Origin of the sequence: Polaromonas potterensis, from assembly GCF_033446725.1 — a bacterium.
Classification (GTDB): Bacteria; Pseudomonadota; Gammaproteobacteria; order Burkholderiales; family Burkholderiaceae_C; genus Polaromonas.
This window is the reverse complement of record NZ_JAWQLX010000010.1, coordinates 111,446-218,537: the sequence shown is the minus strand read 5'-3', so window position 1 is coordinate 218,537 and position 107,092 is coordinate 111,446. Positions and strand designations below refer to the sequence as shown.

Below are 107,092 nucleotides of genomic sequence, written 5' to 3'. Positions count from 1 at the left end.
CGCGGGCCAGTCGGGTATTGATGCTTATAGCCTGGGGGCTTACTGGAACCATGTAGGCGCCAACGGCGCCTACAGCGATGTGGTGCTCATGGCGACACGGCTGAATGTTGATACCCGTTCCGTGCAAGGTCTCACCGGTAGCACCCGTGGAAACGCGCTGACAGCGGCGCAAATCAACACCAAACTGACCATGTAGGGAGGTTTGTCCCGCCTGGCGAATCTAGGCGGTGCCAAGCGGCGGGCAGGCCAGGCCCAGGTCGGCTTGCAATACCTGTGGTGAGAAGGGTATTCAGGGCATTTTTCTCTCATTAAATGCCCTGACACCCCGTTAACACGTCCGTCGCTTAAAACGCGGGCACCCTAGTGCAGGCCTCGCCCCGTCTGGCTTGGCAGACTTTTCCCGTGCTTCATCAACAAAGTTATGCACATGAAGCGGGGACAACTCTGGCTGGTTCCAGCGTCCGCATGCATCCCTGAGTCTCGGGATATCCGCTCTCGCTCACTTGGCGCTCAGGGGGCGCACCAGTTCCGTATGACGAACCAGAACCATCAAAACAACCGCGCTGAACCATGTCGTGACCGTGAATGGGCGCCCATGAAGACCTGGCAGATACATTTTGAAACGGCCTTAAGGATCACTTAATAGTAGTTCGCCACACTCAAGCCAGCCAAGCAACCTGCGGACACCCCTCATGCGCCAACAAACCGTTTTAAAGTCCTTTGATGAAAGAGCGCCTGCGCGAGACCGCGTCAGGCCGTTTGCGCGCGCGCGGCTGGCCACGCACAAGCTGGATCAGGCCGGTCCGGCGAGACGCGCTTCGCTGCCAAGCCTCTCCTGCGTCATCCCCTGCCACAACGAGGCACAAAATCTGGCGCTGCTGCTGCCCCTGTTGAGTGAGGTTCTGGATACCTGCACACGCGCATGGGAAATCATTCTGGTGGACGACGGGAGCACGGACGACACCATCAAGGTGTTCAGGGAATGGACCAAACGCCCGGGCTTTCGCGGCATACAACTGTCACGCAACTTCGGCAAGGAAGCCGCCCTGACAGCGGGCCTGGAAGCGGCCGCGGGCGAAGCGGTTGTCATGATGGATGCGGACCTGCAGCATCCGCCGGCGCTGATCCAGGAATTTGTGGCCCATTGGCAGGACGGCGCAGATGTTGCCTACGCCTTGCGGGAAAACCGGGACGATGAGAGCCTTTTCAAGCGCCTGGGCGCGCGCGGATTCTTCGCACTGGTAAACGCCGGTGGCCGGTTCGAAGTGCCGGCCGGTGCCGGGGACTTTCGGCTCATGGACAGACAGGTGGTCGATGCGATCCTGGCCTTGCCGGAGCGCAACCGCTTTATGAAAGGCCTGTACGCCTGGGTAGGTTTTCAGGCCATCGCCGTGCCCTATGTCCCGGCTGCCCGGGTCAACGGCAGCAGCACCTTCAGTGCCGCGCACCTGCTTCGCCTGTCCATCAGTGGCTTGACCGCCTTCACAGACTGGCCTTTGCGCGTGGTCAGTGCCATGGGTGTCGTCATGGCCATGGCGGCTTTCCTGTACGGCGGCTACCTGACGGCCAGTTATCTGCTTTACGGGCATGACGTCAGCGGATGGACCACGATTGTGGTCAGCCTGATGTTGTTTGTCGGGATTCAGCTGGTCTCGCTGGGAATTGTGGGTGAATACGTGGGCCGCATTTTCGAAGAGGTCAAGGCCAGGCCTTTGTTTGTCATCCGGAGTCAAGCCGGTCGCGGGCTGAAAGTCCCCCACGGGTGATACATCCCGCACAGCCATCCCGGCGCGAACTGTTTTTAACCGCTGCCGCCATCCTCATCTGGCTTGCGGCAAGTGCTTGGGCGCGGCCGTTGATGCTGCCGGATGAGGGGCGCTACGTCGGTGTTGCCTGGGAAATGCTTCGTTCCGGCGATTGGCTCACACCCACCTTGAATGGTTTGCCTTTTTTCCACAAACCACCGCTGTTTTACTGGGTCACAGCCAGTTCGCTTTCTTTGTTTGGAGCCAACGAAGTCGCGGCCCGCGCAGCACCCATTTTGGGTGCTTGGCTGGGGGCGATGTCCTTGTATGCGTTCGTCTGCCGCTGGCGCAGCGTGCGTACGGCGCGGATGGCGGCGCTGGTCCTGCTGGTGCAACCGCTGTTCCTCATCGGTGGCCAGTTCGCCAATCTGGATATGCTGGTCGCAGGCTGCATCACGGCGACTATTCTCCTGGCCGCTCACGCCATCCTGCTGAAAGAAAATAATTTGCCTTACCGCTGGGCACTGGCCTGTGCCTATGCCATGGCAGGGATGGGTATTCTGGCCAAAGGCCTGATTGGCGGCGCGCTCCCGGCGATGACCATTCTGGTCTGGCTGCTGGCGACAAAGCGCTGGCGCATGCTCCGGCCTTTGATCTGGTTCCCGGGTTTGCTTCTTTTCATGATGGTGACGGCGCCCTGGTTCGCCGCCATGCAATGGAAGTTCGCCGATTTTTTGAGCTATTTTTTTGTTGTCCAGCACTTCCAGCGTTTCGCCGGGAGTGGGTTCAACAATGTGCAAGCCTGGTGGTTTTACCCCGCAGTCCTGCTGTTCTTCCATCTGCTCTGGCTCCCGTGGATTTACCGGATGTTCACGCCGAAATATCTGGCCGCATCCAGGCCGGATCCGGTTCGCGTACTCATGTGGATCTGGCTTCTGGTGATCGTGGTTTTTTTCTCTATTCCAAAGTCCAAGTTACTGGGCTACATCCTGCCGGCTGTCCCGCCTCTGGCTTTTCTTCTGGGCGACAGCTTCACGCTTGCACTCACTGCATCGCCACGGTTGCGGCCGTGGTGGTTCTTGAGTGCGGGTCTCGCCGCTGTTTTAAGCCTCGGAGCCGTTACCTGGCTCTCAACCCACCCGACCAAGAGCACACGGGAACTGGCCACCGTCCTCAGAAGTCAGCACACCCCGAGCGAACCGGTATTCATGCTGAACCACTATGACTACGACTTGCCGTTTTATGCCAGGCTGCGCGAACCAGTGGTGGTGGTGGATAACTGGCAGAGTGCGGCAACTTCTATCGATGACAACTGGCGTAAGGAGTTTTCCGATGCAGGGCGCTTCGCACCGTCCAAAGCGCACGCCAGCTTGATGGAGTCAACGCAGTTGCCGGTGGCCCTTTGTCAATCGTCCGTCAGTTGGGTGATCGGCTCCCCCGCCCAAAGCGCCCAATATCCGTTTATTGGCGTGGCTCAGGAAATATTCAGCGACAAGGACGCAACCTTGTGGAAAGTCGACAGGACCGACCCAAAAATATTCAACGCGCTTCACTGCGAAGGAAAGCCCAATGCCGGCTCAGCAGATAAGTAGCAATCGCCACGCCCACCAGAACAACCGCGAGCGCCAGGTCATAACGTTGGACACCCCATTGCAACAACAAGGCGTAGCTCGCTTCATTGATGCTGAAGCCCAAGGCCGAGACCAGGATAAAACGACCCGCCGCGGGCAGGAAGGCGGCGTTCAAGTCCCCGAAGGTCAGGCGGTGGTGCCCGGTGAACGAGACCCCAAGAGCCACCAGCCACCCCAGCACATTCGCCCTGAGAGGTTGCCATTGCCACTGGCTCACCAGAAACACCACGATGCACCAGTGCACGGCAGCCGCGCTGCAACCAACGGCAATGAACCACAGGATCCGCTTCGACCGTCCGATGGCGGGGCGCAGCGTACGCGCGAAATGGATGAGTTTTTTTGTCACGATGGCTCAGAGCATAGCCGCCCGCAATCCCTTTGCTCCCTTTGCTCCCTTTGTTTATGTGTCGATGACTTCGGCTTGCATGAAGGTATCAATACGGCGGCGTTGCAGCTCGCGGAGAGGGAGCGGGTGCACGCCATTGCTTGCATGGTCGGCGCGCCGGCATGGAAAGCCGGACACTCGGCGGCCCAGCGCATGGATGCCGGTGCGGTGGACCTGGGGCTGCATCTGGACCTGACGGAATATCCCTTGCAGCGCCAAACGCGACGGACCGTAGCGCACTGGATTTGGGAGAGCTATCTGGGGCGATTGGACCGCGACATGGTTCGCGCGGAAATACGGGCCCAACTGGAGGCCTTCGAAAGCGCCATGGGACGACCGCCGGCTTTTGTGGATGGACACCAGCATGTGCACCAATTTCCGGGCGTGCGGGACGAGTTGCTTGAGGAGTTGGCTTGTCGGTATGGCTCTTTCAAGCCCTGGATCCGGTCGACCCAAGCGTCAAGCCATCTGAGGCCAGGCCTGCATGGCGGCTGGCGCGGACTCGCCAAGTCCAGAGTCATTGCGCTTTTGGGCGCTTCGGGCATGGCCTTGGCGGCAACCCGCGGCCACTACCTGCAAAATCGGCATCTTCTGGGCGTCTACGATTTTCAAGCCACTCCGGACCGCTACCGGGCGATGTTGCGGGCCTGCCTGGCTCTTGGTGAAGAGGGCGATTTGTTGATGTGCCACCCCAGCACACAGCTTCAACGCACCGATCCCATTCATGCCGCCCGAAAAATGGAGTTTGAGGTTCTTGGCAGTTCAACGTTTGGTCAATGGCTCGTCGAAGCCGGGGTTGAGTTGCGTGCCATGAGCCGCATCCTCGAACGTTGATGGCGCGCTCATCAGGAAGCCAGCTTGGGGATAGCCCCCAGGCCTAAAGGCTGCAGGGTGAGTTAGCATGCCACCTGCAACTAACTTGCAGACGGGTGGTCACGGATGAAGCGACATTTGCTGAATTTGCTTTTGGGTCTGGGTGGCGCACTGGTGTGCGGCTGGGCCGGGGCGCAGACTTACCCGGCCAAGCCCGTGCGTTTGGTCGTGCCCTTTCCGGCCGGCGGCGCCACCGACATTTTGGCGCGCACCATCAGCCAGAAAGCTGCCGAAAAACTGGGCCAGCAAATTGTCATCGACAACCGTCCCGGCGCTGGCGGCACCATAGGTTCCGACCAAGTCGCCAAGTCCGCGCCCGATGGCTACACCTTGCTGATTGCCACCGGCAGCACCCACTCGATCGGCCCGCTCATCAGTTCGAAAATTCCCTACAACGTTGAGCGTGACTTTGCGCCCGTGGTGTATGTGGCCAAGACCAGCAGCGTGCTGGTGGTGCCCGCCAGTTTGCCCGTGAAAAACCTGGCTCAGTTTATTGCCCTGGCCAAGGCCAAACCCGGCCAGCTCAACTACGGCTCCAGCGGCAACGGCACAAACAGCCACCTCAGCGGCGAACTGTTCAAGGTCCAGGCTGGGGTCTTTATCACCCACATTCCCTACCGGGGCACGGGCCTGGTGTTCACCGACATGATGTCGGGCCAGGTGCACATGCTGATGGACAATTACGTCACCGCGCAGGCCAACATCAAGGATGGCAAGCTGCGCGTGTTGGGCGTGACCAGTTCGCAGCGCCTGCCTTTCCTGCCCGACGTCCCGACACTCGATGAACAGGGCCTGAAAGGTTTTGATGTCAGCAACTGGTTTGGTGTTTATGCGCCCAGGGCCACACCGTCCGACCTGATCGCCAAGGTCAACACCGCCTTCAACCAGGCGTTGCAAGACCCCGAGATGCAAAAACGTTTGGCCACCCTGGGTGCCACACCCACGGGCAGCACGCCGGAGCAGATGGGACTGATGGTGGCGGCCGACACGGTCAAGTGGAGCCAGCTGATTCGCGAGCGCAAAATTGCCATCGACTAGGGCCTTGCTCCCGGCCAGCGCTTCAGGGCTGACTCAGGGCTGCAGAGGCGCAACCATGGCGCCTTCGATCTTGTGGCGCGCCAGGGCAGCAGCCACAAAACCCGAGGCTTTCATTTCCTCGACGAAGGCCGTCAGGTAACGGGCTCCGGCGTCGCGTCCCTTGGGCAGGCCCATGGCCTGCTGGATCACCATGAAACGCCCGTCGAGCAAACGCAGGCCAGGCAGGCGCTGGGCGTCCGCCTGCAACTGCTGCTTGACGCCGGCCGCCACTTCCAGCTTCTGGGTCAAAAACAGGTCGGTCACGGCGGGCGAGGTCGGGGCTTTCGCCAGGCTTGCATGCTTGATTTCGCGCGTGAGGTAGAGATCGTAGGCGCTGCCATTGCCCACCACGATGCGGTTACCGGCGCGATCCACTTCGGCATTGCTTTTGATCGGCGACTCGTTGCGCACCAGGTAAGCGCCTTCGATAACGAGATAAGGCGGTGTCTGCAACATGCCGGCGCCGCGCACGGGGTCGATGGCCACAAAGCCGATGTCCACCTGGGCCGCGGTCACCGCTTCCACGACCTTGCCAGCGGCGGGGAAGGTGACCAGTTCGACCGGCACGCCCAGGCGTTTGCCCAGTTCACGCGCCAGATCGACCGACACGCCGCGCGGCTCGCCAGTCACCGGGTCTTTGACCGCCAGGATGGGGTTGCCGAAGTTGATGGCGGCGCGCAGCTTGCCCGAAGGTGCCAGTTCAGCGACAGGGGCCGGTGGCGCGGACGCACAGGCGGCCATTAACCCTGACAGCACCACCGTCCCGGTCAAGCGCGTGAGCGTGGGCATCCATGATCCCGTGTTTGTCCGGCTTTGAGCAGCAGCGCGCATGGTGTTGTCCTGATTTTTGGTTGGCATGCCAGCATTGGAGCGAGCCTCGCCGTGCGCGTCAATCGGGAACTGTCATGGTTGACGGCATAAAAAAAACGCGGCCAGGGCCGCGTTTTTTAAAGGCTAAGCGGAGAAGACTCCGCCAGGCGTGTTACTCCACCTTGGCTTTGTCGCGCAGGCCTTGCTGGTAAGCGCCCAGCTTTTGTTGCTGCATCTGTTGTGCGATCTGCGGCTTGAGTTCTTCAAACGGTGGCAATTGCGCAGTGCGGATGTCGTCGACACGGATGATGTGGTAACCGAACTGGGTTTTCACCGGCACGTCCGTCAACTGGCCCTTGCTCATCTTGCTCATGGCTTCAGCAAACTCGGGCACGTAGCTGCTCGGGTTGGCCCAGTCCAGGTCGCCGCCTTTGGCGCCAGAGCCAGGGTCTTTGGAGGATTTTTTGGCGATTTCTTCAAACTTGCCGCCCTTTTTCAGGCTGGCAATGATGGCTTTGGCTTCGGCTTCTTTTTCCACCAGGATATGGCGTGCCTTGAATTCCTTGCCGCCGTTGGCTGCAACAAACTTGTCGTATTCGGCTTTCAGATCCGCATCAGTCACCGGATTTTTCTTCTGGTAGTCGGCGAACAACTCGCGAATCAGAATCGCCTGGCGTGCCAGTTCCATCTGGGTTTTGAAGTCGTCGGTGGCCGACAGGCCCAGTTTTTCGGCTTCCTGCATGAACACTTCGCGGGCAATCACTTCTTCCTTGATTTGCCCTTCCATCTCTGGCGTGACCGGACGGCCGGAACGCGACAGCTGCAGCGCCAGCGCATCAATACGGGCCTTGGGCACGGCTTTGCCATTGACGATGGCCACGTTCTGGGCGAAGGCACCCGCGGTGCCCAGAGCCATCAGGCCGGTGAGGGCGCTAACCAGTAACAAGTTTTTCTTCATGAGTTTCCTTGGGTAAGTCGAAGGGTGGTTGATCAACAGCCCAGGAGCCAGGCCGTGAAAAATCAGGGGATTTCGATGATTTCAATGGCCAGCGCGTGCAGGCCCTCATCAATGAAATTTTGCAGTGCATCATACACAAGCCGGTGGCGTGCCACGCGACTCTTGCCGGCAAAGGCCGGGCTGGCAATTCGCACACGGAAGTGGCTGCCAAAACCTTGCGCATTGGCGCCAGCATGGCCGGCATGGGCCGCGCTTTCGTCAATCACCTCTAGGTGCGTGGGGCTCAGCCGGGCGCGCAATTGTTCCTCGATCCGGGCGGTGTGGACAGGCAGGGGAGCGGTAGCAGAGGGCATGAAAGCTCAGGTCTTGATATGTTTGTTCAGGAAAACCGCCTGCGCCAGCACAAACACCAGCATCAGGCCCAAACCGCCGAAGAGCTTGAAGTTCACCCAGTCGGAGGTCGAGAAGTTATACGCCACCCAGATGTTCACAAAACCCATGACCGCGAAAAAGCCCATCCAGCTGTAGTTGACTTTGCGCCAGATCGTATCGGGCAAGTTCATTTGCGCGCCCATCAGGGACTGGATGCCGTTTTTCTTGAACACCAGCTGCCCAATCGCCAAGGCGCCGCCCATGACCCAGTAAAGCACCGTGGGTTTCCACTTGATGAAGCTTTCGCTGTGGAAATAAATCGTCGCGCCGCCCAGTGCCGTGACCAGGGCCAGACTGACCCACAACATGGTGTCGACCTTTTTACCCCTGGCCTTGAGCCACAGGATTTGTGCAAACGTGGCGACGATGACCACCACGGTGGCGAGCAGCACCGGTGCTTCCGCCGGTCCGACGATGCCACCGGAGACCATGAAGCCCAGCCAGTCGGTGGCCGTGCCGGCCGCCCAGTCCTTGTGGCCTTCGGCGTACTTGAACATGCCGAAGAAAAGTGCGATGGGTAAAAAGTCAAAGAGAATTTTCATGCGGTGATTATCAGGTGCAAAAAAGAATAAAAGAACAGGCTTGACCTTGTGGCCCCGAACTGCCAGCAGGGGCCGCGGGACTGGCTTCGCCAGACCGCAGGCGCAGCGGCCCCCTAGTGGGGCAGGGAGCTACGCACAGCGAGCGACCGTGGGGGCTATTTATTCTTGAAATCCAGCGAAGCCGAATTCATGCAATAACGCAGTCCGGTCGGCGTCGGGCCGTCGGGGAAGACATGGCCCAGGTGCGCGCCGCAATTGCCACAAACGGTTTCGGTGCGTGTCATGCCATAAGCACGATCGACGTGTTCTTCAATCGCGCCTTCACGGATTTCCTGCGAAAAGCTGGGCCAGCCGCAGCCTGCATCAAACTTGCTGCTGGCGTCAAAAAGCTCGGCATCGCAACAGATGCAGCGGTAGGTGCCATCGGCAAAATTTTTGTCGTATTTGCCGGTGAAAGCGCGTTCAGTCGCTGCCTGGCGGGTCACCTGGAAAGCGCCGGGCTCCGCACCTTTTTCGGCCAGCAGGGCCTTCCATTCGGCGTCGGTCTTCTGGATTTTGGCGGTCATCGTTCTACCTTTTGAGATTTTGTTTAACCTTGCTTACGAACTGCAGCTGATTTCAATGGAGGCAGCCCAGTCGGGCGGAAAGCCTGCTAGGTTGTCTTGGTCCGGATGTTCATCAAATGGGGCCTGCAACACCGCCAGCAAGGTGTCGACCTCTGAAAAGTCGTTTAGTTTCGCGGCGCGTATGGCTTGTTCGCCCAAATGGTTGCGCAACACGTATTTGGGATTGTTTTTGAGCATCAAATCGGCCTTTAGCCCAATATCCACGGGCGCAATACGCTCCGAATATTGTAGCGACCAGGCGTCAAAAGCCGGTCTATCCAGGAACAAGTCGCGCACAGCCTCCTGTCCCTGCGGGCTGTTGAAGTGATTCAAACGGCGCCAGAAAATCGAGTAATCCACTTTGTCAGCCGCCAACAGCTTGAAGGTGTTTTCAATCAGCGTTTTGTCCTCGGGCCTGGCATCCGGCAGGCCCAGCTTGGCGCGCATGCGGCCTTCCAGGGCTTGGGGAAACACGGTTTTGTAGGACTCCAGCGCGGCCAGCGCCTGGTCTTGTGTATCCATCAAAGGCAGCAGTGCCTGACCCAGGCAGAATAAATTCCAGTACGCGATGTTGGGCTGCTTGTTGTAGGCATAACGGCCCTGGGTGTCCGAGTGATTGCAGATATGCCCAGGGTCAAAAGCATCGAGAAACTGGAAAGGGCCGTAGTCCACGGTCAGGCCCAGGATGCTCATGTTGTCGGTGTTCATCACACCATGGCAAAACCCGACCGCCTGCCAGGCGGCCATCAGGTGGGCCGTGCGCTCGCTCACGGCTTGCAACAAGCTGGCATAAGGCTGGGTGGTGTCGCGGCAGGCCGGGTAAAAGCGATCGATCACGTAGTCGGCCAGTACCTTGAGTTGCTTGTGCTGGTCGCTGTAGCTGAAATGTTCGAAGTGACCAAAACGGATAAAACTCGGTGAGGTCCGGGTGACCACGGCGGCGGTTTCAATCTCTTCGCGCCGCACCTTGGCGTCGGAACCCGTCACACACAGCGCACGCGTCGTTGGTATGCCCAGGCCGTGCATGGCCTCTGAACACAGGTACTCGCGAATCGAGCTGCGTAACACCGCTCGGCCGTCGCCCATGCGTGAGTAAGGCGTGGCACCCGCGCCCTTGAGCTGGATTTCCAGCGGCCCGTTCGCAGTTTCAATCTCGCCGAGCAGGATGGCGCGGCCGTCGCCCAATTGTCCGGCCCATTGGCCAAATTGGTGACCGCTGTAGACGCTGGCCAGCGGCTGCGAGCCGGTGGCCACACGGTTGCCGGTGAACAACTCCAGCGCTGCCTGCGATTCGAACCAGGCGGGGTCCATGCCCAGTTCACGCGCCAGCGCGCCGTTGCGGCTGACCCAATACGGCGAGGGCAGGGGACTGGGCTGGAGTTCGGTGTAAAAGTCCGGGCCCAGCCGGGCAAAACTGTTGGCCCACGTAAGGTTGGATGGCGTGGCCAGCGGTTCAGCGATGACAGAGTTCATGCCGCCATTGTCCTATGGCGACTGTAGGCTCGTGCCGGTGGGGTTAAGCCGCCGAGGGTCGCCCCATCCCCAGCCGCTGGCGGTACTGCCCCGGCGGCAGACCGAACCAGCGTTTGCAGGCGCGAAAGAAGTTGCTCTGGTCGACAAAACCCAGCTTGTCGGCCACCTGGCCCAGCGAATGGCGGTCCTCCGTCAGGTATTTGCGAGCCAACTCGCGCCTAGCCTCGTCCAGCAATTGCTGGAAGGAGGTGTTTTCGGCCTGCAGCCGCCGCTGCAAGGTGCGGTCCGTCAGGGCCAGGTCACTGGCGATGTCCTCACGGCGTGGCTCACCCTGGTGCAGCTTGCGCATGATTTCCTCGCTGACCCGGTAGCTGGTGCGGGTGTTGCCCAGGCTGCTCAGCCTTTCCTCGATCACACGTTCATGCAACTCGAACATCAAACGATTGCGCGAGGGGATGGGCGCATCCAGGTCTTCGGCCGCCAACAGGAAACGGGAGGCCGCCTGGTCGAATTTCAAGGGGCAGTCAAACGCCTGGCGATAAGACTCAAGGTTGATGGGCTCGGGGAAGATGAACTCCGCGCCCAGCACCCGTATGTCGCGACGCGTCACCCAACTGCACAAACTCAGCAAGGTCAGCAGGCTGTACTCCTGCCGCTGCCGGGGCAGGCGCCGTGTGTTGCCAATGTGGCCTAGGACCAGCCAGCTGTTTTGGCCCTCGGACTGCAACTCGAAGGTCGTGCAGTCTGAAATCAGCGCCATATAACGCGAAAGGTTGTCCAGGCCGCAACGCAGATCGGGACTGGACAACATCGCGTGGCCCACGATATCAAAGTTCACGTACCGGGACGTCAGCTCGGGGTTCATGCCCAGAGCCGGATTGCCCGACCAGGCCACAGCCAGCTCCCACAGTTCGGAAATTTTTTCAACGTCAAAACGCGCCTCGGGTTTATCCAGCAGTTGAATGTCCAGCTTGGCGGTTCTGAACAACTTCGGCACATCTATGCCTTGCGAGGCAAACATGTCGGCCACACCTTTGACCCAGGTGGAGGAGCTCGTACGGTTCATATCAAAAATGGCAAGCCAAAGTCATTACTTCGGTCGTGTTCGGATAGCGATCAAACACCGCACGTTCCTTAGAATTTTCACATCACGGACAGGCGGCACCTGCGGGCGATTGGACGTGATTTGACAGAGGTGTGCAAGTTGATACTTACCCTCAACACGAGACAAGATGAATTCAAAAGCTAGGTCATTTCTGATGGGTTTGCTCGGCATCATGGCCGCACTGGCCTGAAGCGGGCGTCACGCGGAAATGGCGTCAACAACAAAGCTTCGTCGAGATCACCACCAGCGACCCCGGCGAGAAATTAAGCACATGAGTCGAGACCTTCGGGCTTTCCCTTAGACGCCGGCAAAGCACTACGATCACGGATTTGAAACCAATGCCTCAAGGAGTTCCCATGCTGGGTTTAATGCAAAACCAACCGCTGCTGATCTCATCCCTGATCGAGTTCGCGGATCGTCACCACGGCGACGCGGAAATCGTGTCACGACGGGTTGAGGGTGATATCCACCGCTACACCTACAAAGACGTGGCACGCCGTGCGCGCCAGGTGGCCGGCGCTCTGGATGCGCTGAAGCTCCAGTTTGGCGACCGTGTCGCCACGCTGGCCTGGAACGGCTACCGCCATCTGGAGTTGTATTTCGGCGTCAGCGGCTCGGGCCGCGTGTTGCATACGCTGAATCCGCGCTTGCACCCCGACCTGATCGCCTGGATTGCCAATCACGCTGAAGACCAGGTGCTCTGCTTCGACATGTCCTTTTTGCCGCTGATCCAGGCTGTGCATGCCAAGTGCACCACCATCAAACATTACGTCGCGCTATGTGATGCCGACAAGCTGCCCGCCGACACCGGCATCCCGGGGCTGACCAGCTACGAAGCCTGGATTGCACCGCAGTCGACGGAGTACCAGTGGCCCAGTTTCGACGAAAACTCGGCCTCCAGCATGTGTTACACCAGCGGCACCACCGGCAATCCCAAGGCCGCGCTGTACAGCCACCGCTCGACCATCCTGCACGCGTATGCCGCTGCGCTGCCCGATGTGATGTGCCTGAGCGCACGCGACTCCATCCTGCCCGTGGTGCCCATGTTCCACGTCAATGCCTGGGGCATTCCGTACTCGGCCGCACTGACCGGAGCCAAGCTGGTGTTTCCGGGCCCGGGACTGGATGGCAAATCGGTGTATGAATTGATCGAGGCCGAAAAAGTGACTTATGCCGCGGGCGTGCCCACCGTCTGGCAAATGATGCTGGGCCACATGAAGCCGGCTGGCCTGAAATTCTCCACGCTCAAACGCACCGTCATTGGCGGCTCGGCCTGTCCGCCGGCCATGATTCATGCCTTCCAGGAAGACTACGGCGTCGAGGTCTTGCACGCCTGGGGCATGACGGAGATGTCGCCCCTGGGAACCTTGTGCACGCTGAAAAACAAACATCTGTCCATGTCCAAGGACGAGCAGATGAAGATTCGGCTGAAGCAGGGACGCGCCATCTTCGGCGTGGACATGAAGATCGTCGACGAAGACGGCAAGGAGATGGTCTGGGACGGCAAGGCCTATGGTGACCTGCACGTCAAGGGCCCATGGATTGCTGGCGCGTATTTCAAAGGGGAGGGCGGCAACCCGCTGATCGACGGCTGGTTCCCGACCGGCGACGTGGCCACGATTGATGCCGACGGCTACATGCAGATCACTGACCGCAGCAAGGACGTGATCAAGTCCGGAGGCGAATGGATCAGCTCCATCGACATCGAAAACATCGCGGTGGCACATCCGGCTGTGGCCATGGCGGCCTGTATTGGCGTGAAACATCCGAAGTGGGACGAGCGCCCCATCATTGCCGTGGTGAAAAAGCCGGGAGCCGAGGTCACGCGTGAGGAACTGCTCAAGTTCTATGAAGGCAAGACCGCAAAATGGCAGATCCCCGATGACGTGGTTTTTGTGGACGCCATCCCGTTGGGCGCCACCGGCAAGATGCTCAAAACAAAGCTGCGCGAAATGCTAAAGGACTACACCCTGCCTTCGACCTGATTTTGCTGGACTTCCGCCTGTGTGATCCACGTGTCACATGGGCGATAGAAAGGGCATTGTTTACGGGCAATCCCTTACGCTGCAGTGCACAAAAACTTGTACTCTGCCCCTTGTCAGTTAACTAGGAGACATAGATGAAATTGCGCTTGAGGATGATTGCCGCGTCAGCCATGATGATGGCCGCCAGTGTGTCGTTTGCCCAGAAGGGCGAAACCGTGAAAATGATCCGCATTGATCCCTTGACCGGACTCCTGGGGCCTGTGGGCGTCAGTCAGATCAAGGGTTACCAGTTTTTTGCCGAAAAATTCAGCGGTGCAGGCAACCCGGCCGGCGTGAAATTTGAAATCACACCCATCGACAACAAGCTCAGCCCGGCAGAAAGCCTGAACGCGCTGAAGGCGGCCATCGATCAGGGCGCCCGCTACATCGTCCAGGGCAACGGCTCGTCGGTCGCGCTGGCCCTGGCTGATGCGATCGAGAAGCACAACGCACGCAATCCCGGCAAGGAAGTGCTGTACCTCAATGACTCGGCCGTGGACCCGGACCTGACCAACAGCAAGTGCAGCTACTGGCACTTCCGCTTTGATGCCGATACTTCCATGAAGATGGAAGCCATGGCCAGCTTCATCGCCACGCAGCCGGACATCAAGAAGGTCTACTTCCTGAACCAGAACTACTCGCACGGCCACCAGGTCGTGAAGTACGGCAAGGAGTCGCTGTCCCGCAAGCGTCCGGATATCCAGTTCGTCGGTGAAGACCTGCACCCGCTGGCCCAGACGCGTGACTTTGCCCCCTACATTGCCAAGATCAAGGCTTCCGGCGCGGACACCGTCATCACCGGCAACTGGGGTTCGGACCTCTCGCTGCTGATCAAGGCCGCCAACGAAAACGGCTACAACGGCAAGTTCTTCACTTATTACGCTGGCGTCACCGGCACGCCAACGGCCCTTGGCCAAAATGGCGCAGGCCGCGTCTACCAGATTGCCTACAACCACTACAACATGGGTGGGCAGATGGACAAATGGATGAAGGAGTTCAAGGCCAAGTACAACGACGACTTCTACACCGGCTCCACCATCCGCATTTATGAAATGCTGGGCGCGGCGATGGCCAAGGCCAAATCCACGGACCCGGTGAAGGTAGCCGCGGCCCTGGAAGGCCTGAAGGTCCAGAGCTTCAACGGTGAAGTGGAAATGCGCAAGGCCGACCACCAGCTGCAGCAGCCGCTGTACATGTCGGTCTGGCAGAAGGCCGATGCCAAGAGCCCCTACAGCCCTGAAAACACCGGCATGACGCTGGCGTCGCTCAAGGAATATCCCAACTACGTCTCGAGCACGCCCACCAGCTGCCAGATGAAACGTCCATAAGTCAGGACGCCTGAAACAGAGCCCGAGCGGGTCGCACCGTATCGGGCTCTTTTATTTCATCGAGAAGGAAGGTCAAGCGGAATGGAGTTTTTTATCATCTCGATGCTGAACGGGCTGAGCTACGGGCTCCTGCTGTTCATGCTGAGTTCGGGGCTCACGCTGATTTTCAGCATGATGGGCGTACTCAATTTTGCGCACGCCAGCTTTTACATGCTGGGTGCTTACGTGGGTTACACCGTGGCCCAGTTTGTGGGTTTCTGGCCGGCGCTGCTGATTGCGCCGCTGGTGGTTGGCACACTGGGTGCCTTGTTCGAGCGCCAGTGCTTGCGCAAGGTGCACAAATTTGGCCATGTGCCTGAATTGCTGATCACCTTCGGGCTGTCCTATGTGATCGTCGAGCTGGTGCAACTGGTATGGGGCCGGATCGCGGTGGAATTTCGTCCCCCCGAGCTGCTCCAGGGGCCGGCTTTCACCTTGATCAATGATTCGATCAAGGGCTTGCGTGTGGTCTGGGGCGCCGCGCCTGCAGAACTGTGCAGCACGGCCGATGCCGCAGTACGGATTGTCTGCTCTCCATTCCCGGCTACCCGCGGCTTCATGATGTTGGTGGCCTTGATCATGCTGGCTTCCGTCTGGCTGCTCCTGACCCGCACACGCATCGGCCTGGTGATCCAGGCCGCGCTGACCCATCCGGATGCCGTTGAGTCCCTGGGACACAACGTGCCGCGCGTCTTCATGCTGGTGTTTGGTGCCGGCTCGGCGCTGGCGGGACTGGCCGGCGTGATAGGCGGCAGCACCTTCCTGACCGAGCCAGCCATGGCCGCGACCGTAGGCTCCGTCATCTTCGTGGTGGTGGTGGTGGGCGGCATGGGTTCGCTCTCGGGCGCGTTTGTGGCCTCCATACTCATAGGCGTCATTCAGACCTTTGCCGTGGCTTTTGACTATTCGCTGGCCACGCTGGCGCAACAAATCGGGCTGCCGCTCAGCAGCGCCGTCATGAACAACTCTTATATCAAGCTCACGCTGTCCCAGGTGGCGCCTATCCTTCCCTATTTGTTCCTGGTGCTCATCCTGATCTTCAGGCCGCGCGGCCTGCTCGGAAAGCGGGAGGGCTGAGGCATGAAAACCCACTACCAATTCGCGCCGCTCAATATCGGGCGCTGGCTGACCTGGGGCCTGTTCGCTCTGCTTCTGATCGTCGCGCCAAAGATGTTTGGCAGCGGCCTGGCCCTGACGGTGCTGTCACAGATGGGCATTGCCATCATTGCCTGCCTGTCTTACAACATGTTGCTGGGGCAGGGCGGCATGCTGAGCTTTGGGCACGCGGTCTATACCGGCCTCGGCTCCTTTCTCGCCATCCACGCACTCAACAGCGTAGGCAACGGGTCCTTGCCCTTGCCGGTGTCGTTGGTCCCCTTGGCAGGCGGGCTGGCCGGCGTCGGTTTTGCCGTGCTGTTTGGTTATGTCACCACACGCAAATCGGGCACCACCTTTGCCATGATCACGCTGGGACTGGGCGAACTGGTCTTTGCGCTGTCGCTGATGATCCCGGAATTTTTTGGCGGCGAGGGTGGCGTGTCGGGCAACCGGGTCAACGGCAAGGCCGTGATGGGCATCACCTTTGGTCCGCAAATCCAGGTTTATTACCTGATTGCGCTGTATACCTTTGTGGCCGTTGCCGCCATGTTTGCCTTCACGCGCACACCGCTGGGGCGCATGCTCAACGCGGTGCGGGATAACCCCGAGCGTGTCGAGTTCGTAGGCTATGACACCCAGAAAGTCCGCTACTACGCTTTCATCATTGCCGGTTTTTTTGCCGGTATTTCGGGCGGATTGGCGGCGCTGAACTTCGAGATCGTCACGGCCGAGGTGGTCGGTGCCGCGCGTTCGGGCGCCTACCTGCTGTTCACCTTCCTGGGTGGCGCCACCTTCTTCTTCGGTCCCATCATTGGCGGCATCCTGATGGTGCTGGCCTTTGTGCTGCTGTCGGAGTTCACCAAGGCCTGGCTGCTCTATCTGGGCCTGGTGTTCCTGTTCATGGTGATGTATGCGCCCGGCGGCATCGCCAGCCTGATCATGATGAACCTGCGCGTGGCGGCTTTCGGCAAGCTCCGGCAACTGTGGGTCAGTTATCTGGCGATGACGGTGACCGTGCTGGTGCTGCTGCTGGGCGCCGGCGCGATGATCGAGATGGTCTACCACCTGCAGCTCAGTACCTCGCTCGGGTCGCAACTCCAGTTCCTGGGTGTGACACTGGACGCCAAGGGGCTGAACAGCTGGGTGGGGGCCGCCTTTGTCATGCTCACGGGTCTGGGCCTGTTTGAGGTCACGCGCCGCCAGTTCCTGGTCGAATGGGGTGAGATCCAGGAATACATTGAAAAAGAAATCAAGCGCAGGGAGGCCTTGTAATGGCGGGTAGCACAACACACGAACGCAGCGAAGGGCCGCCCCGAGCAAGTTCAGCCCCCTCGGGGGGCAGCGTGGTACGCGAAGCGACAAGCGTGGGGGCCACATACGCACTTGAACTGAAAGACCTGCGCAAGAGCTTCGGCAAGACCGAAATCATCCGCGGCATCAACCTGGCGGTGAAGGCCGGTGAGCGGGTCGGCATCATCGGCCCCAACGGCGCCGGCAAGTCCACCTTGTTCAACCTGATCAGCGGGCGCTTTGAACCCAGCAGCGGCGACGTGTTGCTGGGCGGCCAGCGCATCAACGGCAAAAAACCGTTCGAGATCAACCGGCTCGGCCTGTCGCGCAGCTTCCAGATCACCAACATCTTCCCCAAGCTCAGCGTCTTCGAGAACCTGCGTTGTGGCGTGCTCTGGAGCCTGGGTTACAAATACACCTTCCTGAAATTTCTGGCCGACCTGACCGACGCCAACGACCGTGCCGATGAGCTCATGAAAATGATCAAGCTCGACAAAAAGCGCGACGTGCTGGCCATCAACCTGACCTATGCCGAGCAGCGTGCGCTGGAGATCGGCATCACCATCGCGGGCGGTGCTGGCGTCATCCTGCTTGACGAACCCACCGCCGGCATGAGCCGCAGCGAAACCAGTCGTTTCATCAGCCTGATCAAGGAGGTGACCGTGGGCAAGACCCTGCTGACCGTCGAGCATGACATGGGCGTGGTGTTCGGCCTGGCCGATCGAATTGCCGTCGTGGTGTACGGCGAGGTTCTGGCTTTCGATACACCGGATGCCGTGCGTGCCAACCCGCGTGTGCAGGAGGCCTACTTGGGGTCCCACGTCGCCGACGCGCAGGCAGGAGGCCACTAAGATGGCCCCCACGCTTGTCACTTCGTGTACATCGCTGCTCCTCAAGGGGGCGCACGGCTGCCTAGGGGCGGCCCGTCGGAGCCTTTCATGCTGAAAATCGAGAACCTTCACGCCTATTACGGCAAGAGCCATGTGTTGCATGGCGTGCATTTTGATGTGCAACCCGGTGAAATCGTGGCGCTGCTGGGACGCAACGGTTCCGGCCGATCCACGACCGCCAAGGCCATCATGGGCTTGGTCGATTGCCAGGGCGACATCCAGTGGAAGGGCCGGTCGATCACCGGCCGCAAGGCCTACGAAGTTGCCCACCTCGGCATTGGTTATGTGCCGGAAAACCGCGACATTTTCCCGACACTGACCGTGCACCAGAACCTGATGCTGGGGCAAAAAAACCGGGGCAAAGGCAGCCGCTGGTCGTTTGAGGACATGTACCAGATGTTCCCACGGCTGCGGGAGCGCCAGCATACCGAGGCCGGCGTCTTGTCGGGCGGCGAGCAGCAAATGTTGACCTTGTGCCGCGCCCTGATGGGTGACCCGGATCTGATCATCATCGACGAGCCGACCGAAGGTCTGGCGCCCAAGATTGTCGAGCTGGTGGGGCAATACCTGCAGACCTTGAAAGCCAAGGGCATCTCGGTGCTGCTGATCGAACAAAAACTGACCATAGCCATGGCGATTTCCGACCGGGCGCTGGTCATGGGGCATGGCAGCATCGTGTTCCAGGGCACGCCCGACAGTCTGCGGGCTGATGCCTACATCCGCAAGGAATGGCTGGAAGTCTGAGTGCCGGGCTTTGTCACGGCTGGGACAAGTTGAAACGCCCACGGGCTTGTGATGCCACACAAGCCCTCTACAATGAAGAATAGAACGGTCGTACTATTTTTTCAGTCACCTGGCCCGTTTGGTTTATCCTGTTTAGTTCAGGCAAACGGCCAGGCAACGCAACCAAGGAAAAGCAAATGACAGCGAAATACGAAGTCCACGGCAACGTCGCGGTGATCTCCCTGGACAACCCACCGGTCAATGGCCTGGGCCATGCGACACGCCTGGGCATCACGGACAGCCTGCAAAAAGCCAATGCCGATGCGGCCGTTAAATCCATTGTGCTGACCGGGGCCGGCAAGGCTTTTTCCGGTGGCGCTGACATCAAGGAATTTGGCACGCCCAAAGCACTGGCCGAGCCCAATCTGCTGAGTGTCATTCTGGCGATTGAAAACTCGTCCAAACCCGTGGTGGCTGCGGTGCACTCGGTGTGTATGGGCGGTGGCCTGGAACTGGCCCTCGGCTGCCATTACCGCATTGCGACACCCGGTTGCAGCGTCGCGCTGCCCGAAGTCAAGCTTGGCCTGATCCCCGGCGCCGGCGGTACGCAGCGTTTGCCGCGTGCCCTTGGTGTGGAGCCTGCGCTGAACATGATTGTCAGCGGTGAGCCGGTCAAGAGCGAGTTGCTGGCGCAAATTCCCGGCCAGAAACTGTTCGACAAAATGGCTGCCTCGGCCGAAACCCTGGCCCAGGAAGCGCTGGCCTATGCACAAGCTGTCGCCGATACGCGGCCTTTGCCGCTGGTTCGCAACCTGCCATGCAAACACCCGAACGGCGACGCCTATTTCCAGTTCGCACGCAACATGGTCAAAGGCATGGCGAAAAACTTCCCAGCCCCGCTCAAATGCGTGGATGCCGTGGAAGCCGCCACCAAGAAGAAATTCGACGACGGCATGGCGTTTGAGCGCGAGATCTTCATCAACCTGATGTGGACCCCGGAAAGCCGCGCCTTGCGTCACATTTTTACAGCCGAACGTGCCGCATCCAAGATTCCGGATGTGCCGGAAGACACCCCCAAACGCGAGATCAAGTCGATTGCCGTGATTGGGGCCGGCACCATGGGCGGCGGCATTGCCATGAACTTCCTGAACGCCGGCATTCCGGTCAAGATGCTGGAGATGAAGCAGGAGGCGCTGGACAAAGGCATGGCCACCATCCGCAAGAACTACGAATCCCAGGTCAAACGCGGCAAGCTCAAGCAGGAAAAATACGAACAACGTATGAGCCTGCTCAGCACGACGCTGAGCTACGACGACCTGAAAGACGCCGACATGGTGATTGAGGCCGTGTTCGAAGAAATGGGCGTCAAGGAAAAAGTCTTCAAAGAACTCGACCGCGTCATGAAGCCGGGCGCCATTCTGGCCTCCAACACTTCGACGCTGGACGTCAACAAGATCGCGTCCTTCACCAAACGCCCCCAGGATGTGGTGGGTATGCATTTCTTCAGCCCGGCCAACGTGATGAAGTTGCTGGAAGTCATTCGCGGCGAAAAAACCGCCAAAGACGTGCTGGCCACGGTGATGGTGGTGAGCAAGAAGATCAAGAAAACCGCCGTGGTATCCGGCGTGTGCGACGGTTTCATCGGCAACCGCATGATCGAACAATACGGCCGCCAGGGAGGTTTCCTGCTGGATGAAGGTTGCACCCCAGCCCAGGTGGACAAAGCCATCGAGAAGTTCGGTTTTGCCATGGGCCCCTTCCGCATGGGCGATCTGGCCGGCAACGACATTGGCTGGGCCATCCGCAAGCGCCGCTACACCGAAAAGCCGGACATGAAATACAGCAAGACCGCCGACCTGCTGTGCGAGAAGGGCCGTTTTGGCCAGAAGACGGGGGCCGGCTGGTACGACTATGTGCCCGGCAAGCGCGACGCTATTCCCAATGCCGAAGTGGTGAAGATGATTGAAGATCACCGTGCCGCGCTAGGCATCACGCCACGCAAGATTTCTGATGAAGAAATTATTCAGCGCCTGGTGTATTCACTGGTCAACGAGGCCGCGCACATCCTGGAAGAAGGCATCGCCTCCAAGGCCAGCGACATCGACATGGTGTATCTGATGGGTTACGGCTTCCCGATCTACCGCGGCGGCCCCATGTTGTACGCCGACCAGGTGGGTCTGTTCAACGTGGTGCAAAGCATGCAGCGTTTTGCCAAAAATCCGCTGGACGACGCGAAATTCTGGCAGCCCGCACCGCTGCTGGCCAAACTCGCCGCCGAAGGCAAGACGTTCAACTAATTCCTGGAGATTTTCATGACCTCAGCTGTAATCGTTTCCACTGCCCGCACCCCCCTGGCCAAAAGCTGGAAGGGTTCTTTCAACATGACCCACGGCGCGACCCTGGGCGGCCACGCTGTCGAACACGCGATCAAACGCGCCGGCATCGAGGCTGCTGAAGTCGACGACGTGATCATGGGCTGCGCCAACCCCGAAGGCGCGACGGGCGCCAACATCGCGCGGCAAATCGCCTTGCGCGCCGGTTGCCCCATCACCGTCTCCGGTGTCACCGTCAACCGTTTCTGCTCGTCCGGCCTGCAAACCATTGCGCTGGCAGCCCAGCGCATCATTGCCGGCGAAGCCGACATTTATGTGGCCGGTGGCGTCGAAAGCATTTCCTGCGTGCAGCAGGAAATGAACACCCACATGCTGGCCGATTCCTGGCTGGTCAAGAACAAGCCAGAGATTTACTGGAACATGTTGCAGACCGCCGAGCAGGTCGCCAAACGTTACGGCATCACACGCGAGCAAATGGATGAATACGGCGCGGCCAGTCAGCAAAAAGCCACGGCCGCTTTGGCCGCCGGTCTCTTCGAGGCTGAAATTGCACCGATTACCGTCACCGCGGGTGTGGCCGACCCCGTGATGGGCCTGACCACCAAACAGGTCACCGTCAGCAAGGACGAAGGTATTCGCGACGGCACGACCAAGGAAGGCATCAGCGGCATCAAGCCCGCCATTCCCGGCGGCGTGATCTCGGCTGGCAATGCCAGCCAGTTCTCCGACGGCGGCGGTGCGGTCGTGGTGATGAATGAAACCCTGGCCGAGAAAAAAGGTTTGAAACCGCTCGGCCGTTTCCTCGGTTTTGCGGTGGCCGGCTGCGAGCCCGATGAAATGGGCATTGGCCCGGTTTACGCCATCCCCAAGGTGCTGGCGCGTTTGGGTCTGAAGGTCAGCGACATCGATCTGTGGGAACTGAACGAAGCGTTTGCCGTGCAGGTGATTTATTGCCGCGACAAGCTGGGCATTCCCATGGACAGCCTCAACGTTAACGGCGGCGCCATCGCCGTCGGCCACCCCTACGGTGTCAGCGGCCAGCGCCTGACCGGCCATGCCCTGATCGAAGGCAAGCGTCGCGGCGCCAAACGGGTATGCGTGACCATGTGTATTGGCGGCGGCATGGGTGCAGCCGGTATTTTCGAAGTCCTCTAAAAGCGGCTTGTCAGCATGAATGAAACCCTGCACCTTCAACAAGGGCAGGCGTTTCTGGCCCCGCAGCGGTTCATCGCACGCATGGGCGCCGAGTTGCACATTTTGGCAACACCGTATAGGTATCGGCCATCACTACGTCTACAGTCAAAGTCAAGCCTCACCGGCAGGTGAGCGCTTGATTGCGCGTGCGCGAGCAACAAGCGCACCAACATCAGCTTACGCATGGAGATAACACATGAGTCTCAGGCCCACCCTTGATTTCCTGCTCTACGACTGGCTGAACGCCGAATCGCTGAGTCAGCGTGAACGCTTTGCCGACCATTCGCGCGAGACCTTTGACGCGGTGTTCGACACCTGCGAACGTATCGCACGCGAAAAATACGCACCCTTCAACCGCACGGTAGACACACAAGAGCCGCATTTCGACGGCGAAAAAGTCATACTGCCGCAGGCCACGCACGATGCCCACAAGGCCTACGCGGCCTCGGGCATGCTCAGCGCCGCGCAGGACTACGAGGAGGGCGGCATGCAGCTGCCTTACACCATCGAGGCGGCGGCCAATGCCTTCTTCGCCATGGCCTCCGTCAGCATAGGTTCCAGTCTGCTGACCAAAGGCAATGCCAACCTGTTGCTGGTCCATGGCACCGAAGCGCAGAAACAGGTCTTTGCACGCAATGAGTTCAGCGGGCGGTTTTCCGGCACCATGTGCCTTTCGGAGCCACAGGCCGGCTCCTCGCTGAGCGACATCACGACGCGGGCTGTGCCCGATGGCGACGATTTTGAGAGCGAAGCCTTGGGGCCGCGTTACCGCCTCAAGGGCAACAAGATGTGGATTTCGGCCGGCGAACACGAGCTGACCGAGAACATCATTCACCTGGTGCTGGCCAAAATCCCGGGGCCGGACGGCAAGCTGATTCCGGGCACACGCGGCATTTCGCTGTTTATCGTGCCGAAAAAAATGGTGGCTGCCGATGGCCAGCTCACCGGCGAGCGCAACGACGTGGCGCTCGCCGGTCTGAACCACAAGCTGGGCTGGCGCGGCACGACCAACACCTTGCTTAATTTCGGCGAAGGCAAATACCCGGTGGGCGACCGAGCCGGCGCTATCGGTTACCTGGTTGGCAAGCCGCACGAAGGCCTGCGCTGCATGTTCCACATGATGAACGAAGCGCGGATTGGTGTGGGCACGGCCGCCGTCATGCTGGGCATGGCAGGTTATTACGCCTCGCTGGACTACGCGAAAAACAGGCCGCAAGGCAGACCGATCGGACCCGGCGGCAAGGATGCGGCGCAGCCGCAAATCCGCATCATCGAACATGCCGACGTCAAACGCATGTTGCTGGCGCAAAAAGCCTATTGCGAAGGCGCATTGGCGCTGGAGTTGTATTGCGCGCGCCTGGTTGATGAACAACACACGGCCGACGCACAAGCCGCCGACGAGGCTAGGCTGCTGCTGGAAGTCTTGACGCCGATTGCCAAAAGTTGGCCCAGCGAATGGTGCCTGGAAGCCAACTCGCTGGCCATCCAGATTCATGGCGGCTACGGCTACACGCGCGATTTCCCGGTCGAGCAGTATTGGCGCGACAACCGCCTGAACATGATTCACGAAGGCACACACGGCATCCAGGCCCTGGACTTGCTGGGCCGCAAGGTGCTGATGGAAGACGGCAAGGGCCTGGCCCTGCTGGCCGCCCGCATCAACAACACCATGGAACGCGCCCGGCAGGTGACTGAACTGGCGGCATATGCCGCCGCATTGGGCCAGGCGCTGCAACAGGTCGGCGCCACCACCCAGGCGGCCTGGGCCACCGGCAATCCCACCGATGCACTGGCCAATGCCGTGCCTTATATGCAGGGTTTCGGCCACACCGTGCTGGCCTGGATCTGGCTGGACGTTGCGCTGGCTGCGCTGCAGTCCGACGCCACAAAATCAAAGGCCGTGACCACTGGTAAACTGGCCGCAGTCCGGTACTTTTTCCACTATGAGCTGCCCAAAATCAGCGCCTGGCTGGACGTCGTCGCATCCCGCGATCTGACCTGTGCCGAACTGCCGGAGGATGCTTTCTGATGGGATTTTTCAAGGAATCAGGCAGCCCCACGTCGAACAAGGCCATTGCCCGGCTGCAACAGCTGATCTGGGTCCTGATTTATGGTGGACTGCTGACGCTGGTGCTGGGTCTGTCGGTGCAACGCATCGACGACCCCATGGGCTGGTCCATGGTCGTGGTCGGCGGTGTTGCGGCCGCGCTGGGCTTTGTCCTGATCTACGTCCGCTCGCGCCTTTCCGTCAAAGACTGACTCGTCCGCCGTCAAACGTGCGACAGCGCAGCGCCGCATTCCGCGCGACACTCCAAACACACCCAGATTTATCCAACAAGGAACCCCAGCGATGACCCGTACCATCCAGCAATTGTTCGATCTCACCGGCAAAACCGCGCTGGTCACAGGCGGCTCCCGCGGCCTGGGCCTGCAACTGGCGCAAGCGCTCGGCGAAGCCGGCGCAAAAATCATGCTGAGCTCGCGCAAGGCCTCGGACCTGGAAGAAGCCGCGGCCGAGCTGAAAGCAGCAGGCATTGACGTCGACTGGATTGCCGCTGACTGCGCAAAGGAAGAAGATATTCGCCGCCTGGCCGATGAAACCATCAAACGCCTGGGCCACGTCGACATTCTGGTCAACAACGCCGGCGCGGCCTGGGGCGCGCCCGCCGAAGACCACCCGGTGGAAGCCTGGGACAAGGTCATGAACCTGAACATCCGCGGCTACTTCATCCTGAGCCAGCACATCGCCAAACACAGCATGATCGCGCGCCGTTCCGGCCGCATCATCAACGTCGCGTCCATCGCCGGCCTGGGCGGCAATCCGCCCGAGATGACCACGGTGGCCTACAACACCTCCAAAGGTGCGGTCATCAACTTCACGCGTGCACTCGGCTGCGAATGGGGCAAGTACAACATCACCGTCAACGCCATCTGCCCGGGCTTTTTTCCCAGCAAGATGACGGTAGGCACGCTCAAGGCCATCGGCGAAGAAAAACTCGCCGCCCATGCGCCGCTGCTGCGCCTGGGTGACGACGAAGACCTCAAGGGCCTGTGTGTGCTCTACGCCTCGGATGCCGGCAAGCACATCACCGCGCAATGGCTGGCGGTAGACGGCGGTGTCTCGGCCGTGACCGGTGGTTGATCTGGAGTCCGTCATGAAATTCGGCGTCGAGATTCCCTTCGTCCAGCACCTGGGCTTTGAACTCAAGCTCTTCGAAGGCGGGCAATCGCAGATCGACTACTTGCCTAAACCCGAGCATTTGAACTCGTTTTTTGTCACGCACGGCGGCGCGCTGATGACTTTGCTGGACGTGATCATGGCGACGGCGGCACGCAGTGTGCAGCAGGACATGGGGGTGGTCACCATCGAGATGAAAACCAGCTTCATGCAGCCGGCGCGCGGCCAGCTTTCGGCCAAGGGCCGGCTGATGCACCGCACCGCCACCATGGCGTTCACCGAAGGAACGATCTACGATGCAGACGGGCGGGCTTGTGCCCATGCCACCGGCACCTTCAAATTCGTCAAGCGGCTGGCCGTGGGGCCGAAAGACGTGAACCCGCTGAATACCGTCATTTCGACGGATTAGTGCTTTTTTATAAGCAAAACCGTGCTCCAGCCCAGACTCCACGGGCGCAAGCAGCTCTGTAATTGATAGCGTTTTCAGGAGATCACCATGCCCGTCAACCAGCAAATCCTGTTGGACAACCGTCCCACCGGCGAAGCCGTCGCCAGCAACTTCAAACTCGTCAGCAGCAACACCCCGGCGCTGCAGGACGGTCAGGTGCTGGTGCGCCACCACTACCTGAGCCTGGACCCCTACATGCGCGGACGCATGAACGATAAAAAAAGTTATACCGCACCGCAGCCGCTGGCCCAGGTGATGGGCGGCGGCACGGTGGGGGAAGTGGTCGAGTCCAAAAACCCCAAGTTCACGGCCGGCGACAAGGTGGTTGGCATGGGCGGCTGGCAAGAGTACAGCGTCGTGGATGCGAACCAGCCGGGCGCCTTGCGCAAGGTGGACACCACCCATGTGCCGCTGTCGCACTACCTGGGCGCGGTGGGCATGCCGGGCGTGACCGCCTGGTACGGTCTGGTGAAAATCATTGAACCCAAAGCCGGCCAGACCATGGTGGTCAGCGCCGCCACCGGTGCCGTGGGTAGCGCTTTTGGTGCGCTGGCCAAGGCACGTGGCTGCCGCGCGGTGGGTATTGCCGGCGGTCCTGAAAAATGCAAATACGCGGTTGAAGAGCTCGGCTTCGACGCCTGCATCGATTACCGCCTGCACAAGGATGCCGACTCGCTGTCCAAGGCGCTCAAAGACGCATGCCCCGATGGCATCGACGGCTATTTTGAAAACGTGGGCGGCATGGTGCTGGACGCCGTCCTGACCCGCATGAATGCCTTCGGCCGCATCGCCTTGTGCGGCATGATTGCCGGTTATAACGGCGAGCCCTTGCCCATGGCTTACCCACAACTGATCCTGACCAACCGCCTGAAGCTCCAGGGTTTCATCGTCAGCGAACACATGGAAGTGTGGCCTGAGGCACTGACCGAACTCGGCACGCTGGTGGGCACCGGCAAGCTGCGGCCGCGCGAGTCTGTTGCGCAAGGTATAGCCGCCGCGCCCGAAGCGTTTCTGGGCCTGCTCAAGGGCAAAAACTTCGGCAAGCAGCTGGTCAAGCTGATCTGAACATGTTGCCCTCACGGTCGTCCACCGAGGGGGCAACAGCCCCCTGGGGTCGGCTGGGTGGCGACTGATTCCTTCCTACAAGCGAGGCCATCCATGGAAGCGACGCACGAGGTCTTCAACCAGCCACAGCCGCTGGTCGACTACAACCTGTTCGAGACGAATCGGCCCCTGCGGGATGCCTTGCGCTTCAACGCGCCGGCGCTGGACACGACGACGCTGGTGACCTTGGGGGCGACGCTAGGCAGCGACGACATGCAAACCCATGCGCGGCTGGCCAACATCCACACGCCCGAGTTGCACAGCCATGATCGTTTTGGCCGGCGTGTGGACCGGGTCGAGTTTCATCCGAGTTATCACGCGCTGATGACGCTGTCCGTTGGCGCCGGGCTGCACGGCACGCCTTGGGCGCAGGAAAGTCCGTCTCCCCACGTTCTCCGCGCCGCGGGTTTCATGCTTTTCACCGAGCTTGAGCCGTCGACCTTGTGCCCGATTTCAATGACTTACGCCGTCACCCCGGCCTTGCGCAGCAATGCGGCCCTGTATGCCGACTGGGCACCCAAGCTCACCAGCCGCGCCTACGATCCGGCCCTCAAGCTGTTTTCCGGAAAAGCCGGCGTGACCATGGGCATGGGCATGACCGAAAAGCAGGGCGGCTCGGACGTGCGCGCCAACACCACCCAAGCCGTTCTGGATGGCAGCGACAACTGGGGCCAGCGTTACCGGCTGACCGGCCACAAATGGTTTTTCTCGGCACCCATGTGTGATGCCTTCCTGGTGCTCGCGCAGGCGTCGGCCGGGCTGAGTTGTTTTTTCCTGCCGCGCATGCTGCCTGACGGCAGCCTGAATGCCATCCACATCCAGCGCCTCAAGGACAAGCTGGGCAACAAGGCCAATGCCAGCTCCGAAGTCGAGTTTGAAAGCGCCACCGCCTGGCTGGTCGGCGAAGAAGGCCGCGGCATCCCGCAAATTCTTGAAATGGGCACCATGACGCGGCTGGACTGCGCGCTGGGCACCAGCGGCCTGATGCGCCAAGCCTTGAGTATTGCACTCAACCATTGCGAGCAGCGCCAGGCCTTCGGCAAACCACTGATCACCCAACCCCTGATGCGCAACGTGCTGGCCGATCTGGCACTTGAATCGGAAGCCGCCACCGTGCTGGCCATGCGTCTGGCCCGCGCGTTTGACCACAGCGGCGATGCCCATGAGCAAGCCATGGCGCGGCTGTTGACGCCGGTCGCCAAGTTCTGGATCTGCAAACGCGGCAGCCATTTTGCGCAGGAAACCATGGAATGCCTGGGCGGCAACGGTTATGTGGAAGAGGGCGGCGAAGGGGTGATGGCCCGTATCTACCGCGAGATGCCGCTCAACTCCATCTGGGAAGGCGCCGGCAACATCATGGCGCTGGACCTGCTGCGGGCCTTGCGCAGGGCGGACGCCGCTGCCGCGCTGGCACAGGAGCTGGCACCGGCACGTGGCGCCCACCCCGCGCTGGACCGCCTGGCCGCGGCCTTGCCCACACAGGTGGAAGACATGGCCACCGAAATGGAAGCGCGCCGGCTGGCACAAGACGTGGCGCTGGCCGTGCAGGCCGCGCTGCTTTATCAAAGTGCCCCTGCCGGCGTGTTTGGCGCTTTCTGCGATTCCCGCCTGGCCGGCAACTGGGGCCAGGCCTTCGGCACGCTGGGCGCCGGCCTGGACCTGGACGCCTTGATCACGCGGGCCATGCCGCGATGAAGACAGATCACATCACAGCACACCTCCTGGAGCCGACATGAACGAGCTGATTCTTCACCACTACCCGACCTCGCCGTTTTCGGAAAAAATCCGCCTCATCCTTGGCTACAAACAACTGGCCTGGAAGTCGGTGATCATCCCCAGCATCATGCCCAAGCCCGATGTACTGGCGCTCACCGGTGGTTACCGCAAGACACCGGTCCTGCAAATCGGCGCCGACATTTATTGCGACAGCGCCTTGATCTGCGATGTGCTGGAGCACCTTCAACCCGCCCCCGCGCTTTACCCGGAACCTGGCAAAGGCCTGGCCCGTATCCTGGCCCAGTGGGCTGACAGCACGCTGTTCTGGGCGGCCATGGCACACAACCTCGGCCCCAAAGGTGCAGCCCACATGTTTGGCAGCGCCTCACCCGACACGGCCCGGGCTTTCGGTGAAGACCGCAAGGCCATGAGCGGCAACATGACCCGCTTGCGTCCGGCGGACGCCACGGCCGCCTACAAATCCTATTTGCGGCGCCTGTCGGACATGTTGGATGAACAGCCCTACCTGCTGGGCCAGGCACCCTGTATCGCCGACTTTGCCGCCTACCACCCGCTCTGGTTCACCCGCGTGTGTACCCCGGTGGTGGCGGATATCCTGGAACACACACCGGCCGTGCTCGGCTGGATGGACCGCATGCATGCGATTGGCAGCGGCCGCATGGACAAGTTTGATGCCACGCAAGCCATAGCCACCGCGGCCGCCACCGAGCCCCTGCCGGTCGGCCACGGCCTGTTGCGTGACAGCACCTTCCAGGATGAACACGGCATCCCGCTGGGCAGCCGCGTCAGCATCACGGCCGAAAGTTTTGGCCCCGAGCCGACCGAAGGCGAACTGATCGCCGCGACCCGCACGCACTACAGCCTGCGTCGCTCGGATGAACGGGTCGGCACGGTGCATGTGCATTTCCCGCGTATTGCTTATGTGCTTAAAAAAGTGGATGTTTAAAGGACTCTCATGATCACGGATTTCAAAGGCAAAACAGCGGTTCTCACAGGTGCAGGCTCGGGCTTCGGCCTGGAGTGTGCACGTATAGGCGCGAGGCTGGGCATGAACCTGGTGCTGGCCGATGTGCAGCAGGACGCCCTCGACAAGGCCGCGGCCGAAATCTCGGCCACCGGTGCGAAAGTGTTGGCTTACCGGCTCGACATCTCCAAAGCCGCCGAGGTGGAAGCGCTGGGCCAGGCCGTGTTCAACCGTTTCGGCGCGCCACATTTTGTCTTCAACAACGCCGGCGTGGGGGCAGGCGGCCTGATCTGGGAAAACACGCTGCAAGACTGGGAATGGGTCATAGGCGTCAACCTCATGGGTGTGGCCCACGGCGTGCGTGTGTTCACACCCATGATGCTGGAAGCCGCCAGACAAGACCCGGCCTGGCAAGGCCACATCGTCAACACCGCCAGCATGGCCGGCCTGCTCAATGCACCCAACATGGGCATTTACAACGTCAGCAAACATGCGGTGGTCAGCATGAGCGAAACGCTGTACCAGGACTTGAGCCTGGTCACCGACCAGATCAGCGCCTCGGTCTTATGCCCCTTCTTTGTGTCCACCGGCATCAGCCAGAGCCATCGCAACCGGCCGGGCGAACTGGAAGCCGCCAAACCCACCAAAAGCCAGCTGATCGGCCAGGCCATGAGCGACAAGGCCGTGGGCTCCGGCAAGGTCACGGCCGCCGATGTGGCACAAAAGGTGTTTGACGCGGTGGCCGCCAACCAGTTTTATATCTACAGCCATCCCAAAGCCATCGGTTCGGTGCAGACGCGGCTGGAAGACATCATGCAGGCGCGTAACCCGACCAACCCATTTGCACACAAGCCCGAGATTGGCATCGAGCTGAAAAAGGCCTTGCGCGAAGCCTGATAGCGGTCATCAAGCGGGCTGCAGCGTCAGACTGGCGCTGGCAGCCCGGTTTTTTTTGCCCAACTGCCATATCGATGGAACGGCAGGTGTCGGGGCCAGACTGAGCGCCGACGGCTGCAGCGCGAAGATCAACACACGACGGTGCTGCGGCGTCATGAAGCTATCGCCGGGGGCCAACACGATGTCGCGCAAGTCCTTGTCCACGGTCACCCACAGGCTGCCTTCACGGCAAATCACTTGCACCCCGGCAGCGTCCGCGACGCTGAACATCGCCTCATGGGCGAGAGACAGATTCAATTGCTTGGAAATGGTGGTCATGACAGTCCTTTCACATTCAGTATGGAAATGAATATACTGATCTACCTCAGAGCTATCAAACGGTGAATTGGAATCTTTCGCATGCAAGCACGGAATGCCAAAACAGCGCCGACGGAGACTCTCACCAGCGGCATTCCGCGCGGGCAACTGCCCCGGCTGGACCTGCTTTACAGCTTTGAAGCGGCCGCGCGCAAGCTGAGCTTCACCCGGGCGGCGACTGAGCTGTTCCTGACGCAATCAGCCGTGAGCCGGCAGATCCAGCAGCTCGAAGACGAACTCGGCACGCCCTTGTTTGAGCGCCGTCACCGCGCTCTCGCACTCACCGATGCCGGCCGCATCATGCAGCGTGCCGTGACCGACTGCCTGGAACGCCTGCGCGATGCCACCACCAGCGTGCGTGCTACCACCACGAGCTTGCGGCAAGTGGCCATCACGACCACACCGGGTTTTGCCTCGCTCTGGCTGATTCCCCGGCTGGCCCGATTTACCGCCACGCATCCGGGCGTGGACGTACGGATTTCCGCCACGCTGGAAGTGCTGGACCTGGAGCGCAGCGGGATCGATGTGTCGGTCCGCCTCAGCGCCATCAGCCACGCCGTGGGCAACATCCTGTTCGAGGAAACGGTGACGCCCGTCTGTTCGCCCCTGCTGCTGACGAATCGCGCCTTGCCCCTGAAGCAGCCCGCCGACCTGGCCAATCACACCTTGCTGGTCACCGACATGCCGCAAGGCCAGCCCCTGACCATCGACTGGGAACCCTGGTTCCGTGTCATGGGCCTGCCCGACATGCGCATGAAGAACACGCTGCGCTTTTCGCAGTATTCCGATGTCGTGGCAGCGGCGGTGGCCGGGCAGGGCGTGGCGATCGGCCGCTTGCCGCTGCTGGCGGAGCTGCTGCGCGACGGCAGACTGGTCGCGCCTTTCAGCGGCGCCGCCTCCCGCTTCGGCTATTTTGTGAATGTCGCTCCGCGTTCGGCCGGCAACGCGGATGCGCAGGATTTCGTGCGCTGGCTGATGACAGAAGCGGAATCCGCGAAGATCGTCTGCGCCTAAAGTACAGAAGCCCTGTGGGTGCGCAAGGCTTCAAGGACGATGTCCTTGAGCTGTACGCCCGCATGTTCATCCATGTGTTGCAACAGGGAGCGCCGCATGCGCGGTTCCCAGAAACGCTTGAGGTGTCCGGCAATGTCCGTCAGGGCCTGCTCGCGGTCGGGCATGGTCTCGAAAAAAGCGCCAATCTGGTTCGCCATGGTGACGAGGTTGTCTGCGTTCATCGATCGCGTCCTTTATGTCTGATTGGCAGCGCGCAGAACACGCTGGGGGTGGGCATACACCACATGGCTTTGATTTCGTGTAAACCCCAGCAACGTGACCTGGGTTTCCTCGGCAAGCTTCACGGCCAGGCTGGTCGGTGCCGAGATGGCCGCCAGAAAACCAATGCCTAACGTCGCGGCTTTCTGCACCATTTCATAACTTGCCCGGCTGGTGATGAGCGCCGCGCCCTTTGAAAAGTCTTCTCCCTTGGCTGCCATGGCGCCTATGAGCTTGTCGAGTGCGTTATGCCGGCCGATGTCTTCACGAACCAGGGCAATGCTTCCATCAGCGGCCATCCACGCGGCTGCATGGGTTGCGCCGGTTTGTTGCTGCAGAAGCTGGCGTACATGCATGGCGTCCATGCCTGCATATAACGCTTCAGCCGTAAAAAGTGCGCTGCTGGCCACGGGCGCAGGGCAGCGGATGGCCTGCTGCAGGGTCTCCGCACCACACAAGCCGCAGCCGGTGCGCCCGGTCAGGTTGCGCCGCTTGTCTTTGAGTGCGGCGAAGCGGCCGCTGGCGATGCGCATCTGTACCTGGATACCGTCTTTCGTCGGGGCGATCTCGCAGTCGAACAACTCAGACGGACCGGCGAGGATACCCTCGCTCAGCGAGAAGCCCAAGGCAAAGTCTTCCAGGTCGTAAGGTGAGGCCAGCATCACCGCATGGGAAATGCCGTTGTATTCCAGCGCCACCGGGATCTCTTCGGCCACGTTGTCGCGGCACAGGCTGAGTTGGTCGTCCCTCCACTTTTCGACGGAAACCTGCACCAGCGCTGTGCGCTCGGGGGATGTCATGGCATTCATGGCGTTCTAGTGTCCTGTACGCTACTTGCCAACTACGGCCAGGTCTTTTTCGTCCGACGGGACCAGGCCTTTCGCCAGCTTGACCTGCTCGTCGGAGAAGCGGCTGTAAGTCTTCTGCCATGCCGATGGTTGCGTCACCGGCATGACTTGCACCGCCGTCACCTTGTATTCCGGGCAGTTGGTGGCCCAATCGGAGTTGTTGGTGGTGATCACGTTGGCGCCGGACTCCGGGAAATGGAAGGTGGTGTAGACCACGCCAGGTTGCACCCGTTCGGTGATGGTGGCGCGCAACACGGTCTGCCCGGCACGCGACTCGATGCCGACCCAGTCGTCCTGCTTGATGCCGCGATCCTCCGCGTCGTGCGGGTGCACTTCCAGCCTGTCCTCGCCATGCCACATCACGTTATCAGTACGGCGGGTTTGTGCGCCCACGTTGTACTGCGACAAGATGCGGCCGGTGGTGAGGATCAGCGGGAACTTGCGCGTGACCTTTTCGGCCGTGGCAAAAAACTGGGTGTTGATGAACTTGCCCTTGCCGCGCACGAACTCACCGATGTGCATGGTCGGCGTTCCCTCGGGCGCTTCGTCGTTGCAAGGCCACTGGATGCTGCCCAGCTCGTCCAGCTTTTTGTAACTCACACCGCGGAAGGTCGGTGTCAGCGCGGCGATCTCGTCCATGATTTCGGATGGGTGCTTGTAATCCATGGGGTAACCCAGCGCATTGGCCAACGCCACTGTGACTTCCCAGTCCGACTTGCCGGCCTTGGCCGGCATGACCTTGCGCACGCGGGAAATCCGGCGTTCGGCGTTGGTGAAGGTACCGTCTTTTTCCAGGAAAGACGAGCCTGGCAGGAAAACATGGGCGTATTTGGCGGTCTCGTTGAGGAACAAGTCCTGCACCACGATACATTCCATGGCCGCCAAGGCGGCGGTCACGTGTTGTGTGTTCGGGTCGGACTGGACGATGTCCTCGCCTTCGCAATACAGGCCCATGAAGGTGCCGTCGAGTGCCGCGTCGAACATATTCGGGATGCGCAGGCCCGGCTCCGGGTCCAGCGTGCATTGCCAGGCTTCTTCAAACTCGGTACGCACCGTCGTGTCCGAGATATGGCGATAGCCCGGCAACTCATGCGGGAAGGAGCCCATGTCGCAAGCACCCTGCACATTATTCTGACCGCGCAAGGGGTTGACACCCACGCCTTCGCGGCCGACATTGCCAGTCGCCATGGCCAGGTTGGCGATACCCATCACCATGGTCGAGCCTTGGGAGTGTTCGGTCACGCCCAGGCCGTAATAAATCGCACCGTTGTTGCCCGCAGCAAACAACCGCGCCGCGCCGCGTAGTTCTTCGGCCGGCACCCCGGTGATGGCCGCCACGGCTTCGGGCGAGTTTCCGGGCTGAAGCACAAATTTCTGCCAATCCTGAAAGGATTGTTCTTCGCAGCGTTCGGCGATGAAAGCGGCATCAAACAAGCCTTCGCTCATGACTACATGCGCCAACGCGGTGATGACCGCCACGTTGGTGCCCGGCATCAGTTTCAGATGGTAGTCGGCCGCGATATGCGGCGACTTGACCATCTCGGTGGTGCGCGGATCGATGACGATCAGCTTCGCCCCCTGGCGCAACCGGCGTTTCATCTGCGAGGCAAACACCGGGTGCGCCGCCGCCGGATTGGCCCCGATGATCATGATGACGTCGGCTTTCATCACCGAATCAAAAGTCTGTGTGCCGGCCGACTCGCCCAGGGTTTGCTTCAGGCCGTAACCGGTGGGGGAGTGGCAAACGCGCGCACAGGTGTCCACATTGTTGTTGCCGAAGGCGGCACGCACCAGCTTCTGGACCAAATAGGTTTCTTCATTGGTGCAGCGCGAAGAGGTGATGCCGCCTATCGAGTCCTTGCCGAACTTGGCCTGGATGCGGCGGAACTCGGCGGCGGCGTAATTGACCGCCTCGTCCCACGACACTTCCTGCCACGGATCGGTGATGGCTTTGCGGATCATGGGTTTGAGCATGCGGTCACTGTGCGTTGCGTAACCCCAGGCGAAGCGCCCCTTGACGCAGGCGTGGCCGTGGTTGGCGTGGCCATTTTTGTTGGGCACCATGCGCACCACTTCATTGCCCTTCATTTCGGCCTTGAAAGAGCAACCCACGCCGCAGTAGGCGCAGGTCGTGATTTTGCTGTGTTCGGCCTGGCCCATCATGATCACGGTTTTTTCAGTCAACGTCGCGGTCGGGCAGGCGTCCACGCAAGCGCCGCAAGAGACACATTCCGATTCCATGAACGACTGATCCTGACCAGCCGACACACGCGACTCGAAACCGCGCCCGCTAATCGTCAGCGCGAAGGTACCCTGTGTTTCCTCGCAAGCCCGCACACAACGGTTGCAGACGATGCACTTGGAGGCGTCGTAGCTGAAGTAGGGGTTGGATTCATCCTTGGCCAACTTCGTGTGATTTTTGCCCTCGTAGCCGTAGCGCACCTCGCGCAGGCCGACCACGCCGGCCATGTCCTGCAGCTCGCAGTTGCCATTGGTCGGACAGGTCAGGCAATCCAGCGGGTGATCGGAGATGTACAGCTCCATCATGCCCTTGCGCAGGTCCGCCAGCTTGGGCGTCTGCGTCTTGATCTTCATGCCGGGCTCGCAAGGCGTGGTGCACGACGCAGGGTAGCCGCGTCGGCCTTCGATCTCCACCAGGCACAGGCGGCAGGAACCGAAAGGCTCCAGGCTGTCGGTCGCGCACAACTTGGGCACGTTGACCCCGGCCTCCACCGCTGCGCGCATCACCGAAGTACCGGCCGCCACGCTGACGGCAACACCATCAATCTCTATCGTGACGGTTTTTTCAGAAACACGCGCCGGTGTGCCGTAATCGAGGTCATTGAGCTGGTTCATGGGGAATCCTTGGATCGTTCTCGTTCATCTGGTTAAGGGCGTCAGGCGGCTTCTTGCAGAGGGCTGCTGCCGAAATCTTCAGGGAAGTGGTCCAGCGCGGACAACACGGGGAAGGGTGTCATGCCGCCCATGGCACAGAGCGAGCCGTTGAGCATCAGGTCACACAAGTCGCGCAGCAAATGAATCTGCTGCGGCCGGTTCTCGTTGGCGATGATCTTGTCGACCGCTTCCACGCCGCGTGTCGAGCCGATGCGACAGGGCGTGCATTTGCCGCAAGACTCGATGGCGCAGAACGCCATCGCATAACGTGCCTGCCTGGCCATGTCGACGCTGTTATCAAACACCACCAGACCGCCGTGGCCCACGCCCGCGCCTATGGCGATGAAGGATTCGTAGTCCATGGGGGTGTCGAACAGCGATTCCGGCAGGTAGGCGCCCAACGGGCCGCCGACCTGCACCGCGCGTATCGGCCGGCCACTGGCCGTGCCGCCGCCGAAATCCATCAGCAGTTCACGCAAGCTCAGGCCAAAAGCCTTTTCCACCAGTCCGCCGTGTTTGATGTTTCCGGCCAGTTGAAAAGGCAAGGTGCCACGCGAACGGCCCATGCCGTAATTCTGGTAAAAAGCTGCGCCACGCGCCAGGATCAGTGGCACAGCCGCCAAAGAAATCACGTTGTTGATAACCGTGGGTTTGCCGAACAGCCCCTCCAGCGCCGGCAGGGGGGGTTTGGCACGCACGATGCCACGTTTGCCCTCCAGGCTTTCAAGCAGGGCGGTCTCTTCGCCGCAGACATAAGCACCGGCCGCCTTGCGCACTTCCAGCTCAAAGGCCTGGCCGGAACCCAGAATGTTGGGGCCCAAATACCCATGCTCGCGGGCAATCACCATCGCTTCGTTCAGCACGGCTATCGCATGCGGGTACTCCGAACGCACGTAGATGTAGCCCAGGGTCGCCCCCACCGCCAGACCGGCAATCGTCATGCCCTCGATCAGCATGAAGGGGTCGTCCTCCATCACCATGCGGTCGGAAAACGTGCCCGAGTCGCCTTCGTCGGCGTTACAGACGATGTATTTTTGCGCAGCTTGCGCGCCCAGCACGGTTTTCCATTTGATGCCGGTCGGGAAGGCTGCGCCACCACGGCCGCGCAGCCCGGAGTCCAACACCTCCTGGACGATGACGGCTGGCGCCATGGTGAGCGCACGTTGCAGCCCGGCATAACCTTCGTGCGCCAGGTAATCCTCCAGCGAGAGCGGATCGGTGATACCCACCCGCGCAAAGGTCAAACGCTCCTGATTTTTCAGAAAAGCGATCTCTTCGGTCAAACCCAGCGCGAGCGGGTGGGCGGCACCCAGAGCCAAGCCGGCGTCGAACAGACTGGCCACGTCTTCTACGGCCACCGGGCCGTAAGCCACGCGACCCTGCGGGGTAGCGACTTCGACCAAGGGCTCCAGCCAGAACATGCCGCGCGAGCCGTTGCGAACAATACGCACATGGATGCCGCGTGCTTGCGCTTCGCGCTGAATGGCGATGGCGACCTCATTCGCACCCAGCGCAATCGCGGTCGAATCTCGGGGAACATAAATCGTGGTGCTCATGGGGTCCCCCGTTTCGCTTCAAGCAGGCGATCCAACTTGGCGGGCGACACGCGGGCATGTAAATCGTCGCCCACCATGACCGCCGGGCCACACGCACATTGGCCCAGGCAATACACCGCCTCCAGCGTGAAGTCGCCATCCGCCGTTGTTTCATGAAAATCGCAGCCCAGTGCCGCTTTCGCATGGTCGACCAGCGCGTCGCTGCCCATGGCCTGACAGGCCTCGGCGCGGCAAATCTGCAGCACATGCCGGCCCGGCGGCGTTTGCCTGAAGAAGTGGTAATAAGTGATCACCCCATGCACCTCGGCGCGCGAAACGTTCAGCCCGTCGGCAATCAGTTGCACGGCTTCCGGTGGGATGTAGCCGATATGCTCCTGCACCCCGTGCAGGATGGGCAACATCGCGCCTGGCATGGTTTTACGCTGGCGGATCACGGTTTCTACGGCGGACCGATCAAATGCCGGGGGCGGCGCCGAGGGCTTTTTGGCCCTCATGCGAATGACTTGTGTGTTCATCTTGTCTCCATGCCTGCCGGCTCATTTAAATATGCTTTTTAAAGCATAAATAATCATCTATCAATCATCGTTTCGTGGAAGTTATCACTGGTATGTTTATTTAACAATAGGCTAGACTTTGCATAATGTACAAAGTCACTATTCAGCCGCACTGGGAAATTACCTCGGATGCGGATGCCCCCCTGGACACCGCGGTGCTGCTGCAATTGCTGACCGCCATCCAGAAAACCGGCTCCATCGCCAAGGCGGCACAAGCCATTGGCCTGTCCTACCGTTACGCCTGGGGTTTGCTGCGGGATGTGGAAAAACTGTTTGGCGACACCTTGATGGACAAGGGCAGGGGGCGCGGCACGGTACTCACACCCTTGGCCGAAAAATTGATCTGGGCCGACCGCCGTGTGGCAGCGCGCCTGTCGCCCATGCTGGAAAGCCTGTCCTCCGAGCTGGAGCGGGAGCTCAACCGAATGACGGCGGGCAAATTCAAGGCGGTGCGCCTGCACGCCAGCCACGGCTTTGCGGTGGCGGCCTTGCTCGCCAAGATCAACCAGGCGCAGTTGCCGATCGAGCTGCGTTATCGCCACAGCACGGACGCCGTGGCGGCGCTGTCACGCCAGGAATGTGACCTGGCTGGTTTTCATGTGCCGCTGGGCGAGTTCGAACCCGCCGCCGTGGCGCTGTATGCCCAGTGGCTGAACAAAAAAACGCACAAGCTGATTCATCTTGCCGTGCGCAAGCAAGGCCTGTTTGTTGCGCCGGGCAACCCCCACGGGATTCACGGACTGAAGGATCTGACCCGGGACGGCGTGCGATTTGTGAACCGCCAGGCGGGCTCAGGTACCCGCATGTTGCTGGAGCTGATGCTGGCCGGCGCGGGCCTCTCGCCCCATGACATCAATGGTTTCGAAAACGCCGAGTTCACCCACTCGGCCGTTGCTGCCTACATCGCCAGCGGCATGGCGGAGGTGGGCTTTGGTGTGCAGACGCCGGCCGAACGTTTCGGGCTGGAGTTCATCCCCCTGGTCCGTGAGCGCTATTTTTTCGCGGTGCCGGTGGCGGCACTGGACGACCCGCTGGTCCAGCAGGTCATCACCATCCTGCAGTCCGACGCTTTCCGTGTAGAGGTGAATGCCCTGGCTGGGTACGACGCAACGGACACCGGAAAAATCCTGTCGCTGGCAGAGGCGTTTGGGAGCGGCGCCCAATAGTCGTCCTCGCTGCGATACAGCCCCGCATCAGGCGGCCAGCGAGAACCCCGTTTTTTGCAGTGCCGCCAGCGTGTTGCGCGCGGCCGCTACACCCATGTTGACATAAGCATCGCCGGTCACGCCGCCGATGTGCGGACTCAGGACAAAACCTGGCTCGTTTTGAAAGAAATGCGCTGCCGTCATGGGTTCCACCGCAAAACTGTCCAGACCGGCCATGGCAACCTGGCCGCTGCGTACTGCGGCCAGCAGCGCCAGTTCGTCGATCAGGCCACCGCGGGCCGTGTTGACCACGATCACACCCGGCTTGCACTGGGCCAAGGTGCTGGCATTGAGCAACTGCCGGTTGTCCGCGGTCAGCGGACAGTGCAACGAGATCACGTCGGAGTCGCGCCAGAGGGTGGCCAGATCGACGGGCTGAATGAAAGACGGCAGGGTGCTTGCAAACGGATCAAACCCGATCACACGCATGCCCATGGCATCACACATCTTTGCAAAACGCTGGCCAATCGCCCCCAGACCTATCAGTCCAATCGTGCGGCCACCGAGTTCCAGGCTCTTGTGTGTCGCCTTGTCCCAGTGCCCGGCATGCATACGTCCGTTGAGTGGCACCACCGACTTGGCGCAGGCCAGCATCAGGGCCAGCGCGTGTTCGGCAACGGCCGCGGCATTGGCGCCGACAGCGGCGGTCACATCGATGCCGCGGGCGGCCGCGGCAGGCTTGTCGATGGTGTCGGTGCCACTGCCATGTTTGGAGATGACCCTGAGCGAAGGAGAGGCATCCATCAACTCGGCCGTGATGCTGCTGTAGCGCACGATGTAAGCCACCGGGTCGTGGCGCCTGGCCAACTCGATCAGCTCGGACACTTGCGGCGTCTTGCCCGCATAAACCAGCTCGTAATCATGAAGCAGCGCGACCGCCTGGGGCGCCAGATCCGCGGCGGTGACAATGATCACCGGCTTGGCGCTTTGCCTTGAAGGCGTGGCGTTCACAGGCTTTCCCCCTCTTTGAGCACACCGGCCGCCACCAGCGACGCAACCAGCCACGGCGCACTGGTTTTACCGCCCTTGATCTGGGCAATGCGTTGGGCCTCGGCCGCCACCTTGTCCGCAGCCAGCGGCAGCAGCGATTCAATTTTCTCGCGCTCCACGACAACCACGCCGTCACCGTCACCGATGATGAAGTCACCGGGATGCACGGTCACGCCGCCCACGGAGACCGGGTGGCCAATACGCCCGCCCACCTGCTTGGTCGGGCCATTCGGGTTGGTGCCGACCGAGAACACCGGGTAGTCCATGTCGTCGATTTCCAGGCTGTCGCGGACGGCGCCGTCAATCACCACGCCGGCCAGGCCCAGCTGTTTGCACGCCGTCATCATGATGGTGCCCATCAACGCCGCGGTCTGGTTGCCCTGACCATCGATGACCAGCACATCGCCGGGTTGGGCCAGCGCCATGGCCGCGTGGATCATCAGGTTGTCGCCAGGGCGAACCTCCACGGTGAAGGCCGGGCCGGCCAGCTTCATGCGCGGGCGCAGCGCCGTGATGCGACCGTGCAGCGCGCCGCGGCGGCCGGCCACGTCGGCCAGGATGGCGGGTTGGTATTGCGCGGCTTGGGCAACGATGGCGGGGGACACGCGGTCGAATGTTTTGATGATGTCGGGCTGATTCATGAAAGGTCCTGGATGGGAAAGTCGGGGAAACCGGGGTGTCAGCTCAGTCCAGCGTTGCGCCGGATTCCTTGATGATGGGGGCCCAGCGTGTGATGTCGCTTTTGATCAGCGCCGCAAACTGCGCTGGCGTTCCGCCTTTCACGTCGGCGCCCTGGTCGTCAAGCTTCTTCTGGACGTCGGCGGCCTTCAGCGCCGTGTTGATCTCCGTGTTCAGAAGCTGCACCACGTCTTTGGGGACGGCCGCAGGCGCCACAAAGCCGAACCAGGTGACGGCTTCAAAACCCTTGTAGCCCGACTCGGCCACCGTAGGCACCTGCGCCAGGTCGTCCAGGCGATTCAGCGAGGTGACGGCAATGGCGCGCATCTTGCCGTTCTTGATGTGGCCGATCAGTGTTGGCACCGAGGACATGTACAACTGCACTTGGCCGCCGATCAGGTCCGTGGCGGCCTGGGCTGCCCCCTTGTATGGCACATGCGTGAACTTGATACCCGCGGTTTTTTGGAACAACTCACTGGCCAGGTGGGCCACCGTGCCGTTGCCCGGCGACGCAAAATTGATGGACGCTGGTTTGGCCTTGCTGGCGTTGACCACGTCGGCCAGGGTTTTGTAGGGCGAATCCGCCGCCACCACCATCACCAGCGGCGCACTGGCCACCAAACCTACCGGGGCCAGGTCCTTGACCGAGTCGTAAGGCATCTTGCGGTAAAGCGTGGGATTGATGGCCAGGTTGCTGGTTTGCCCCAGGGCCAGCGTATACCCGTCCGCCGCGGCCTTGGCGGCCGCATCCACACCCAGGTTGCCGCCGCTACCGGGCCGGTTCTCGATCACGAAGCTCCAGCCCAGCGAGGTGCTCAGCTTGTTTGTGACCACACGCGCAATGATGTCGGTGCCGCCGCCTGCCGGGAAAGGCACGATGACACGAATGGCTTTGCTGGGATAACTCTGGGCCAGCGCAGGAACAGCCAGGGTGGCGAAGAGGGCAGCCAGCAGGCCGCGACGTAGCAAATTCATGAAATGTCTCCGAGTTGTTGTACTGACAGCCCGAATTTTCTTGTGGCGTTCCATTTAACGCAATATAGTTTCGCCAGATGCAACACACTCCACTTTATGAACCTATCCTCCGTCATCCCTGAAGCATCACCCCCCACCAAAGAAACCAGCGGCGTGACGGCCGTGACCCGCGCCCTGCGCTTGCTGGAAGCCTTTGGCACGGCCGATGCCCAATTGACACTGGCCGAGTTGAGCCGCCGCACCGGCATGCACAAGACCACGGCACTGCGTATCGCGCGCACGCTGGCGGCCGATCACTATCTGGTGCAAAAGGAAGACGGCAGTTGGCGGCTGGGCCGGGCGGCGGGTTGGCTGGGCGCGTGTTACCAGGCCACCTTCAACGCGCACGACTTGGTCGAGCCGGTGCTGCGCGACCTCACGGTGCAGACCGGGGAAAGCGCCTCGTTTTATGTGCGAGAAGGCAACCAGCGCACCTGCCTGGCGCGTGTGGACGGCCCGCGCACCATCCGTCACCATGTGCGTGTGGGCATCGGTTTGCCCCTGGATCTGGGCGCACCGGGGCGCGTGATTCTGGCGTTTTCAGGGGAGGCCGGCGAGCCCTACGAAACCATACGCCAGCGCGGCTACCACCTCTCGATGGGCGAGCGCGAACCCGAGGTGTCCAGCGTATCGGCGCCGGTGTTCGGCATCCAGTGGCGACTGCTGGGGTCGGTGTGTATCTCCGGCCCTACCTCGCGCTTGTCGGAGGCGCGTTTGCTGGAGCTGGCTCAAACGGTGATTCAAGCAGCCAACCAGTTGTCATACGCCTTGGCTGGCACCCACAAACCGTCCGCGCAGGCGGGCATGGCGGCGACCTGGCATCCCTAGTCAGCGCGTCAAATGCCAAATTTACATATAAAACAGGGCTCTAGCCCCCATCTATCGAGCGCAAGAAGCTATTGATTTAGGAGCAACCAAGGTCGCAGAAATGCATCTTAAGCGAGCGGCGGATTCTCCAGGCGCACCGGCGTTTTAAGCACACCGTCGCGGCGTTCCAGCCGGTCTTCCAGCTCGCCGATGTAGGCGGCCAGCGTGTTCCCGGACTGGTCGATTTTACTGATCACGGCTTGCTGGGTTTGTGCCAGGCGCTCCGTCAGCGCGCTGGCTTGCGCGGTTTCGCGTTGCTGGACGGCCTTGTTCTGGGCTTCCAGGTAGTTGCGCAACTCGGTGAAGCGCGAGGCCTCGGCCTTGTCAGCCAGCTCGCGCTGCGCATTCAGTTCGCGGGCATTGTGGCGCGACTCCAGCAAATGGGCGCTCTGGATGTACAGCGTGGTCGCCAGAAACACCAGCAAGGCCGCCACGAGCAACACCAGCATGACCAGGCCCAGCGGCGCCTGCACGGTGGTAAAACCCAGGCTCAGCAGGGACGGGCGGCTGAACTCATCCATGTTCAGTGCGGCAAAACCTGCCATCAGCGCAATGGCCACAATCAACACAATGGTTCGGGTACGCATGCTTGGGCTCCAGAAATTTGAAGTTTTGATGATGCCGCCAGGCAGCGTGCTTGTCTGTAGGGAAAAAGCCTGTCCGCCGGATCAGCGGCGGGCCGCGTCGCCGGGTTGATCCGCCACGGCGAGGGCGTCGGGCTCCATCACGTCGGCGGCTTCTTCGTTCAGCGCCTGGCCCGTGCGTTGCGGCCGGGTCAGCGGCGTAGGTGCCCAACGACTGCTCTGGAACTGCTCAATCACCTGCTGCATGTCGCCGGTCATTTGCAGTTGCAGCCGCTCGGCGTCGCGCTGGCGTACATTGTCGGCCACCTCGGCTACCTCTTCGGCCGAAAGCCCCAATTGCTTGAGAACGGCAGCGCCGAAGGCCATGGCCGATTCGAAGGTTTCGCGCAGTTGGAAGTCCACCCCCAGCTTGATCAGGTCGATCGCATGCTGGCGGTCGTAGGCGCGGGCCAACACAGGTGTCAGCGGAAATGACTGCTTGAGCACGGTGACGATCTGGCTGATCGCTGTCTTGTTGTCGACACAGACCAAGACCGCGCAAGCGTGCTCCGCACCGCTTGCGTGCAACACGTCCAGGCGGGTGCCGTCGCCGTAATAAACATTGAAACCAAAACGCGCGGCGGCCCGGATCATTTCGGTGTCGTTCTCGATGATGGTGATCTTGACGCCGCGCGCCAGCAGCGACTGGCCGACAATTTGCCCGAAGCGGCCAAAACCAATGATCAGCACGCTGTCCGACAGGTCGCCGGCTTCTTCCACAGCTTGCACGCCATCCATGTTCGGAGCTTCCGGCGTCGGTCGGACCCAGCGCAGCGCCAGCACGGCCAGCGGTGTGAGCGCCATGGAAATGATCACCACCGCCGTCAGCACGGCATTGACACGCGCCGCGATCAGTCCCGCCGAAGCCGCGGCCGAATACAACACAAAGGCAAACTCACCGCCCTGGGCCATCATGGCCGCGCGTTGCAACGCGTCATAAGAATTGGAATGCGTCAGCCGCGCCACCGCGTAAACGCCAAGCCCTTTGAGCGCCATGCAGGCCAGCGCACCGCCCAGGATCAGCGGCCAGTCAGCCAGCACCAGCGGCAGGTCCAGCGACATGCCCACACCCATGAAAAACAGGCCCAGCAAGATGCCGCGAAAAGGTTCGATATCGGCTTCCAGCTGATGCCGGAAGGTGGATTCCGACAACATCACGCCGGCGGCAAAAGCCCCCAGGGCCATCGACAGTCCGCCCCATTGCATGGCCAACGCCGCGCCCAGCACCACCAGCAGCGCAGCGCCGGTCATCACCTCGCGCGCCTTGGCGCGGGCCAGCACACGAAACAAGGGGTTGAGCAACCAGCGGCTGACGGCCATCAGCCCAATGATGGCGGCCAGTGCCGCGCCCAGAGCGACCCAGCGCGAGACGGCGCCCTCGGCCGGCACAGGCGCCAGAAAAGCCACCACGGCCAGCAGCGGCACGATGGCCAGGTCCTCCAGCAGCAGGATGGATACCATGCGCTGGCCGCGCGGTGTGGATGTGTCGCCGCGTTCGTCCAGCAGTTGCATCACGATGGCGGTGGACGAGAGCACAAAGCCCATGGCGGCGACAAAAGCCACCACCGGCTTGAGCCCCAGCAACACACCCAAGGTCGTCAGCAGGACGCCACAAACCACCACCTGGGCCAGACCCAGGCCAAAAATCTGGCGCCTCAGCTTCAGCAGCCGCGTCGGCTGCATTTCAAGCCCGATGACAAACAGGAACATCACCACGCCGAGTTCGGCCACATGCAGAATTGTCCCGGACTCGCTGAACAGGCCCAGCCCGAAAGGGCCGATGACCAGCCCCGCCGCCAGGTAGCCCAGCACCGAGCCCAGGCCCAGCCGTTTGAAAAGCGGCACGGCCAGAACGCCGGCGCCCAGCAACACCACCAAATTGACCAGCTCGCTGCTCTGTTCGACTGCCATGAAATCCCCGTGTGTGCTCCCGCTGGAGGCTCAAACACATGATCGTAGCGGACTTTGCAGAGGCGCCAAGGCAGACCTCTTCGCGGCGCACAGAACAGGTTTATCTGGGCGCAGAGTTGGCGTATTGGCGCCAGGGCGGAGGCAGCAGGTCAAACAGCGGCGTTGGTTCGCGGCGCAGCATCTGGCGGGCGGTGGCGCTGTCAAGCGACAAGGGGTCCGTGGCAAGTCTGCCCCTGGCAGACGGCAACACCCATCGCTGCAACTAGGTACCTTCTTTGCGGGAGACGCGCTTGGGCTTTTTGACCGGTGCGGCCCGCCGGCCCCATTCGCCAAGCCGAAAGAGCGCGATCAATTTGTGGCTCTGAACAAGCTTCAAAAATGAAAGGTAAAAATTTGCATCTGACGCAACATCACGCAACAAACATGAAAAATGTCACGAATTTGCGTGCTAATTGCAAGTCGACGTTAGAAAGCTCATCGTAAAAATGAGTATCTATCTATCCAAACATTCAGATTTGTAGTATCAATGGACCCTCAGTAGTAAAAAAGACTGACAAACCATTCAGTCAGGACCGTCCGCTTGATGTAAGCAGAGGAATCAAGAGCAAGAACGAGCTTGAAAGAGGGAAGCATGGAAAACGTTACCCAACCCAGCGGTTTGCTACAGCCCTCAGCCTGCGGCATTCCAGGCCTTACCCAAACCCAGACCGTGCAACCATCCCGCGAGACGGAGTCTTCACTCTGGCCTCACTTTCTGGCAGGACAACCCGGGCAACCGGTGCGGGTTCTGCTGATCGACGACGACGCCAGCATACGCAAGGTCATCGCCAATGAGCTGCTCGGTGATTTGCGCACCGACCTGGTGGCACAGGGAACCAGCGTGCGCGAGGGCCGTCGCCTGATCTCCCAGCACGAGTTCGATGTCATGCTGATCGACCTGAACCTCGGTGATGGCACGGGCTTCGAGTTGATCGAATACATGAAGTCCGTCCGCCCCATGGCCGAAGCGCTGGTGATCTCGGCCATGGAGGACGAAGATCACGCCCTGCATGCATTTGAGCTGGGTGCCACGGGTTATTTTGTCAAGAACTCCTGGTTCGGCAATTTCTCCCAGGCGGTGCTGCAGGTGGTCAATGGCGGCGCCTCCATCACACCCAGCCTGGCACGGCGGCTGCTGCACAAGCTCAATCCAGCCCACGAGAACAGCAGGCCCACCACCGAGCCCGCCGCCGACCCCATCGACAGGCTGTCCGACCGGGAGAAGGAAGTGCTGAAGATGGTCGCCTCGGGATACACCAGCGGTGAAATCGGGCTGAGGCTCACCATCAGTTGCCAGACCGTCAACGCCCACACCAAAAACATTTACCGCAAGCTGCATGTCCGCAACCGGGCACATGCGGTCAGCTACGCGGCCCGTCACGGACTCTTGTAACAAGGCCTTCCGTGATAACGGCGGCACACCAAGGCCTGGTGATAGCCAGCGCAGCGGCAGGCCTGACGCTGGCCGCACTGGCGCAATGCTTGTCCTGGCGCGCTTGGCAGCAACGCCACCACCCCCTGGATAGAGCCCTGTGCGTGGCTGCGCTGGTGTGGGCAGGGCATTTGCTGATCAGCGGTCTGGTCTATTTTTTCGGCAGCACCCGGCAATTTGCCTATGTCACCCACATCGGCCTTCAGGCGCTGATCATCTGCGTCGCCTTTTTCCTGCTGACCAGCGCGGGACTGACCGGTACTCGGGCCTATCTGGCGCTGGGCGCCTTGGCGGTGGCGGGCTTGATAGCGCTGCATTGGCGCCCATGGGGTGACAACACCGCCGTGCAAGCCTACCGCCCGGCCTGGGTCATGGTCAACCTGTTGGCCGCTGTGTTGCTGGCGCTGGTCCTGGCCTGCCGGGCCTATCTGGCCCGAAGTTACGCCAGCCTGCTTGCGCTGGCCGGTAGCGTTGTGGGCTTGGGTATTTACGTTGACGACGTGCTGTTTTCAGACAAACCCTTGTTGTCCGCTGTCCTGTTGTCGCAGCATTTTTTCGCCGTTTTTCTGCTGCTGATCTGGTATTTGGTCACACGTCAGGAGGCGCATCCCGCCTCCGCGCATTCCCAGCCGGCGAGCGATTTTCAGTACTTCACCGACTTTGACGCGATCGACGGCCCGGGGCACAGCCAGCATGCGACGGACTCGGCCGTGGCCACCGAGCGCCGCCGGATTGCGCAGGATCTGCACGATGGCGTGGGTTCGCAGCTGGTCAGCATCCTGTCGTCGCTGGACAATCACACACCTGCGCAGCGGGCCGTGGCGATGGCGCTGGAGCAAGCCCTGGTCGACCTGAAGATGACCGTGCACGCCATCGACAACGCCGGCTGTAACGTGGTGGAGGCGCTGGGCAGTTTGCGTTACCGGGTCCAGCATGCGCTGGACAAACAAGGTATCAGCATGGCCTGGAAGGTCGAGACCTGCGACGAACTTGAAGCCGTGCACGGTGCCCAAGCGCAACAGGTGTTACGGATTGCCCAGGAATGCCTGTCCAACGTCATGCGCCACGCCAATGCCTCGGCGGTCAAGGTTGTTTGCCGCTTTGTGCCTGAAACCGACTGCCTGCTGTTCGAGGTCTACGACAACGGCATAGGCCTTGACCGCAACCAAGCCAGCCAATCCGGCGGAAAAGGGCTGGAAGGCATGCGCCGGCGTGCACAAACCCTGGGCGGCGTGTTGCTGATCAAAAGCAAAAGCGGCGCCGGCACCTGCGTGCGCCTGACCCTGCCGCTATCGGCCAAACCGGCGCCGCGCGAGCTCAGCCTGCCGACCGGCATTCTGCTGGAACCGCAGATGCGGCGCCCCCACTAAGCCGGCGCTTCCCACCCCAGCGGCCAGAGCCCGCTCCCGCCATGGGAGAATGCCAAGCTACGCGCCCCTTGACGGATGCCGGGCCGCAAGTCGCTCCCGAATTGACAACCCTCTCAGACGAATTATCCTTTCTCATGCAAAAAATCATCCGCCAGATCGCGGCAGAAATCAAAGTCCAGGAACACCAGGTCAAAACAGCGGTCGAGCTGTTGGACGGCGGCGCCACGGTGCCGTTTATTGCGCGTTACCGCAAGGAAGTCACGGGCGGGCTGGACGACATCCAGTTGCGCGAACTGGAATTTCGCCTCGGTTACCTGCGCGAGCTGGAAGAGCGGCGCGAGACCGTGCTGAAAAGCATTGAAGAGCAGGGCAAACTGACGCCCGAACTCATGGCCGCGATCGCCGCCGCGCCCACCAAGCAGGAACTGGAAGACCTGTATTTGCCCTTCAAGCAAAAACGCCGCACCAAAGGCCAGATGGCCCGCGAGGCCGGCATCGAGCCGCTGGCCGACAAGCTGTTTACCGACCCGACCCTGGTGCCGCTGGAAGAAGCAGTGGCCTTTGTGAAAGCCGAAAAAAGCGAGCTGGGTGACGACTTCACCACCGTACAAGCCGTGCTCGACGGTGTGCGCGACATCCTGAGCGAGCGCTGGGCCGAAGACGCCGCGCTGCTGCAGTCGCTGCGCCAGTGGTTGTGGAGCGAAGGTTTGTTCGCCTCCAAACTGGTCGCCGGCAAGGACGAAAACAACGCCGACCACGCCAAGTTTCGCGATTATTTCGAGTACGACGAGCCGATTGGCCGTGTGCCTTCGCACCGCGCGCTGGCCGTCTTCCGAGGCCGTGGCCTGGAGATTCTGGACGCCAAGCTGGTGCTGCCGGTGCCGCCCGAAGCCGGCCAGCCCAGCATTGCCGAAGGCAAAATTGCCATCCACCTGGGCTGGAGCCACAAGGGCAGGGCGGCCGACGACCTGCTGCGCAAATGTGTGTCCTGGACCTGGAAGGTCAAACTGAGCTTGTCCATCGAGCGCGATTTGTTCAGCCACCTGCGTGAAGAAGCCGAAAAAGTCGCGATCAAGGTCTTCGCCGACAACCTGCGCGATTTGTTGCTGGCCGCACCGGCTGGCCCGCGCGTGGTCATGGGCCTGGACCCCGGCATCCGCACCGGCGTCAAGGTCGCCGTGGTCGACGCCACCGGCAAACTGGTCGAAACTTCCACGGTCTTCCCGCACGAGCCGCGCAAGGACTGGGACGGCTCGCTGCACACCCTGGGCAAACTCTGCGAGAAACATGGCGTCAACCTGATCGCCATCGGCAACGGCACCGCCAGCCGCGAAACCGACAAGCTGGCCGCCGATTTGATGAAGCTGCTGGCCCAGGCCAGCGACCGCAAGATGGAAAAAGTCGTGGTCAGCGAAGCCGGCGCCTCGGTTTATTCCGCCAGCGAATTCGCCTCGCAAGAGATGCCCGATGTGGACGTCAGCCTGCGCGGCGCGGCCAGCATCGCGCGTCGCCTGCAAGACCCCTTGGCCGAACTCGTCAAGATCGACCCCAAGTCGATTGGTGTCGGCCAGTACCAGCACGACGTGAACCAAAGCGACCTGGCGCGCAGCCTGGACACCGTGGTCGAGGATTGTGTGAACAGCGTCGGCGTGGACCTGAACACCGCCAGCGTACCGTTGCTGGCGCGTGTCTCGGGCCTCAGCAACACGGTGGCCAAAGCCGTGGTGCGCTGGCGTGATGCCAACGGCGCGTTTGCGAGCCGTGCCGACTTGCTGAAAGTGACCGGCCTGGGCGCCAAGACTTTTGAACAAAGCGCCGGCTTTTTGCGCCTGCGCGGTGGCAGCAACCCGCTGGACATGACGGGTGTACACCCCGAGACCTATGCCGTGGTCGAAAAAATTATGGCGCACACGGGCAAACCGGTGGCCGAGCTGATGGGCCGCGCCGACATGCTCAAAACCCTGAAGCCGGATCTGTTTGCCAATGAGAAATTCGGTGTCATCACCGTGAAAGACATCATCGCCGAGCTGGAAAAGCCGGGCCGCGACCCGCGCCCCGACTTCAAGGTCGCGCGTTTCAACGACGGCGTGGAAGACATCAAGGACCTGAAAGAAGGCATGACACTCGAAGGCACGGTCAGCAACGTCGCCGCCTTCGGCGCCTTCATCGACATCGGCGTGCACCAGGACGGCCTGGTCCATGTGAGCCAGCTCTCCAACAAGTTTGTCACCGACGCGCGTGAAGTGGTCAAAACCGGCGACATTGTCAAGGTGCGCGTGACCGAGGTCGATGTGGCCCGCAAACGCATCGCCCTGACCATGAAACTCGACGCCGCCCCGGCGCGCCGCGACGGCCCGCGCGACAACCGTTTTGAAAGCGCACGACCCGGCCAGAACCCAGGCCGCGGCGGCAACTACGGCGGGCAGAGCAGGGCGCCGCAGCCGGCGACTTCGACCGCCATGGAGTCGGCCTTCAGCAAGCTGGCGGCCTTGAAGAAATAGGCCGCCAAAGCCTTCTTCAAACCAGAAACAAGCCAATTCTTTGATAAAATCGGCCTGAAGCCCTTTACCCATGCGCGCAAGCAGCTACAAATTGCATAGCGAATCCAACGAACTGGCGTTGTTGATGGTCAGGAGTACAATCTAGACAGTCTAGATTTATTTAAAGGAAAGGGTACCCAGATGCAGTCATCCATCACCTCGACCCACCAAGGCACAGGCTTGCCCCAATGGCAGCTCCAGGAAGCCAAGAACCGGTTCAGCGCCGTGGTCAAGGCCGCCGCCAGCGGGTCGGCGCAGGTCGTCACCGTGCATGGGGTGCCCGCAGCCGTGGTGCTTTCACCCCAGGCGTATGAGCGCCTTGTGGCTGTTGCCGCGCCAGGCCAGAGTCTGTCGCAGGCCCTGAGTTGTCCCGAACTCGACGCTGCCGACGAGACGCTGTTCGTGCGCAACCGCACGGCCAATCCGGCGCGCGAGATTGGCCTGTGAATGCCCTGCTCGACACCTGTGTGTTGTCCGAATACGCCAAACGTGCACCGCATGCAGGCGTGATTGCATGGCTGGATGCGCAGCCCGAGTCCGGCCTGTTCATCACTTCACTGAGCCTGGCCGAAATTGAAAAAGGCATCCTCAAGCTGGCGGCCGCACAGGCCTCTAATGCCACGCGAGCGGAGCACCTCACTTTGTGGCTGGGCAAACTGACGCAGCGTTTTGCCGATCGCACCTTGCCTGTGGATGCGGCCGTGTGGCGCGTCTGGGCGCAGCAGGCAGCGCAAGCCGAGCTCCAGGGGCAAACCATCGCCCCCATGGATGGCTTGCTCATGGCCACGGCGCAATGCCACGGCTTGACCGTTGTCACCCGCAACGTCGCGGACTTTGCCCGCTACCCGCAGGTGTTTAATCCGTGGAACCTGACCTGACCCATGCAAGCCCTCCGCATTTACGCCGGTCCGACAGCCCGCCAACACATCACCCAGCATGGCCTGCGCCCGCAGGACGTGCGTGTGGTGCCGGGTGCGGCGGGCGGGCCCAAGGGGCTGGTGCTGGGGCCGCTGGACCGTTTTATTTTTGGTGACTGGCTCGCCGGCACGGCGCAGCCGGTGCACCTGGTCGGCGCGTCCATAGGCGCTTGGCGCATGGCCACGGCCTGCCTGACGGACCCGGCGGCGGCCTTCCAGCGTCTGGAGGACGATTACATCCAGCAGCACATCGAGGCGTTGCCGGGCCAGAGCCGACCCAGCGCGCAAGTGGTCAGCGAACAGTTCGGCCAGAGCCTGAAAGACTTTTACGGCGGCCGTGTGCAAGAGGTTTTGCAACACCCGCGTTACCGCCTGCACGTCGTGACCTCGCGCGGACGCCATCTGCTGGGGCGCGAACACAAGCTGCGTACGCCGCTGGGTTACCTCGGCGCCTTTCTGACCAACACCGTGCACCGCAAGGCCATGGGCGCCTGGCTGGAGCGGGTGGTGTTTTCCACCCAGAACGCGCCTTTGCCGTTTGCCACCAACGACTACCGCACGCGCCGGGTGGCGCTGAGCGAGGCCAACTTCAACCCGGCGCTGCAGGCCAGTTGCTCGATTCCCTTCATGCTCCAGTCGGTGCATGACATTCCCGGCGCGCCGCCCGGCGCCTACTGGGACGGCGGCATCACCGACTACCATCTGCACCTGAATTACGCTTCTTATTTGATAGCGGGTAACGCAGATGCAGTGGGGGCTACAGGCCAAAAAGGTTTAAGAAACCCGGCCCTGGTGCTGTACCCGCACTTCCAGAAAGCCGTGGTACCCGGCTGGCTGGACAAGGGCCTGAAGTGGCGTCACGGCGCGACCCATTTCCTCGACACCATGGTGCTGCTGGCACCCGACCCGGCCTGGGTGAAATCGTTGCCCAATGGCAAACTGCCCGATCGCAACGATTTTCTGCATTACAGCCGGGACGCCGCCGGCCGCATGAAAGTCTGGCGCAGCGCCGTGGCGGCCAGCCAGCAACTGGCGGACGAGTTGCAGGAATGGCTGCTGCGGCCAGACATGGCGCGGCTGGAAGCCTTGTGAAGCCGGCGCGGCCGCACAGAAGAATTGCTTCTGATTTGATAGCTTAAGATGCCCATGCAGCATGGGCTACAAGCCCAAAAGGCTTAAGAAAAAACCGCCCAGGCGCTTAGCGCCCGCGCAACAACGAGCCGCGAAACGACTCGATATGCTCGGCCAGGGTGCGGGCCGCCAACTCGCCATCCCCCTTGGCCAGCGCCGCAATGATTTGCTGGTGTTCGTCACTGACTTCGCTCACATGGCCTTCGGCCGACAGCGATATCGCCCAGAAGCGCTGCGAGCGCGCATGCAAAACCCTCAACACCTCGACCAGGACCGGGTTGCCTGAGGCGTCGGCAATTTGTTCGTGAAACATGCGGTCGCTGCTCATCATCTGCGCGACATTGCGGCGCGCCACGGCCGCGTCAAAGCGGCGTGCGGCGGCCTGCAGCTTTTGCAGGGCAGCCGCAGTAATCCGTGTGGCCGCCAGCCGGGCGCAGAGCGTTTCATTCACCAGGCGCACATCAATCAAATGCAGGGCATCGTCGATGGACAGCGGCGCCACCATCACACCTTTGCGCGGAATGATCTGCACCAGGCCTTCGGTGGCGAGCCGGTGCAAGGCGTGGTTCAAGGGCGTGCGGCCCAGCGCCAGGTCGCTCATCAGCGCCGCGGTGTTCAGATAGTCCCCGGGCTTGTAGGCGAGGGTCGTCAGGCCATCTTTCAGGCGCTCGTAAGCCTGGGCATTTTGCGATGGTTCTTCGCTGCGCCGGCGTGTGCGGACAGGGGCAATTGGACGGATGTCTTCTGGGTCTGGCAACTTTTTCCCCGTGCGTCGGCGAGCTGAATGAGTAGGGATACTACCATCTGGCTGACTGGCATAAAAATCGCATAAGATTCATCTGAAGGGTCAGTGAAATTTCACAACTCCTTCATAATTCCCTGAAAACGTGCGTCTGGTACGGGATTGGTGCGGCTGATTGGCCGCTTCGAACCCAAGCAGAAGGCCAGCACCCAATGTGGTGCGCCACGCCTGTTTCGGGGCATTCGTTCTATTTGTTTTTTACGATTACTTAGGAGTTATTCATGCAACGTCGACTGCTGTCCATCGTCCTCGCCGCAACTGCGGCCCTTGCGGGCAATGCTTTTGCCCAAGACCTGCCCACGGTCAAACTGAAGGTGGTTGGCGGCCTGAGTAACCTGAGCCTTTATAACGACTACGAAAAACCTTTCTGGACGCAGAAGATCCCGCAAGCCTCAGGCGGCAAGATCACGGCCGACATCAAGGGCTTCAATGAAATGGGCATCAAGGGCCCCGAGTTGCTGCGTCTGATGTCGCAAGGCGTGATCGAATTCGGCACCTCCACCCTGGCCTACTTTGCCTCGGACGACCCGATCAACGAAGCCATCGACCTGGCCGGCCTGGCGCCCGACGTGAAAACGGCGCGTGCCGTGACCGAAGCCTTCCAGCCGGTGTATGACAAGTTCTACAGCCAGAGCTCGGGCATCAAGGTGCTGGGCATGTCGACTTATCCCGCACAAGTGCTGTTTTGCAATGCCGAGATGAAAAGCTTGGGCGACCTCAAAGGCAAAAAAGTGCGCACCAGCAGCCGTACCCAAGCCGAATTCGTCGAAGCGCTGGGCGGCTCCAGCGTGACCATGCCTTTCGGCGAAGTGGTTCCGGCCATGCAAAACAAGGTGGTGGATTGCGCCATCACGGGTTCGCTCTCCGGCTACTCGGCCAAGTGGTACGAGGTTTCCACCCACCTGGTGGCTTTGCCCATCAACTGGAACCAGCAAATCCACGCCGTCAACCAGAAGGCCTGGAACAAGCTCGACCCCAAGGTGCGCAACCTGATCACCGTGCAGTACAAAACCCTGGTGGACGACATCTGGACGGCAGCCGCCGCGCAAACGCAGGAAGGTTATGACTGCAACACCGGCGCCGCCGCCTGCAAACAGCCGGTCAAGGGCAAGATGGTGCTGGTCCAGCCTAGCGAAGCCGACCGCGTGCTGCTCAAGAAGGTCTTGCAGGAATCGGTCTTGCCCAAGTGGGCCGCACGTTGCAGCGCCAGCTGCGTGACCGACTTCAATGCCACGGTTGGCAAGGTGGTCGGTCTGACCGCCAAAAAGTAAGACACCCGGTCTTCCAAGCAGCCCCGGGCCCGCCAAGGGCCTGGGGCTCTTTTCAACGATCCTCACTCCTTCACCATGACGCACCCGCATCACTTTTCATTTCTCGGCCGGCTCTCGCGGCTTGCCGAAAGCTTCTCACTGGGCGCCGTCTGGGCCGGTGGCGCGCTGACCCTGGCCAGCGTGCTGCTGATCTCTTTTGACGTGCTGGCGCGCAAATTCCTCGGCTTCAATACCGGCGGCGCCGACGAACTGTCGAGTTATGCCTTCGCCATCAGCACCTCCTGGGCGCTGGCCTTTGCCACCTTGCAACGCGCCAATGTGCGGGTTGACGTCTTGTACCAATACCTGCCGGTGCGTCTTTCGGCCGTGCTGGACTGGCTGTCGTTGGTGGGGCTGGGTGTTTTTATGGTCGTCTTGACCTGGTATGCGATGGATGTGGTCGGCACCTCCTGGCTGCAAAAATCCACCGCCAACACCACCATGGCCACGCCGCTCTGGATTCCCCAGGGTTTGTGGTTGCTGGGTCTGGGCTGGATGTGTGTGGTCGTGGCCCTGATGCTGGTGCGCGCCTCGCTGGCTTTTGTCACCGGCGATATTGAACTGGTCAAGGAAATCTGCGGCGTGCGTACGGCGCAGGAAGAAGCCGATGAAGAAGCCGCCACCGGCGCCCGCATTGTGAATGGAGCCGCCGCATGATCGCCACCGCACTGGTTTTGTTGCTCGCCCTGATTGGGCTGAGTATTCCCGTCGGCGCCGCCCTGGGCCTCTTGGGCCTGACGCTGGACCCACTGTTTTCCTCCTTGCCCCTGACGCGCGCCATCGGCGAGTTGTCCTGGAGCACCAACAATGAGTTCCTGCTGGTGGCGATTCCGCTCTTCATCATGCTGGGCGAGGTTTTGCTGCGCGCCGGTTTTGCCGAGCGTATGTACACCGCCATGAGTCTGTGGCTGTCCTGGTTGCCGGGCGGGCTTATGCACGCCAACATCGGCGCCTCGACACTGTTCTCGGCCACCTCCGGCTCCAGCGTGGCGACGGCCGCAACGGTCGGGACCGTGGCCTTGCCGCAGATCAAACGTTTTGGCTACAACGAGCCCTTGTTCCTCGGCAGCCTGGCGGCCGGCGGCACCCTGGGCATCTTGATCCCACCGTCGATCAACCTCGTGATGTACGGCGTGCTGACCAACTCCTCGGTGCCCAAGCTTTACCTGGCCGGCATCATCCCGGGCTTTGCGATGGCGCTGCTGTTCATCCTGACCGTGATCATCGCCTGCCTGATCAAGCCGTCCTGGGGCGGACAGAAGATCCACGCCACCTGGGGCGAACGTATGCGCAGCCTGGTGCATCTGGCGCCACCCATGGGTATTTTCCTGCTCGTGGTCGGCTCCATCTACGCCGGTTTGGCCACACCGACCGAGGCCGCGGCCCTGGGCGTGCTGGGGGCGCTGATTCTGGCCGCCGGCTTCGGCAGGCTGAACTGGGGCATGTTGCGCGAATCGATAGAGGGCACCATGCGCTCCACCGCCATGATCATGCTGATCGTGATCGCCGCCAGCTTCCTGAACTTTGTCATGTCGGCCACCGGTCTGACCTCGGCGCTGACCGACTCCATCACGGGTCTGGGCCTGTCGCCGGCCTGGATGCTGCTGATCGTGGTGATCTTCTACCTGGTGCTGGGCTGCTTCATGGAGACCCTGTCCATGATGATCACCACCATCCCCATCGTGGCTCCGATCATGATCGGAATGGGTTATGACCCGATCTGGCTGGGCATTCTGATCATTGTGCTGGTCGAACTGGCGCTGATCACACCGCCCGTGGGCCTGAACCTGTTTGTGGTGCAAAGCCTGCGCAAGACCGGCTCCATGAACGCGGTCATCGTCGGCTCCCTGCCTTTTGTCGCGGCCATGTTCGTGATGATCCTGCTCTTGTCCCTGTTCCCTGACCTGGCGCTGTGGCTGCCACGCGTCTTTGGGTAAACAGCATCCTTTTTATCTCCCCTTATTTTTATCTGACTCATGCAAACCGAATTTCACATCATCTCCGGCACCACGACCCGCAATTTGACGGTCGACATTTCCACCCTGGTGGTGGCGGGCTGGGCCGGCCGCGACCGGGAAGCCATCGAACACCACATTGAAGAGCTGGCCGCCATTGGTGTGCCGCGTCCCAGCAACGTGCCGCTGTATTACCGCATCGCCAGCAACCAGCTGACCCAGGCCGACACCGTGCAGGTGGTGGGCCCCGATTCATCAGGCGAGATCGAAACCTTTGTTTTCTCCGCTGACGGCGAGTTGTACGTCAGCATCGCCTCCGACCACACCGACCGCAAGCTGGAGTCCCACAGCGTGGCCTTGTCGAAACAGGTCTGCGCCAAACCGGCCGGTCGCAGCGCCTGGCTGTATGCCGACGTGGAAGCCCATTGGGACGAGCTGCTGATCCGCGCCTGGATCGAAGAAAACGGAGATCGTGTGCTCTACCAGGAAGGCCCGCTGTCCACCCTGCGCACACCGCGTGATCTGATCAACGGTTACCTGGCCGGCTCCGCGCACAGCCGCTTGCCCGACGGCACCGGCATGACTTGCGGTACCGTAGGGGCCATAGGCGGCATCCGGCCGTCTACCGTCTTTGAGATGGAATTGCACGACCCCAAGCGCAATCTGTCGTTGACACATCGTTATACCGTCGAAGTCCTGCCCGAAGTGGCTTGATTCTTTCCACGTCGATTCACTGGAGACCGCCTCATGACAGCATCTACCACCCGGCTTGAACAAGCCCTGGCCGCCATTGAGGCGGCCGGCGACGAAGGCCGCCGCATCTTCACCCAGGTCTATGCCGGCTCGGCGCGCGAAGCGGCGCAAGCCGCCGATGCGCGCGCCAGCCGCGGCATCGCCTTAAGCGCTATCGACGGCCGCATTGTGTCCATCAAGGACTTGTTCGATGTGGCCGGCGAGACAACCACGGCCGGCTCGGCCTTGTTGCGAGGCGCGGCGCCTGCCGCCGCCGATGCGGTAGTGGTGCAGCGCCTGCGCAGCGCGGGTGCGGTGATCGTCGGCAAAACCAATATGACCGAGTTTGCCTTCTCGGGCATAGGGATCAATCCGCACTACGGCACGCCGGGCAACGCCCATGACGTGACACGGATCCCGGGCGGCTCCTCCTCCGGTGCCGGGGTGTCGGTGGCACGCGGCATGGCGGAAATCGCGATTGGCTCGGACACCGGTGGTTCGGTTCGTATTCCTTCGGCGCTCAACGGGCTGGCCGGCTTCAAGCCATCGCAGTCGCGTGTGCCGCGCACCGGCGCCTTCCCGCTGTCCTTTTCCCTCGACACGGTCGGCCCTTTGGCCCGCAACGTGGCGGACTGCGCACGTACCGATGCGGTCTTGTCCAACCAGGCCTGGCAGCCGCTTCCCCAGCGCACGGCGCGCGGCCTGCGGGTTGGCGTGCCGCGCGGCCTGTTGTTCAGCCAGGCCGAAGACACCGTGTTGGCCGCATTCGAGGCCGCGCTGTCGTCCTTTTCCGCGGCCGGTGCCCGCATCGGCGATGAGTCGCTTGACGAGTGGCTGGGCGCGCCGTTCCGCCTGCAGGAGCGCGGCACCCTGGTTGCCGCCGAAGCGGCCTACATCCACCACGCCACCATCGACACCCGCTCAACCGAGTACGACCCTGTGGTGCTGGGACGCATCCGGCGCGGCATGACGCTGGACGCCGCAGCTTATGTCGGCATCCAACAGGCGAGGGCACAGCTGCAGCCGGAGCTGGATACACGCCTGGCCGACCTGGATGTATTGGTGCTGCCCACCGTGCCTTTTGTGGCACCGCGCATAGACGTACTGGCCGACGAAGCCGCCTTCAACCAGGCCAACGGCCTGGTGCTGCGCAACCCCTCGGTGTTCAACTTCTATGATCTACCGGCGATCTCCTTGCCCTTGCCGCGCGCGGCAGGCGAGCTGCCTGTTGGCCTGATGGTGGTGGGCCGCAGAGGGCAAGACCATGCCTTGCTTGGTGTGGCGGCGGCACTGGAAGCACTGCTCGCAGCAGCTTGAAACCAAGGGTGGCACAAGCCCCCTTGAGGCGCAGCGTCACGCTGTTGACGCTCCTTTATTGATAGCTGTCTGCGCAGCACATGCGGTGGCTAGAGCCAAGTTTTATTATGAATGACGGTCTGGTTCAGCAGGTGAATTCATCACGTCGCGAGCGCAGTTTTTTGAGCAGCTTTTGGCGACTAAATCTGGTCGCAAAAAATAAGCAAAAAATTTAGAGACAATACGGTACTGGTGAAATATCTCAACCAGGTAAATAAAAAAGGAAATTCAAAAATGGCAACTGCGAAAAAAACAGCTTCTAAGGCTAAAACAACGGCGAAGAAAGTCGTGGCTCCTGCAAAAGTAATGAAGCCCGTGGTCAAGGCAGCCGCCAAAAAAGCGCCTGTGTCCAAGATCGCCAAACTCGTTGCAAAACTCAGCGCCAGCATCGCCAAGCTGAGCGAGCGCAAGGACAAGATCAACACAGAAATCAAAGCTCTGCGTGATCAGCGTACCGCCTTGAAAGTGGTTCCCGTGGCTGCTCCTGCCGCACCCGCTCCTAAAGCAAAAGCTGCAGCGCCAAAGAAGGCCGCCAAGCCTGCTGCCAAGAAGTAATCTTCTTGAGCAACTCTGTTGCTTCGCAGAAAAGGCCCTTCGGGGCCTTTTCTTTTTTCCAGTTCAGCTTTGCTGCAAGCCGGGCGCGAACCCCGCCTTAAAGCGAATCCGCCAACATCGCCGCATATTCATCAGCCGTCGCAATCCGCGGATTGGTCTTGTGGCAATGATCGGCCATGGCGCCGGTGATGATCAGGGGGAACTGTTCACGCGTCACACCCATGGCCGCCAAACCGGTGGGCAGGCCGAGGCGGGCATTCATGTCGCTGATCGCCTCCGGAATGTCGTTGCCCGAGGCCAGACCCATGGCCTGGGCCATGCGTTGCAGGCGGTTTTCTTTTTGAATCGATTCGGCGCTGGCATTAAAACGCACCACCGCGGGCAAAAACATGGCGTTCAAGGTGCCGTGGTGCAGGCGCGGATCGACGCCACCCAGGCTGTGGCTTAAGGAATGCACGCAGCCCAGGCCTTTTTGAAAGGCCATGGCGCCCTGCATGGAGGCGCTCATCATGTTGAGGCGGGCTTCGCGGTCGCTGCCGTCGCGGGTGGCGCGTTCGATAAACGCCCAGCCGCGCTGCAAGCCATCCAGGCCAATGCCATCGGCCGGCGGATTGAAGGCCGGGGCCATGAAGGTTTCCATGCAATGCGCAATCGCGTCCATGCCGGTGGCGGCGGTCAGTTTGGCGGGCAAGCCCAAGGTTAGCTCGGGGTCGCAGATGGCGGTTTTGGGCACCAGGTGCCAGGAGTGAAAACCCAGCTTGCGGTGGTCGTCCACAATGATGATGGCGCCGCGCGCCACCTCGCTGCCGGTGCCGCTGGTGGTGGGCACGGCGATCAGTGGCGCGGCGCGGTCGGTGATTTTCAGCGAACCGCCTTCGATGGTGGCGTAGGTGGTCAGCGGGCCTTCGTGTGTCGCGGCGATCGCCACGCCTTTGGCGCAATCAATCGCCGAGCCGCCGCCGACGGCGATCAGGCCGTCGCAGCCGCTGGCCTTGTACATCGCGGCCGCGGCGCGCACTGCAGCTTCGGTCGGGTTGGACGGGGTTTGGTCAAACACCGTGACCACCATGCCGGGCAGGGCGTCCAGCGCCTTTTGCAAAACACCTGCGGCCTTGACGCCGGCATCGGTGACGATCAGGGGTCTGGTGATGCCGACCCTTTCACATTCCTGCTTGAGCAGTTTGATCGCGCCATATTCAAACTGGATCTGGGTCACGTAGTAGATGAAGGCCATGGGATGTTGTCTTTCCGCGTTGTACGATTCGGTCAACCCTACTTTAATGGCTGGAGAGTCCTTGATAAACAAGCAAACCCTGATCGCCGTCACTTTGGTGATAGCAGCGCCGGCACCGGTAGCCTTCGTCTGATGAGCTATCCCGCCGAGCCGCAAGACCTGCTGACCCCGGCCATGCGCGACGTGCTGGTGCGTATGGCACGTGCGAATCGCCCACCCTTGCACACCTTGTCCCCGCCGCAGGCCCGCCTGGCCTACGAAGCCGGCGCCGGTGTGCTGGAAATCCCGTCGCCCCCGTTGGCACGGGTGGAGGACTTCACCATCCCGGCGCGCGACGGTTATGCGCTGCCGCTGCGCCTGTACGCGCCTTCACACGATCGCCTGCCGGTGCTGATGTATTTCCATGGCGGCGGCTTCACGATAGGCAGCGTGGCCTCGCACGACATTTTGTGTCGCCAGCTCAGCCACCTGGCCGGCTGCGCCGTGATCTCGGTGGATTACCGGCTGGCGCCTGAGTACAAATTTCCGACAGCTGCCAACGACGCCTGGGATGCCCTGGCCTGGCTGTCTTTTCACGCGGACGACCGCGGCCTGGACTGCAGCCGCCTGGCGGTTGGCGGTGACAGTGCCGGCGGCACCTTGGCGGCCGCCTGCGCCATCCAGGCCCGAGACATGGCGCTGCCGCTGGAGTTGCAACTGCTGTTTTACCCCGGCTGCGCGCCGCAGCAGGACGCGGCTTCGCACCGGCGTTTTGCCCAAGGGTTTGTGCTGGAGGCCTCGCACATAGACTTCTTTTTCGGCCAGTACCTGCGCAGCCCGGCCGACCGGGACGACTGGCGCTTTGCACCCTTGAGCGCGCCGGATGTGGATGGCGTGGCGCCGGCCTGGATAGGCCTGGCCGAATGCGACCCGCTGGTCGACGAAGGTGTGGCTTATGCCGATAAACTGCGCATGGCCGGGGTCAGCGTTGACCTGGAAATTTATCGTGGCGTGACCCATGAATTCATCAAGATGGGCCGCGTGATCGTCGAGGCACGGCAGGCGCATGCCCATGCGGCCCACGCCTTGCGCAACGCATTTGCCAAATAAAGTGAGTGATATGAAACGACAGGACTTCCGATTTTTCCACCGTCTGCGCGTGCGCTGGGCCGAGGTAGACATGCAGAAAATTGTCTTTAACGCGCATTACCTGATGTATGTCGACACGGCCATGGCCGACTACTGGCGCGCGCTGGCCCTGCCTTACGAGCAAGCCATGCACCAGCTGGACGGTGACCTGTATGTCAAAAAAGCCTCGGTCGAGTACCACGGCTCGGCGCGTTATGACGACCAGCTCGACATCGGCCTGAAGTGCACGCGTATAGGCACTTCGTCCATGTTGTTCACCGCCGCCATTTTTCGTGGCGACACCTTGCTGATCACCTGCGAGCTGATTTACGTGTTTGCCGATCCGGCAACCCAGACCTCGCGGCCGGTACCCGACGCCTTGCGCCGCATCCTGACAGGTTTTGACGCCGGCCAGCCCATGGTCAAGGTCAAGCTCGGTTCATGGACCGAGCTGGGCACCGAGGCGGCCGCCATCCGCACCGAGGTGTTTGTCCAGGAGCAGGGCATTCCGATAGAGATGGAGTGGGACGAGGCCGACAAAACCGCGGTCCACGCCGTGGCCTACAACGGGCTGGGGCAGGCGATTGGCACCGGCCGCTTGTTGCAAGCAGCGCCTGGTAGCGGAAAAATCGGCCGCATGGCGGTCAGCCGTGTCCTTCGGGGTTCCAGCCTGGGGCGCGAACTGCTGCAGGCGCTCATGGCCCAGGCCCAGCAGCGCGGCGACACCGAAGTCGTGTTGCACGCCCAGCGCAGCGCCGAGGGTTTTTACAGCCGCCTGGGGTTTCAGCCGCGCGGCGAGCCTTTTGACGAGGTGGACATTCCCCACATCGAAATGGTCAAAGCCCTCTAAGCGCTGGGCGCGCCACCGTCAGGACGACGTGCGCCGACCCAGCAGGAACAAGGCAATCGCGATCAGCTGAACCAGTGCTGCGCCCATAAAGAACAGCATTGTGTTCTGCCCCAGGTGTAAATCCTGGCCGCCAGAAACCGCCAGCAGGATGCCGAAGACCATGGGCGCAAAAGCATAAGTCGCCTGGCCCATGGCAACGATCAGCGCGACCACGCGAGACACATCCTCCTTCACAAATTCGACCTGCGCGATCAACGGCGGCAAGGAGGTTGCATTGCCTATGCCGGCCCCAAACAAAACAACACCCAGCAAGATCAGCCCGGTCTGCGACTCGTTCGCGACCAGCAACAACAGGGAGCCGAGCAACTGGACGGCATAACCGGCGCAAACCACCAGACGCCTGTCCGCGGTGACGGGCATGGCCCAGGCCACCACCGAACGCCCGGCAATGGCGCAGGCCGTGGCCAAGCCCATGGTCAGGCCGGCATATTGCGCGCCCAACGCCGGCACCAGCAGTGAAAACATATGAGCCAGCAGGCCAATTTGCGCAAACAGGCCGGCGGCCATGCCCGCTGCCAGTGTCAGAAAGCGACGGTCGGTCCAAAGCTTTTTCCCCGGCAACGGGCGAGCGTGGGGCGAGGTGACCGTGCGCGAAGGCACGCCGGGCAAGTCGCCATCCGGGGCCTGACCCAGCAAGGCCGGTGTTCTGGCAAAGGCCCAGCGGGCCAATAGCGCCACGGTCACCACCATCACCCCGCCCACCAGCAGGGACGCGGTCTGGAAGCCGGCTTTGGCAATCAAGAACACCCACAGCGGCGAGAAAATAACGCCGCCAATGCTGGCTCCGTTGTAGGCTTTCGCCAGCGCCATGGGCCGCGCGTGCACATACCAGGGCGCAACAATGGCATTGATCGCCGCGGCGCCCATCATCACCCAACCGCCACCACTGAACAGGGCGGCCAGAAACAACTGCCAGGGCTCGACGGCAAAAGCCCAAGCCATGACACCCAGGGCGGTCGCAACGGCGCCTGCCGTGGTGACGGTCGGCAATCCGAAGCGGCGATACAGACGCGGCAAATTTGCCACAACCATCGCACCAAACAGAAAGTGCACGGTCACGGCGCTGGAGACCAGGAACAGCTGCCAGCCGGTGCGCTGCATCACGGCATGAAGAAAGATGGGCGGGCCGTAAAAACCAACACCCCAGCCGAACACGGCCATGACAAATGCGGCCCTGACTACCCAGGCTCCGAAGAAGGGACGCGGTGCTTCAAGAGGGATGACCGGCATGCTCAGGTGTTAGCGGGTGACCAGGCTGTGTCGGACCAGGTCAGCCGGCACTGGCGCTCCAGCCGCACATCCGACGCGGCATAGGCATGCGTGGTTTCCTGAATCGACACCTCCCAAGGCCAAGCCGCTGACGTAATTGCGGCACGGGCTACCAGCAGGGTGCTGCAACGCGTGCCGTAGCCATGTTCGGGAAAATCGACAAAAGCGCTGGACAAGGCCTGCTCCAGTGCCAGCGGCACACCGGTGCTGGGTAAATGTTCGTGACCGGCGCGTTGTCTATCCAGCAGGGCAGCCCAGAGTCCGGCCTGCAAGCTGTCCTGGTCCGTCGCGGCCAACGCGGCAACCACGGCCTGTTTCAGAGCCACGGTTTTAGGCCAGGGCGTGTCCAGCGCGCCATTGGACAAGCCGTAGACACCGGGGCCCAGTGCGCGCGACTGCCAGCCGGGGCCGGGCTGGTTGCTGAGCCAGTGCCAGGATGTGTTGGCGACATCCCCAACGATCAAATTGCAGGCGCCGTAAGCCGCGCCTTCGGTTTGCGCCATGAAGCTGGCCGCGTCCATGTTGCCTTTCAGCCAGCGTGTGACCAGCTCGCCCCGCGTTTTTTCGCCAGCAGAGGGCTGAGGCCCGCGCACATTGGTCAACATCGCCACGCGGCCACCGGGCGTGACGCCCAGCCAGGTGCCGCCGGCGCGCAGGTCTCGGCCGGAAATGATCTCCGTGCCAGCCTCGGTGCGCCAGCGCGCCAGGGGCTGGGTGGGTCGATCCAGGAATTCATCGCGGTTGGCGGCAATGACCAGCGGCCAGCGCGCCGAAGCCCCCAAGGCAAAAGCGATCAAACACATGCTCTAGTCCCCACGATGGCCACGCCGTGCGCTGCGCACTAGATGTCTTCGAGCAGCGGATAAGGCAGCGGCAACAGCGCCAAAGCCGGACCGCTGGCGCTGCCCAGAGTCAGGTGGCCGTCTTCGGTATCGGCTGCGGCAGCGGTCTGCATGGACACAATCACGTCGAAACCGCCGGCTGGATGCGGAGCGCAGGCCGCCACCAAGCCGCAAGGCTGTTCCGCATCGCCCGCATGGAACACCTCCTGCCCAACCGTCGGCTGGCCCTGGGTGCGTGCCAGATAAGCCCGGCGCTTGAGCGTGCCGCGAAACTGGCTGCGCGCCACAATTTCCTGGCCGGGGTAGCAGCCTTTTTTGAAGCTGACGCCGCCCACCGATTCGTAATTGAGCATCTGCGGCACAAAGGCCTCAAAAATTGGCTGCGTGATCATGGCAATGCCGGCCTGCACCCCCAGCCAGTGCCAATGGTCCAGCGCCAGGGCCGGTTCCGCCGGGGCGGGCGTTCCGCTGGGTGCGCACCACAAGGCACGCGGCTGGCCGGCGCCGGGGTATAAAAATACCAGGCTTGCAGCATCAAAATCGGCCTTGACCCATGGTGGATGTGCGCCACCAGCTATGGATTCGATAGCGTTTCCTGTCAGGCCGAAAAGGGCGTAATCGGCCGTCGCGTCGCTGAGTTTGGCTTTGGCGCGCAGCACAAACATGGACAGGCGTTTCAGCGTGGCCGGCAAAATATCGCGGCTGCAGACCAGAAGGATTTCTTCGTGGCTGCGTTTGAAAACAATAAAGCTGGCCTGCATACGGCCTTTGGCGTTGCAAAAAGCCGCCAGACGCGCTTCGGACAAACCCAGCAGGACGACGTCTTGCGTGAGCTGGCCTTGCAGGAATTTGGCGGCTTCTTCACCGGCCACGCGGATCACGCCCAGGTGGCTTAATTCGGCAACGCCGGACAAGGTGGAGGCAAGAGACAAATCAGTGGGGAGGGTCAACATGGGCTGAATTATCATAGACCCATCGTTTTCAGGAAGGCAGCAGGGTTGTGATTCGTTTTTTCAGGCGTTTGCTGGTGTTGATGTTGTGCGCCGGCCTGCTGGTGCTGGGTGCCGTGGGCTGGTGGGTTCACGAGCCGCTGCCCCTGCACGTCCAGCCCGGCAGCCAGGTGCTGGACCTCGAAATCGAACCCGGCACGCCGGCCCAGGGCGTGGCCGAAACCGTGGTGGCCAGCGGCGTCGATGTCCCGGCAACCTGGCTCTATGCCTGGTTCCGCCTGTCTGGCAAGGCGCGCCAGATCAAGGCTGGCAGTTATGAAATCACGCCCGGCACCACGCCGCGCACCTTGCTGGGCATGCTGGTACGTGGCGAGGAAAGCCTGAAAAGCGTGACCCTGGTCGAAGGCTGGAACATGGCGCAACTGCGCGCCGCGCTGCTCAAGGCCGAAGCCCTCAAACCGGACAGCCAGGGCCTCAGCGACCAGGCCCTGATGGCCCAGCTGGGCAGGCCGGGGGTGCACCCGGAAGGGCGTTTTTTCCCGGATACCTACACATATTCCAAAGGTGCCAGTGACCTGGCCGTGCTCAAACGCGCCGCACGCGCGATGGACAAACGGCTGGAAACCGCCTGGGCCATGCGCAGCCCCGACACCCCCTTGCAAACACCTGAGCAGGCCCTGATCCTGGCCAGCATTGTCGAAAAAGAAACCGGCAAGCCCTCAGACCGGGCCGAAATCGGCGGCGTGTTCAGCAACCGCTTGCGCATAGGCATGTTGCTGCAAACCGACCCCACCGTGATCTACGGCCTGGGCGCGCAGTTTGACGGCAACCTGCGTAAACGCGACCTGCAGGCCGACACACCCTACAACACCTACACCCGCGCCGGCCTGCCGCCCACGCCGATTGCCATGCCCGGCAAGGCGGCGCTGCTGGCGGCGGTGCGGCCAGCGCCGACCAAGGCCTTGTATTTTGTGGCGCGCGGCGACGGCAGCAGCCAGTTCAGCAGCAGCCTGGATGAGCACAACCGTGCGGTCAACAAATACATACGAGGTCACTGAAGATATATGACCCCCACGCTTGTCGCTTCGCGCACTGCACTGCCCCCCGAGGGGGCTTCCACGCTTTTCTCTTCCGGTTTGTTCATCAGTTTTGAAGGCATAGACGGCGCGGGCAAATCCACCCACATCGCCGCGCTGGCCGAGGCTTTCAAGGCGCAGGGCAGGGCCGTGACCCTGAGCCGCGAGCCCGGCGGCACGCCGCTGGCTGAAAAGCTGCGCACCCTGATCCTCAACGATGCGATGGACCCGCTGAGCGAAGCCCTGCTGATTTTTGCGGCCAGGCGCGACCACCTGCGGACCGTGATCGCGCCGGCGCTGGCGCGTGGCGACGTGGTGCTGTGTGACCGTTTTACCGACGCCACCTTTGCCTACCAGGGCGGCGGGCGCGGCTTCGACCTCGACGTGCTATCAAAACTGGAGCTATGGGCGCAGGACGCACAAGGGCTAGGACCTGATTTTGTTCATGAACTTGGGAAGAGGGGCGCTGCCATCCCGATTGTCCAGCCGGACCTGACCGTGTGGTTTGACCTGGCGCCCGAAGAAGCGGCACAGCGCCTGGTCGGCGCCCGCGTGCCGGACCGCTTTGAAGCCCAGCCGGTGGAGTTTTTCCGCCGTGTGGCCCAGGGTTACGCCGATCGCCTGGCCCAGGACCCCGGGCGTTTTGCCCGCATTGACGCCTCCTGCACGCGTGAAGCCGTCTGGCAATCCGTGCGCCAGGTCTTTTCCGCCAAAGGCTGGTTGCCATGAGTACCGAGGCCTTGCCCCCGAATCCGCCGCTGGCGCCCTGGCTGCAAACCCAGTTGCGCAGCCTGCTGACCCAGCGCGGTCACGCCTGGCTGCTCAGTGGGCCGTCCGGCCTGGGGCAGTTTGACCTGGCGCTGGCGCTGGCGCGCGCCTGGTTGTGCGAACAAGCCACGGCCGACGGCGCATGTGGCGTCTGCGGCAGTTGCCACGCCATCGCCGTCCACACTCATGCCGATCTCTGCATGTTGATGCCGGAAACCCTGTCGCTGGCCCTGGGCTGGCCGCTCGACGAAAAAACGCAGGACGACCTGGACAGCAAAAAACGCAAGCCCAGCAAGGAAATCAAGGTTGACGCCGCGCGCGAAGCCGTGTCCTTCACCCAGTTCACACGTTCGCGCGGCAGTACCAAGGTGGTGCTGGTCTACCCGGCCGAGCGTATGAACACCATCACCGCCAACACCTTACTGAAGACGTTGGAGGAACCGCCCGGCGCGGTCAAGTTCATCCTGGCCACCGAAGCGGCGCACCAGTTGTTGCCCACCATACGCAGCCGCTGCCAGGGCCACACCATGCACTGGCCGGTGTTCGATGAAGCGCTGGCCTGGCTGGCGGAACAAGCGCCGACCGAAGGCAAGGCCGGCGCCTTGCCGGCCGCTGCCGATTTGCACACCTTGCTGGCTGCCGCCGGCGGCCGGCCGGCCGACGCCCTGAACCGGCTGCAGGCTGGCCCCAGCAGTAGCAGCGCACAACACTGGCAAGCCCTGCCAAAAGCCATGGCCCGTGGCGACACCAGCGCACTGGCCGACTGGGCACCGGCCCAAGCTGTTGATGCGCTGCAAAAACTTTGCCACGACGTGCTGGCGGTCAAGGCTGGTGCCCAGCCACGTTTTTTCAACGTCAAGGACTTGCCGGCCAGCAAAACCGGCGGCCCGGGTTTTCTCGCGCTGGGCGCCTGGTCCAAAGAGCTGGCGGCCAGTGCGCGCACCGTCGAACACCCCTTCAATCCCGGCCTGATGCTGGAGTCGCTGGCCAGCCGGGCGCGGCTGGCACTCAACGCCAAATAGGCGCAATTCATGCTGACAGCGTCGCAAGCCAGCCTATAAACTAGCACTTATGAGTACATCGCCTCCTGCCAACGCACCCGGCGCCAACGCCGCCCGGCCCAGCGTCATCCAGCTGGCGATCCGGGAAAAAGCCGCGCTGTACGCGGCCTATATCCCGCTGTTCACCGAAGGCGGTGTGTTTATCCCCTCGGCGCGCGACTACAAGCTGGGCGACGATGTCTACGTCTTGTTGACCCTGCCGGAGGACACACAACGCTACCCGGTGGCGGGCAAGGTCGCCTGGGTCACGCCGGCCCGGGCTTCCGGCAACCGCACGCAGGGCGTGGGTGTGCGTTTTCCGAACGATGAAAAGTCCCGTCTGCTGAAGATCAAGATCGAGGAAATCCTGGGCGCACACCTGGCCTCGGACCGCCCGACCCAGACCATCTAGTAGCGGCTGCGACGGGCTGGGGCCCGGCACTCGCTACATTTTCGATAGCTATCTACGCCCGTCCTCTATGGGCTATAGCCACTTTTTACACATAAATCTCGCCCATGTTCACCGACTCCCATTGCCACCTGAGTTTCCCCGAGCTGCAGGCCCAGTTGCCGCAGATTCGCCAGGCCATGCAGGACGCCCAGGTAGCGCGCGCCCTGTGTATTTGCACCACCCTGGAAGAGTTTGAAACTGTTCACTCCCTGGCCACGACGTATGAGAATTTCTGGTGCAGCGTGGGCGTGCACCCCGACAACGAAGATGTGACCGAACCCAGCCTGGACGACTTGCTGCGGCGCGCCGCCTTGCCCAAAGTGGTGGCCATCGGCGAAACCGGGCTGGACTATTACCGGCTGGGCGAGCGCACCGTGGCCGACATGGAATGGCAGCGCGAACGCTTCCGGGTGCATATCCGCGCCGCCCGCCAGACCGGAAAACCGCTGGTCATCCACACCCGCAGCGCCTCCGCCGACACCTTGGCCATATTGAAGGAAGAGGGCGAAACAGCGGGCGGAGCAGGGCGGGCCGGCGGGGTGTTTCACTGCTTCACCGAAACCATAGAAGTGGCCCGGGCTGCACTGGACCTGGACTTTTACATCTCGTTCTCCGGCATCCTGACCTTCAAAAATGCCGCTGATCTGCGCGAAGTCGCCCGTTTTGTGCCGCTGGATCGAACCCTGATCGAGACCGACAGCCCCTACCTGGCACCCATGCCTTACCGCGGAAAAACCAATAATCCGTCGTATGTGCCTTATGTGGCGAAACAGGTGGCCGAGCTCAAACAGCTGCCGGTGGAAACCATTGCCGAAGCCACCAGCCGCAACTTCGAGAAGCTGTTTTCCGGGGTTTTGGCATGAAAAAATACCTCATAAACTGGTTGAAGAAGTCAGTTTATCTATTTGTTTTTACTGGAGTTATCTCCGTCCACGCCGGCTCGTACGAAGACTTCTTCGCCGCTATCAAACAGGACAACGCTGGTGTGGTCCAGCAGTTGCTGGCGCGCGGATTTGACCCCAACACCACGGACCCTAAAGGCCAGCACGGCCTGTACCTGGCTTTGCAGGAACCCTCGCTGAAAGTCGCCCAGGTCCTGACGGACTGGCCCAAAACTGACGTCAACAAACTCAATGCCCAGGGCGAAAGCCCATTGATGATCGCCGCGCTCAAAGGCGAGCTGGACATGGCCGCCAGCCTGATCAAAAAAGACGCCGACGTCAACAAGACCGGCTGGACGCCGCTGCATTACGCCGCCAGCAAAGGCCATCTGGCCATCATGAGCCTGCTGCTCGACAACAACGCCTACATCGACGCCGAATCGCCCAACGGCACCACGCCGCTGATGATGGCCGCCATGTACGGCACGGCCCCAGCCGTCAAGCTGCTGCTGGAAGCCGGCGCCGATCCCATGCTGAAAAACCAGCAAGACTTGACCGCCATCGAGTTCGCCCAACGCGCCAGCCGCACCGAATCCGCCCAACTGCTCGCTACGACCATCCGCAGCCGGAACGCCACCGGCAAGTGGTGATCTGGCAAGGGCACTGAACCAAGCCATTGTTGCAAAGGCAGGGTTCAGCCAGTTTTCTAGCTGGCAATGGCTTTGCGAGGTTTTCCTTGGCTGATTTCTTGTTATTTTAATATTCCACGATGTATATTATGTTAAGTCTCGTTTGCGACGGTTTGCGGCCTGGATCACGCAATTTCGTCCGGCGAAATGAAAGTGACAACACTTTGGAAATGAAAGTGACAACGCTCTAGTGCAGCTCCAGCGTCTATGCGCCTTGCGGCTTGTTCCACAAATCCACCAGAAATGCCTAGTCATCATTTGGGCCCTTTTTTTGCTGGAAAAATGTGAAGTGAAGTTGTCAACGCCGCTTTCACCGCTGTAACCCTATCTGGTCTTAAATACTTTTGGCACTGCACCCTGTTTTACGGGCATCTGACTATCTTCGATCGCTCTTGTGTTTATTGGGGTGCTGGATGAAAATACAGTTTAGGTGTCTAGCCCTCAGTGGCACCTTCTTTTAATCATGGGGCCGAGGAGTTCATCTTGTTACCAGAATCGTCCGAGCTAATGCGCAGAGATGACCTAGGACAAGCCGCCCGACAGCTTGCCCGCGAACGCCATGCTCTCCTTGAAAAGGACCGGCTGATAAGGCATCAGAGAATTGCATTGGACTTGACCACGTTGGCTCCAGACCAGCGTGACCGACTGATCAAAGATGCACGTGCGATGGTTTCTCGGTGGCGCGTCGAACGCCTTTGTAGTGCTGATTACATCCAAAGGTGGGAGCAAATCCTGGGAATGGAGCCGGAAGAAATGGCGCTTGCAATAGTATCGGAGGCAGACGGATGGGGCCCTGCCCTCCGCCAAAACTCGCCATGGGTAGGGGTGCATGCGTGAAAGACGCACTTTCATCGGAAATTACCATGCCCGCTAGCGCGTTTGGCTGATCACAGTAACGTTGACCATCTCCAGCGGAGTAACCTGCGTCACAACTCCCCCAAAGCCGCCTTTTTTACAGCGATAACGTAAACCTATATCCGAATGCGACGTAATCCTGCTCTTTTCGCTCTATTGACAGTTTCAGCGAAAAGTATACAGCTTACGTTTCAGTGCGGTGCCTGGAGCAATTGGCCGCCTGGCTGACTGCAGTAAGTTCGACCATCTCCAGCGAAATAACGTTGGCCAGCTAGCGCATTAAAACTACTTTCGAGCGGCTTGTGGTCAACCGCGCTTCCGTTTCGTCGACTCCTGGCCACCACCACTGCGTGAACTTTAGGTAGTCAACGGTACTGCCGTATCTTCAGCACCTGGCCAACGTCACATAGGGAACATTCCTTGACCTGTGTGTATGGACCGTGCACATGGTGGACGGGTGTGCGAGGACATGGTGGACACCTGTGGTCGTATCGACCTCAGGAGACAAGACCATGCCCTGGAACACCCGAGACACCATGAGCCTTCGCGAAGACTTCATCACCCTGGCACAGCACGAAGGGGCCAACCGGCGCGAGCTGTGCCGACGCTTTGGCATCAGCCCGCAGACCGGCTACAAGTGGCTGGCCCGCTTTGCGCAGCAAGGCCCCGCAGGCCTTTGCGATGCTTCACGCCGACCACTGCACAGCCCTGGGACGACGCAGGAGTCTTTGCAGCAGGCCGTATTGACCTTGCGCCGCGAGCACCCCGCCTGGGGCGGGCGCAAGATCGCCAGACGCTTGCAGGACCTGGGTCTGGGGCTCTTGGCCCCCAGCACCGTCACGGCCATCCTGCACCGCCATGGTTTGATCAGCGTCCAGGCGTCAACGGCTGCCCAACCCTGGCAGCGCTTCGAGCACGAACACCCCAACGCCCTGTGGCAGATCGACTTCAAGGGCTATGTGGACACGCCCGCAGGGCGCTGCCATCCCCTGACTTTGCTGGACGATCATTCGCGCTTCAACATGGCCCTGCGTGCCTGCGCAAAGCAGGAGGGCGCCACCGTGCGGGGGCAACTCACCGAAGTCTTTCGCAGCTATGGCCTGCCGGTACGCATCAACGCAGACAACGGGGCCCCCTGGGGCTCGCCACGCGAGCCTGGGCAGGTCAGCGAGTTGGCCTTGTGGCTGATACGGCTGGGTATCCGGGTGAGCTTCAGCCGCCCCTACCACCCGCAGACCAATGGCAAGGACGAGCGCTTTCACCGTTCTCTCAAGGCCGAGGTGCTCAATGGCAGATCATTCACGGACCTGAACCAGGCACAGGCTGCATTCGACCGCTGGCGAGAGGTCTACAACCACCAGCGGCCCCACCAGGCGCTAGGCATGGCCACGCCAGCGAGCCGCTATCGTATGAGCGAGCGCAGCTACCCGCAAGAGCTTGCCCCCATCGAGTACGGACCGCAGGATACGGTGGTGATCGTCAAGGCATTGGGAGAGATGCGGTTCAAGGAAAAACGCTACGAGCTCTCCAGTGCGCTGCGCGGTATGCCGGTGGCGGTGCGTGCAATCAGCGAGCACGATGGGCGCTACGGCGTTTACTTCATGCACCACAAGCTGCGAGAAATAGATTTGCGCGAGGAATGAGCTATGCAACAAAATCTGTCCACCATGTCCTCGCACACCCGTCCACCATGTGCACGGTCCATACACCTGTGTCAAGCGGTACGATCTGCATTGGGCGATTTGGGTCAAGGAGTGTTTGTCAATGCGGCTGAATCGGATATTCGCGAGGCATTGACCTTCGCAGATTGCTTGGACCATGCTGGTCAGCCACCCGGTAGGCGCCAGTCCGTGATCACGGATGTGGCTTAATTGACCTGTGTTTCAGGGTGTCCCTCAGGGAGAACAAATGACAAAAAATACGGCCTTGGTGCCTGCAATCTACGATGGCCGCGAGCAGGCTTGGATCAAACACCAACTGCTTGAGAACTACCTAGAAAAGCTGCTGCTGATCATCGGAACGGCTGCCCGCTCACAGGGCAAGGTCGAGATCTGCTACGTCGACTGCTTCGCCGGTCCTTGGGGGGATGACTCGGAACAAATGGAGGGCACCTCCATCGCCATCTCTATGCGCACCATGGCCATGTGCAAGCAGAAGCTGGCCAAGCTCGGTGTCGACGCGACCATGCGCGCGTTGTACATCGAATTGGACAAGCGGGCTTTCGGGCGGCTGTCCGCCTACCTCCAAAAGGCGACCCCTGCAGGCGTCGACGCTCAGTGCAAGGAAGGCGACTTCCTCGCCCTTCGTCAGGATATCCTCAAATGGTGCGGAAGCACAGCATTCGCGTTCTTCTTCATCGACCCCAAGGGCTGGAAGACGGTCGGTGTTCCAAATCTGCGCACACTCCTCGCCCGGCCACGGTCGGAATTCCTGATCAACTGGCCTTCCAGGCGTCGCGCGCGGACTGGGCCTTGATGTGGGTCACGTCGGAAGGATCACGCGCCACCGTCACCGGCGACGCCAGACCGGACAGTTTCAGCGTGCCGTCCAGCGTCGGCAGACTGCGCTGAATGTAGATGCCGACGGCAAGCGCCAGCACCAGAAGCAACAAAAAAATTGCCCAGAAAAATCGTTTGAGCCACACCATCGTCGTCCCCTCTTTATTGGAATGAGTTACGCGGACCGCTGCCGGCCCGGCCTGACGACGATGGTACTGGGTACGGGTTAGCCAGTCGCCTGGCCTGTGAATTTAAAACTCACGGTAGGCACGCTGAAGTCGTCAAAACCCGCGCCCAGCGCGATCTCGCCGCCGTCGTGCAACACACAGTCCTGGCGCCGCAGCGCAATCACGGTATCGCTGCCCGCAAAACGCAGCCAGGTGCCGTAGCTGCTGGCATCTTCCAGCTTGAACGTGCCCTGGCTCCAGCTGATCTTGGCATGGATGCGCGACACCCGCGGGTCGTTCATCACGAACTGCGCCTGCGGGTCGCGCCCCAGAAAAACCGGCAGTGCCGACACGCCAAAAGACCGCTGGACATCCAGCCAGGCCAGCGTGATAGTCCGCTCGGGTTGCTCGGCCCGGGAAGACCAGCCCGGCAGCTCGGCCGGCACGGTGAATTGTTCGGACAAGACCTCGCTTTGCCACTCGATGCGGGAGACCACGCAAGGCTCAGTGCGGCCACGGATGTCCAGCGGCCCCAGGGTGCGAAACCGCACGAGGCTGCTGGCGTCCATTTCCGCGATGACACCATCCGTGGCAAAGATCTGGCCTGCGCCCGACAGATCGCTCAGGCGCGAGGCGACATTGACTGCGTCGCCATAACAGTCGCCGTCCTGGTTCACCACCGCGCCTCTGGCCAGTCCGATTTGCAGGTGCATTTTGAGCTGTTCCGGCCAGCTCGCGATGCGCTGGCTGTGCACACGCTGCATTTCGATGGCGGCATCCACCGCGGCCTGGTTGTCCTGAAAAATGATCAGCACCCCATCACCGAGGTACTTGACCACCCGCCCCTGGTAAGACTCGCACAACTTGCCCATCCATTGGGTCAGCCGGGTGATGGCCTTGGTCGCCTTGGCATCACCCAACGACTCAAACACGCGGGTGCTGCCCGTGAGGTCGGAAAAAACGACGGTCACGTCGGTCATGAAGGGCGGGTTCCGGGGATGGGAATGCGAAAACCGGTCGCCGGAATCAGGCCGCGACGGGTTTGAGCTGCAGCGACTTGAACTCCAGGAATTCCTCAAAACCGTAGACACCGGCTTCGCGGCCATTGCCCGATTGTTTGTAGCCGCCAAACGGCGCCTGGGCATTGAAAGGACCACCATTGATGTCGACCTGTCCGGTGCGGATGCGGCGCGCCACTTTCATCGCGTGTTCGTCGCTGCCGCTCCAGACGCCGCCACCCAGACCGTAAATGGTGCTGTTGGCAATGGCCACCGCTTCTTCTTCATCCTGGTAGGGAATGACGACCAGCACCGGGCCGAAAATTTCTTCCTGTGCCAGCGTGTCCGTGGGTTTGATGCCCAGGATGGTTGGTTGCACAAAATAACCTTTGGCGATGGGCGGGGCCTCGGCACCACCGGCAATCACGTCCGCGCCTTCGGCTATGCCGGTGCGGATAAAACCCAACACGCGGTCGCGCTGGTTGGCGCTGACCAGCGGGCCCAGCCGGCTGCTTTCTTCCAGGCTGGGGCCGACGCTGAACTTGGCAATCGCGGTTTTGGCCAACGCTTTCACCTCCTCATAACGACTGGCCGGCACCAACATGCGGGTGTGGGCCGAGCAGGTCTGGCCGCTGTTGAGCATGCAGGCCGAGATCGTGCCCTTGACCGCGGCTTCAAAGTCGGCGTCGTCCAGGATCACGCTGGCCGATTTGCCGCCCAGCTCCAGCGCCACACGTTTGACCGACTGGCTGGCCAGCTCGCTGACCCGTTTGCCGGCGCGGGTTGAGCCGGTGAAACTGACCATGTCCACTTCCGGGTGTGTGGCCAACACTTCGCCGACCACAGGGCCCATGCCATTGACCAGATTGAACACGCCAGGCGGCAAACCCGCTTCGTGGATGATTTCAGCCAGGATCATGGCGTTGACCGGGGCGATTTCACTGGGTTTGAGCACCACGGTGCAGCCTGCGGCCAGAGCTGGCGCGATTTTCAGGGTGATCTGGCTGAGCGGGAAATTCCAGGGCGTGATGCAGCCGACCACACCAATCGCTTCGCGCACCACCAGCGAGTTGCCGACTTTTTTCTCCCACTCGAAGTTACGCGCCACCTTGGCATAGTTGCCCCAGTGCCAGGTCGGCCCGCCCACCTGCACCATACGCGCCATCTTCAGCGGCATGCCAACTTCGCGGGCGATGGCCAGCGCCATTTCGTCGGTCCGCGCCTTCAGGCCGGCCGCGATCTTGTCCAGGTAAGCCGCACGTGTTTCCACTGGCAAGCTGGACCAGCCCTCAAACGCGGCACGGGCCGCCAGCACAGCGCGTTCGGCTTCTTGCGCAGTGCCGGCCGGCACCGTGGCCATGATTTCTTCCGTGCTGGAGTCGTGCACCGGCAAGGTTTCAGCCGATTGCGCCGCGACCCACTGGCCGTTGATGTAGTGCGAAGGGTAGGTAGTCATAAAAAGCTCACTGGAAGTTGGATGAGAGTTGTAGGGCTGTCAGATGTAAATAGTTCACAAGACTGACATGCTTGGTTTTTAGACTAGAGGCCAGGAAACACCATTAAATCGAAAGTATTGGTCTTGGCCTAAGCCGAGAATCAACATGACATCTAGTTACTAACATGTTGATTTGTTTGTTGTTTTACGTGGACCCGGGTGCAAGAAACATCTTGCATCCGTACCTTCCGAGCATTAATCTACCAGAACACGTGGTTTCTTGTGACCGTTCATTTGAAAGTCTTTAGCCCTATGCGTTGGATCAAGCCTCATTTAAAAAGCAGTTTGCTCGGCTTGCTGATGGGTGGCGAAGTTGCTCCCGCCGTTGTGGCAAATCGCACCGAAGGTATTCGGCAGCTGATGCTCAGCGAGTTGGGTGAGTTTGGCGAAAAACACTATCCCAAAATTGCCTTGCGTGTGCGTTATGCGCAGGACGTCCAAGGCCTCTGGTATGCCCGGGGCGATGTGATGGCGGTTTTGTCGGCCATGCAGGGCGAAACCATTGCCCGCCAGAAAGTCAGCGGCATCACCAAGATGTTTGACGGCCTGCTGCCCGGTAGCCTGGGCTCACGGCGCAGCTCCCTGACCAACTAAGACAGGTCACACGCTGGCGAGCCAGGGCCACGTTGGCCCCTGGCGACAGCGGCTTGCTACACGCTCAGTGTGTGTGGCCCCAGAGCAAAAAGGCATCCCGGTCCTCGACAGCCAAGGTCACTTTGGCGCCCACCGGCAACACCACCTTGGTCGCCACATGGCCAAAAGGCAAACCGGTGAGTACCGGCGCCTTGATCTGGCGCTGCAGCCATTCCACCACCGACGCCAGCTTGAAGCCCTTGTCGTGCGGCACCAGCTTGTAGTTGGTGAACTGGCCCAGGACCACGGCTTTTTGCTGCGCCAGCACGCCGGCATGCAAGAGCTGGGTCAACATGCGCTCCAGCCGGTAGGGGTGTTCATGCACCTCTTCCAGGAACAAGATGCCGCCTTTGATGGCCGGAAAATAAGGCGTGCCGACCAGCGAGGACAAAACCGCCAGGTTGCCGCCCCACAACACCGCGTCCTTGATGCTGAAAACGCCATTGGCCCGTTCCGGTATGGCGCTGACAACACCTGACTTGGCGGAAGGTTTGGGCAGGCGCCAGCCCGTGCCTTCGCCCTGCCCGCTGATCAGGTCGTCAAAACAGGCTTCCATGATGTCGTCGGGCTCGCCTTCGGTGCCAAAGTCTTCGCCTAGGGCCGGGCCAGCCCAGCTCACCGCGCCGGTTTTGGCCAGCAGCGCTGTCTGCAAGGCGGTGAAGTCACTCAGGCCCACAAAACGTGTGCCCTTGTCCACGGCCTTGGCCACGGCCTTGTAGTTGATGCCGGGCAGGATGCGGGTCAGGCCGTAACCACCGCGCGAGATCAGCGCCACGTCGGCGCCACTGGCGGCGGCCCGGGCGATGGCGGCCAGGCGGGTGTCGTCGTCGCCGGCAAAACGCTGGTGGCTGCTTAATGCGGCCTCGTCAATTTCCACGTCGTGGCCCAGGGCCTTGAGGCGTTTCACACCGCGTTTAAAAGCGGCTTTGTCGCGCACGGCGCTGGAAGGCGAATAAATGTAGATATGTTTTTTCACGGATGGGAGTATCCCATTGCCGCGGCTTTTGTGGCCGACCGGGCCAACTCCTGCCCGGCTGGTTTCCCGAGACTCGGCTTCAGCGGAAGAAACTCACCGCCTGGCGCGCGATCAATTCGCCGTGCTCCTGCACAAAATGTCCGGCCTGGTCCAGCACCAGGGGCTCGGGGCAGCCCTTGATGCCTTGCTGCAACTGGCGCATCACCGGCAAACCCAGCACCGGGTCTTGCGCACCCACGGCCATCAGGGTCTGGCCGGACCAGCGCTCGCGCCAGAAGTCGCGTGCCTGGCGCGAGGTGTCGGCCCCCGGCGAATCAACAAACGCCGGCACCAGGGGCGGAAAAGCCCGCAAGGCGGCGCGATGGCCTTTGTCCGGGAACGGCGCCATGTAGGCGGCGCATTCTTCGGCGCTCATCTGCGGGTTGCCGCGGGCAAACAGCCGCGCCACATCAAACTCCGGATTTTTCGCGCACATCTCGCGCCAGGCGACAAAACCTGGCGACAAGGGCTGCTCGCCGGTGGCCAGGGTGGTGTTCATGACCAGCAGACCTTTGTAGCGCCCAGGTGCGGCCATGGGCAGGGTCAGGCCCAGCAGGCCGCCCCAGTCCTGCACCACCAGTACGATGTTGCGCAGATCCAGCCGCTCCACAAGTTCCAGCAGGTTTTGCCGGTGGCCGTTGAACTGGTGAAAACTGTCTTTTTTAGGTTTGTCGCTTTTGCCAAAACCAATCAGGTCGGGCGCCACGACCCGGTGCCCGGCTTGCAGGAAAACCGGAATCATCTTGCGGTAGAGATAAGTCCAGGCCGGGTTGCCGTGCAGGCACAGATAGGTCACATCCTCGTCTGCAGCTTCGTCCAGATAATGCATGCGAAGCCCGGCCAGCGAGGGCAAGTCGCTGATGTAATTCGGCATCCACGGGTAACCCGGTAAGCCGGCAAAAGCCTGGTCAGGCGTGCGCAAGGCGTCGTCGCGCAAGGGGTGGCTGAGTCGCGTGGCTTCGCGCTGATCGGCACGCCGTTGCTTGAAAAAATCCTGCAGCAAGGCGCCGCATTCCTCGGCCAGCACCCCGCCCTGCCACTGCGTCTGGTGGTTCAGTTGCTTGTTGGCAAACAGGTTGACGACCGAGCCGGCCGCGCCGGTTTTGGGGTCGGCGGCGCCAAACACCACCCGTTTCAACCGGGCGTGCAACATGGCGCCGGAACACATGGCGCAGGGCTCCAGCGTGACAAACAACTCACACTCGTCGAGCCGGTAATTGTCCAAAGCCTGGGCGGCCAGACGCAAGGCCAGCATCTCGGCATGGGCGGTGGGATCTTTCCCGTCGATAGGCGCGTTGCGGCCGCTGGCAATCACCTCGCCGCGATACACCAGCACGGCCCCGACCGGGACTTCACCGGCGGCGGCGGCCTGCCGGGCTTGGGCCAGCGCCAGTTGCATGAAGTCGATATCAGTCATGGCGCTTCTGTTTTAATAGCTGCTTGCGCTTGTTGTTATTGGGCTGGAGGCCGATTTGACACATAAGTCTGACCATAAATGGCTTAAGGTTTGTCTTCCGGCATGGGGCGCGCCTGCTGCATGGCGTTTTCCAGCGTCTGGCGAACCTGCTGCTGAATCTGCTGGCTTTGCTGCTGCGGCGTCGCACCCGGCGTGGTCACCGGCAGACTCACGGCACCGTCGGCAGCAGACGGTTTCACGGGCGTTGGGGACAGCTGTTTTTTGGCCAATACGCCGATCACGGCGACCACAACCAACAGGCTCAGGATGCTGAACACGGCACGCATCTCAAGCCTCCCTGGCAGGTGGGACGACCGGGTTCAGTCCCAGCTTGTCCATCCAGGCGGCCAGCGCCTGTTCGTTTTCATTGCCCGCGGCATACATGGCTTTCATCGCCGTATGAGCCTCGGGCCGGTGCTGATTCACCTTGATCTTGCATTGCCAATCGGTGACGCGCAGCTCGAACGCCACAATGCCGGCCAGCATTTTGTGCGCAAACTCCTCGCCCAGGCCGCGCCACTGCTCGGCATAAGGCGGCTCGTGGTCGCCTATCAGTTTTTTCAGCAAATTGTCCTTGCCCGCCGGGTCTTCAATCAGTGTGGCTTGCACTGTGCAATGCACGGCCAGGTAGTTCCAGGTCGGCACACGTGCCAGGTCGGGATAAACCTTGGGCGACAAGTAGGCATGGGGACCGAGAAAAGTCGCCACCGCCTGTGGGCGCGCCTGCAAATAGCGCCAGTGCGGGTTGGGTTTGGCACAGTGGCCGAGCAGCACGAACTCGTCGCCCCGCTGCTCCAGGTGCAACGGCAGGTGGCTGACAAAGGGCAAGCCCGTATCGTCCACGCTGATCAGGCTGGCAAAGGGGTAGTTTTCCATCAGCGCCGCAGCCTGCGCGCGATCGCCCTTGAACTGGGGTGGCTGGTACATGGCCTAGAGCATAGGCCAAAAACCACCGGACATTCAGCCGGGTTTAGCCAGCCGCAACGGCCGCCTGGCGGCAAACCCTGCCGCGATTCTGCACCGCGCCATACGCTGGCGGCCACACGGGCAATCGCGCTGCTGCACCCACAGCACTCTTCATTTGCTCACTTATTAATAGCTGCTTGCGCACACAGTATCTGGGCTAGAGGCATTTTTTACCAAAAACCTTGGGCCAGCGACTATTCGCGCAGCGGCCAACGGCCCAACGGCGTATACCGGCCCTCCCCGAGCTGGCTGTGCACCAGGACAAACTCATGCGCCGTCCAGGCGATGGTTTCCACGACCTGCTCGGCGACACTGCGGTCGTCGTACAGCAAGGTGGCGTGCGGCGTGTAGCCCGGTTTGGCCCAGCGCTGCAGGCCAACCTCGCCCATCGCCACACCCAGCGCCTGCTGGAAGGCGGTCAAGGCCAAAAGTCCCTCGCCGCCGCGCAACACCAGGGGACGGTGGCGCGTCGCGCTGGTAAAGCTGCTGGCGCGGTCAAAGGTAATTTCAAACGGCGGCAGCACCACGGCTGCAGCCGCCTGACCCGCCAGGGTTACAAGCTCTTGCGGCCATCCGGCGTGATGGCCGAGGTGATGCAAGGTGACGTGGAAGCGTTCTGTTTTGAGGGGCTTGCCATGCAAGCCCTGTTCGCCGCGCAGTTGCTGCGCGAGCTGGGCGATCCGTTCAGCCGCGGCGGCGTCCGGGAAAATCGCGAAGAACAGGCTGTCCGCGGGTCGGGCGCCTGGTGGGGAGGGCTGTTGGGGCATGGGTCATGCTTTCTCGCTTCTCGCGCACTCGTCAATGGCCCATCGAGGGCCATTGACTCGCCAGCCGCTGCGCTGGTCGATCCCGCTAAGCGGGGCCCTCGCCCCTCGCTTCGCGTCTTATTCCCACTCAATCGTGGCTGGGGGCTTGCTGCTGACGTCGTAGGTCACGCGGTTGATGCCGCGCACTTCGTTGATGATACGACCCGACACTTTTTTGAGCAGCGCGTAGGGCAGCTCGGCCCAGTCGGCGGTCATGAAGTCGCTGGTTTGCACCGCGCGCAATGCCACCACGTAGTCATAGGTGCGTCCATCGCCCATCACACCCACACTTTTCACCGGCAAAAACACCGTGAAAGCCTGGCTGGTCAGTTCGTACCAGGTCTTGCCGGTCTCCGCGTCCTTGAAGTTGCGCAGCTCTTCGATGAAGATGGCATCAGCGCGGCGCAGCAGATCGGCGTATTCTTTTTTGACTTCGCCCAGAATCCGCACGCCCAGGCCCGGGCCGGGGAAGGGATGGCGATACACCATGTCGTGCGGCAGGCCGAGCGCCACGCCGAGTTCACGGACTTCGTCCTTGAACAGTTCGCGCAGCGGCTCCAGCAGTTTCAGGCCTAACTGTTCAGGCAAGCCACCCACGTTGTGGTGGCTTTTGATGGTGACAGCTTTTTTGTTTTTGCCGCCGCCGGACTCGATCACATCGGGGTAAATCGTGCCCTGGGCCAGCCACTTGGCACCCTTGGAGGAGGCATTGGCGGCCTTCAGCTTGGCAGCTTCGGACTTGAAAACTTCGACAAATTCGCGGCCAATGATTTTGCGTTTGGCTTCGGGTTCGCTGACACCGGCGAGGTGACCGAGGAACTGACCTGCGGCATCGACACGAATCACCTTGGCGTGTAACTTGCCGACAAACATGTCCATCACCATGTCGCCTTCGTTCAGGCGCAGCAAGCCGTGGTCGACGAACACGCAGGTGAGCTGGTCGCCGATGGCGCGGTGAATCAGGGCCGCAGCCACCGACGAATCGACACCGCCGGACAGGCCCAGAATGACTTCTTCGTCACCCACCTGCTGGCGGATTTTTTCGACCGCTTCGCTGATGTAGTCGCCCATGACCCAGTCTTGGCGCGTGCCGCAAATTCCGAGCACAAAACGCCGCAAAATGGCATCGCCTTGCTTGGTGTGCGTGACTTCGGGGTGAAACTGCACGGCGTAAAACTTGCGGTCTTCGTCGGCCATGCCGGCAATCGGGCAAGAATCGGTAGACGCCATGAGTTTGAAGCCGGGCGGCATTTCGGTCACCTTGTCGCCGTGGCTCATCCAGACATCGAGCATGCCCTGGCCTTCGGCCGTGGTGTAGTCGGCGATATCTTTGAGCAGCGCGGTGTGGCCGCGGGCGCGCACATCGGCAGAACCGAATTCGCGGGTATGGCCGCCCTCGACCTTGCCGCCTAGCTGCTGTGCCATGGTTTGCATGCCATAACAAATACCCAGCACCGGCAGGCCCAGCTCGAACACGGCTTGCGGCGCGCGGTCGGTGCTGTCTTCGGTGACGCTGGCGTGGCTGCCCGACAAAATGATGCCCTTGAGCGAGCCATCTTTGGCGTAGTCACGCACCCAGTCGTCGCTCACATCACAAGGGTGAACTTCACAAAAAACCTGGGCGTCGCGCACACGGCGCGCGATCAGTTGAGTGACCTGGGAGCCGAAATCGAGAATGAGGATTTTCTGGTGCTGCATGAGGGCGGTTCTTCAAGGCAAAAAAAGAAAAAAGGCGTCTGCGGGCAGACGCCTCCGGCGGGCTAACTAGCTCAGTCTGCCCGGTAGTTCGGCGCTTCTTTGGTGATCTGCACGTCGTGGACATGGCTTTCGCGGATGCCGGCGGCCGTGATTTCGACAAACTCGGCCCTGTTTTGCATGTCTTCAATCGTGGCGCAGCCGCAGTAACCCATGCTGGCGCGCAAGCCGCCGGCCATCTGGAAGATGATCGCAACCATGGAGCCTTTGTAGGGCACGCGGCCTTCAATGCCTTCGGGCACCAGCTTGTCGGCGTTCGGATTGCCGGTGCTGGATTCCTGGAAGTAGCGGTCGGCACTGCCCTGCTGCATGGCGCCTATGCTGCCCATGCCGCGGTAACTCTTGTAGCTGCGGCCCTGGAACAAAATCACTTCGCCAGGCGCTTCTTCGGTACCGGCAAACATGCCGCCCATCATCACCGTGCCCGCGCCTGCGGCGATGGCCTTGGCGATGTCGCCGCTGTAACGAATGCCGCCGTCGGCAATCAAGGGCACACCCGTGCCGCGCAAAGCCGTCGCCACGCTGTCGATGGCCATGATCTGGGGAACACCCACGCCGGCCACGATACGTGTCGTGCAGATGCTGCCGGGACCAATGCCGACCTTGACCGCATCGGCACCGGCCTCGACCAGGGCCAGCGCTGCTGCACCGGTGGCGATGTTGCCGCCGATGACGTCAATGTGCGGGTAGTTTTTCTTGACCCAGCGCACACGTTCAATCACACCATGGCTGTGGCCGTGGGCCGTGTCCACCACGATGGCGTCCACACCGGCTTTGACCAGTGCTTCGACGCGTTCTTCTGTTCCCTCGCCAACCCCCACCGCGGCGCCTACGCGCAGGCGACCGGCGCTGTCGCGTGCGGCGTTGGGAAAGTTGGTCTGCTTGGTGATGTCCTTGACCGTGATCAGGCCCTTCAACTCGAAGTCGTCGTTGATCACCAGCACGCGCTCTAACTTGTATTTATTGAGCAAGGCCTTGGCCTCGGCGGCCGACGTGCCTTCTCTGACCGTGATCAGCTTGTCGCGCGGCGTCATGATCTGGTGCGCCTTGACGTCATAACGGGTTTCAAAGCGCAGGTCGCGGCTGGTCACAATGCCGACCACCTTGCCGCCATCACAGACGGGGAAACCGGAGATGCCCAGTTGCTCGGACAGCTCCAGTATCTGCAGCACCGTGTGCTCGGGGGTGATCACCACCGGGTCACGTACCACGCCGGACTCATAACGCTTGACCTTGGCCACATGGGCGGCCTGTTCCTGCGGTGTGAGGTTTTTGTGCACGATGCCGATGCCGCCCTCCTGGGCGATGGCAATGGCCAAACGTGCTTCCGTCACCGTATCCATGGCTGCCGATACAAGCGGCAGGTTCAGACGGATGTTGCGTGAGAACTGGGTGGAAAGCTGGGTGTCCTTGGGCAGGACCTGGGAGAACGCTGGCACCAACAATACGTCGTCGAAGGTGAGCGCTTTGCCGAGTAGGCGCATAGGGATGGCTCCAAAAACACGATTGTACCCGCGCCGGTCGGTACAAACCCTCGCGCACCCCAAGAGACCCTGACGGATTCCTGAGCGCGTGACAAAAAAGCCACTGCTGCCGCCACCGAACTTCGTCACCCAGGCGGGCAGCGCTACACTGGAAAGCATGGACCTGAAAATCACTCCCAAACACCTCGTTTTGACGCTTGCAGGCTGGGCGATTGCGCTCAGCGCCGCTGCGCAATGGCAGTGGATTGACAAGGACGGACGCAAGGTGTTCAGCGATAGGCCACCAAGCGCGGACATCAAGGACAAAGACATTCTCAAGCAGCCCGGTGGCCGCGGCCGTGCCAGCGTAGCCGCCCCGTCAAGCGAATCCCCCGACGCGGCCACACCTGCCGTGCCTGTGGCGGCCGTCAAGGAGGCTGCGCCCAAGCTCTCCGGCAAAAATGCCGAGCTGGAAGCCAAAAAGAAAAAGCTCGAAGACGACGAAGCCGCCAAGAAAAAGGCCGAGGACGAAAAAACAGCCCAAGGCAAGGCGGATAACTGCGCACGAGCCAAAAAAGCCGTGGCAACCCTTCAGTCGGGCGTACGTGTGTCGACGACCAATGCCAAAGGCGAACGCGAATTCATGGATGACAACACACGTGCCGTGGAAAACCAGCGTCTGCAGGGCATTGTCGACGCCGACTGTAAATAAGCCACCCCGCTTCAGTACCCGGCCTTGGCCCCTGCCCGTTTCTGGGAAAACAGCCCTGATTTTTTCACGCCCTGCTTGCTGAAACGCTCGCGTCTGGCGGTTTTGGGGTCCACCCGCAGTGCACGGTAGATTTCCAGCCGATCCTGCGCGTGCAAGACCTGCCGCAGACTGGTTTTACGTCCCCAGATGCCCAGCGCCAGCCGGCTGGACGCCAATTCCGGAAACTCCGCCAGGATACCGCTGGCTTCCAGGGCCTGCGCCACCGTGCTGCCGGACGGCAAGACCAACGGCCATTCGCGCACCTGGCGCGGCGCCGACGAATACACCAGCAGGATATTCAAGAGCGTTTCAGGTTTCGCCATAGACCTGGCCCGCCCGTTTGACGAAGGCATCGACCATGCTGCCGGCAATCTTGTCAAACACCGGGCCAACCAGCGCGGCCAGCGCGGCGTTGTCAAAATCGTAACGCAGGCTGAAGTTGACCTTGCAGGCACGCTGGCTGCCATCGCCTAACGGCGTGAAGTCCCAGTGGCCATCCAGTTTTGAAAACGGGCCGTCAACCAGTTTGAGCGACACCTTGTGGTCTTGGACGTGGGTATTGCGGGTGGTGAAGGTTTGGCGGATACCGGCAAACGAAATACCGACCTGGGCGGTCATGCCGTGGCCGTCTTCCTCGACCACTTTAGCCTGGTCGCACCAGGGCAAAAACTGCGGATAACTGGCGACGTCGGTGACTAGGGCAAACATTTCGGCTGCGCTGTACCAGATAAGAACGGACTTGTGAACGGTTTTCATACAATCATGGGCTGCGCGCAATTGTATTAGCCGATGGCGCCCTTAACTTTTATACATGGCCACCAAAGAAGCATCCTCCAAAAAACCGGCCGCCGCCTCGTCCTCCGGAAAAGGCGCGGACAAGGCCCCGAGCAACCTCAGCCCCAAAGCGGCCGCTGCAGCCGTGCGTATTGCCGACAACAAAAAAGCGCTGTTCAACTACCACATTGAAGAACGTTTCGAGGCCGGCATGGTGCTCGAAGGCTGGGAGGTCAAGTCCCTGCGTGAAGGCAAGGTGCAGCTGACCGACGGTTATGTGGTGATCCGCAACGGCGAACTCTTCATCATCGGCTGCCAGATCAACCCGCTGGGGACGGCGTCCACCCATATTCGGCCAGACTCGGTACGCACCAAAAAACTGCTGATGCACAAGGAGCAGATCCGCCGCCTGATCGGCAAAATCGAGCAAAAAGGTTTCACCCTGGTGCCGTTGAACCTGCACTGGAAAGCCGGCAAGGTCAAATGCGAGGTTGGCCTGGCCAAGGGCAAGGGAGAACACGACAAACGCGACACCATCAAGGACCGCGAGGGCAAACGCGAGGTCGAGCGCGCGATGAAATCCCGAAGCCGTTAGGCCTCTGGAAACAATCCAGCGTTTTTTTGAACGATTTCGGCGAGTGATGGAATAAACCGGGCCTGGCCGGTGTTTATCCCGGTGCAGACATTTGCTGCCTAACCTTCACCCGGAGTCTTTCATGAAACTCTTGTCCATCGCCCTGATCACCGCTGCCCTGCTGGGCGGCTGCGCCTCCATGAACGCCGCCACCCCGGCCAAAGTCGCCGACGGCGCGCTGGTCGGCCCCAACGGCATGACCTTGTATGTGTTCGACCGTGACACCGCCAACAGCGGAAAATCCGTCTGCAATGGCCCTTGCGCCACCAACTGGCCGCCGCTGATGGCCATGGAAACCGACAAAGCGACAGGTGACTACATGGTCATCACGCGTGACGACGGCAAAAAACAATGGGCCGTCAAAGGCAAGCCGCTGTATTACTGGTCCAAGGACAGCAAGCCCGGCGACAAGACCGGCGACAACTTCATGAACATCTGGCACGTCGCCAAGCCCTGAAGCAGCGGCATGCGGGAACCAGCCATGCGCCCAAGAGCCTGTCGCGCCGACCGCCATGACTGATTTTCCGCTGACCGATCACATCCCCAGCCTGCGGCGTTACGCCCGGGCGCTCACCGGCGATACCTGGATGGCCGACGACCTGGTGCAGGACACGCTGGAGCGCGCCTGCAGCAAATGGCGCTTGTGGACGGCCGGCAGTGATTTGCGCGCCTGGCTGTTCACCTTGATGCACAATATTTTTGTCAACCAGGTGCGCAGCGCGGTCCGCCAGGCCAGCGCCGGTACCGTGGTGAATGCCGAGGATGTGGCGCATGAGTTGGTGGCGGAAGATACCGGCACCGCGCAGTCGCTGGACTTGCAGCGTTGCCTGCTACGCCTGCCGGAAGAACAACGCGTGGTGTTGCTGCTGGTCAGCCTCGAAGACCTGTCTTACAGCGACGTGGCGAAAATCACTGGCGTGCCTATCGGTACCGTGATGTCGCGGCTGTCACGGGCACGCGCCCGGCTGCACGAATTGATGAACAGCCCGTCCGCCGCACAAGCCGTCCAGGCCGCTGCCCCGGTTCAGCTCAGGCGGCTCAAATAGAGCCCGGAACACCATGGATAAACCAAACGATTTCATGCAGGACAAGCTCAATGCACTGGTCGATGGGCAACTGACGGCCGAACAGCAGGCCGAGGCCCGCGCCCAACTGGCCAACGACCCGGCTGCGCAGGAAACATTGCAAGCCTGGCAGGCCCAGCGCGAGGCCTTGCGCGCCCTGCACCGCCCGTTGCTGGAGGCGCCGATTCCGGCCACCCTGCTGGCGGCGGCACAACGCGGCCAGCAGGGCCGGCAGCAACTCGACCAATGGTGGCGCTGGGGCGGCATGGCGGCGGCGGTGGTGCTAGCTTTTGGCGTGGGTTGGCTGGCGCATGGGCGCCTGGGCCAGCCGGCGGCGCAACAACTGGCGACCGCCAATCCGGCGGCTGCGGCCCAGGCCTTTGTGCACCAGGCATCGATGGCTTACGCGGTGTATTCACCCGAAGTACGGCATCCGGTCGAGGTCGATGCGGCGCAGCAAGAACATTTGGTGCAATGGCTGTCCAAACGCCTGGGCCGGCCGCTCAAGGTGCCGGTGCTGGCCAGCCAGGGCTACGAGTTGGTGGGCGGCCGGCTGCTGCCGGGTGAAGGCAGCGCGCGCGCGCAGTTCATGTTCCAGAACACCGCCGGCCTGCGTGTCACGCTCTACCTGGGGGCGGTTGATGCGCCCCAGGCCGCCGGCGCAGCGCACCACAAGGACACGAAAGAAACGGCTTTCCGCTACAGCATGAACGGGCCTGTGCCTTCGTTTTACTGGGTAGACCAGGGTTTTGGCTACGCGCTGAGCGGCGCACTTTCGCGCGACGAGTTGATGCGGCTGGCCGAGCTGGTTTACCGCCAGCTCTGAGCCGGCTCGCTTACAACTCGCGCAAAGGGTGGGTATCGGCCGTCCAGGGGCTGGCAAAAAAGGCCTGCACCATCGCCGGCTTGACGTCTTCAATCCGCGCCGGGTTCCAGATCGGCGTGTAGTCCTTGTCGACCGCCAACGCACGTATACCTTCCACGGTTTCACTGGCGGTGCCGGGCCGCTGGTAAAAGCAGTGCTGCACGATGTCGCGCTCCATGCGCAAATCCTCGGCCAGACTCATGGTCCTGGCACGGCGGATCTGCTCCAGGGTCACATGCAGCATCAGCGGTGAACGTTTGCGCAGCAAGGCGCCGACCTTTTTCGCCGCCTCGTCAGGTGCGGCTTCCAGCGCGTCGACCATGTGTTTCACCCGTGCCAGCGAGAAATATTGGTCAAACAGGCCTCCAGCCCTTTCAAAACGGGCGCCATCAGCTACCAAATTGGTAGCAATCCATTGCGCCAGCTCGGGCGCGCCGGCAAAAGCCTGGGCGCCCAGGTCTTGCCACAGGGCGGGCAAACGCGCGGCCGGCAGCTTGACGTCGGCCAGGCCATACGCCAGCGCCTCGTCGCCGTCGATCACCACACCCGTCAGCGCCAGGTATTCCCCCACGCTGCCCGGGCAACGGCTCAGGAAATAACCGCCGCCCACATCGGGGAACAGCCCGATATTGGTTTCCGGCATCGCCAGTTTGCTGTGTTCGGTCACGATGCGGACCTTCGCCCCCTGGCTGATGCCCATGCCGCCGCCCATGACCACACCGTCCATGAAGGCGATGTAGGGTTTGGGGTAGTTATGGATCAGGTGGTTGAGGCGGTATTCCTCGGTGAAAAAATCGTCAAGCGCCGTGTCGCCGGCCAGGGCCGCCTGGTGGAAAAACCGGATATCGCCGCCGGCGGAAAAACCGCCGAACAGGCTTTCCGGCGTGCCGGGACGGCCGTGTTTGTTGCTGCCGCGAATCGCCACCGCCAAGATGGCGGCGTCGTCGCGCCAGGCCAGCAGCGCCGCAGCAAGGTCGCGCACCATGTGCAGCGACAAGGCATTCAGCGCTTTCGGCCGGTTCAGGGTGATAAAACCGACCTGCCCGCGCACCTCGGTCAGGATATCGCCGCTTGTTTTTAAATGTGTTGTTTCGTTCATAGTCTGTTTCTCCATCCCATCAGTTCGTTGGCGACCAGCGCCCCTATCACCAGCATGCCGCCGGTCAGCACCGTGGAAGCCGGCACCTCGCCCGCACCTACCCAGGCCAGCAGGATGCCAAAAATAATCTCCAGCAAGGCCAGCAAAGCCATCTCCGGCGCCTTCAGCACGCGGGCACAGACCACCGACAAGACACAGGGAATCGCCAGTTGCAGCAGGCCTAACATCGCCAGCAGGCCCAGGTCGCGCCCGGTCGCGCTGAACGGAAACGCCAGCGGCAAAGTCAGCAACGAAGAAATCGCCGCGCCCACCAACACCGCAGGCACCAGGTCGATTTTTTCACCGTGTGCCTGGCTGCGCTGCACCACGGTCCAGTTCACCGCACCGGCCAGCGGCACCAGCAGGGCCACCAGCGTGCCGGCCAGCTCGCCGCTACCGGCGTCCAGACTGACCTGGGAACCATGCATCCAGGCAATGCCCACACCCGCAACGGCAATCGCCAGCCAGGTGCGTGTGGGAATGCGGTGGCCGATAAACACCCGCGCCACCAGCGCCGTGATAAAAGGCCCGGCCGCCATGGTCACCAGCACATTGGCCACCGTGGTCATGGTCAGCGCCAGCATGAAGGCGGTGAACATCACACTCCAGCAAACGCCGGAGATCCACAAAAAGCGGCCAGCGTGGCGGATTCTGGAAAAAACCTCGCGCCCCTGAAACAGCGGCAGGATCACCAGCAGCGACAGCGCTGTGAAAAAGCTGCGCCAGAAAGTCACTTCAAAACTACGCGCCGACTCCAGTTGTCGGGTCACGACACCGGCGATGGACCACATCAAGGTAATCAAAACCATCAGGGCCACCGCCCGGGAATGCGTGAGTTTCATGAAACGACCTGCCTGTCAAACACCTGCCGATAAGAAAAGGACGTGAAAAAGGCCGCTGCGCAGCAGCGGCCCTCTTCAGGATCACGAGATCTTAACGGCCGGCGCGCTTGCGCTCGCTTTCAGTCAGGTGACGCTTACGCAGACGGATGGACTTGGGCGTGATTTCGACCAGTTCGTCGTCCTCAATGAATTCCACGCCGTATTCCAGCGTGCATTCGATAGGCGGCGTGATCTTGATCGCGTCTTCCTTGCCGGACACGCGGAAGTTGGTCAGCTGCTTGGTACGCGTGGCGTTGACCACCAGATCGTTGTCACGGCTGTGGATGCCGACAATCATGCCTTCGTATACCGGATCGTTGGCCTTGACGAACATACGGCCGCGGTCGTCCAGCTTGCCCAGGGCGTAGGTGAAAATTTCACCGGCGTCCATGGAAATCAGCACGCCGTTTTTACGGCCGCCGATGTCGCCCTTGTGCGCTTCGTAGCTGTCGAAGATGTTGGAGATCAGGCCGGAACCACGTGTCAAGTTCAGGAACTCGTTGGTGAAACCGATCAGGCCACGGGCCGGGATGCGGTACTCGAGGCGCACACGGCCACGACCGTCCGGCTCCATGTTGACCAGTTCGCCCTTGCGCTCGCCCAGGGCTTGCATCACGCCGCCCTGATGTTGCTCTTCAATGTCGGCGGTCACCAACTCGATAGGCTCGTGCTTTTCACCGTTCACTTCTTTCATCACCACGCGCGGCTTGGACACAGCCAGCTCGTAACCTTCGCGGCGCATGTTTTCCAGCAGGATGGTCAGGTGCAACTCGCCGCGGCCCATGACTTCAAAGATACCTTCTTCGCCGGTTTCCTTGACGCGCAGCGCCACGTTGTGTTGCAGTTCTTTTTGCAGACGGTCCCAGATCTGGCGGCTGGTGACGAACTTGCCTTCACGGCCAGCCAGCGGGCTGGTGTTGACGCAGAAGTTCATGGTCAGGGTCGGCTCATCGACCTTGAGCATGGGCAGCGGCATCGGGGTCACCGGGTCGGTGATGGTCACGCCAATACCGATGTCGGTCAGGCCGTTGATCAGCACGATTTCGCCGGGGCCGGCTTCGGTGGCTTGCACACGCTCCAGGCCCTGGAAGGTCAGGACCTGGTTGATACGGCCTTTGACAGCCTTGCCGTCCGGGCCTTCCATGACCACCACGTCCATCATGGGGCGGATCGTGCCCTGGCTGATACGGCCAACGCCGATACGGCCCACAAAGGTCGAGAAATCAAGTGCGGAAATCTGCAGCTGCAGCGGTGCGGCAGGGTCACCCTTTTGCGCAGGCACATGTTTGAGCACGGTGTTGAACAGGGCTGACATGTCGGGACCCCACTGTTCGTTCGGAGGACCTTCTTCCAGCGAGGACCAGCCGTTGATGCCGGAGGCGTAAACCACGGGGAAGTCCAGCTGTTCGTCGGTGGCGCCGAGCTTGTCGAACAAGTCGAAAGCGGCGTTGACCACGAAGTCGGGACGCGCACCAGGCTTGTCCACCTTGTTCACCACCAGGATGGGCTTGAGACCCAGGGCCAGGGCTTTCTTGGTCACAAAACGCGTCTGGGGCATGGGGCCTTCCTGCGCATCGATCAGCAGCACCACACCGTCCACCATGGACAAGGCACGTTCCACTTCGCCGCCGAAGTCGGCGTGGCCCGGGGTGTCAACGATGTTGATGTGTGTGCCTTCCCAGGTCACGGCGCAATTTTTGGCCAGGATGGTGATGCCACGCTCTTTTTCAATGGCGTTGTTGTCCATCACGGTGTCGACGACTTTTTCGTGGTCGGCAAAGGTGCCGGATTGGCGCAGCAACTGGTCGACCATGGTGGTCTTTCCATGATCGACGTGGGCGATGATGGCAATGTTGCGGATTTGTTTATGACTCATGGTTGGCTTTCAGGAAGACTTGAAACGGGTAAAACTAAAAAATCAGGCATGCAGGGACGCGGTCACCGGGTCGGGGGGCTCTAAGGCAAAACGTTCCAGGCGGCGTTGAGTGGCTTGCAGGATGTCATTGACTTCAATCGGGCTCAGCAAACGCTGGGGGATCAACTCATCGGCCGTGACATGGGCAGAGCCCAGAAACGCGGGCGGATCGTCGCCATAGACTTGCACCATCGGCGCATCCACACCCCACTGGCCAGGCTGGCCCCGGCGGCGCAAACCGCTTAAAAACCGTCCTGCATTATCGGCGTCGAGTGTGACAGACGGATAGGCTGCGACCAGCGACTGCGGCGCCAACAAACAGGCTTCGCGCTCGGACTCGCTCATGGCTTCCAGCGCGGCCAGGCTCACACACTGACTGGCGACAAAACCGCCGGTTTCCAGGCGCCGCAAGGAACCCAGGTGGGCGCCGCAACCGATGGCTTCGCCGATGTCTTCACCGAGCGTGCGTATGTAAGTGCCCTTGCTGCAGCTCACTATTATTTTGATCGCTGCTTGCGCCCGTGGGTCCTGGGCCAGAGCCATATTTAGCTTGTAAATCGTGATGTGGCGGGCTTCCCGCTCGACTTCTTCACCCTTGCGGGCGTATTCGTAGAGCGCCTTGCCGTCTTTTTTCAGCGCCGAATACATGGGCGGAATCTGCGCCAGCGGGCCGGTGAAACGCCGGGTCATCTCGTCCAGCAACTCCGGCGTGATGGCCGGTACCGGCCGGGTTTCAATCACGTCGCCTTCGGCATCGGCGGTGCTGGTTTTCTGGCCCAGCAGCAACACGGCTTCATAAGTCTTGTCTGCGTCAAGCTGCAGCTGGCTGAACTTGGTGGCCGCGCCAAAACACAGGGGCAACACGCCGGTGGCCAAGGGGTCTAGCGTGCCGGTATGGCCGGCTTTGTCCGCCCGCAACAGCCATTTGGCTTTTTGCAGCGCCTGGTTGCTCGACAGGCCTAAGGGCTTGTCGAGCAGCAACACGCCGTGAACGAGACGTCGCTGAATTTTTTGGCGTGTAGGCGCCTGGCGGTGACTGGGAGATGTGGACATAAGCGTTTCGACAAGCTCAACGCGAACGGAACACCCGCTCGCGGTGGGTACCGTTCACCCCGAGCCTGCCGAAGGGGAACGGTACGCTTCAGTCTTCCTGGGCGCGAGAAGAAACTGCCTTGGCAATCAAGGCGTTCATATCGGCCGCACGTTCCGTGGTGCGATCAAACTGAAAATGCAGCGTGGGAACCGTGTGGATCATCAGCTTCTTGAACAGGCCGTTACGCAGAAAACCGGCCGCCTGGTTCAGCGCCGTTTCGCATTCTGTCGGGTCGCCAACAAGCACGCTGAAAAAGATCTTGGCATGGGCATAGTCCGGCGTGACCTCGACGGCCTGGATCGTGACCATGCCCACACGCGGGTCTTTCAACTCGCGCGCAATCAAAGCCGTCAGATCCCGCTGGATCTGGTCGGCAACGCGAAACCCGCGATTCGGTGTGGAAGATTTTTTACGCATATCAACAAGTGTGGAGTCTGTTCAGTGGCGGCTGGTTCCCCAAAAGGGCTGCCAGCCGCTCACCGGTATCAGACCGCCAGTGTCCTGGCCACTTCCCTGATTTCGAAGAACTCAATGATGTCGCCAATTTCGATGTCGTTGTAGCCCTTGATGTTCAAGCCGCAATCGAAACCTTCCTTGACTTCCTTGACGTCGTCCTTGAAACGCTTGAGCGAGTCGAGTTCACCCGTGTAGATAACCACGTTGCCGCGCAGCAAGCGCAGCTTGGCGGTGCGGCGAACCACACCTGCGGTGACCATACAACCGGCGATGGAGCCGATTTTGCTGACCTTGAAGATTTCGCGAATCTCGGCATTGCCGATGACTTCTTCCTTCTTGTCCGGTGTCAACATGCCCGACATCGCGGCGCGCAACTCGTCCACAGCGTCATAAATGATGTTGTAGTAACGAATATCCACGCCGTTGTTTTCGGCCTGCTTGCGCGCCTGGGCATCGGCACGGGTGTTGAACCCGATCACCACGGCCTTGGACGCAATCGCCAGGTTCACGTCGGACTCGGAAATACCACCCACACCGGAGTACACCAGTTGCACCTTGACCTCGTCGGTCGAGAGCTTGAGCAGCGACTGAGCCAGCGCTTCTTGCGAACCCTGCACGTCGGCCTTGATGATGATGGGCAACATCTTGACTTCGCCGGCACCGATGTCGGCAAACATGTTCTCCAGCTTGGACGCCTGCTGCTTGGCCAGCTTGGTATTGCGGAACTTGCCGGCACGGTAGGTGGCGATTTCACGGACACGACGCTCGTCGGTCATGACCATGAATTCATCACCGGCTTGCGGCACGTCTGTCAGACCCTGGATTTCGACCGGGATCGATGGACCGGCGGTCTTGATCGACTTGCCGTTTTCGTCCAGCATGGCGCGCACGCGGCCATAGGTCGAACCCGCCAGCACGATGTCACCGGTTTTCAGCGTGCCGGATTGCACCAGCACGGTGGCGACCGGGCCGCGGCCCTTGTCGAGTCGGGCTTCAATCACCAAGCCTTTGGCCAGCGTATCGACCGGGGCACGCAGCTCCAGCACTTCGGCCTGCAGCAAGACCTGTTCAAGCAAGGCGTCGATGCCGGCGCCGGTACGGGCCGACACGCCGACAAATGGCACGTCGCCGCCGAACTCTTCAGGAATCACCTCTTCGGTGACCAGCTCGCCCTTGACACGATCCATGTTGGCATCGGGCTTGTCGATCTTGTTGATCGCCACCACGATGGGCACACCGGCCGCTTTGGCGTGTTTGATCGCTTCCTTGGTTTGCGGCATCACGCCGTCGTCGGCTGCCACCACCAGAATCACGATGTCGGTCGCCTGGGCGCCACGGGCACGCATGGCGGTGAACGCTTCGTGACCCGGGGTGTCCAGGAAAGACACCATGCCGCGTGGTGTTTGCACGTGGTAGGCACCGATGTGCTGGGTGATACCACCGGCTTCAGCGGCCGCCACTTTGGCGGTACGGATGTAATCGAGCAGCGAGGTTTTACCGTGGTCGACGTGACCCATGACGGTCACGACAGGCGCGCGCGGCAGCATCTCGGCTTGCGGGCCCTGGGTGTCGTCATCGGTGAAGGCTTCCGGATCGTCCAGCGCGGCTGTGACAGCCTTGTGGCCCATCTCTTCCACGACGATCATCGCGGTGTCCTGGTCCAGAGGCTGGTTGATGGTGACCATCTGACCCAGCTTCATCAAGTGTTTGATCACCTCGGACGACTTGACACTCATCTTGTGGGCCAGTTCGGCCACCGTGATGGTCTCGGGCACATGAACCTCAATGACCTTGAACTCGGTCGGTGCCACAAATGTGGACTCTGGACGCGAATCGCGGTCCGAGCTGCGGCGACCGCGCGGGCCACCACGGAAATTGCCACGACCGGGCACGACAGGCGCGCCGCGGGTCTTGATTTCACTCTTTTTCTTGGCGTCGTCTTTCCAGGTCGAAGACAGATTCTCCGACTTGACTTCTTTCTTGCCTGCAGCACCAGGCGCGCCCGCAACGGCTGGCTTGGCTGCACCCGGCACCACGGCCGGCTTGTGCAAAGTGCCCTTCATGGCCACTTTGGGATCGACGTGCGGAACCAGAACACGCTTGGGCGCGTTCATCATCGCGCGAATGCCGGCAGCTTCTGCCTCGGCTTTCTTGCGGCGTTCCTGCAGGTCCAGCGCCCTGGCGGCATCGGCCTGGAATTCAGCGGTGGCTTTGGCCTTGGCGGCTGCCTGGGCGGCGCTGGCATCAGCGGCCTTGGCGGCAGCCTGCTCGACGGCAGCTGTATCAGGCACGACAGGCGCTTCAACCACAACGGGTTTGGCGGCCACGGGCATGATTTTGCCGATGGTCGGTTTGTCCTGTTTTTTGGCGGCCTCGGCGGCCTGCGCAGCAGCAGCCGCAGCGGCCTGGGCCAATGCGTTTTGTTCGGCGGCCAGGCGCTCTTGCTCCTGCGCGGCGGCTTTGGCGTCCTGCTCTTCGCGCAGACGGCGCTTTTCAGCCAGTTCTTCCTCCTGGCGGCGCAGCAGCTCGGCGTGGCGGCTGGCTTCTTCCTCGCGGCGAACCAACTCCGGGTCTTCGACCTCCGGGGCCTGAGGCGCAGCGACAGCGGAAGCGCTTTCTTCTGCGGGCAGGTCGGAGCCGTCTTCACGCTTGATGAAGGTGCGTTTTTTGCGCACCTCGACCTGGATGGTCCGGGCGCGGCCAGTGGCATCGGCCTGCTTGATTTCGCTGGTCGATTTTTTGACCAGCGTGATTTTCTTGCGCTCAGCGCTGGCCGTGCCATGGCTGGCCTGCAGATAGCTCAACAACTTCTGTTTATCGGCCTCTGACAAGTGGTCATCGGCTTGCGCCTTGGCGACGCCGGCACTGGTCAATTGCTCAATCAAGGTGGCGGTTGGTTTATTCAGTTCAGCTGCGAACTGGGCGACGGTAGTAGTACTGGACATAATTGGGTTTCCCTGCGGCCTCCATGATCATTGCTCTTGAGCCGTTGCGGGTGCAGCGGTGTCTGCGGCGGCGGGTTCATCGGTGAACCAATGCGCGCGTGCAGTCATGATCAGAGCCTTGGCTTCGTCCGCAGACTGGCCGGTGATATCGGTTAATTCGTCGACAGCCAGATCGGCCAGGTCGTCACGGGTGGTCACACCCGCCTCAGTCAGCTTGGCAATCAGCTCGGGCGTCAGGCCTTCGACATCGCGCAGATTCTGCGAGACGCCTTCGGCATCTTCTTCCTTGGCGATTTCCATGGTCAGCAGCGCATCCTTGGCGCGTGTCCGCAGTTCGGTGACGGTGTCTTCGTCAAACGACTCGATCTCCAGCATTTCCTGAATCGGCACGTACGCCACTTCTTCGAGGCTGGTGAAACCTTCGGAGATCAGGATGTCGGCGATTTCTTCGTCCACATCGAGCTTTTCCATGAACAGCTTGCGGCTGGTATCGGTTTCGGTGGCCTGCTTTTCAGCGGACTCATCGGCCGTCATGATGTTGATTTTCCAGCCCGTCAGCTCGGCGGCCAGGCGCACGTTCTGACCACCGCGGCCGATGGAGATGGCGAGGTTTTCCTCGTCCACCACCACGTCCATGGCGTGGCGTTCTTCGTCCACCACAATGGAAGAAACGTTGGCCGGAGCCAGGGCACCAATCACGAACTGGGCCGGGTCTTCGCTCCAGAGAACGATGTCGACACGTTCGCCGGCGAGTTCGTTGGTCACGCCGTTGACACGGGTGCCGCGCACACCGACGCAGGTGCCGATGGGATCAACACGCTTGTCATGCGACAGGACGGCGATCTTGGCGCGCGAACCTGCGTCACGGGCGCAGGATTTGATCTCCAGCAGGCCTTGTTCGATTTCAGGCACTTCCTGGCGGAACAACTCGATCATGAACTCGGGCGCGGTACGCGACAGGATGATGGGCGCGCCACGCAAGGTGGTGTCGACTTCCATGATCATGGCGCGAACGCGGTCGCCGGAGCGCAGGTTTTCCTTGGGGATCATGTCGCTGCGACGCAGGCGGCCTTCAACGCGGCCAGATTCGACAATGATGTCGCCCTTGTCCATGCGTTTGACGGTACCGACAAAAATCTTGTCGCCGCGCGACATGAAGTCGTTGAGCAGCATTTCGCGCTCGGCGTCGCGGATTTTTTGCAGAATGACCTGTTTGGCGGCTTGCGCGCCAATGCGACCTATCGGCAGGCTTTCGACCGGCTTTTCAATGTAGTCGCCCTCTTCGATGTCGGCGATTTCGTCGCGTGCATCACTGACCAGCTCTTCAGCTTCCGGGTTTTGCAGACCGGCAGCATCAGGCACCACCAGCCAGCGGCGGAAGGTTTCGTAGTTGCCGCTGTCGCGGTCCACGGCCACGCGGATGTCCACTTCGCCCGCATACACCTTCTTGGTGGCGGAGGCGAGCGCAAGCTCGACCGCGCCAAAGACGACGTCACGTTCAACATTTTTCTCACGCGATATGGCATCAACCAACATCAACAGTTCGCGATTCATTTCACAAGCCTGCCTTTCTCTTTTATATCTCTGTTGCGGACGCGCTTTTTGGCCTGCGTCCCTTGAAGTCAACCACAGGCGCCAGTCGCGCCTGCGCAATCTCATCCAGCGTGAAGCCCAGTGCCTGCAACGGCGCGGGGATCCGCTTCTTGCTTATTTTCTGACCGGGCTTGGCGGCGGGCTCTTCGCTCCACACAATTTGCCATCCGGAGTCGGCACGTTCAAGTGTTCCGCGAAATTTTTTACGGCTGGCCGATATCGCCGACCCGGCGGCAGCCGCCGCGCCAATAGGCGCCTTGAGGGTGATGTCCACCATCTCGCCAGCAAAACGCTCAAAATCTTTTTCAGTGCGCAAAGGCCGGTCTATACCCGGCGAGCTCACCTCGAGCCGGGAATACGCCGCGCCTTCAACTTCCAGCACAAACTGCAGTTGGCGCGTGACTTTTTCGCAGTCTTCCGCATTGATGAACTGCTCTTCGGTGTCCGCCGCATAAGGATGGTCGATCGTGACACGCAGCAATCCACCGCTGGTGCGTTCAATATCCACCAGGTCGTATCCCAGTCCTGTGACTGTTTGCTCAATCGTGTCGTGTAAGGCCATTCAGTTCCGGAGGCAGCTTCTTAAAAATCAAGGGTGCAAAAACAAACGCCCAAAAAAAATGGGCGGTGAAAACCCGCCCATTTGGTCGTGAAGTGCGTATTGTAGCCTGCAACAGGCGCCTCTGCAAGCAGTTTACATGCCCGCATCCGCAAGCTTGCGGCCAGCATCAGGAAAAATGAATGATTTTGAATCATCCATCATTTTTAATTCATTCAAATTGATGAACAAGGGCTTAAACCTGCGCCGCCACCAGGATTCGGGTGTAAGGGTGTTCCGGCTGCTCCAGCACGCGGTCCACCGGACCGGATTCCAGCACCTCGCCGTCTTTCATCACCATCACCTGGTGCGCCATGGCGCGAATCACGTCCACATCGTGGGTGATCAGCAGGTAGCTCAGGCCGCGCTCGCGTTGCAGTTTCTGCAAAAGCTGCAGCACCTGCTTCTGGATCGTCACGTCCAGGGCGCTGGTTGGTTCGTCCAGTACCAGCAATTGCGGCTGCACGATCAGGGCCCGGGCAATCGCCAGGCGCTGGCGCTGGCCGCCTGAAAACTCATGCGGATACCGTTGCAACAGCCCCGGAAACTGGGCTTCGCCCATGCCCACGTCGGCCAGCGCCAGCAGAGACCGCTCGCGGCGCTGGGCGGTGGACAGCCCGGGTTCGTGTACCAACAGGCCTTCGCCGACGATTTCTTCCACCGTCATGCGCGGCGAGAGCGAGGAAAACGGGTCCTGGAACACCACCTGCACGATACGCCGCATGTTTTTGTTGCGGACCGCGTCGCGGCTCCAGGGTTGGCCGGCGGCCAGCAACTGCCCCTGGTGCGGGTGCAGCCCCAGCGCGGCCAAGGCCAGTGTCGATTTGCCCGAGCCGGACTCCCCCACCACCCCCAGGGTCTGCCCGGGCGGAATGCTGAAACTCGCGGCTTTCACGGCCACAAATTCACCGGCCTTGAACCAGCCCACCACACCGGGCCGGCGCACCGGGTAGGTGACACGCAAATCGGTGGCCTGCATCACTGGCGCTGCGGCTGGGTCAGGCTGCCCCTCGACCACGTCACGTGCCGGCCGGCTGGCGATCAACTTGCGGGTATAGGCGTGTTGCGGGTTGGCAAACACCTGGGCGACCGGGCCGGTTTCAACAATATGTCCGTTTTCCATCACCGCGATACGGTCGGCAAAACGGCGCACGAGGTTCAAATCGTGGGTGATCAGCAACACGGCCATGTTGTTGCGTTGCTGCAGCACGGTCAGCAGATCCAGGATTTGCACCCGCAAGGTGACGTCCAGCGCCGTGGTTGGCTCGTCGGCCAGCAGCAGTTTGGGCTGGCAGGCCAGGGCCATCGCAATCATGGCGCGCTGGCGCTGCCCGCCCGAGAGTTGGTGCGGGAAGGCCTGGGCCCGCCGCGCGGCTTCGGAAATTCCGGTATCCGCTAGCAGTTTGATAGCTTCCTGCGCAGCATAGGCGCGGCTCAAGCCCTTTTTTAGCTCAAGAACTTCGGCAATCTGGTCGCCCACAGAGAACAGCGGGTTCAGCGCCGTCATCGGCTCCTGAAAAATCATCGCGATGTCCTGGCCGCGAATGCCGCGCAATTGCCGCTCGGGAATCGACAACAAGTCGACAGTCCCTTCGCGCCCGGCAAAAGCGGCCTGGCCGGAGACCTCGGCGTTCTGCACCAGGCCCAGCAGACTCAGCGCCGTGACGGTTTTGCCGGAGCCGGATTCGCCGACCAGCGCGATTTTTTCGCCGGGCTGGATGAAAAAATCGATGCCGTGCACCACGTCCTTGCCCGCAAAACCAACGCGCAGGTTTTTGACAGTCAGCAAAGTCATTACTTGTCCATCTTCCGTGGGTCCAGCGCATCACGCAGCGCATCCCCCATAAAGGTCAGCAGCAGCAAGGTGATCACCAGCACGGCAAAGGTGGACAGCGATATCCACCAGGCATCTATATTGTTTTTGCCCTGGCTCAGCAATTCGCCCAGCGACGGTGTGCCGGGCGGCACGCCCAGGCCCAGGAAGTCCAGCGAGGTCAGCGCCAGGATGGCCGCGCTCATGCGGAACGGCAAAAAGGTCACCACCGGCGTCATGCTGTTGGGCAGGATATGGCGCCACATGATCTGCATATTGCTCACACCGAGGGCGCGCGCAGCGCGCACATAGTCCATCTGGCGGTTGCGCAGGAATTCGGCGCGCACGTAGTCGGACAGGGCCATCCAGCCGAACAGGCTCAGCAAAACCAGCAGCAGCGCCACGCTGGGCTTGAAGATGGCGCTGAAGATGATCAGCAGGTAGAGCTCCGGCATCGAGCCCCAGATCTCGATGAAACGCTGGAAGGCCAGATCTATCTTGCCCGCGAAGTAGCCCTGCACCGCGCCGGCCGCCACGCCCAGCACCGTGCCAATGGCCGTCAGCGCCAGCGCGAACAACACGCTCACGCGAAAACCGTAGATCAGTTGCGCCAGCAGGTCCCGCCCACGATCGTCGGTGCCGAACCAGTTGTCGGCCGAGGGCGCGGCCGGGCTGGGCGCTTTCGCGAAGTAGTTGAGCGTCTTCGCGCCGTAGGTGTTGGGAGCGTAGACCGCCCAGTTGTCCCCGCTGGTGATGCGCTCGCGGATGAAAGGGTCGAGGTAGTCGGCCGGCGTCTCGAAGTCGCCGCCAAAGGTTTTTTCGGAATAGTCGCGCAGCACCGGCACATAGGTCTGCCCCTGGTAATACACGATCAGCGGCTTGTCGGTAGACAAGACCTCGGCGAACAGGCTCAGCACCACCAGCGTCGTGAAAACCACCAGGCTCCAGAAGCCCAGGCGGTTGCGCTTGAAGCGCTGCCAGGCGCGCCGCCCCGGGCTCAGACTGGCAGCAGAACTATTTTTATCAGGGCCGCCGCGGAACCGGCTGTGCCGGGCCGCCAGCGGCGCCCCCTCGGGGGGGGGGCGGCCAGCGGCCGCTTCGGGGGGCTTAATCAAACTTGACACGCGGGTCCACCCAGACGTAACAGAGATCGGAGATCAGCTTGGTGACCAAGCCAATCAGCGTGAAGATGTAGAGCGTGCCCAGCACCACCGGGTAGTCGCGTCGGATCACACTTTCGTAGCCCAGCAGACCCAACCCGTCTAGCGAAAACAAGGTCTCTATCAGCAGCGAGCCGGCGAAGAAGGCGCCGATGAAGGCGGACGGCAAACCGGTGATGATGGGAATCAGCGCATTGCGGAACACATGTTTCCACAACACCTGCCGCTCACCCAGGCCCTTGGCACGCGCTGTCAACACGTACTGTTTGCGAATTTCCTCGAGGAAGGCGTTTTTGGTGAGCATGGCCGTCACCGCGAAGCTGCCCAGCACCATGGCCGTGACCGGCAAGGTGATGTGCCAGAGGTAGTCGACGATGCGTGCACCCCAGCTCAGTTCGTCCCAGTTGGCGGAGGTCAGGCCGCGCAGCGGAAACCACTGCAATTGCCCGCCGAAAATCACCAGCAGCGCCACGCCCAGCACAAAGCCCGGAATCGCATAACCGATCAGCACGATCAGCGTGGTGACCAGGTCAAAGCGCGAGCCGGCGCGCACCGCCTTGGCCACCCCGAGTGGGATGGCCACCCCGTAACTGATGAAAAAGGTCCACAGGCCCAGGCTGATCGAGACCGGCAGCTTCTCGAGAATCAAGGTCCAGACATCCTTGTTCTGGAAGAAACTTTTGCCGAGATCGAAGCGCGCAAATTGCCCGAGCATTTGCCAGAGGCGCTCATGCGCCGGCTTGTCGAAGCCGTAAAGCGCCTTGATCTGCTCCAGGCGTTTGGGGTCCACACCCTGGTTGCCCCGGTAGGTGCCGCCGCCCGACTCGAAGCCGCCACCACCGCCGCGGCCTGACGTCTTGGCCTCCGCCAGATATTGCTCCACCGGACCACCGGGCACGAACTGGATCACGAGAAAAGTGACGAGCAGGACACCCAGCAGGGTCGGAATGAACAGCAGCAGCCGTTTGAGGACATAGGAGAACATGGCCGGGTTCCTTCTCGTCTATGGTTTCTGCGGCGGCTTGGCCCACCAGGTGCCCATGACCCAGTCCTCGCCGCCGGCATAGGGTGGCATGGGTGACTTGAACGCCAGCCGCCAGTTGTCATAAACGATGCGGTGCGACATCAGCGTCCACTGGGGAATCAGGTAGTGGCTGTGCATGATCACGCGGTCCAGCGCGCGACAGGCAGGCAACAACTCGGCCTTGGTGTCGGCATTGACGACCTCCTTGAGCAGCGCATCAACCGCCGGGCTGGACACACCCATGTAATTGCCCGAACTTTCTGTCTTCGCGGCCTTGCTGCCAAAGATTTCCAGCAGCTGCTGGCCGGGGTTGCTGGTGCCGGGGAAGGCGATGGTGGTGATATCAAAATCGAAACGGTCCAGGCGCTCCTGGTAAAGCGCGAAGTCCACCGTGGCGAAATTCAGCGTGACGCCCAGCTTCTCGAGGTTGCGCACCCAGGGTGAGACCGTGCGCACGCCGCCCTCCTTGCTGTCGAGGTATTCCAGGGTCATGGCCTCGCCCTTGGTATTGCGCAAGGCGCCGTCGCGGTACGCCCAGCCGGCCTCTTTCAGCAGATCGCGTGCGCGGCGCAGGTTGTTGCGCAGCGACTGCCCCGCCCCTTCGGTGCTGGGCGGGATATACATGGGGCCAAAGCTCGCATCGGGAATTTTGCCGCGCCAGGGGTCGAGCAAAGCCGCCTCTTCGGGCGACGGCAGGCCTTGCGCCTCGCAATCGGTGTTGCCAAAGAGGTCTTTCACGCGCGGATAACCGCCGTAAAACATCTGGCGATTCATCCATTCGTAGTCGAGTGCCAGGCCCAGCGCTTCCCGCACGCGTGGGTCTTTCAATTTATCGCGGCGGCTGTTGAGTACAAAGCTCTGAAAGCCCGCAGGCTTTTTGTGCTGAAACTCTTTTTTGAGCAACTCACCGGTGTTGAAACGTTTGCCATTCACCCGGCGCGCCCAGTCGCCGGCCGAATAAAAACTCATCATGTCGAACTCCCCGGCTTTGAGCGCCTCGAGCCGGGCCGTGTTGTCTCGGTAGATCTTGACGGTGATGCGGTCGAAGTTATGGCTGCCGCGGTTCACCGGCAGATCGCGCGCCCAGTAGTTCGGGTCGCGCACATAGGTGATGTCCTTGCCGAAACGCACCGGGCCGATTTTGTAGGCGCCGCTGCCTATGGGAATGTCCATCACCACCTGATCGAAAGGTTTGGCCTTGCCATTTTCCCTGCCCCAGGCGCGGCTAAAGATGGGCAGGCTGCCCACGATCAGCGGCAACTCGCGGTTCAGTGTCTTGAATCGGAAACGGATGGTACGTGTATCCAGCACGTCAGCGCCGCCCACCTCCTGCAGCAGCGTCTTGTAGCCCGGCGCGGTGTAGGGGCCGATCAGGGTGTCGTAGCTGTGTTTCACATCGGCGGCCTCGACCGGCATGCCGTTGTGAAAGCGCGCTTCGGGCCGCAGGCGGAAAGTCACGCTGCGGCGATCAGGCGCGACCGTCACGTCCGCGGCCAGCAAGCCGTAGCCGGAGGCGGTCTCGTCCATGGCGCCTGTCAGCAGCGTGTCAAACAGCAGGGCATCGAGATAGGCCGGCGGTGCGCCCTTGATGGTGAAGGGGTTGTATTTGTCGAAGGTCGAATAACGCTGGTTGCTGACCAGGCGAAGTTCGCCGCCCTTGGGCGCGTCGGGGTTGACATAGTCGAAGGCGGCGAAGCCCGGCGGGTACTTCAGGTCGTCCCAAAGTGCATAACCATGCGCGGCCCAGGACGGCGCGCACGCCACTGCCAGCCCGACAAAACACAACAACTTTTGCAAAATCCGCATGCGACAATTCTGCATCATCTGTTTCGCCGCTCCGAAGCAGCCTGACGCGGCCATTTCATGCCCTTGGGCTGGCTCAGCTTGAACGGGCGGATTTCGTGCGAACCTTGGAGGGGCCAACATGGGATTTTTGACCGGTAAAAAACTGCTGATCACCGGCGTGTTGTCCAACCGGTCTATCGCCTACGGCATCGCCAAAGCCTGCCACGCGCAAGGCGCCGAGCTGGCTTTCAGCTACGTCGGCGAGCGTTTCAAGGCGCGCACCACCGAGCTGGCCGCCGACTTCGGCGCTACCCGGATGTATGACTGCGACGTCGGCGACGATGCCCAGATCACCAAGCTGTTTGCGGACCTGTCGCAGACCTGGCCCACCTTTGACGGCTTTGTGCACAGCATCGGGTTTGCGCCGCGCGAAGCGATTGCCGGCGACTTTCTGGACGGCCTGAGCCGCGAGAGCTTTCGCATCGCGCACGACATCAGCACCTACAGCTTTCCGGCCATGGCCAAGGCGGCCCTGCCCTACCTCAACCCGAATTCGGCCCTGCTGACCCTGACCTACCTGGGCGGCGTGCGCACCGTGCCCAACTACAACACCATGGGCCTGGCCAAAGCCAGCCTGGAAGCCTCGGTGCGTTACCTGGCCGAGTCGCTGGGCAGCAAAGGCACGGGCATGCGTGTCAATGGCATCAGCGCCGGCCCGATCAAAACCCTGGCCGCCAGTGGCATCAAGGGTTTCGGCAAAATTCTGAATGTGGTGGCCGAAGCCTCGCCGATCCGCCGCAACGTGACGATTGACGACGTCGGCAATGTCGCCGCCTTCCTGCTGAGCGACCTGGCGGCCGGCGTCAGCGCCGAAATCACTTATGTGGACGGAGGCTTCAACCAGGTGGTCGGCGGCATCGCTGAACCCACTGAAGCGGACTGAGCCCGGGGCCTTCACATACAAGGCCTCAGTCGCTATGAGATTGATAGCTGCAGGCGCCCGCCCTGTCTGGGTCAGGGGCCTAAAAGGCTTAAGAAAATGGCCCTGTGCAGACATGGCATGCCCCCAAACCCGTGGATCATGAACCAAATCGGCCACCAGCCCTTTAGCCACGGACGCAAGCAGCTATCAATCCAATAGCGATGGCCGAGGCACCCGGCGCGGCGGCTCAGGCCAGGCGCCAGTATTCATAACACCAGGCGGTTTCAAAACCGGCTCGCCGGTAAAGCGCCTGGGCGCCGGTGTTGCCCGCCTCAACCTGCAAAAAAGTGCGGTCTACCCCGCGGCTCAGCGCCGCCTCGGCCAGCCCGGCCAGCACACGGCCGGCCAGTCCCCGGCCCCGGCACGCCGGGCTTGTGCGCATGCCGTGTACGCTGGCCCAGCCATGGGAAAAGGCAGCGGCCCCGGCGGCCACGGTGGCGCCCTGCTCACGAACACTGGCGTACAGCGAACCCTGCGCCCGGCTCAAGGCTGCAACGCGGCTGGC

Annotated in this window: 102 protein-coding genes (1 of these 102 only partly in view); 53 read left to right on the top strand and 49 right to left on the bottom strand. The window is 61.4% G+C overall.

Annotated elements, in window-relative coordinates; all coding sequences use genetic code 11:
* The 3 genes from R6254_RS18155 to R6254_RS18145 all read left to right on the top strand — a co-directional run.
* Positions 1 to 196, top strand: a 196-nt coding sequence (locus tag R6254_RS18155) for an autotransporter domain-containing protein (RefSeq protein ID WP_318408911.1), incomplete at its 5' end; no start/stop codon positions are given.
* Positions 197 to 692: 496 nt separating this feature from the next.
* Positions 693 to 1,766, top strand: coding sequence for a glycosyltransferase family 2 protein (locus R6254_RS18150; protein ID WP_318408909.1), 1,074 nt, complete (start codon positions 693 to 695; stop codon positions 1,764 to 1,766).
* Entirely contained in the window at positions 1,763 to 3,337 is a 1,575-nt protein-coding gene (locus R6254_RS18145) for an ArnT family glycosyltransferase (protein ID WP_318408908.1), read from the top strand. The genes R6254_RS18150 and R6254_RS18145 overlap by 4 nt, the downstream gene beginning before the upstream one ends.
* Here the strand turns inward: R6254_RS18145 and R6254_RS18140 are convergent.
* Complete coding sequence (locus R6254_RS18140; RefSeq protein WP_318408907.1) at positions 3,285 to 3,722, bottom strand: GtrA family protein; 438 nt, start codon at positions 3,720 to 3,722, stop codon at positions 3,285 to 3,287. The genes R6254_RS18145 and R6254_RS18140 overlap by 53 nt on opposite strands.
* Here R6254_RS18140 and R6254_RS18135 point away from each other — a divergent pair.
* Positions 3,702 to 4,595, top strand: coding sequence for a ChbG/HpnK family deacetylase (locus R6254_RS18135; protein ID WP_318408905.1), 894 nt, complete (start codon positions 3,702 to 3,704; stop codon positions 4,593 to 4,595). The two genes, R6254_RS18140 and R6254_RS18135, sit on opposite strands and share 21 nt — an antisense overlap.
* A 105-nt stretch (positions 4,596 to 4,700) precedes the next feature.
* Positions 4,701 to 5,672 carry a Bug family tripartite tricarboxylate transporter substrate binding protein gene (locus R6254_RS18130; RefSeq protein WP_412103187.1) on the top strand — a complete coding sequence of 324 codons (972 nt, stop codon included), beginning with the start codon at positions 4,701 to 4,703 and terminating at the stop codon, positions 5,670 to 5,672.
* A 33-nt stretch (positions 5,673 to 5,705) separates the two neighbouring features.
* On the opposite strand, the gene R6254_RS18125 is transcribed toward R6254_RS18130, so the two are convergent.
* The 7 genes from R6254_RS18125 to R6254_RS18095 all read right to left on the bottom strand — a co-directional run bounded on the left by R6254_RS18125 (position 5,706) and on the right by R6254_RS18095 (position 11,597).
* Positions 5,706 to 6,452 (bottom strand): ABC transporter substrate-binding protein, encoded by a 747-nt coding sequence (locus R6254_RS18125; RefSeq protein WP_318408922.1) that lies wholly within the window; start codon positions 6,450 to 6,452, stop codon positions 5,706 to 5,708.
* A gap of 241 nt (positions 6,453 to 6,693) precedes the next feature.
* On the bottom strand, positions 6,694 to 7,479 hold the full coding sequence (locus R6254_RS18120; protein WP_412103186.1) for a peptidylprolyl isomerase: 786 nt from the start codon (positions 7,477 to 7,479) through the stop codon (positions 6,694 to 6,696).
* Positions 7,480 to 7,541: 62 nt separating this feature from the next.
* Positions 7,542 to 7,832: a BolA family protein gene (locus R6254_RS18115; protein WP_318408902.1), complete on the bottom strand. Its 291-nt coding sequence runs from the start codon at positions 7,830 to 7,832 to the stop codon at positions 7,542 to 7,544.
* Between the two features lie 6 nt (positions 7,833 to 7,838).
* Positions 7,839 to 8,453, bottom strand: coding sequence for a septation protein A (locus R6254_RS18110; RefSeq protein ID WP_318408900.1), 615 nt, complete (start codon positions 8,451 to 8,453; stop codon positions 7,839 to 7,841).
* A gap of 155 nt (positions 8,454 to 8,608) precedes the next feature.
* On the bottom strand, positions 8,609 to 9,019 hold the full coding sequence (gene msrB / locus R6254_RS18105; protein WP_318408898.1) for a peptide-methionine (R)-S-oxide reductase MsrB: 411 nt from the start codon (positions 9,017 to 9,019) through the stop codon (positions 8,609 to 8,611).
* Positions 9,020 to 9,052: 33 nt separating this feature from the next.
* Positions 9,053 to 10,531: a protein adenylyltransferase SelO gene (locus R6254_RS18100; RefSeq protein ID WP_318408897.1), complete on the bottom strand. Its 1,479-nt coding sequence runs from the start codon at positions 10,529 to 10,531 to the stop codon at positions 9,053 to 9,055.
* Between the two features lie 43 nt (positions 10,532 to 10,574).
* Positions 10,575 to 11,597: an AraC family transcriptional regulator gene (locus R6254_RS18095; protein WP_318408896.1), complete on the bottom strand. Its 1,023-nt coding sequence runs from the start codon at positions 11,595 to 11,597 to the stop codon at positions 10,575 to 10,577.
* Between the two features lie 395 nt (positions 11,598 to 11,992).
* Between R6254_RS18095 and R6254_RS18090 the strand changes: the two genes are divergently transcribed.
* The 16 genes from R6254_RS18090 to R6254_RS18015 all read left to right on the top strand — a co-directional run bounded on the left by R6254_RS18090 (position 11,993) and on the right by R6254_RS18015 (position 30,883).
* Positions 11,993 to 13,621 carry a 3-(methylthio)propionyl-CoA ligase gene (locus tag R6254_RS18090; RefSeq protein ID WP_318408894.1) on the top strand — a complete coding sequence of 543 codons (1,629 nt, stop codon included), beginning with the start codon at positions 11,993 to 11,995 and terminating at the stop codon, positions 13,619 to 13,621.
* Positions 13,622 to 13,755: 134 nt separating this feature from the next.
* Positions 13,756 to 14,988, top strand: coding sequence for a branched-chain amino acid ABC transporter substrate-binding protein (locus R6254_RS18085; RefSeq protein ID WP_318408893.1), 1,233 nt, complete (start codon positions 13,756 to 13,758; stop codon positions 14,986 to 14,988).
* A gap of 81 nt (positions 14,989 to 15,069) precedes the next feature.
* Positions 15,070 to 16,104, top strand: a complete 1,035-nt coding sequence (locus tag R6254_RS18080) for a branched-chain amino acid ABC transporter permease (RefSeq protein ID WP_318408891.1) — start codon at positions 15,070 to 15,072, stop codon at positions 16,102 to 16,104.
* A 3-nt stretch (positions 16,105 to 16,107) separates the two neighbouring features.
* Positions 16,108 to 17,397, top strand: coding sequence for a branched-chain amino acid ABC transporter permease (locus R6254_RS18075; protein WP_318408889.1), 1,290 nt, complete (start codon positions 16,108 to 16,110; stop codon positions 17,395 to 17,397).
* A gap of 92 nt (positions 17,398 to 17,489) precedes the next feature.
* The gene (locus R6254_RS18070) at positions 17,490 to 18,266 is read left to right on the top strand and encodes an ABC transporter ATP-binding protein (protein ID WP_318408888.1); all 777 of its coding nucleotides are present in this window, start codon (positions 17,490 to 17,492) and stop codon (positions 18,264 to 18,266) included.
* Positions 18,267 to 18,353: 87 nt separating this feature from the next.
* A complete protein-coding gene (locus R6254_RS18065) occupies positions 18,354 to 19,049 on the top strand; it encodes an ABC transporter ATP-binding protein (RefSeq protein WP_318408886.1) in 696 nt (231 codons plus the stop codon).
* Positions 19,050 to 19,225: 176 nt separating this feature from the next.
* A complete protein-coding gene (locus tag R6254_RS18060; RefSeq protein WP_318408885.1) occupies positions 19,226 to 21,325 on the top strand; it encodes a 3-hydroxyacyl-CoA dehydrogenase NAD-binding domain-containing protein in 2,100 nt (699 codons plus the stop codon).
* 15 nt (positions 21,326 to 21,340) lie between these two features.
* Positions 21,341 to 22,516, top strand: coding sequence for an acetyl-CoA C-acyltransferase (locus R6254_RS18055; protein ID WP_318408884.1), 1,176 nt, complete (start codon positions 21,341 to 21,343; stop codon positions 22,514 to 22,516).
* A gap of 235 nt (positions 22,517 to 22,751) precedes the next feature.
* Positions 22,752 to 24,584 (top strand): acyl-CoA dehydrogenase, encoded by a 1,833-nt coding sequence (locus R6254_RS18050; protein WP_318408883.1) that lies wholly within the window; start codon positions 22,752 to 22,754, stop codon positions 24,582 to 24,584.
* Entirely contained in the window at positions 24,584 to 24,814 is a 231-nt protein-coding gene (locus R6254_RS18045; protein ID WP_318408881.1) for a hypothetical protein, read from the top strand. Before R6254_RS18050 ends, R6254_RS18045 begins: the two co-directional genes overlap by 1 nt.
* A gap of 91 nt (positions 24,815 to 24,905) precedes the next feature.
* Positions 24,906 to 25,697 carry an SDR family oxidoreductase gene (locus tag R6254_RS18040; protein ID WP_318408879.1) on the top strand — a complete coding sequence of 264 codons (792 nt, stop codon included), beginning with the start codon at positions 24,906 to 24,908 and terminating at the stop codon, positions 25,695 to 25,697.
* 13 nt (positions 25,698 to 25,710) lie between these two features.
* Entirely contained in the window at positions 25,711 to 26,142 is a 432-nt protein-coding gene (locus tag R6254_RS18035; RefSeq protein ID WP_318408878.1) for a PaaI family thioesterase, read from the top strand.
* A gap of 87 nt (positions 26,143 to 26,229) precedes the next feature.
* Positions 26,230 to 27,246, top strand: a complete 1,017-nt coding sequence (locus R6254_RS18030) for an NADP-dependent oxidoreductase (protein WP_318408876.1) — start codon at positions 26,230 to 26,232, stop codon at positions 27,244 to 27,246.
* Positions 27,247 to 27,339: 93 nt separating this feature from the next.
* Positions 27,340 to 28,980 carry an isovaleryl-CoA dehydrogenase gene (locus tag R6254_RS18025; RefSeq protein WP_318408874.1) on the top strand — a complete coding sequence of 547 codons (1,641 nt, stop codon included), beginning with the start codon at positions 27,340 to 27,342 and terminating at the stop codon, positions 28,978 to 28,980.
* 37 nt (positions 28,981 to 29,017) lie between these two features.
* A complete protein-coding gene (locus R6254_RS18020) occupies positions 29,018 to 29,968 on the top strand; it encodes a glutathione S-transferase family protein (RefSeq protein ID WP_318408872.1) in 951 nt (316 codons plus the stop codon).
* A 9-nt stretch (positions 29,969 to 29,977) separates the two neighbouring features.
* The gene (locus tag R6254_RS18015; RefSeq protein ID WP_318408871.1) at positions 29,978 to 30,883 is read left to right on the top strand and encodes an SDR family oxidoreductase; all 906 of its coding nucleotides are present in this window, start codon (positions 29,978 to 29,980) and stop codon (positions 30,881 to 30,883) included.
* Between the two features lie 9 nt (positions 30,884 to 30,892).
* Here the strand turns inward: R6254_RS18015 and R6254_RS18010 are convergent, their stop codons facing one another.
* Positions 30,893 to 31,201: a DUF2917 domain-containing protein gene (locus R6254_RS18010; RefSeq protein ID WP_318408869.1), complete on the bottom strand. Its 309-nt coding sequence runs from the start codon at positions 31,199 to 31,201 to the stop codon at positions 30,893 to 30,895.
* Positions 31,202 to 31,282: 81 nt separating this feature from the next.
* Between R6254_RS18010 and R6254_RS18005 the strand changes: the two genes are divergently transcribed.
* On the top strand, positions 31,283 to 32,254 hold the full coding sequence (locus R6254_RS18005; RefSeq protein WP_318408868.1) for a LysR substrate-binding domain-containing protein: 972 nt from the start codon (positions 31,283 to 31,285) through the stop codon (positions 32,252 to 32,254).
* On the opposite strand, the gene R6254_RS18000 is transcribed toward R6254_RS18005, so the two are convergent.
* Genes R6254_RS18000 through R6254_RS17980 form a run of 5 tightly spaced genes read right to left on the bottom strand, consistent with a single transcriptional unit; the run spans position 32,251 to position 38,326 of the window.
* The gene (locus R6254_RS18000) at positions 32,251 to 32,475 is read right to left on the bottom strand and encodes a formate dehydrogenase subunit delta (RefSeq protein WP_318408866.1); all 225 of its coding nucleotides are present in this window, start codon (positions 32,473 to 32,475) and stop codon (positions 32,251 to 32,253) included. The two genes, R6254_RS18005 and R6254_RS18000, sit on opposite strands and share 4 nt — an antisense overlap.
* Before the next feature lie 12 nt (positions 32,476 to 32,487).
* Positions 32,488 to 33,321, bottom strand: a complete 834-nt coding sequence (fdhD, locus tag R6254_RS17995; RefSeq protein ID WP_318408864.1) for a formate dehydrogenase accessory sulfurtransferase FdhD — start codon at positions 33,319 to 33,321, stop codon at positions 32,488 to 32,490.
* A 21-nt stretch (positions 33,322 to 33,342) separates the two neighbouring features.
* Positions 33,343 to 36,216, bottom strand: coding sequence for a formate dehydrogenase subunit alpha (gene fdhF / locus R6254_RS17990; RefSeq protein ID WP_318408862.1), 2,874 nt, complete (start codon positions 36,214 to 36,216; stop codon positions 33,343 to 33,345).
* A 41-nt stretch (positions 36,217 to 36,257) separates the two neighbouring features.
* Entirely contained in the window at positions 36,258 to 37,811 is a 1,554-nt protein-coding gene (locus R6254_RS17985; protein ID WP_318408860.1) for a formate dehydrogenase beta subunit, read from the bottom strand.
* On the bottom strand, positions 37,808 to 38,326 hold the full coding sequence (locus R6254_RS17980) for a formate dehydrogenase subunit gamma (protein WP_318408858.1): 519 nt from the start codon (positions 38,324 to 38,326) through the stop codon (positions 37,808 to 37,810). Before R6254_RS17980 ends, R6254_RS17985 begins: the two co-directional genes overlap by 4 nt.
* Before the next feature lie 125 nt (positions 38,327 to 38,451).
* Between R6254_RS17980 and R6254_RS17975 the strand changes: the two genes are divergently transcribed.
* The gene (locus tag R6254_RS17975) at positions 38,452 to 39,531 is read left to right on the top strand and encodes a substrate-binding domain-containing protein (RefSeq protein ID WP_318408856.1); all 1,080 of its coding nucleotides are present in this window, start codon (positions 38,452 to 38,454) and stop codon (positions 39,529 to 39,531) included.
* 27 nt (positions 39,532 to 39,558) lie between these two features.
* Here R6254_RS17975 and R6254_RS17970 read toward each other — a convergent pair whose 3' ends face one another.
* From R6254_RS17970 to R6254_RS17960, 3 genes are read right to left on the bottom strand one after another with little or no spacing between them, the layout of a single operon-like run.
* Positions 39,559 to 40,521, bottom strand: coding sequence for an NAD(P)-dependent oxidoreductase (locus R6254_RS17970; protein WP_318408855.1), 963 nt, complete (start codon positions 40,519 to 40,521; stop codon positions 39,559 to 39,561).
* Complete coding sequence (locus tag R6254_RS17965) at positions 40,518 to 41,201, bottom strand: RraA family protein (RefSeq protein WP_318408853.1); 684 nt, start codon at positions 41,199 to 41,201, stop codon at positions 40,518 to 40,520. Before R6254_RS17965 ends, R6254_RS17970 begins: the two co-directional genes overlap by 4 nt.
* A 43-nt stretch (positions 41,202 to 41,244) precedes the next feature.
* A complete protein-coding gene (locus R6254_RS17960) occupies positions 41,245 to 42,213 on the bottom strand; it encodes a Bug family tripartite tricarboxylate transporter substrate binding protein (RefSeq protein WP_318408851.1) in 969 nt (322 codons plus the stop codon).
* Between the two features lie 96 nt (positions 42,214 to 42,309).
* Here R6254_RS17960 and R6254_RS17955 point away from each other — a divergent pair, with 96 nt between their 5' ends.
* Positions 42,310 to 43,080, top strand: a complete 771-nt coding sequence (locus tag R6254_RS17955; protein ID WP_318408849.1) for an IclR family transcriptional regulator — start codon at positions 42,310 to 42,312, stop codon at positions 43,078 to 43,080.
* Positions 43,081 to 43,187: 107 nt separating this feature from the next.
* On the opposite strand, the gene R6254_RS17950 is transcribed toward R6254_RS17955, so the two are convergent.
* Together R6254_RS17950 and R6254_RS17945 are read right to left on the bottom strand one after the other, a co-directional pair.
* Entirely contained in the window at positions 43,188 to 43,706 is a 519-nt protein-coding gene (locus tag R6254_RS17950) for a hypothetical protein (RefSeq protein ID WP_318408847.1), read from the bottom strand.
* An 81-nt stretch (positions 43,707 to 43,787) separates the two neighbouring features.
* Positions 43,788 to 45,653: a monovalent cation:proton antiporter-2 (CPA2) family protein gene (locus R6254_RS17945; protein WP_318408846.1), complete on the bottom strand. Its 1,866-nt coding sequence runs from the start codon at positions 45,651 to 45,653 to the stop codon at positions 43,788 to 43,790.
* A 631-nt stretch (positions 45,654 to 46,284) separates the two neighbouring features.
* Between R6254_RS17945 and R6254_RS17940 the strand changes: the two genes are divergently transcribed.
* From R6254_RS17940 to R6254_RS17915, 6 genes are all read left to right on the top strand, one after another.
* On the top strand, positions 46,285 to 47,085 hold the full coding sequence (locus R6254_RS17940) for a response regulator transcription factor (RefSeq protein WP_318408844.1): 801 nt from the start codon (positions 46,285 to 46,287) through the stop codon (positions 47,083 to 47,085).
* A 38-nt stretch (positions 47,086 to 47,123) separates the two neighbouring features.
* Positions 47,124 to 48,494 carry a sensor histidine kinase gene (locus R6254_RS17935; RefSeq protein WP_318408842.1) on the top strand — a complete coding sequence of 457 codons (1,371 nt, stop codon included), beginning with the start codon at positions 47,124 to 47,126 and terminating at the stop codon, positions 48,492 to 48,494.
* Between the two features lie 134 nt (positions 48,495 to 48,628).
* The gene (locus tag R6254_RS17930; RefSeq protein ID WP_318408840.1) at positions 48,629 to 50,995 is read left to right on the top strand and encodes a Tex family protein; all 2,367 of its coding nucleotides are present in this window, start codon (positions 48,629 to 48,631) and stop codon (positions 50,993 to 50,995) included.
* Positions 50,996 to 51,175: 180 nt separating this feature from the next.
* Entirely contained in the window at positions 51,176 to 51,481 is a 306-nt protein-coding gene (locus R6254_RS17925; RefSeq protein WP_318408838.1) for a type II toxin-antitoxin system Phd/YefM family antitoxin, read from the top strand.
* Positions 51,478 to 51,912 (top strand): type II toxin-antitoxin system VapC family toxin, encoded by a 435-nt coding sequence (locus R6254_RS17920; protein ID WP_318408836.1) that lies wholly within the window; start codon positions 51,478 to 51,480, stop codon positions 51,910 to 51,912. The genes R6254_RS17925 and R6254_RS17920 overlap by 4 nt, the downstream gene beginning before the upstream one ends.
* Positions 51,913 to 51,915: 3 nt before the next feature.
* Positions 51,916 to 53,043, top strand: a complete 1,128-nt coding sequence (locus R6254_RS17915; protein WP_318408834.1) for a patatin-like phospholipase family protein — start codon at positions 51,916 to 51,918, stop codon at positions 53,041 to 53,043.
* A 106-nt stretch (positions 53,044 to 53,149) separates the two neighbouring features.
* Here R6254_RS17915 and R6254_RS17910 read toward each other — a convergent pair whose 3' ends face one another.
* Entirely contained in the window at positions 53,150 to 53,839 is a 690-nt protein-coding gene (locus R6254_RS17910; protein WP_318408832.1) for a GntR family transcriptional regulator, read from the bottom strand.
* A gap of 266 nt (positions 53,840 to 54,105) precedes the next feature.
* On the opposite strand from R6254_RS17910, the gene R6254_RS17905 reads away from it, so the two are divergent.
* The 6 genes from R6254_RS17905 to R6254_RS17880 all read left to right on the top strand — a co-directional run bounded on the left by R6254_RS17905 (position 54,106) and on the right by R6254_RS17880 (position 59,792).
* Positions 54,106 to 55,155 carry a TRAP transporter substrate-binding protein gene (locus R6254_RS17905; RefSeq protein ID WP_318408831.1) on the top strand — a complete coding sequence of 350 codons (1,050 nt, stop codon included), beginning with the start codon at positions 54,106 to 54,108 and terminating at the stop codon, positions 55,153 to 55,155.
* A gap of 75 nt (positions 55,156 to 55,230) precedes the next feature.
* On the top strand, positions 55,231 to 55,851 hold the full coding sequence (locus R6254_RS17900; RefSeq protein WP_318408829.1) for a TRAP transporter small permease subunit: 621 nt from the start codon (positions 55,231 to 55,233) through the stop codon (positions 55,849 to 55,851).
* Positions 55,848 to 57,131, top strand: coding sequence for a TRAP transporter large permease (locus R6254_RS17895; protein ID WP_318408827.1), 1,284 nt, complete (start codon positions 55,848 to 55,850; stop codon positions 57,129 to 57,131). The genes R6254_RS17900 and R6254_RS17895 overlap by 4 nt, the downstream gene beginning before the upstream one ends.
* A gap of 39 nt (positions 57,132 to 57,170) precedes the next feature.
* Positions 57,171 to 57,863: a DUF2848 domain-containing protein gene (locus tag R6254_RS17890; RefSeq protein WP_318408826.1), complete on the top strand. Its 693-nt coding sequence runs from the start codon at positions 57,171 to 57,173 to the stop codon at positions 57,861 to 57,863.
* 33 nt (positions 57,864 to 57,896) lie between these two features.
* On the top strand, positions 57,897 to 59,198 hold the full coding sequence (locus R6254_RS17885; protein WP_318408825.1) for an amidase: 1,302 nt from the start codon (positions 57,897 to 57,899) through the stop codon (positions 59,196 to 59,198).
* 231 nt (positions 59,199 to 59,429) lie between these two features.
* Positions 59,430 to 59,792, top strand: a complete 363-nt coding sequence (locus R6254_RS17880; RefSeq protein ID WP_318408823.1) for a histone protein — start codon at positions 59,430 to 59,432, stop codon at positions 59,790 to 59,792.
* 97 nt (positions 59,793 to 59,889) lie between these two features.
* Here R6254_RS17880 and R6254_RS17875 read toward each other — a convergent pair whose 3' ends face one another.
* Complete coding sequence (locus R6254_RS17875; protein ID WP_318408821.1) at positions 59,890 to 61,026, bottom strand: iron-containing alcohol dehydrogenase; 1,137 nt, start codon at positions 61,024 to 61,026, stop codon at positions 59,890 to 59,892.
* Positions 61,027 to 61,158: 132 nt separating this feature from the next.
* Here R6254_RS17875 and R6254_RS17870 point away from each other — a divergent pair, with 132 nt between their 5' ends.
* Both R6254_RS17870 and R6254_RS17865 read left to right on the top strand, forming a co-directional pair.
* Entirely contained in the window at positions 61,159 to 62,115 is a 957-nt protein-coding gene (locus R6254_RS17870) for an alpha/beta hydrolase (protein ID WP_318408819.1), read from the top strand.
* A 10-nt stretch (positions 62,116 to 62,125) separates the two neighbouring features.
* Complete coding sequence (locus tag R6254_RS17865) at positions 62,126 to 62,983, top strand: YbgC/FadM family acyl-CoA thioesterase (RefSeq protein WP_318408817.1); 858 nt, start codon at positions 62,126 to 62,128, stop codon at positions 62,981 to 62,983.
* Between the two features lie 18 nt (positions 62,984 to 63,001).
* Here the strand turns inward: R6254_RS17865 and R6254_RS17860 are convergent, their stop codons facing one another.
* Genes R6254_RS17860 through ygfZ form a run of 3 tightly spaced genes read right to left on the bottom strand, consistent with a single transcriptional unit; the run spans position 63,002 to position 66,107 of the window.
* On the bottom strand, positions 63,002 to 64,273 hold the full coding sequence (locus R6254_RS17860; RefSeq protein WP_318408815.1) for an MFS transporter: 1,272 nt from the start codon (positions 64,271 to 64,273) through the stop codon (positions 63,002 to 63,004).
* A gap of 2 nt (positions 64,274 to 64,275) precedes the next feature.
* Positions 64,276 to 65,115, bottom strand: coding sequence for an NRDE family protein (locus R6254_RS17855; RefSeq protein ID WP_318408813.1), 840 nt, complete (start codon positions 65,113 to 65,115; stop codon positions 64,276 to 64,278).
* A gap of 38 nt (positions 65,116 to 65,153) precedes the next feature.
* A complete protein-coding gene (gene ygfZ, locus R6254_RS17850) occupies positions 65,154 to 66,107 on the bottom strand; it encodes a CAF17-like 4Fe-4S cluster assembly/insertion protein YgfZ (RefSeq protein ID WP_318408811.1) in 954 nt (317 codons plus the stop codon).
* A gap of 80 nt (positions 66,108 to 66,187) precedes the next feature.
* Here ygfZ and mltG point away from each other — a divergent pair, with 80 nt between their 5' ends.
* The 8 genes from mltG (at position 66,188) to tcmP (ending at position 74,339) form a co-directional block, all read left to right on the top strand.
* Complete coding sequence (mltG, locus tag R6254_RS17845) at positions 66,188 to 67,162, top strand: endolytic transglycosylase MltG (RefSeq protein ID WP_318408920.1); 975 nt, start codon at positions 66,188 to 66,190, stop codon at positions 67,160 to 67,162.
* A gap of 6 nt (positions 67,163 to 67,168) precedes the next feature.
* Positions 67,169 to 67,909: a dTMP kinase gene (gene tmk / locus R6254_RS17840; RefSeq protein WP_318408809.1), complete on the top strand. Its 741-nt coding sequence runs from the start codon at positions 67,169 to 67,171 to the stop codon at positions 67,907 to 67,909.
* Complete coding sequence (locus R6254_RS17835; protein ID WP_318408808.1) at positions 67,906 to 68,970, top strand: DNA polymerase III subunit delta'; 1,065 nt, start codon at positions 67,906 to 67,908, stop codon at positions 68,968 to 68,970. Before tmk ends, R6254_RS17835 begins: the two co-directional genes overlap by 4 nt.
* A gap of 49 nt (positions 68,971 to 69,019) precedes the next feature.
* On the top strand, positions 69,020 to 69,400 hold the full coding sequence (locus R6254_RS17830; protein WP_318408807.1) for a PilZ domain-containing protein: 381 nt from the start codon (positions 69,020 to 69,022) through the stop codon (positions 69,398 to 69,400).
* 104 nt (positions 69,401 to 69,504) lie between these two features.
* Positions 69,505 to 70,302 carry a TatD family hydrolase gene (locus R6254_RS17825; RefSeq protein ID WP_318408806.1) on the top strand — a complete coding sequence of 266 codons (798 nt, stop codon included), beginning with the start codon at positions 69,505 to 69,507 and terminating at the stop codon, positions 70,300 to 70,302.
* Positions 70,299 to 70,970, top strand: coding sequence for an ankyrin repeat domain-containing protein (locus R6254_RS17820; RefSeq protein ID WP_318408804.1), 672 nt, complete (start codon positions 70,299 to 70,301; stop codon positions 70,968 to 70,970). Before R6254_RS17825 ends, R6254_RS17820 begins: the two co-directional genes overlap by 4 nt.
* Before the next feature lie 1,406 nt (positions 70,971 to 72,376).
* Positions 72,377 to 73,507 carry an IS481 family transposase gene (locus tag R6254_RS17815; RefSeq protein ID WP_318408802.1) on the top strand — a complete coding sequence of 377 codons (1,131 nt, stop codon included), beginning with the start codon at positions 72,377 to 72,379 and terminating at the stop codon, positions 73,505 to 73,507.
* A 265-nt stretch (positions 73,508 to 73,772) separates the two neighbouring features.
* On the top strand, positions 73,773 to 74,339 hold the full coding sequence (gene tcmP / locus R6254_RS17810; RefSeq protein WP_318408800.1) for a three-Cys-motif partner protein TcmP: 567 nt from the start codon (positions 73,773 to 73,775) through the stop codon (positions 74,337 to 74,339).
* On the opposite strand, the gene R6254_RS17805 is transcribed toward tcmP, so the two are convergent.
* The 3 genes from R6254_RS17805 to R6254_RS17795 all read right to left on the bottom strand — a co-directional run bounded on the left by R6254_RS17805 (position 74,299) and on the right by R6254_RS17795 (position 76,983).
* Positions 74,299 to 74,511 carry a hypothetical protein gene (locus R6254_RS17805; RefSeq protein WP_318408799.1) on the bottom strand — a complete coding sequence of 71 codons (213 nt, stop codon included), beginning with the start codon at positions 74,509 to 74,511 and terminating at the stop codon, positions 74,299 to 74,301. The two genes, tcmP and R6254_RS17805, sit on opposite strands and share 41 nt — an antisense overlap.
* A gap of 77 nt (positions 74,512 to 74,588) precedes the next feature.
* Positions 74,589 to 75,509 (bottom strand): adenylate/guanylate cyclase domain-containing protein, encoded by a 921-nt coding sequence (locus R6254_RS17800; protein WP_318408797.1) that lies wholly within the window; start codon positions 75,507 to 75,509, stop codon positions 74,589 to 74,591.
* A 46-nt stretch (positions 75,510 to 75,555) separates the two neighbouring features.
* Entirely contained in the window at positions 75,556 to 76,983 is a 1,428-nt protein-coding gene (locus R6254_RS17795; RefSeq protein ID WP_318408795.1) for an aldehyde dehydrogenase family protein, read from the bottom strand.
* Positions 76,984 to 77,349: 366 nt separating this feature from the next.
* Here R6254_RS17795 and R6254_RS17790 point away from each other — a divergent pair, with 366 nt between their 5' ends.
* The gene (locus R6254_RS17790) at positions 77,350 to 77,616 is read left to right on the top strand and encodes a hypothetical protein (RefSeq protein WP_318408794.1); all 267 of its coding nucleotides are present in this window, start codon (positions 77,350 to 77,352) and stop codon (positions 77,614 to 77,616) included.
* Positions 77,617 to 77,680: 64 nt separating this feature from the next.
* On the opposite strand, the gene R6254_RS17785 is transcribed toward R6254_RS17790, so the two are convergent.
* The 7 genes from R6254_RS17785 to guaB all read right to left on the bottom strand — a co-directional run bounded on the left by R6254_RS17785 (position 77,681) and on the right by guaB (position 85,137).
* Complete coding sequence (locus R6254_RS17785; RefSeq protein WP_318408792.1) at positions 77,681 to 78,631, bottom strand: LD-carboxypeptidase; 951 nt, start codon at positions 78,629 to 78,631, stop codon at positions 77,681 to 77,683.
* A gap of 79 nt (positions 78,632 to 78,710) precedes the next feature.
* Complete coding sequence (gene tadA / locus R6254_RS17780) at positions 78,711 to 80,087, bottom strand: tRNA adenosine(34) deaminase TadA (RefSeq protein WP_318408791.1); 1,377 nt, start codon at positions 80,085 to 80,087, stop codon at positions 78,711 to 78,713.
* An 83-nt stretch (positions 80,088 to 80,170) separates the two neighbouring features.
* Entirely contained in the window at positions 80,171 to 80,413 is a 243-nt protein-coding gene (locus R6254_RS17775; RefSeq protein WP_318408789.1) for a hypothetical protein, read from the bottom strand.
* Between the two features lies 1 nt (position 80,414).
* Positions 80,415 to 81,053, bottom strand: a complete 639-nt coding sequence (locus R6254_RS17770) for an FMN-binding negative transcriptional regulator (RefSeq protein WP_318408788.1) — start codon at positions 81,051 to 81,053, stop codon at positions 80,415 to 80,417.
* Between the two features lie 233 nt (positions 81,054 to 81,286).
* The gene (locus R6254_RS17765; protein WP_318408787.1) at positions 81,287 to 81,859 is read right to left on the bottom strand and encodes a 2'-5' RNA ligase family protein; all 573 of its coding nucleotides are present in this window, start codon (positions 81,857 to 81,859) and stop codon (positions 81,287 to 81,289) included.
* Between the two features lie 117 nt (positions 81,860 to 81,976).
* The gene (guaA, locus tag R6254_RS17760; RefSeq protein WP_318408785.1) at positions 81,977 to 83,596 is read right to left on the bottom strand and encodes a glutamine-hydrolyzing GMP synthase; all 1,620 of its coding nucleotides are present in this window, start codon (positions 83,594 to 83,596) and stop codon (positions 81,977 to 81,979) included.
* Between the two features lie 71 nt (positions 83,597 to 83,667).
* Positions 83,668 to 85,137 (bottom strand): IMP dehydrogenase, encoded by a 1,470-nt coding sequence (guaB, locus tag R6254_RS17755; RefSeq protein ID WP_318408783.1) that lies wholly within the window; start codon positions 85,135 to 85,137, stop codon positions 83,668 to 83,670.
* An 88-nt stretch (positions 85,138 to 85,225) separates the two neighbouring features.
* On the opposite strand from guaB, the gene R6254_RS17750 reads away from it, so the two are divergent.
* Positions 85,226 to 85,828 (top strand): DUF4124 domain-containing protein, encoded by a 603-nt coding sequence (locus R6254_RS17750; protein ID WP_318408782.1) that lies wholly within the window; start codon positions 85,226 to 85,228, stop codon positions 85,826 to 85,828.
* An 11-nt stretch (positions 85,829 to 85,839) separates the two neighbouring features.
* On the opposite strand, the gene R6254_RS17745 is transcribed toward R6254_RS17750, so the two are convergent.
* Both R6254_RS17745 and R6254_RS17740 read right to left on the bottom strand, forming a co-directional pair.
* A complete protein-coding gene (locus tag R6254_RS17745) occupies positions 85,840 to 86,190 on the bottom strand; it encodes an RnfH family protein (RefSeq protein WP_318408781.1) in 351 nt (116 codons plus the stop codon).
* Positions 86,177 to 86,623, bottom strand: coding sequence for a type II toxin-antitoxin system RatA family toxin (locus R6254_RS17740; RefSeq protein WP_318408779.1), 447 nt, complete (start codon positions 86,621 to 86,623; stop codon positions 86,177 to 86,179). The genes R6254_RS17745 and R6254_RS17740 overlap by 14 nt, the downstream gene beginning before the upstream one ends.
* Before the next feature lie 55 nt (positions 86,624 to 86,678).
* Between R6254_RS17740 and smpB the strand changes: the two genes are divergently transcribed.
* From smpB to R6254_RS17720, 4 genes are all read left to right on the top strand, one after another.
* Positions 86,679 to 87,236 (top strand): SsrA-binding protein SmpB, encoded by a 558-nt coding sequence (gene smpB, locus R6254_RS17735; RefSeq protein WP_318408777.1) that lies wholly within the window; start codon positions 86,679 to 86,681, stop codon positions 87,234 to 87,236.
* A 121-nt stretch (positions 87,237 to 87,357) separates the two neighbouring features.
* Positions 87,358 to 87,732 (top strand): COG4315 family predicted lipoprotein, encoded by a 375-nt coding sequence (locus R6254_RS17730; RefSeq protein WP_318408775.1) that lies wholly within the window; start codon positions 87,358 to 87,360, stop codon positions 87,730 to 87,732.
* Between the two features lie 55 nt (positions 87,733 to 87,787).
* The gene (locus tag R6254_RS17725; protein ID WP_318408773.1) at positions 87,788 to 88,321 is read left to right on the top strand and encodes an RNA polymerase sigma factor; all 534 of its coding nucleotides are present in this window, start codon (positions 87,788 to 87,790) and stop codon (positions 88,319 to 88,321) included.
* A 13-nt stretch (positions 88,322 to 88,334) separates the two neighbouring features.
* Positions 88,335 to 89,165 (top strand): anti-sigma factor family protein, encoded by an 831-nt coding sequence (locus tag R6254_RS17720; RefSeq protein ID WP_318408771.1) that lies wholly within the window; start codon positions 88,335 to 88,337, stop codon positions 89,163 to 89,165.
* A 10-nt stretch (positions 89,166 to 89,175) separates the two neighbouring features.
* Here R6254_RS17720 and R6254_RS17715 read toward each other — a convergent pair whose 3' ends face one another.
* The 12 genes from R6254_RS17715 to R6254_RS17660 all read right to left on the bottom strand — a co-directional run bounded on the left by R6254_RS17715 (position 89,176) and on the right by R6254_RS17660 (position 105,626).
* Positions 89,176 to 90,303, bottom strand: a complete 1,128-nt coding sequence (locus R6254_RS17715; RefSeq protein ID WP_318408769.1) for an enoyl-CoA hydratase/isomerase family protein — start codon at positions 90,301 to 90,303, stop codon at positions 89,176 to 89,178.
* Complete coding sequence (locus tag R6254_RS17710; RefSeq protein WP_318408767.1) at positions 90,300 to 91,184, bottom strand: DMT family transporter; 885 nt, start codon at positions 91,182 to 91,184, stop codon at positions 90,300 to 90,302. The genes R6254_RS17715 and R6254_RS17710 overlap by 4 nt, the downstream gene beginning before the upstream one ends.
* Before the next feature lie 91 nt (positions 91,185 to 91,275).
* A complete protein-coding gene (gene typA / locus R6254_RS17705) occupies positions 91,276 to 93,099 on the bottom strand; it encodes a translational GTPase TypA (RefSeq protein ID WP_318408766.1) in 1,824 nt (607 codons plus the stop codon).
* Positions 93,100 to 93,141: 42 nt separating this feature from the next.
* Positions 93,142 to 94,191 carry a tRNA pseudouridine(55) synthase TruB gene (gene truB, locus R6254_RS17700; protein WP_318408764.1) on the bottom strand — a complete coding sequence of 350 codons (1,050 nt, stop codon included), beginning with the start codon at positions 94,189 to 94,191 and terminating at the stop codon, positions 93,142 to 93,144.
* Positions 94,192 to 94,279: 88 nt separating this feature from the next.
* Positions 94,280 to 94,648, bottom strand: coding sequence for a 30S ribosome-binding factor RbfA (rbfA, locus tag R6254_RS17695; RefSeq protein ID WP_318408763.1), 369 nt, complete (start codon positions 94,646 to 94,648; stop codon positions 94,280 to 94,282).
* Between the two features lie 68 nt (positions 94,649 to 94,716).
* On the bottom strand, positions 94,717 to 97,632 hold the full coding sequence (gene infB / locus R6254_RS17690) for a translation initiation factor IF-2 (protein ID WP_318408762.1): 2,916 nt from the start codon (positions 97,630 to 97,632) through the stop codon (positions 94,717 to 94,719).
* Between the two features lie 27 nt (positions 97,633 to 97,659).
* Positions 97,660 to 99,186 (bottom strand): transcription termination factor NusA, encoded by a 1,527-nt coding sequence (gene nusA / locus R6254_RS17685; RefSeq protein ID WP_318408760.1) that lies wholly within the window; start codon positions 99,184 to 99,186, stop codon positions 97,660 to 97,662.
* A 22-nt stretch (positions 99,187 to 99,208) separates the two neighbouring features.
* Positions 99,209 to 99,787 (bottom strand): ribosome maturation factor RimP, encoded by a 579-nt coding sequence (gene rimP / locus R6254_RS17680; protein ID WP_318408758.1) that lies wholly within the window; start codon positions 99,785 to 99,787, stop codon positions 99,209 to 99,211.
* Between the two features lie 232 nt (positions 99,788 to 100,019).
* The gene (locus tag R6254_RS17675) at positions 100,020 to 101,618 is read right to left on the bottom strand and encodes an ABC transporter ATP-binding protein (RefSeq protein ID WP_318408756.1); all 1,599 of its coding nucleotides are present in this window, start codon (positions 101,616 to 101,618) and stop codon (positions 100,020 to 100,022) included.
* Positions 101,618 to 102,697 carry an ABC transporter permease gene (locus R6254_RS17670; RefSeq protein ID WP_412103191.1) on the bottom strand — a complete coding sequence of 360 codons (1,080 nt, stop codon included), beginning with the start codon at positions 102,695 to 102,697 and terminating at the stop codon, positions 101,618 to 101,620. Before R6254_RS17670 ends, R6254_RS17675 begins: the two co-directional genes overlap by 1 nt.
* Before the next feature lie 46 nt (positions 102,698 to 102,743).
* Positions 102,744 to 103,781 carry a microcin C ABC transporter permease YejB gene (locus R6254_RS17665; protein ID WP_318408754.1) on the bottom strand — a complete coding sequence of 346 codons (1,038 nt, stop codon included), beginning with the start codon at positions 103,779 to 103,781 and terminating at the stop codon, positions 102,744 to 102,746.
* Between the two features lie 18 nt (positions 103,782 to 103,799).
* Complete coding sequence (locus R6254_RS17660; RefSeq protein WP_318408752.1) at positions 103,800 to 105,626, bottom strand: extracellular solute-binding protein; 1,827 nt, start codon at positions 105,624 to 105,626, stop codon at positions 103,800 to 103,802.
* 118 nt (positions 105,627 to 105,744) lie between these two features.
* On the opposite strand from R6254_RS17660, the gene fabI reads away from it, so the two are divergent.
* Entirely contained in the window at positions 105,745 to 106,548 is an 804-nt protein-coding gene (gene fabI, locus R6254_RS17655) for an enoyl-ACP reductase FabI (protein ID WP_318408751.1), read from the top strand.
* Between the two features lie 226 nt (positions 106,549 to 106,774).
* Here the strand turns inward: fabI and R6254_RS17650 are convergent, their stop codons facing one another.
* Positions 106,775 to 107,092, bottom strand: the 3' end of a protein-coding gene (locus R6254_RS17650) for a GNAT family N-acetyltransferase (protein WP_318408749.1). Its footprint extends 423 nt past the window's final position; only the last 318 of its 741 coding nucleotides appear in the window; its start codon lies beyond the right edge, outside the window; the stop codon is at positions 106,775 to 106,777.

Excerpts from the sequence above, each read along its gene's own strand:
- R6254_RS18035 (WP_318408878.1), top strand. The coding sequence starts at position 25,711 with ATGAAATTCGGCGTCGAGATTCCCTTCGTCCAGCACCTGGGCTTTGAA.
- nusA (WP_318408760.1), bottom strand. The coding sequence starts at position 99,186 with ATGAATCGCGAACTGTTGATGTTGGTTGATGCCATATCGCGTGAGAAA.
- R6254_RS18030 (WP_318408876.1), top strand. The coding sequence starts at position 26,230 with ATGCCCGTCAACCAGCAAATCCTGTTGGACAACCGTCCCACCGGCGAA.
- R6254_RS17905 (WP_318408831.1), top strand. The coding sequence starts at position 54,106 with ATGCAACGTCGACTGCTGTCCATCGTCCTCGCCGCAACTGCGGCCCTT.
- R6254_RS18135 (WP_318408905.1), top strand. The coding sequence starts at position 3,702 with ATGGATGAGTTTTTTTGTCACGATGGCTCAGAGCATAGCCGCCCGCAA.
- R6254_RS17870 (WP_318408819.1), top strand. The coding sequence starts at position 61,159 with ATGAGCTATCCCGCCGAGCCGCAAGACCTGCTGACCCCGGCCATGCGC.
- R6254_RS17860 (WP_318408815.1), bottom strand. The coding sequence starts at position 64,273 with ATGCCGGTCATCCCTCTTGAAGCACCGCGTCCCTTCTTCGGAGCCTGG.
- R6254_RS17675 (WP_318408756.1), bottom strand. The coding sequence starts at position 101,618 with ATGACTTTGCTGACTGTCAAAAACCTGCGCGTTGGTTTTGCGGGCAAG.
- R6254_RS17775 (WP_318408789.1), bottom strand. The coding sequence starts at position 80,413 with ATGCGTGCCGTGTTCAGCATCCTGAGCCTGTTGGTTGTGGTCGCCGTG.
- guaA (WP_318408785.1), bottom strand. The coding sequence starts at position 83,596 with ATGCAGCACCAGAAAATCCTCATTCTCGATTTCGGCTCCCAGGTCACT.
- R6254_RS17940 (WP_318408844.1), top strand. The coding sequence starts at position 46,285 with ATGGAAAACGTTACCCAACCCAGCGGTTTGCTACAGCCCTCAGCCTGC.
- R6254_RS17950 (WP_318408847.1), bottom strand. The coding sequence starts at position 43,706 with ATGCGTACCCGAACCATTGTGTTGATTGTGGCCATTGCGCTGATGGCA.
- infB (WP_318408762.1), bottom strand. The coding sequence starts at position 97,632 with ATGTCCAGTACTACTACCGTCGCCCAGTTCGCAGCTGAACTGAATAAA.
- R6254_RS17725 (WP_318408773.1), top strand. The coding sequence starts at position 87,788 with ATGACTGATTTTCCGCTGACCGATCACATCCCCAGCCTGCGGCGTTAC.
- R6254_RS17945 (WP_318408846.1), bottom strand. The coding sequence starts at position 45,653 with ATGGCAGTCGAACAGAGCAGCGAGCTGGTCAATTTGGTGGTGTTGCTG.
- fdhD (WP_318408864.1), bottom strand. The coding sequence starts at position 33,321 with ATGAATGCCATGACATCCCCCGAGCGCACAGCGCTGGTGCAGGTTTCC.
- R6254_RS17830 (WP_318408807.1), top strand. The coding sequence starts at position 69,020 with ATGAGTACATCGCCTCCTGCCAACGCACCCGGCGCCAACGCCGCCCGG.
- R6254_RS18085 (WP_318408893.1), top strand. The coding sequence starts at position 13,756 with ATGAAATTGCGCTTGAGGATGATTGCCGCGTCAGCCATGATGATGGCC.
- R6254_RS17665 (WP_318408754.1), bottom strand. The coding sequence starts at position 103,781 with ATGTTCTCCTATGTCCTCAAACGGCTGCTGCTGTTCATTCCGACCCTG.
- R6254_RS18080 (WP_318408891.1), top strand. The coding sequence starts at position 15,070 with ATGGAGTTTTTTATCATCTCGATGCTGAACGGGCTGAGCTACGGGCTC.
- R6254_RS18100 (WP_318408897.1), bottom strand. The coding sequence starts at position 10,531 with ATGAACTCTGTCATCGCTGAACCGCTGGCCACGCCATCCAACCTTACG.
- truB (WP_318408764.1), bottom strand. The coding sequence starts at position 94,191 with ATGTCCACATCTCCCAGTCACCGCCAGGCGCCTACACGCCAAAAAATT.
- msrB (WP_318408898.1), bottom strand. The coding sequence starts at position 9,019 with ATGACCGCCAAAATCCAGAAGACCGACGCCGAATGGAAGGCCCTGCTG.
- tmk (WP_318408809.1), top strand. The coding sequence starts at position 67,169 with ATGACCCCCACGCTTGTCGCTTCGCGCACTGCACTGCCCCCCGAGGGG.
- R6254_RS17765 (WP_318408787.1), bottom strand. The coding sequence starts at position 81,859 with ATGCCCCAACAGCCCTCCCCACCAGGCGCCCGACCCGCGGACAGCCTG.
- R6254_RS18115 (WP_318408902.1), bottom strand. The coding sequence starts at position 7,832 with ATGCCCTCTGCTACCGCTCCCCTGCCTGTCCACACCGCCCGGATCGAG.
- mltG (WP_318408920.1), top strand. The coding sequence starts at position 66,188 with ATGTTGTGCGCCGGCCTGCTGGTGCTGGGTGCCGTGGGCTGGTGGGTT.
- R6254_RS17890 (WP_318408826.1), top strand. The coding sequence starts at position 57,171 with ATGCAAACCGAATTTCACATCATCTCCGGCACCACGACCCGCAATTTG.
- R6254_RS17985 (WP_318408860.1), bottom strand. The coding sequence starts at position 37,811 with ATGAGCACCACGATTTATGTTCCCCGAGATTCGACCGCGATTGCGCTG.
- tcmP (WP_318408800.1), top strand. The coding sequence starts at position 73,773 with ATGACAAAAAATACGGCCTTGGTGCCTGCAATCTACGATGGCCGCGAG.
- R6254_RS17960 (WP_318408851.1), bottom strand. The coding sequence starts at position 42,213 with ATGAATTTGCTACGTCGCGGCCTGCTGGCTGCCCTCTTCGCCACCCTG.
- R6254_RS17800 (WP_318408797.1), bottom strand. The coding sequence starts at position 75,509 with ATGACCGACGTGACCGTCGTTTTTTCCGACCTCACGGGCAGCACCCGC.
- R6254_RS18125 (WP_318408922.1), bottom strand. The coding sequence starts at position 6,452 with ATGGCCGCCTGTGCGTCCGCGCCACCGGCCCCTGTCGCTGAACTGGCA.
- R6254_RS18005 (WP_318408868.1), top strand. The coding sequence starts at position 31,283 with ATGCAAGCACGGAATGCCAAAACAGCGCCGACGGAGACTCTCACCAGC.
- R6254_RS18150 (WP_318408909.1), top strand. The coding sequence starts at position 693 with ATGCGCCAACAAACCGTTTTAAAGTCCTTTGATGAAAGAGCGCCTGCG.
- ygfZ (WP_318408811.1), bottom strand. The coding sequence starts at position 66,107 with ATGTTGACCCTCCCCACTGATTTGTCTCTTGCCTCCACCTTGTCCGGC.
- R6254_RS17885 (WP_318408825.1), top strand. The coding sequence starts at position 57,897 with ATGACAGCATCTACCACCCGGCTTGAACAAGCCCTGGCCGCCATTGAG.
- fdhF (WP_318408862.1), bottom strand. The coding sequence starts at position 36,216 with ATGAACCAGCTCAATGACCTCGATTACGGCACACCGGCGCGTGTTTCT.
- R6254_RS17740 (WP_318408779.1), bottom strand. The coding sequence starts at position 86,623 with ATGAAAACCGTTCACAAGTCCGTTCTTATCTGGTACAGCGCAGCCGAA.
- R6254_RS17795 (WP_318408795.1), bottom strand. The coding sequence starts at position 76,983 with ATGACTACCTACCCTTCGCACTACATCAACGGCCAGTGGGTCGCGGCG.
- R6254_RS17955 (WP_318408849.1), top strand. The coding sequence starts at position 42,310 with ATGAACCTATCCTCCGTCATCCCTGAAGCATCACCCCCCACCAAAGAA.
- R6254_RS17805 (WP_318408799.1), bottom strand. The coding sequence starts at position 74,511 with ATGGTGTGGCTCAAACGATTTTTCTGGGCAATTTTTTTGTTGCTTCTG.
- R6254_RS18060 (WP_318408885.1), top strand. The coding sequence starts at position 19,226 with ATGACAGCGAAATACGAAGTCCACGGCAACGTCGCGGTGATCTCCCTG.
- R6254_RS18065 (WP_318408886.1), top strand. The coding sequence starts at position 18,354 with ATGCTGAAAATCGAGAACCTTCACGCCTATTACGGCAAGAGCCATGTG.
- R6254_RS17820 (WP_318408804.1), top strand. The coding sequence starts at position 70,299 with ATGAAAAAATACCTCATAAACTGGTTGAAGAAGTCAGTTTATCTATTT.
- R6254_RS17815 (WP_318408802.1), top strand. The coding sequence starts at position 72,377 with ATGCCCTGGAACACCCGAGACACCATGAGCCTTCGCGAAGACTTCATC.
- tadA (WP_318408791.1), bottom strand. The coding sequence starts at position 80,087 with ATGACTGATATCGACTTCATGCAACTGGCGCTGGCCCAAGCCCGGCAG.
- R6254_RS17980 (WP_318408858.1), bottom strand. The coding sequence starts at position 38,326 with ATGAACACACAAGTCATTCGCATGAGGGCCAAAAAGCCCTCGGCGCCG.
- R6254_RS17770 (WP_318408788.1), bottom strand. The coding sequence starts at position 81,053 with ATGTACCAGCCACCCCAGTTCAAGGGCGATCGCGCGCAGGCTGCGGCG.
- R6254_RS18040 (WP_318408879.1), top strand. The coding sequence starts at position 24,906 with ATGACCCGTACCATCCAGCAATTGTTCGATCTCACCGGCAAAACCGCG.
- R6254_RS17930 (WP_318408840.1), top strand. The coding sequence starts at position 48,629 with ATGCAAAAAATCATCCGCCAGATCGCGGCAGAAATCAAAGTCCAGGAA.
- R6254_RS18075 (WP_318408889.1), top strand. The coding sequence starts at position 16,108 with ATGAAAACCCACTACCAATTCGCGCCGCTCAATATCGGGCGCTGGCTG.
- R6254_RS17745 (WP_318408781.1), bottom strand. The coding sequence starts at position 86,190 with ATGGCGAAACCTGAAACGCTCTTGAATATCCTGCTGGTGTATTCGTCG.
- R6254_RS18050 (WP_318408883.1), top strand. The coding sequence starts at position 22,752 with ATGAGTCTCAGGCCCACCCTTGATTTCCTGCTCTACGACTGGCTGAAC.
- R6254_RS18015 (WP_318408871.1), top strand. The coding sequence starts at position 29,978 with ATGATCACGGATTTCAAAGGCAAAACAGCGGTTCTCACAGGTGCAGGC.
- R6254_RS18020 (WP_318408872.1), top strand. The coding sequence starts at position 29,018 with ATGAACGAGCTGATTCTTCACCACTACCCGACCTCGCCGTTTTCGGAA.
- R6254_RS17900 (WP_318408829.1), top strand. The coding sequence starts at position 55,231 with ATGACGCACCCGCATCACTTTTCATTTCTCGGCCGGCTCTCGCGGCTT.
- R6254_RS17925 (WP_318408838.1), top strand. The coding sequence starts at position 51,176 with ATGCAGTCATCCATCACCTCGACCCACCAAGGCACAGGCTTGCCCCAA.
- R6254_RS18025 (WP_318408874.1), top strand. The coding sequence starts at position 27,340 with ATGGAAGCGACGCACGAGGTCTTCAACCAGCCACAGCCGCTGGTCGAC.
- R6254_RS18120 (WP_412103186.1), bottom strand. The coding sequence starts at position 7,479 with ATGAAGAAAAACTTGTTACTGGTTAGCGCCCTCACCGGCCTGATGGCT.
- R6254_RS17965 (WP_318408853.1), bottom strand. The coding sequence starts at position 41,201 with ATGAATCAGCCCGACATCATCAAAACATTCGACCGCGTGTCCCCCGCC.
- R6254_RS18010 (WP_318408869.1), bottom strand. The coding sequence starts at position 31,201 with ATGACCACCATTTCCAAGCAATTGAATCTGTCTCTCGCCCATGAGGCG.
- rbfA (WP_318408763.1), bottom strand. The coding sequence starts at position 94,648 with ATGCGTAAAAAATCTTCCACACCGAATCGCGGGTTTCGCGTTGCCGAC.
- smpB (WP_318408777.1), top strand. The coding sequence starts at position 86,679 with ATGGCCACCAAAGAAGCATCCTCCAAAAAACCGGCCGCCGCCTCGTCC.
- R6254_RS18045 (WP_318408881.1), top strand. The coding sequence starts at position 24,584 with ATGGGATTTTTCAAGGAATCAGGCAGCCCCACGTCGAACAAGGCCATT.
- R6254_RS17875 (WP_318408821.1), bottom strand. The coding sequence starts at position 61,026 with ATGGCCTTCATCTACTACGTGACCCAGATCCAGTTTGAATATGGCGCG.
- R6254_RS17660 (WP_318408752.1), bottom strand. The coding sequence starts at position 105,626 with ATGCGGATTTTGCAAAAGTTGTTGTGTTTTGTCGGGCTGGCAGTGGCG.
- R6254_RS17720 (WP_318408771.1), top strand. The coding sequence starts at position 88,335 with ATGGATAAACCAAACGATTTCATGCAGGACAAGCTCAATGCACTGGTC.
- R6254_RS17715 (WP_318408769.1), bottom strand. The coding sequence starts at position 90,303 with ATGAACGAAACAACACATTTAAAAACAAGCGGCGATATCCTGACCGAG.
- R6254_RS17730 (WP_318408775.1), top strand. The coding sequence starts at position 87,358 with ATGAAACTCTTGTCCATCGCCCTGATCACCGCTGCCCTGCTGGGCGGC.
- R6254_RS18095 (WP_318408896.1), bottom strand. The coding sequence starts at position 11,597 with ATGAACCGTACGAGCTCCTCCACCTGGGTCAAAGGTGTGGCCGACATG.
- R6254_RS17915 (WP_318408834.1), top strand. The coding sequence starts at position 51,916 with ATGCAAGCCCTCCGCATTTACGCCGGTCCGACAGCCCGCCAACACATC.
- R6254_RS17835 (WP_318408808.1), top strand. The coding sequence starts at position 67,906 with ATGAGTACCGAGGCCTTGCCCCCGAATCCGCCGCTGGCGCCCTGGCTG.
- R6254_RS18055 (WP_318408884.1), top strand. The coding sequence starts at position 21,341 with ATGACCTCAGCTGTAATCGTTTCCACTGCCCGCACCCCCCTGGCCAAA.
- R6254_RS17865 (WP_318408817.1), top strand. The coding sequence starts at position 62,126 with ATGAAACGACAGGACTTCCGATTTTTCCACCGTCTGCGCGTGCGCTGG.
- guaB (WP_318408783.1), bottom strand. The coding sequence starts at position 85,137 with ATGCGCCTACTCGGCAAAGCGCTCACCTTCGACGACGTATTGTTGGTG.
- R6254_RS18090 (WP_318408894.1), top strand. The coding sequence starts at position 11,993 with ATGCTGGGTTTAATGCAAAACCAACCGCTGCTGATCTCATCCCTGATC.
- rimP (WP_318408758.1), bottom strand. The coding sequence starts at position 99,787 with ATGGCCTTACACGACACGATTGAGCAAACAGTCACAGGACTGGGATAC.
- R6254_RS17710 (WP_318408767.1), bottom strand. The coding sequence starts at position 91,184 with ATGAAACTCACGCATTCCCGGGCGGTGGCCCTGATGGTTTTGATTACC.
- fabI (WP_318408751.1), top strand. The coding sequence starts at position 105,745 with ATGGGATTTTTGACCGGTAAAAAACTGCTGATCACCGGCGTGTTGTCC.
- R6254_RS18110 (WP_318408900.1), bottom strand. The coding sequence starts at position 8,453 with ATGAAAATTCTCTTTGACTTTTTACCCATCGCACTTTTCTTCGGCATG.
- R6254_RS17975 (WP_318408856.1), top strand. The coding sequence starts at position 38,452 with ATGTACAAAGTCACTATTCAGCCGCACTGGGAAATTACCTCGGATGCG.
- R6254_RS18000 (WP_318408866.1), bottom strand. The coding sequence starts at position 32,475 with ATGAACGCAGACAACCTCGTCACCATGGCGAACCAGATTGGCGCTTTT.
- R6254_RS18130 (WP_412103187.1), top strand. The coding sequence starts at position 4,701 with ATGAAGCGACATTTGCTGAATTTGCTTTTGGGTCTGGGTGGCGCACTG.
- R6254_RS17855 (WP_318408813.1), bottom strand. The coding sequence starts at position 65,115 with ATGTGTTTGATCGCTTTTGCCTTGGGGGCTTCGGCGCGCTGGCCGCTG.
- R6254_RS17895 (WP_318408827.1), top strand. The coding sequence starts at position 55,848 with ATGATCGCCACCGCACTGGTTTTGTTGCTCGCCCTGATTGGGCTGAGT.
- typA (WP_318408766.1), bottom strand. The coding sequence starts at position 93,099 with ATGAGTCATAAACAAATCCGCAACATTGCCATCATCGCCCACGTCGAT.
- R6254_RS17825 (WP_318408806.1), top strand. The coding sequence starts at position 69,505 with ATGTTCACCGACTCCCATTGCCACCTGAGTTTCCCCGAGCTGCAGGCC.